Annotated in this window: 98 protein-coding genes, 2 pseudogenes and 1 riboswitch (1 of these 101 running past the window's edge); of the genes and pseudogenes, 50 read left to right on the forward strand and 50 right to left on the reverse strand. The window is 69.2% G+C overall.

The annotated features are described in order from the left end of the window. Both P3102_RS07955 and P3102_RS07960 read right to left on the reverse strand, forming a co-directional pair. Nucleotides 1-990, reverse strand: the 5' portion of a protein-coding gene (locus P3102_RS07955; protein ID WP_276367785.1) for a hypothetical protein. 237 nt of this gene lie to the left of the window's left edge; only the first 990 of its 1,227 coding nucleotides appear in the window; its start codon is at nt 988-990; its stop codon lies off the left edge, out of view. Between the two features lie 135 nt (nt 991-1,125). Then, entirely contained in the window at nt 1,126-4,077 is a 2,952-nt protein-coding gene (locus P3102_RS07960; RefSeq protein WP_346660169.1) for a BTAD domain-containing putative transcriptional regulator, read from the reverse strand. Between the two features lie 142 nt (nt 4,078-4,219). Between P3102_RS07960 and P3102_RS07965 the strand changes: the two genes are divergently transcribed. After that, nucleotides 4,220-4,876 (forward strand): SH3 domain-containing protein, encoded by a 657-nt coding sequence (locus tag P3102_RS07965; protein WP_276367787.1) that lies wholly within the window; start codon nt 4,220-4,222, stop codon nt 4,874-4,876. 43 nt (nt 4,877-4,919) lie between these two features. Further along, complete coding sequence (locus P3102_RS07970) at nt 4,920-6,491, forward strand: alkaline phosphatase D family protein (protein WP_276367788.1); 1,572 nt, start codon at nt 4,920-4,922, stop codon at nt 6,489-6,491. Nucleotides 6,492-6,817: 326 nt separating this feature from the next. On the opposite strand, the gene P3102_RS07975 is transcribed toward P3102_RS07970, so the two are convergent. Further along, nucleotides 6,818-7,822: a helix-turn-helix domain-containing protein gene (locus P3102_RS07975; protein ID WP_276367790.1), complete on the reverse strand. Its 1,005-nt coding sequence runs from the start codon at nt 7,820-7,822 to the stop codon at nt 6,818-6,820. A gap of 54 nt (nt 7,823-7,876) precedes the next feature. Continuing rightward, nucleotides 7,877-8,587 (reverse strand): annotated as a pseudogene (locus P3102_RS07980) (glycoside hydrolase family 88 protein); the annotation flags it as partial. Between the two features lie 163 nt (nt 8,588-8,750). Between P3102_RS07980 and folP the strand changes: the two are divergent. Beyond that, nucleotides 8,751-9,617, forward strand: coding sequence for a dihydropteroate synthase (gene folP / locus P3102_RS07985; RefSeq protein WP_276367792.1), 867 nt, complete (start codon nt 8,751-8,753; stop codon nt 9,615-9,617). 89 nt (nt 9,618-9,706) lie between these two features. On the opposite strand, the gene P3102_RS07990 is transcribed toward folP, so the two are convergent. Further along, on the reverse strand, nt 9,707-11,227 hold the full coding sequence (locus tag P3102_RS07990) for a sensor histidine kinase (RefSeq protein WP_276371042.1): 1,521 nt from the start codon (nt 11,225-11,227) through the stop codon (nt 9,707-9,709). A 215-nt stretch (nt 11,228-11,442) separates the two neighbouring features. Here P3102_RS07990 and P3102_RS07995 point away from each other — a divergent pair, with 215 nt between their 5' ends. From P3102_RS07995 to P3102_RS08020, 6 genes are all read left to right on the forward strand, one after another. After that, a complete protein-coding gene (locus tag P3102_RS07995; RefSeq protein WP_276367794.1) occupies nt 11,443-12,504 on the forward strand; it encodes an ABC transporter substrate-binding protein in 1,062 nt (353 codons plus the stop codon). Between the two features lie 16 nt (nt 12,505-12,520). After that, nucleotides 12,521-13,303, forward strand: coding sequence for an ABC transporter ATP-binding protein (locus P3102_RS08000; protein WP_276367795.1), 783 nt, complete (start codon nt 12,521-12,523; stop codon nt 13,301-13,303). Beyond that, entirely contained in the window at nt 13,290-14,192 is a 903-nt protein-coding gene (locus P3102_RS08005; RefSeq protein ID WP_276367796.1) for an ABC transporter permease, read from the forward strand. The genes P3102_RS08000 and P3102_RS08005 overlap by 14 nt, the downstream gene beginning before the upstream one ends. Before the next feature lie 4 nt (nt 14,193-14,196). Then, entirely contained in the window at nt 14,197-14,325 is a 129-nt protein-coding gene (locus P3102_RS08010; protein ID WP_276367798.1) for a hypothetical protein, read from the forward strand. Between the two features lie 90 nt (nt 14,326-14,415). Beyond that, entirely contained in the window at nt 14,416-15,348 is a 933-nt protein-coding gene (locus tag P3102_RS08015; protein WP_276367799.1) for an acyl-ACP desaturase, read from the forward strand. 372 nt (nt 15,349-15,720) lie between these two features. Next, nucleotides 15,721-17,016: an IS256 family transposase gene (locus P3102_RS08020; RefSeq protein WP_346660170.1), complete on the forward strand. Its 1,296-nt coding sequence runs from the start codon at nt 15,721-15,723 to the stop codon at nt 17,014-17,016. A 66-nt stretch (nt 17,017-17,082) separates the two neighbouring features. On the opposite strand, the gene P3102_RS08025 is transcribed toward P3102_RS08020, so the two are convergent. The 3 genes from P3102_RS08025 to P3102_RS08035 all read right to left on the reverse strand — a co-directional run bounded on the left by P3102_RS08025 (nt 17,083) and on the right by P3102_RS08035 (nt 20,065). Then, on the reverse strand, nt 17,083-17,964 hold the full coding sequence (locus P3102_RS08025; RefSeq protein WP_276367800.1) for an IS3 family transposase: 882 nt from the start codon (nt 17,962-17,964) through the stop codon (nt 17,083-17,085). After that, nucleotides 17,961-18,296 carry a transposase gene (locus P3102_RS08030; RefSeq protein ID WP_276367801.1) on the reverse strand — a complete coding sequence of 112 codons (336 nt, stop codon included), beginning with the start codon at nt 18,294-18,296 and terminating at the stop codon, nt 17,961-17,963. Before P3102_RS08030 ends, P3102_RS08025 begins: the two co-directional genes overlap by 4 nt. 104 nt (nt 18,297-18,400) lie before the next feature. After that, on the reverse strand, nt 18,401-20,065 hold the full coding sequence (locus P3102_RS08035; RefSeq protein WP_276367803.1) for a DEAD/DEAH box helicase: 1,665 nt from the start codon (nt 20,063-20,065) through the stop codon (nt 18,401-18,403). A gap of 352 nt (nt 20,066-20,417) precedes the next feature. Between P3102_RS08035 and P3102_RS08040 the strand changes: the two are divergent. Together P3102_RS08040 and P3102_RS08045 are read left to right on the forward strand one after the other, a co-directional pair. Continuing rightward, nucleotides 20,418-21,676, forward strand: a pseudogene (locus tag P3102_RS08040) (serine hydrolase domain-containing protein). A gap of 25 nt (nt 21,677-21,701) precedes the next feature. Continuing rightward, nucleotides 21,702-23,432, forward strand: a complete 1,731-nt coding sequence (locus P3102_RS08045; protein WP_276367804.1) for an acyl-CoA dehydrogenase — start codon at nt 21,702-21,704, stop codon at nt 23,430-23,432. Nucleotides 23,433-23,501: 69 nt separating this feature from the next. On the opposite strand, the gene P3102_RS08050 is transcribed toward P3102_RS08045, so the two are convergent. After that, entirely contained in the window at nt 23,502-25,859 is a 2,358-nt protein-coding gene (locus P3102_RS08050; RefSeq protein WP_276367806.1) for a Tex family protein, read from the reverse strand. A 161-nt stretch (nt 25,860-26,020) separates the two neighbouring features. Here P3102_RS08050 and P3102_RS08055 point away from each other — a divergent pair, with 161 nt between their 5' ends. Further along, nucleotides 26,021-27,526 (forward strand): glycosyl hydrolase family 18 protein, encoded by a 1,506-nt coding sequence (locus tag P3102_RS08055; protein ID WP_276367807.1) that lies wholly within the window; start codon nt 26,021-26,023, stop codon nt 27,524-27,526. A 118-nt stretch (nt 27,527-27,644) separates the two neighbouring features. Here the strand turns inward: P3102_RS08055 and P3102_RS08060 are convergent, their stop codons facing one another. Next, nucleotides 27,645-28,745, reverse strand: a complete 1,101-nt coding sequence (locus P3102_RS08060; protein WP_276367809.1) for a winged helix DNA-binding domain-containing protein — start codon at nt 28,743-28,745, stop codon at nt 27,645-27,647. 78 nt (nt 28,746-28,823) lie between these two features. Between P3102_RS08060 and P3102_RS08065 the strand changes: the two genes are divergently transcribed. Beyond that, nucleotides 28,824-29,852 (forward strand): AraC family transcriptional regulator, encoded by a 1,029-nt coding sequence (locus P3102_RS08065; protein ID WP_276367810.1) that lies wholly within the window; start codon nt 28,824-28,826, stop codon nt 29,850-29,852. On the opposite strand, the gene P3102_RS08070 is transcribed toward P3102_RS08065, so the two are convergent. From P3102_RS08070 to P3102_RS08080, 3 genes are read right to left on the reverse strand one after another with little or no spacing between them, the layout of a single operon-like run. Then, nucleotides 29,779-30,444, reverse strand: a complete 666-nt coding sequence (locus P3102_RS08070) for a TetR/AcrR family transcriptional regulator (protein WP_276367812.1) — start codon at nt 30,442-30,444, stop codon at nt 29,779-29,781. The two genes, P3102_RS08065 and P3102_RS08070, sit on opposite strands and share 74 nt — an antisense overlap. A 19-nt stretch (nt 30,445-30,463) precedes the next feature. Next, on the reverse strand, nt 30,464-31,672 hold the full coding sequence (locus P3102_RS08075) for a helix-turn-helix transcriptional regulator (RefSeq protein WP_276367813.1): 1,209 nt from the start codon (nt 31,670-31,672) through the stop codon (nt 30,464-30,466). A 20-nt stretch (nt 31,673-31,692) separates the two neighbouring features. Beyond that, nucleotides 31,693-32,190, reverse strand: coding sequence for an NUDIX hydrolase (locus tag P3102_RS08080; protein WP_276367815.1), 498 nt, complete (start codon nt 32,188-32,190; stop codon nt 31,693-31,695). A 179-nt stretch (nt 32,191-32,369) separates the two neighbouring features. On the opposite strand from P3102_RS08080, the gene P3102_RS08085 reads away from it, so the two are divergent. From P3102_RS08085 to P3102_RS08095, 3 genes are all read left to right on the forward strand, one after another. Continuing rightward, the gene (locus P3102_RS08085) at nt 32,370-32,846 is read left to right on the forward strand and encodes a hypothetical protein (protein ID WP_276367816.1); all 477 of its coding nucleotides are present in this window, start codon (nt 32,370-32,372) and stop codon (nt 32,844-32,846) included. 72 nt (nt 32,847-32,918) lie between these two features. Then, the gene (locus tag P3102_RS08090; RefSeq protein WP_276367818.1) at nt 32,919-33,752 is read left to right on the forward strand and encodes a phosphotransferase; all 834 of its coding nucleotides are present in this window, start codon (nt 32,919-32,921) and stop codon (nt 33,750-33,752) included. A gap of 111 nt (nt 33,753-33,863) precedes the next feature. Further along, nucleotides 33,864-34,130, forward strand: coding sequence for a hypothetical protein (locus tag P3102_RS08095; RefSeq protein WP_276367819.1), 267 nt, complete (start codon nt 33,864-33,866; stop codon nt 34,128-34,130). Between the two features lie 138 nt (nt 34,131-34,268). Here the strand turns inward: P3102_RS08095 and P3102_RS08100 are convergent, their stop codons facing one another. The 3 genes from P3102_RS08100 to P3102_RS08110 are packed head-to-tail and all read right to left on the reverse strand — an operon-like array spanning nt 34,269 to nt 36,570. Continuing rightward, on the reverse strand, nt 34,269-34,862 hold the full coding sequence (locus P3102_RS08100; RefSeq protein WP_276367821.1) for a TetR/AcrR family transcriptional regulator: 594 nt from the start codon (nt 34,860-34,862) through the stop codon (nt 34,269-34,271). Beyond that, nucleotides 34,859-36,142 carry a phenylacetate--CoA ligase PaaK gene (gene paaK / locus P3102_RS08105; protein WP_276367822.1) on the reverse strand — a complete coding sequence of 428 codons (1,284 nt, stop codon included), beginning with the start codon at nt 36,140-36,142 and terminating at the stop codon, nt 34,859-34,861. The genes P3102_RS08100 and paaK overlap by 4 nt, the downstream gene beginning before the upstream one ends. Next, nucleotides 36,139-36,570 carry a hotdog fold thioesterase gene (locus P3102_RS08110; protein WP_276371046.1) on the reverse strand — a complete coding sequence of 144 codons (432 nt, stop codon included), beginning with the start codon at nt 36,568-36,570 and terminating at the stop codon, nt 36,139-36,141. Before P3102_RS08110 ends, paaK begins: the two co-directional genes overlap by 4 nt. A gap of 203 nt (nt 36,571-36,773) precedes the next feature. Here P3102_RS08110 and paaZ point away from each other — a divergent pair, with 203 nt between their 5' ends. From paaZ to paaE, 6 genes are read left to right on the forward strand one after another with little or no spacing between them, the layout of a single operon-like run. After that, nucleotides 36,774-38,813 (forward strand): phenylacetic acid degradation bifunctional protein PaaZ, encoded by a 2,040-nt coding sequence (gene paaZ, locus P3102_RS08115; RefSeq protein WP_276367824.1) that lies wholly within the window; start codon nt 36,774-36,776, stop codon nt 38,811-38,813. Further along, a complete protein-coding gene (gene paaA, locus P3102_RS08120) occupies nt 38,810-39,763 on the forward strand; it encodes a 1,2-phenylacetyl-CoA epoxidase subunit PaaA (RefSeq protein ID WP_276367825.1) in 954 nt (317 codons plus the stop codon). Before paaZ ends, paaA begins: the two co-directional genes overlap by 4 nt. Further along, nucleotides 39,760-40,044, forward strand: a complete 285-nt coding sequence (gene paaB / locus P3102_RS08125) for a 1,2-phenylacetyl-CoA epoxidase subunit PaaB (RefSeq protein WP_005168080.1) — start codon at nt 39,760-39,762, stop codon at nt 40,042-40,044. Before paaA ends, paaB begins: the two co-directional genes overlap by 4 nt. 1 nt (nt 40,045) lies before the next feature. Then, a complete protein-coding gene (gene paaC / locus P3102_RS08130; protein ID WP_276367829.1) occupies nt 40,046-40,903 on the forward strand; it encodes a 1,2-phenylacetyl-CoA epoxidase subunit PaaC in 858 nt (285 codons plus the stop codon). Continuing rightward, nucleotides 40,897-41,385: a 1,2-phenylacetyl-CoA epoxidase subunit PaaD gene (gene paaD, locus P3102_RS08135; RefSeq protein WP_276367831.1), complete on the forward strand. Its 489-nt coding sequence runs from the start codon at nt 40,897-40,899 to the stop codon at nt 41,383-41,385. The genes paaC and paaD overlap by 7 nt, the downstream gene beginning before the upstream one ends. A gap of 1 nt (nt 41,386) precedes the next feature. Then, complete coding sequence (paaE, locus tag P3102_RS08140; protein WP_276367833.1) at nt 41,387-42,457, forward strand: 1,2-phenylacetyl-CoA epoxidase subunit PaaE; 1,071 nt, start codon at nt 41,387-41,389, stop codon at nt 42,455-42,457. A gap of 61 nt (nt 42,458-42,518) precedes the next feature. Here the strand turns inward: paaE and P3102_RS08145 are convergent, their stop codons facing one another. Beyond that, complete coding sequence (locus tag P3102_RS08145; protein WP_276367834.1) at nt 42,519-44,090, reverse strand: ABC-F family ATP-binding cassette domain-containing protein; 1,572 nt, start codon at nt 44,088-44,090, stop codon at nt 42,519-42,521. A gap of 120 nt (nt 44,091-44,210) precedes the next feature. On the opposite strand from P3102_RS08145, the gene P3102_RS08150 reads away from it, so the two are divergent. Continuing rightward, nucleotides 44,211-45,299, forward strand: a complete 1,089-nt coding sequence (locus P3102_RS08150; protein ID WP_276367836.1) for a dihydrofolate reductase family protein — start codon at nt 44,211-44,213, stop codon at nt 45,297-45,299. Nucleotides 45,300-45,503: 204 nt separating this feature from the next. Here the strand turns inward: P3102_RS08150 and cobN are convergent, their stop codons facing one another. From cobN to P3102_RS08170, 4 genes are all read right to left on the reverse strand, one after another. Further along, nucleotides 45,504-49,139: a cobaltochelatase subunit CobN gene (gene cobN / locus P3102_RS08155; RefSeq protein ID WP_276367837.1), complete on the reverse strand. Its 3,636-nt coding sequence runs from the start codon at nt 49,137-49,139 to the stop codon at nt 45,504-45,506. A 53-nt stretch (nt 49,140-49,192) separates the two neighbouring features. Further along, nucleotides 49,193-49,267: riboswitch (cobalamin riboswitch) on the reverse strand. Nucleotides 49,268-49,489: 222 nt separating this feature from the next. Beyond that, nucleotides 49,490-49,735 (reverse strand): helix-turn-helix transcriptional regulator, encoded by a 246-nt coding sequence (locus tag P3102_RS08160; RefSeq protein ID WP_276367839.1) that lies wholly within the window; start codon nt 49,733-49,735, stop codon nt 49,490-49,492. Nucleotides 49,736-49,738: 3 nt separating this feature from the next. After that, a complete protein-coding gene (locus P3102_RS08165; protein ID WP_276367840.1) occupies nt 49,739-50,590 on the reverse strand; it encodes an ABC transporter permease in 852 nt (283 codons plus the stop codon). Further along, nucleotides 50,587-51,495, reverse strand: coding sequence for an ABC transporter ATP-binding protein (locus P3102_RS08170; protein ID WP_276367842.1), 909 nt, complete (start codon nt 51,493-51,495; stop codon nt 50,587-50,589). Before P3102_RS08170 ends, P3102_RS08165 begins: the two co-directional genes overlap by 4 nt. 99 nt (nt 51,496-51,594) lie before the next feature. On the opposite strand from P3102_RS08170, the gene P3102_RS08175 reads away from it, so the two are divergent. Genes P3102_RS08175 through P3102_RS08185 form a run of 3 tightly spaced genes read left to right on the forward strand, consistent with a single transcriptional unit; the run spans nt 51,595 to nt 54,811 of the window. After that, nucleotides 51,595-52,689 (forward strand): precorrin-3B synthase, encoded by a 1,095-nt coding sequence (locus tag P3102_RS08175; protein ID WP_276367843.1) that lies wholly within the window; start codon nt 51,595-51,597, stop codon nt 52,687-52,689. Continuing rightward, nucleotides 52,686-53,309, forward strand: a complete 624-nt coding sequence (locus tag P3102_RS08180; protein WP_276367845.1) for a precorrin-8X methylmutase — start codon at nt 52,686-52,688, stop codon at nt 53,307-53,309. The genes P3102_RS08175 and P3102_RS08180 overlap by 4 nt, the downstream gene beginning before the upstream one ends. Further along, a complete protein-coding gene (locus P3102_RS08185) occupies nt 53,306-54,811 on the forward strand; it encodes a precorrin-2 C(20)-methyltransferase (protein WP_276367847.1) in 1,506 nt (501 codons plus the stop codon). The genes P3102_RS08180 and P3102_RS08185 overlap by 4 nt, the downstream gene beginning before the upstream one ends. 320 nt (nt 54,812-55,131) lie before the next feature. Here P3102_RS08185 and P3102_RS08190 read toward each other — a convergent pair whose 3' ends face one another. The 5 genes from P3102_RS08190 to cbiE are packed head-to-tail and all read right to left on the reverse strand — an operon-like array spanning nt 55,132 to nt 61,944. Further along, nucleotides 55,132-58,251, reverse strand: a complete 3,120-nt coding sequence (locus tag P3102_RS08190) for an arabinosyltransferase domain-containing protein (RefSeq protein ID WP_276367848.1) — start codon at nt 58,249-58,251, stop codon at nt 55,132-55,134. 33 nt (nt 58,252-58,284) lie between these two features. Next, nucleotides 58,285-59,049 (reverse strand): cobalt-precorrin-6A reductase, encoded by a 765-nt coding sequence (locus P3102_RS08195; RefSeq protein ID WP_276367850.1) that lies wholly within the window; start codon nt 59,047-59,049, stop codon nt 58,285-58,287. Further along, entirely contained in the window at nt 59,046-60,041 is a 996-nt protein-coding gene (locus P3102_RS08200; RefSeq protein ID WP_276367852.1) for a Gfo/Idh/MocA family oxidoreductase, read from the reverse strand. Before P3102_RS08200 ends, P3102_RS08195 begins: the two co-directional genes overlap by 4 nt. Next, complete coding sequence (cobM, locus tag P3102_RS08205; RefSeq protein ID WP_276367853.1) at nt 60,038-60,799, reverse strand: precorrin-4 C(11)-methyltransferase; 762 nt, start codon at nt 60,797-60,799, stop codon at nt 60,038-60,040. The genes P3102_RS08200 and cobM overlap by 4 nt, the downstream gene beginning before the upstream one ends. Then, nucleotides 60,796-61,944, reverse strand: coding sequence for a precorrin-6y C5,15-methyltransferase (decarboxylating) subunit CbiE (gene cbiE, locus P3102_RS08210; RefSeq protein WP_276367855.1), 1,149 nt, complete (start codon nt 61,942-61,944; stop codon nt 60,796-60,798). Before cbiE ends, cobM begins: the two co-directional genes overlap by 4 nt. 59 nt (nt 61,945-62,003) lie before the next feature. Here cbiE and P3102_RS08215 point away from each other — a divergent pair, with 59 nt between their 5' ends. Genes P3102_RS08215 through cobC form a run of 4 tightly spaced genes read left to right on the forward strand, consistent with a single transcriptional unit; the run spans nt 62,004 to nt 66,946 of the window. Continuing rightward, nucleotides 62,004-63,968: a putative cobaltochelatase gene (locus P3102_RS08215; RefSeq protein ID WP_276367857.1), complete on the forward strand. Its 1,965-nt coding sequence runs from the start codon at nt 62,004-62,006 to the stop codon at nt 63,966-63,968. Further along, nucleotides 63,968-64,582, forward strand: a complete 615-nt coding sequence (gene cobO / locus P3102_RS08220; RefSeq protein ID WP_276367860.1) for a cob(I)yrinic acid a,c-diamide adenosyltransferase — start codon at nt 63,968-63,970, stop codon at nt 64,580-64,582. The genes P3102_RS08215 and cobO overlap by 1 nt, the downstream gene beginning before the upstream one ends. Continuing rightward, the gene (locus tag P3102_RS08225) at nt 64,576-65,910 is read left to right on the forward strand and encodes a cobyrinate a,c-diamide synthase (RefSeq protein ID WP_276367862.1); all 1,335 of its coding nucleotides are present in this window, start codon (nt 64,576-64,578) and stop codon (nt 65,908-65,910) included. Before cobO ends, P3102_RS08225 begins: the two co-directional genes overlap by 7 nt. Next, a complete protein-coding gene (gene cobC / locus P3102_RS08230) occupies nt 65,903-66,946 on the forward strand; it encodes an Rv2231c family pyridoxal phosphate-dependent protein CobC (RefSeq protein WP_276367864.1) in 1,044 nt (347 codons plus the stop codon). Before P3102_RS08225 ends, cobC begins: the two co-directional genes overlap by 8 nt. A 455-nt stretch (nt 66,947-67,401) precedes the next feature. On the opposite strand, the gene P3102_RS08235 is transcribed toward cobC, so the two are convergent. Together P3102_RS08235 and P3102_RS08240 are read right to left on the reverse strand one after the other, a co-directional pair. Further along, entirely contained in the window at nt 67,402-70,605 is a 3,204-nt protein-coding gene (locus P3102_RS08235; protein WP_276367865.1) for an RHS repeat-associated core domain-containing protein, read from the reverse strand. 69 nt (nt 70,606-70,674) lie between these two features. Further along, a complete protein-coding gene (locus P3102_RS08240; protein ID WP_276371047.1) occupies nt 70,675-71,235 on the reverse strand; it encodes an RICIN domain-containing protein in 561 nt (186 codons plus the stop codon). A gap of 417 nt (nt 71,236-71,652) precedes the next feature. On the opposite strand from P3102_RS08240, the gene P3102_RS08245 reads away from it, so the two are divergent. After that, nucleotides 71,653-72,470 (forward strand): IS5 family transposase gene (locus tag P3102_RS08245; RefSeq protein WP_276363339.1). Its coding sequence is split into 2 segments (ribosomal slippage): nt 71,653-71,995 and nt 71,995-72,470, totalling 819 coding nucleotides; the frame shifts between segments, so codons are not numbered across the junction. Nucleotides 72,471-72,908: 438 nt separating this feature from the next. On the opposite strand, the gene P3102_RS08255 is transcribed toward P3102_RS08245, so the two are convergent. Next, nucleotides 72,909-73,793 (reverse strand): NAD(P)-binding domain-containing protein, encoded by an 885-nt coding sequence (locus P3102_RS08255; protein ID WP_276367867.1) that lies wholly within the window; start codon nt 73,791-73,793, stop codon nt 72,909-72,911. 64 nt (nt 73,794-73,857) lie between these two features. Between P3102_RS08255 and P3102_RS08260 the strand changes: the two genes are divergently transcribed. Next, entirely contained in the window at nt 73,858-74,256 is a 399-nt protein-coding gene (locus P3102_RS08260; protein ID WP_276367868.1) for a MerR family transcriptional regulator, read from the forward strand. A 60-nt stretch (nt 74,257-74,316) separates the two neighbouring features. After that, complete coding sequence (locus P3102_RS08265; protein WP_276367870.1) at nt 74,317-75,012, forward strand: hypothetical protein; 696 nt, start codon at nt 74,317-74,319, stop codon at nt 75,010-75,012. Here P3102_RS08265 and P3102_RS08270 read toward each other — a convergent pair. The 3 genes from P3102_RS08270 to P3102_RS08280 form a co-directional block, all read right to left on the reverse strand. Beyond that, nucleotides 74,925-75,671, reverse strand: coding sequence for an adenosylcobinamide-GDP ribazoletransferase (locus tag P3102_RS08270; protein ID WP_276367871.1), 747 nt, complete (start codon nt 75,669-75,671; stop codon nt 74,925-74,927). The two genes, P3102_RS08265 and P3102_RS08270, sit on opposite strands and share 88 nt — an antisense overlap. Beyond that, the gene (gene cobT, locus P3102_RS08275; RefSeq protein ID WP_276367873.1) at nt 75,668-76,681 is read right to left on the reverse strand and encodes a nicotinate-nucleotide--dimethylbenzimidazole phosphoribosyltransferase; all 1,014 of its coding nucleotides are present in this window, start codon (nt 76,679-76,681) and stop codon (nt 75,668-75,670) included. The genes P3102_RS08270 and cobT overlap by 4 nt, the downstream gene beginning before the upstream one ends. 183 nt (nt 76,682-76,864) lie before the next feature. Next, nucleotides 76,865-77,470, reverse strand: coding sequence for a bifunctional adenosylcobinamide kinase/adenosylcobinamide-phosphate guanylyltransferase (locus P3102_RS08280; RefSeq protein WP_276367874.1), 606 nt, complete (start codon nt 77,468-77,470; stop codon nt 76,865-76,867). Nucleotides 77,471-77,506: 36 nt separating this feature from the next. Between P3102_RS08280 and P3102_RS08285 the strand changes: the two genes are divergently transcribed. Then, nucleotides 77,507-78,439, forward strand: a complete 933-nt coding sequence (locus P3102_RS08285) for a cobalamin biosynthesis protein (RefSeq protein WP_276367877.1) — start codon at nt 77,507-77,509, stop codon at nt 78,437-78,439. Next, nucleotides 78,436-79,896: a cobyric acid synthase gene (locus P3102_RS08290; RefSeq protein WP_276367879.1), complete on the forward strand. Its 1,461-nt coding sequence runs from the start codon at nt 78,436-78,438 to the stop codon at nt 79,894-79,896. The genes P3102_RS08285 and P3102_RS08290 overlap by 4 nt, the downstream gene beginning before the upstream one ends. Nucleotides 79,897-79,958: 62 nt before the next feature. Here P3102_RS08290 and P3102_RS08295 read toward each other — a convergent pair whose 3' ends face one another. Both P3102_RS08295 and P3102_RS08300 read right to left on the reverse strand, forming a co-directional pair. Further along, on the reverse strand, nt 79,959-80,762 hold the full coding sequence (locus P3102_RS08295) for a CbtA family protein (RefSeq protein ID WP_276367881.1): 804 nt from the start codon (nt 80,760-80,762) through the stop codon (nt 79,959-79,961). Between the two features lie 14 nt (nt 80,763-80,776). Then, nucleotides 80,777-80,983, reverse strand: a complete 207-nt coding sequence (locus P3102_RS08300) for a CbtB-domain containing protein (RefSeq protein WP_034312940.1) — start codon at nt 80,981-80,983, stop codon at nt 80,777-80,779. Between the two features lie 311 nt (nt 80,984-81,294). Here P3102_RS08300 and P3102_RS08305 point away from each other — a divergent pair, with 311 nt between their 5' ends. From P3102_RS08305 to P3102_RS08325, 5 genes are all read left to right on the forward strand, one after another. After that, nucleotides 81,295-82,203, forward strand: coding sequence for an ABC transporter ATP-binding protein (locus tag P3102_RS08305; protein ID WP_276367886.1), 909 nt, complete (start codon nt 81,295-81,297; stop codon nt 82,201-82,203). Nucleotides 82,204-82,215: 12 nt separating this feature from the next. After that, nucleotides 82,216-82,956, forward strand: coding sequence for an ABC transporter permease (locus P3102_RS08310; protein WP_276367887.1), 741 nt, complete (start codon nt 82,216-82,218; stop codon nt 82,954-82,956). Between the two features lie 3 nt (nt 82,957-82,959). Then, entirely contained in the window at nt 82,960-84,243 is a 1,284-nt protein-coding gene (locus tag P3102_RS08315) for a sensor histidine kinase (protein WP_276367889.1), read from the forward strand. Continuing rightward, entirely contained in the window at nt 84,240-84,869 is a 630-nt protein-coding gene (locus P3102_RS08320) for a response regulator transcription factor (protein WP_276367891.1), read from the forward strand. The genes P3102_RS08315 and P3102_RS08320 overlap by 4 nt, the downstream gene beginning before the upstream one ends. A gap of 71 nt (nt 84,870-84,940) precedes the next feature. Continuing rightward, a complete protein-coding gene (locus P3102_RS08325; protein WP_276371049.1) occupies nt 84,941-85,840 on the forward strand; it encodes an ROK family protein in 900 nt (299 codons plus the stop codon). Between the two features lie 57 nt (nt 85,841-85,897). Here the strand turns inward: P3102_RS08325 and P3102_RS08330 are convergent, their stop codons facing one another. From P3102_RS08330 to gltB, 4 genes are all read right to left on the reverse strand, one after another. Continuing rightward, a complete protein-coding gene (locus P3102_RS08330) occupies nt 85,898-86,683 on the reverse strand; it encodes a DeoR/GlpR family DNA-binding transcription regulator (RefSeq protein ID WP_276367892.1) in 786 nt (261 codons plus the stop codon). 219 nt (nt 86,684-86,902) lie between these two features. Then, nucleotides 86,903-88,315: a Dyp-type peroxidase gene (locus tag P3102_RS08335; protein WP_276367894.1), complete on the reverse strand. Its 1,413-nt coding sequence runs from the start codon at nt 88,313-88,315 to the stop codon at nt 86,903-86,905. Between the two features lie 332 nt (nt 88,316-88,647). After that, the gene (locus tag P3102_RS08340) at nt 88,648-90,099 is read right to left on the reverse strand and encodes a glutamate synthase subunit beta (RefSeq protein WP_276367896.1); all 1,452 of its coding nucleotides are present in this window, start codon (nt 90,097-90,099) and stop codon (nt 88,648-88,650) included. A 211-nt stretch (nt 90,100-90,310) separates the two neighbouring features. Continuing rightward, complete coding sequence (gene gltB / locus P3102_RS08345) at nt 90,311-94,849, reverse strand: glutamate synthase large subunit (protein ID WP_276367898.1); 4,539 nt, start codon at nt 94,847-94,849, stop codon at nt 90,311-90,313. Between the two features lie 551 nt (nt 94,850-95,400). On the opposite strand from gltB, the gene P3102_RS08350 reads away from it, so the two are divergent. Then, nucleotides 95,401-96,069 carry a YigZ family protein gene (locus P3102_RS08350; protein ID WP_276367900.1) on the forward strand — a complete coding sequence of 223 codons (669 nt, stop codon included), beginning with the start codon at nt 95,401-95,403 and terminating at the stop codon, nt 96,067-96,069. A gap of 97 nt (nt 96,070-96,166) precedes the next feature. Here the strand turns inward: P3102_RS08350 and P3102_RS08355 are convergent, their stop codons facing one another. The 3 genes from P3102_RS08355 to P3102_RS08365 form a co-directional block, all read right to left on the reverse strand. Then, the gene (locus P3102_RS08355; RefSeq protein WP_276367901.1) at nt 96,167-96,733 is read right to left on the reverse strand and encodes a GNAT family N-acetyltransferase; all 567 of its coding nucleotides are present in this window, start codon (nt 96,731-96,733) and stop codon (nt 96,167-96,169) included. A gap of 42 nt (nt 96,734-96,775) precedes the next feature. Then, nucleotides 96,776-97,045 carry a hypothetical protein gene (locus P3102_RS08360; RefSeq protein ID WP_276367903.1) on the reverse strand — a complete coding sequence of 90 codons (270 nt, stop codon included), beginning with the start codon at nt 97,043-97,045 and terminating at the stop codon, nt 96,776-96,778. Between the two features lie 107 nt (nt 97,046-97,152). Further along, nucleotides 97,153-97,632 carry an Lrp/AsnC family transcriptional regulator gene (locus P3102_RS08365; RefSeq protein WP_276367905.1) on the reverse strand — a complete coding sequence of 160 codons (480 nt, stop codon included), beginning with the start codon at nt 97,630-97,632 and terminating at the stop codon, nt 97,153-97,155. A 111-nt stretch (nt 97,633-97,743) separates the two neighbouring features. On the opposite strand from P3102_RS08365, the gene P3102_RS08370 reads away from it, so the two are divergent. Then, the gene (locus tag P3102_RS08370; RefSeq protein WP_276367906.1) at nt 97,744-98,802 is read left to right on the forward strand and encodes a Glu/Leu/Phe/Val dehydrogenase dimerization domain-containing protein; all 1,059 of its coding nucleotides are present in this window, start codon (nt 97,744-97,746) and stop codon (nt 98,800-98,802) included. 241 nt (nt 98,803-99,043) lie between these two features. Continuing rightward, a complete protein-coding gene (locus tag P3102_RS08375; protein WP_276367908.1) occupies nt 99,044-101,809 on the forward strand; it encodes an FAD-binding and (Fe-S)-binding domain-containing protein in 2,766 nt (921 codons plus the stop codon). A 104-nt stretch (nt 101,810-101,913) separates the two neighbouring features. Here the strand turns inward: P3102_RS08375 and P3102_RS08380 are convergent, their stop codons facing one another. After that, nucleotides 101,914-102,459: a hypothetical protein gene (locus tag P3102_RS08380; RefSeq protein ID WP_276367910.1), complete on the reverse strand. Its 546-nt coding sequence runs from the start codon at nt 102,457-102,459 to the stop codon at nt 101,914-101,916. A 51-nt stretch (nt 102,460-102,510) separates the two neighbouring features. On the opposite strand from P3102_RS08380, the gene P3102_RS08385 reads away from it, so the two are divergent. Then, entirely contained in the window at nt 102,511-103,065 is a 555-nt protein-coding gene (locus tag P3102_RS08385; RefSeq protein ID WP_276367912.1) for a TetR/AcrR family transcriptional regulator, read from the forward strand. Nucleotides 103,066-103,142: 77 nt separating this feature from the next. Beyond that, on the forward strand, nt 103,143-104,345 hold the full coding sequence (locus tag P3102_RS08390) for a cytochrome P450 (protein ID WP_276367913.1): 1,203 nt from the start codon (nt 103,143-103,145) through the stop codon (nt 104,343-104,345). Here the strand turns inward: P3102_RS08390 and P3102_RS08395 are convergent. Beyond that, the gene (locus tag P3102_RS08395; RefSeq protein ID WP_276367915.1) at nt 104,326-105,240 is read right to left on the reverse strand and encodes an aminoglycoside phosphotransferase family protein; all 915 of its coding nucleotides are present in this window, start codon (nt 105,238-105,240) and stop codon (nt 104,326-104,328) included. The genes P3102_RS08390 and P3102_RS08395 overlap by 20 nt on opposite strands. Before the next feature lie 41 nt (nt 105,241-105,281). Next, nucleotides 105,282-105,848 carry a TetR family transcriptional regulator gene (locus P3102_RS08400; protein WP_276367916.1) on the reverse strand — a complete coding sequence of 189 codons (567 nt, stop codon included), beginning with the start codon at nt 105,846-105,848 and terminating at the stop codon, nt 105,282-105,284. 113 nt (nt 105,849-105,961) lie between these two features. Here P3102_RS08400 and P3102_RS08405 point away from each other — a divergent pair, with 113 nt between their 5' ends. The 4 genes from P3102_RS08405 to P3102_RS08420 all read left to right on the forward strand — a co-directional run bounded on the left by P3102_RS08405 (nt 105,962) and on the right by P3102_RS08420 (nt 109,617). After that, the gene (locus P3102_RS08405; RefSeq protein WP_276367918.1) at nt 105,962-107,152 is read left to right on the forward strand and encodes a cytochrome P450; all 1,191 of its coding nucleotides are present in this window, start codon (nt 105,962-105,964) and stop codon (nt 107,150-107,152) included. A 2-nt stretch (nt 107,153-107,154) separates the two neighbouring features. Then, nucleotides 107,155-107,370 (forward strand): ferredoxin, encoded by a 216-nt coding sequence (locus P3102_RS08410; RefSeq protein WP_276367919.1) that lies wholly within the window; start codon nt 107,155-107,157, stop codon nt 107,368-107,370. 53 nt (nt 107,371-107,423) lie between these two features. Then, nucleotides 107,424-108,644, forward strand: coding sequence for a GNAT family N-acetyltransferase (locus P3102_RS08415; RefSeq protein WP_276367921.1), 1,221 nt, complete (start codon nt 107,424-107,426; stop codon nt 108,642-108,644). Nucleotides 108,645-108,735: 91 nt separating this feature from the next. Continuing rightward, nucleotides 108,736-109,617: a nuclear transport factor 2 family protein gene (locus P3102_RS08420; RefSeq protein ID WP_276367922.1), complete on the forward strand. Its 882-nt coding sequence runs from the start codon at nt 108,736-108,738 to the stop codon at nt 109,615-109,617. Here P3102_RS08420 and mtnA read toward each other — a convergent pair. Further along, a complete protein-coding gene (mtnA, locus tag P3102_RS08425; protein WP_276367924.1) occupies nt 109,589-110,554 on the reverse strand; it encodes an S-methyl-5-thioribose-1-phosphate isomerase in 966 nt (321 codons plus the stop codon). The two genes, P3102_RS08420 and mtnA, sit on opposite strands and share 29 nt — an antisense overlap. A 48-nt stretch (nt 110,555-110,602) precedes the next feature. On the opposite strand from mtnA, the gene P3102_RS08430 reads away from it, so the two are divergent. Beyond that, a complete protein-coding gene (locus P3102_RS08430; protein ID WP_276367926.1) occupies nt 110,603-111,010 on the forward strand; it encodes a Rid family hydrolase in 408 nt (135 codons plus the stop codon). Nucleotides 111,011-111,130: 120 nt separating this feature from the next. Here P3102_RS08430 and P3102_RS08435 read toward each other — a convergent pair whose 3' ends face one another. The 5 genes from P3102_RS08435 to P3102_RS08455 all read right to left on the reverse strand — a co-directional run bounded on the left by P3102_RS08435 (nt 111,131) and on the right by P3102_RS08455 (nt 115,334). After that, a complete protein-coding gene (locus P3102_RS08435) occupies nt 111,131-111,481 on the reverse strand; it encodes a YfbM family protein (protein ID WP_346660187.1) in 351 nt (116 codons plus the stop codon). A gap of 117 nt (nt 111,482-111,598) precedes the next feature. Next, nucleotides 111,599-112,393 carry a PIG-L family deacetylase gene (locus P3102_RS08440; protein WP_276367927.1) on the reverse strand — a complete coding sequence of 265 codons (795 nt, stop codon included), beginning with the start codon at nt 112,391-112,393 and terminating at the stop codon, nt 111,599-111,601. Nucleotides 112,394-112,448: 55 nt separating this feature from the next. Further along, on the reverse strand, nt 112,449-113,138 hold the full coding sequence (locus P3102_RS08445) for a dienelactone hydrolase family protein (RefSeq protein ID WP_276367929.1): 690 nt from the start codon (nt 113,136-113,138) through the stop codon (nt 112,449-112,451). Next, nucleotides 113,135-114,022 (reverse strand): arginase family protein, encoded by an 888-nt coding sequence (locus P3102_RS08450; protein ID WP_276367930.1) that lies wholly within the window; start codon nt 114,020-114,022, stop codon nt 113,135-113,137. The genes P3102_RS08445 and P3102_RS08450 overlap by 4 nt, the downstream gene beginning before the upstream one ends. A 97-nt stretch (nt 114,023-114,119) precedes the next feature. Next, the gene (locus tag P3102_RS08455; protein ID WP_276367932.1) at nt 114,120-115,334 is read right to left on the reverse strand and encodes a GGDEF domain-containing protein; all 1,215 of its coding nucleotides are present in this window, start codon (nt 115,332-115,334) and stop codon (nt 114,120-114,122) included. Nucleotides 115,335-115,343 lie beyond the last annotated feature (9 nt).

Here is a 115,343-nt window from a genome sequence, read left to right on the forward strand (position 1 = left end):
GACGCCGGTCGGGCCGGAGCCGGTCCACAGGTAGGAGACGTTGACCCAGCCGTTGTCGGTCATCTTCAGACCGTCCCAGAAGGTGCCGTCCGCGAGGTCGATGCCCGCCGGGTTGGCCACCTTGCGGCCGAACTCGTCCTTGCCGCCGTTGTAGCCGTCTTGGTACGCGGCCTGCGCTTCGGGCTTGCCCTGCGGCAGGTTCTTCCACATCTGGCGGGTGGCCGACGGGTTCCAGTAGTCGTCCTTGGTGTTCCACGGGCCGACGTCCCACACCGGCGCGTATTCGCAGCGGCTGTTGTCCGTGCGGCAGACGCGCACGGTGTAGTTCCCGGTGTTCTTCGGCGCCAGGCCGCGGCCCGAGGGGAGGGCGACGAAGTGGTCGCGGGACTTGATGACGTGCCCGTTGGCGGTGGCGCGGCCGGTGAGGCCTTCGCGGGTGCCGTAGACCTTGGACGTCAGCGGGGCCGCGGCCCCGCCGATCGCGTTCACCTGCGGGCCGAGATCACCCTGGAGGGTGACGTCGCTGACCTTCGCGGTCACGCCGTCGGTCATCGTGCGCAGTCCGATGCGGACCTGAACCGTGGAGACCGAAGCGGACAGCAGGGCGGCGCCGCCCTCGGTGGGTGTCCACTCCGTCCAGTCCCGGGCGTTGAGCTTGCCGCGGACGTCGACCTCGACCTCGGTGCCCTTCGGCGCGTCGGCGGCCACCTGGGCGGAGACCCGGTTCACCGGCTTCCCGAGCTCCTGTTCGGCCAGCAGCAGGTAGCCCTGGCTGCCGATGGAGTCGGGTTTTCTGTGCCAGGCGGCGTTCTCCAGGTTGAGCACGCCGCCGTCGCTGCGGACGTTGACGTCGTCGCCGTCCACGGTGGACAGGTCGGCGCGCCAGCTTCCTTCGGGTGCCGCGTGCGCGGGGCCGGCGGCCAAGGCGGTGACCGTCCCCACGGCCAGCACGGCCGCCATCACCCGGCGGGTCTTAACGGTCCGGACCATTCCGGTCTCCCTTCGAGCACTCTCGGTTGCTACGAAGGGAGCTTCGCCGGGACCTGTACACGATCGATACAAACACAATTCGGCACCTGGTTGCGATGGGTGAACCCCGCAACCAGGTGCCGAATTGCGAAAAGGTCAGGCGCTCGCGGAGTCGTCGTAGGACGCTGCGGCCGATTCCTGCAAACGCGAAGCGAGTGCGGATTCCTGGGGCCGCGCGGAGAGTTCCCGCCACAACGCCAGCGCGCGCTCCGAATACGTCCGCGACCGCTCGGGCTGGCTCAGCGCCTCGTGCAGTTCTCCGAGCAACTGCGACACCTCGGCCTCGGACCGGCGGTCCCCGTTGCGCCGGTGCACGCTCAGCGAATTGACCAGCAGCAGTTGCGCGTGGGCCAGGTCGCCGCTGTGCAGGTACAGCTCGCCGAGGTTCTGGTTCGCGTAGCCGACACAATGGTCGTCGCCGAGTTCGTTGAAGATCGCGATCGCCCGGTCGACCCCCTCCCGCGCGCCCGCGAGGTCGCCCTGATGCTGCCGCAGCATCGCGAGCCGCTTCAGCGCGTGCGCCTCGCGATGCCGGTCGCCGATGCGCGCGGACTGTTCGAGCGCCTCGGTGAACCAGCGTTCCGCGTCGGAGAACCGGCGCCGCGCCAGCCACACCGCGCCGATCGCGATCCGCACGACCGCCTCGCCGTGCGGATCACCGGCCGCCACGAACTGGGCGAGCGCCGCGTGACAATGCTCCAGCGCGACGGTGCCCTCGCCGTTGATCCGCAGCACCGTCCCGAGCCCGGCCAGCGAGATCGCCGCGCCCCGCGCGTCACCGATCTTGTCGAAGAGCAGCTCCGACTGCTCGAACGCGACCAAGGCCTCGGCGTAACTGTCCTGGTAGAGCTGGATCTGCCCGAGGTTGCGCTGGATGATCGCCTCACCGCGGACGTCGCCGGACCGGCGCGCGGCGGCGAGCGCGACGGCGTGCGTGTGCAGCCAGTCGTCCTGGTGCCCGCGCTGGTCGAAGTAGGGCGCCAGCGCCGCGGCGAGCCGCCAGGCCAGCGCGTCGAAGCCGAGGTCGGCGGCCAGCGAGACGGCGGCCACGCAGGTGTGCCGTTCGGCGGCGAACCACGCGGCCGGATCCTCGATCAGCCGCGCGGTGCCCGGCGGGAGCGCGGGCTGGACGGCCGTGTCGTCCCGGTAGAGCCCGAAGAAGTGGATCGGCATCCGGTCCGCGGCCGAGACCGCGAGCGCGAGATAGCCCTCCAGCACGCGTTTCGTGGCGTCGTGCGCTTTCGCCGGGACGTCCTGCGCGCGCAGTTCGAGCGCGTAGCACCGCAACAGGTCATGCAGGCGGTAGCGAGGTTCGCCGGTGCCGTCCGAGCCGCTGAGCTCGACCAGATGGGCGTCCACCAGTACGTCGAGGACGTCTTCACCGTGCGTGCGGCCGAGCAGGGCCGCGACCACCCAGCCGGGGAACTGGACCGAGCCGAGCCCGCCGAGGCCGCGGAACGCGGTCGCCGCCGACATCGGCAGGAGGTCGTAGCTGAGGGTCACACTGGCCCGGACGGCGAGATCGCCGACGCGGAGCTCGTCCAACCTTCGTCTCTCGTCCCGCAGCCGGTCCGCCAGCACGCGCAACGTCCAGCCCGGCCGGTGGGTCAGCTTCGCCCCGGCCACCCGGATCGCCAGCGGCAGATACCCGCAGTGGCGCAGGATCGCCGCCGCGCAGTCCGGTTCGGCGGTGACCCTTTCGGCGCCGACGATGCCTTCGAGCAGCGTCGCGGCCTCGGCTTCGGGCAGGAGGTCGACGTCGACCGGGGTGGCCCCGGCCAGATCCGGCATCCGGACCCGGCTGGTGATCAGGACCGCGCAGGAGCCCGCGCCGGGCAGCAGCGGCCGGACCTGCGCCGCGCTGCCGGCGTCGTCGAGCACGACGCACATCCGCAGGGTGGTGAGCCGGGACCGCAGCAGCGCCGCGCGTTCGGGGAGCTCACGCGGCAGGCCCGCGTCGGGGACGCCCAGCGCGCGGAGCAACTCGGCGAGCACGGCCATCGGAGGCCGGGGCGAGGACGACGTCCCGGCGAGATCGACGTGCAGCTGCCCGTCCGGGAAGTCCTCCCGGACCGCGTGCGCCACCCGGATCGCGACGGAGGACTTGCCGACCCCCGGCGCGCCCGAAAGCACCGCGATCGCGGGCTTTCCCTGGTCGCGGCGAGCGCGGAAGAGGCCGACGAGTTCGCCGACGATCCCCTCGCGGCCGGTGAAATCGGGCAGGTCCAGTGGAAGCTGGCACACCGGCGCCATCGGCCGGGGGAGGGCGGCGGCCACGGCGTCCGGGCGCACGGAAGGCGCCCTGATCAGGGAAGCCCGCAGTTCCTTCAGCCGCGGGCCCGGTGCGGTGCCGAGTTCGTCGGCCAGCACCTTCTCGGCCGTTTCGTAAGCTTCGATCGCGTCGGCCGTGCGGCCGTCGGCCCGCAACGCGACGATCAGCTGCCGCCAGAGCCCTTCACGCAGTGGATGTCCGGTGACCAGGCCGCGCAGTTCGGCGACGGCCTCGGCGGTCCGGCCGAGTTCGATCCTGGCCCGCAGCCGCTGTTCCTGGACCGCGAGGCGCAATTCCGTCAGCCGGGCCACGGTCGCGCCCCAGCCGTGGTCGTGGGGAAGCCCTTCGAGTACTTCTCCGCGCCACAGCGCTTCGGCTTGATCCAGCAGGTCGAGGGCGGATTCGGCGTCTCCGCGGCCGAGCGCGGACTGGGCGTGGGCGGCCAATTCACCGAAGCGGACGTGGTCGATCTCCGCGGGAGAGGCCTTGAGGATGTAGCCGGAAGCCCGGCTTCCGATGCGTTCCCCGAGTTCGGGGTCGTGGTCGGCGAGGCGTTTGCGGAGTGAATGGACGTAGGTACGGATGTTCGCCGCCGCCGAACGAGGCGCAGACGAAGGCCACAGGACCTCGATCAGCAGTTCGGTGGAGACGACGACGTTGGGCTGGAGCAGGAGGGCGGCCAGCAGCAGCCGCGGTTTGGGGCCGCCGAGCGGCACCACCTGTCCGTCCACCGCCACTTCGAGCGGACCGAGAACGCGAAACCCGAGAATAGTCACCTAAACCGCCAATACGGCAGGAGCCCCATATCCGCCGATAATATTGCCGTCCCGCCATGATGGCTAGATCCATTCGCAGGCACGTGCGGACATCGGTCGGCGTTTGTACGTGATGTGTACGACGCCGGTCGACGCTGAAGTCATGAAGCGTTCAAGTGTCCGGCGGCTCGCCGGTTTCTTTCTCGTGCTGGTGACGGCGGGCGCCTTGGGGCTCGCCGGAGCCACTCCCGCACTGGCCGCGGCCACCGGGACCGTGAAGACGGCGGGTGATCCGCTGAACGTGCGCCGTGCCCCGAGCACCTCCTCGACCGCGGTGGGCACGGTGGCCAACGGGGCCACGGTGACCATCGACTGCCAGACGACCGGGACCTCGGTCACCGGTCCACTGGGCACGACGACGTTGTGGGACTACGTTCCCGCGCTCGGCGGTTACGTCTCGGACAGTTACGTCCATACCGGCTCCGACCAGCGGATCGCGCCCGACTGCGGGGTCGGCTCCGGCAGCGCCGAGTGTTCCACCGGCGGCTGCGCGGGCGAGGGCCGGTTCCGTTCATCGGATGCTCGTTTCCTCGTCTACGACAAGGACGCCGACGGCAAGTCCGCCGTGGTCGCCTACTGGCTGAAGGGCGGCGCCGGCCCGTTCTACGTCTGGGCCTCCGGCGGCAACGGCACCCACGTCGACAAGGCCGTGCCGGTCGCGAAGGGATCGTGGGTCTATTACAAGGTCTGCGTCGCCGACGCCGCCGCGAATCCGGCCCTCGAAGCCTGTAGCGGCGGCATCACCGATTACGCCGCGTGAAATTCCTTCCCGTTCTTTCCGCACTGCGAAAGGTTGAATTCTCATGGGTCAGGTGAACCGGCGAGCGGTACTCCTCGGTGGGGCCGCGGCGGTTTCGGCGGCGGCCTTGTCCTCGACGTCGCCTTCGTGGGCGAACGTGAGAACGAGGGTGGCGGCGCCCGCCATCCGCGACCCGTTCCAGCTCGGTGTCGCCTCGGGTGATCCCCTGCCGGACAGTGTCGTGCTGTGGACGCGGCTCGCTCCCGCCCCACTGAACCCCGACGGTTTCGGCGGGATGCCGGACGCTTCGTACCCGGTCGACTGGGAGATCGCGAACGACCAGGCGTTCTCCTCGGTCGTCCAGCGCGGCACCGCGACCGCGGCCCGCGCCTCCGGGCACAGCGTGCACGTCGAGCCGGTCGGGCTCCAGCCGGGCCGTGAGTACTTCTACCGGTTCAAGACCGGCGGCTACCTCTCGCCCGTCGGCCGGACCCGGACCGCGCCCGCCGCCGGAGCGGCGGTCAGTCAGCTGAAGTACACCTTCTCCTCGTGTCAGCACTGGGAGGAGGGCTGGTACCACTCGTACAAGGGAATGCTCGCCGACGACCCGGAACTGGTGCTGTTCCTCGGCGACTACATGTACGAGCGGAAGTCCGGCCGCGTCGCCGCCGACCGGAATCCGCGCAGGCTGGCCTTCACCGAGGACGTGACGACGCTGGCCCAGTACCGCGCCCGGCACGCCCAGCACAAGACCGACGCCGACCTGCAGAACGCGCACGCGATGGCGCCGTGGGTCGTGGTCTTCGACGACCACGAGGTGATGAACAACTGGAACGGCACCACCGCCCCGGCCACCGCGGACCGCAAGGCCGCCGGTTTTCAGGCGTTCTACGAGAACATGCCGATCCGGTCCACCGCCAAACCGAGCGGCGCGTCGATCCGGCTGTACCGGCAGTTCGGCTGGGGTGACCTCGCCCGGTTCCACCTGCTCGACACCCGCCAGTACCGCAACGCGCAGGTGCCCGACCCCTCCGGTTCGGCGGGGCCGTCGTGCACCGACATGCGGTCGACGTCCCGCGGCATCCTGGGCACGACGCAGGAGGCTTGGCTGCTGAAGGCGCTGGAGACGCACCCGGCGAAGTGGGACTTCCTCGGCCAGCAGGTCTTCTTCGCCACCCGTGACGGTGACGGCGACAAAGCGACCTGCGAAAGCCCCGATTCGTGGCAGGGCTACGAGGCCTCCCGCGACCGGATCGCGAAGGGCATCGTGGACCGCAAGGTGCCGAACCCGATCGTGCTGACCGGCGACGTCCACCGGCACTGGGCGGCCGATCTGCGCCGCGACTACTTCGACCACGGTGACCCGGTGTTCGGTTCGGAACTGGTGACGACCTCGGTCACGAGCCACAGCGACACCGCGACCGACCCGTCGTCCGCCTGGCTCTCGAACAACCCGCACATCAAGTACTGCCGGGGAAAGCGCGGCTACGTCCGGGTGACGGCGTCGCGAACGCAGCTGCGGGCGGACTTCATGACGGTTTCGGACACCACCGAGTCCGACTTCTCGAAGGTGACCCTGGCCGCGGACCGCTCCTACGTCGTCGAGGCCGGGAAGCCGGGGTTGCAGCGGGTCTAGCGGTCTCGTGAGTCCTGACCGGTTCGGTCCCGGTGTCCCCTTGCCCGCTCAAGTACATGAAGGCCTCCTTCCTTGCGCCTGGCGCAGTGAAGGGGGCCTTCATGTACTTGGCAGGCATGGGATCGACTGCAGTCGGAATCCGCGTAGGTACCTAAGACATCCTCGGCCCTAACGTCCTTACCGCTCACGAGGCCCAGCACCGGCGGTATCACGTGTCGTCCATCCCAACACGTGTGTCGTCCATCCAGTCACGCGAAACCACCACCCGCGCTCCGGCAGTACGTACCCGAGACACCCTTGGTGCCGACCGTCCTCCCGCTCACGAGTCAGGAGAGCAGGTCCACCAGCGCGTCACCGCGAGGCGTCCGGACGACGAGGACGACCTGGCCCTCGCGGTGCCGCTGGATCAGCCCGGCCGAAACGAGTTGTTCGCAGTGGTAGGTCGCGGTGCTGGCGGCACACGACAGCAGATTCGCGATCTCGCCCATCCGGGCGGGCCTTCCCAAGTGCCGCAACAGTTTCGCGCGGTGGGCGCCGACCACGAGGTCGAGCCCTTCGACGCCGGGCACCGATTCGGGCCTGCCGTTGTCGAGCAGGCCGTCGAGCCCCGGCAGCGGGTAGCCGATCCAGATGGCGTCCTCTTCGTCGAAGTTGGACACCACCGAGCGGGACCCCGCGAGCATCGGGACCAGGATCAGTTTGCGGCCGCGGATGGTGTACCGCGCCGGTTCCGCGTCGGGCAGCAGCAGACAGCCGTTGCTGAACCGGAAATGCGGCCGCAACAGCCCGAGTACCGCGTCCGTCCCGCCTCGGACGGAGGCGACGCCGATACGTTCGATTTCGCGATCGAGCAGGGGACGGGCCTTGGCCCAGAGGTTCTCGGTCGCCACCCGGGTCGCGGTGAAGGCGTCCGCGAGCGAGGCGACCCAGCGTCTCGGCTGATCGGCGGCCTGCCGCCACTGCGCGGGCAACCGGTCGCCGAAAACCTCTTCGAGGCCTTTCAGGACGTCGGTTTCGGTCAGCTCACGCAGCGTTTCCGCCTGGGCGGCGGCCGAAGAGTCCTCGCCAGGGCTGATCGGGACGATGAAATCCGGCTGGACCGAGGTGCCCCGGCGGGCCAGGGCGCCCGCCGCGCGATATCCCTGTTCGGGGATCGCCGCACCCACCTGGCGGCGCCAGGCGGCGGGCATGCCTCGGTCGTACCCGCCGACGACTTCGACGAGCATCGAAACCAGCGAAACGTGCGGGGAAACCGTCACCCCGACCGGGATCGTGCTGGTGTCACCGAGTTCGAGCCGGGTATAAGAAGCCGGGGGCGGCGTCTCGCGCATCCGGTCGTCCCTCCTGGGAGTGGGCGTCGCAGCACGCGATGTTAGCGCCTCCGGTCAATACCCGGCACTGCCTGGGAAACCCGGTTGCTCATTCATGACAAGAAACGCGTCCAGACCGTGGAAATCGTTGATGTTGCGTTTGGGTGCGTAGTAATACGCCGTGTCACCGACATTGATGCCTTCGGCGATGTTCCCGATATCGGTTGTCCTTGTCGCCGCCTCGGTCGAGGACCTGGAACCAGTGGCCGGTGGACCGGTCCTGCCGGCGGGTGCAGCCCGCCGCGAGGAACCGGACGACGTCGACGAGCCGCTTTCGCCGCGGACGGGCGCAGGGCAGGATCTCCAGCAGGTCGATCGCCGTCCTCCCGAGCCGGCCGATCGCGCGGCCCCAGTGGTACTTCGAATGCCGCCCGGCGCCCGAAGCCCACGGTTGCGAACCGTCCTCGGCGTAGGCGTGGTAGAGCAGGCCCTTGGCCGGCTCCTTGAACCGGTCGAAGTAGACGCTGACGTTCTTCGCGGCCTCCTCGTTGCAGAGGAACGGCTGTGCCAGGTACACACCGTCGAACGTCCGAGGACAGGACGGGAACCGGCCGCGTAGCTGTCCGCGGCGGTCTGTACTTCGTTGCCCGGTTTCGGTGTACAGCAAGGGGAATATCTGCCCGTACCAGGCGAGGGGTAATCGAGATAGGACTTCTCGCGGGTGCGGCGGTACACCGGGTACTGGCCGTAGAGGTAGAGGCCGCGGGTGTGGCCCCAGCCGCCGAGGCCGTTCCTGCACGGGGAAACCGGGATCGCCGGGCTGAACTTCCTTGTGGGACAACGTCTGCTCGGGTGTTCGACGGCGAGTCGAGGGGGTGCTCCCGGTGTCCGGGACGATCCCGATGGGCGGCACTCTCCGCGGAAGCCTCCGCTCGCCTACGATCGGTTCGTGAACGAGCTGACCTTCCGCGGGCGCCGCGTCGTCCGGGACCGTGCCCTGGTCATGGCGATCGTCAACCGGACCCCCGATTCCTTTTACGACAAGGGTGCGACCTTCTCGGATCCGGACGCGCTCGCCGCCGTCGCCAACGCGGTGGCCGACGGCGCCGACATCGTCGACATCGGCGGGGTCAAGGCCGGACCCGGTGCCGAGGTCGACGTCGAGGAGGAGATCCGACGGGTGGTCCCGTTCGTCGAGCGGATCCGGGAACTGCATCCCGACCTGGTGATCAGCGTCGACACCTGGCGGCACGAGGTGGGCAGGCGTTCGGCGGAGGCCGGCGCGGATCTGATCAACGACACCTGGGCGGGAGCCGATCCGAAACTGGCCGAGGTCGCCGCGGAGTTCGGCACCGGCTACGTCTGCTCCCACACCGGGAACGCCGTCCCGCGCACCCGCCCCTTCCGGGTGAACTACCCGGACGTCGTCGCCGACGTCGTCGCGGAGACGACGGCGCGCGCCGAGGCGGTCGTGGCACTCGGTGTCCCGCGTGAAGGCGTGCTGATCGACCCGACCCACGACTTCGGCAAGAACACGTGGCACAGCCTGGCGTTGCTGCGGCACGCGCGGGAACTGGCGGGCACCGGCTGGCCGGTGCTGATGGCATTGTCCAACAAGGACTTCGTCGGGGAGACGCTCGGCGTGGAACTCGCGGAGCGGATCGACGGGACCCTCGCCGCGACCGCCTGGGCGGCGTCCGAGGGGGCACGGGTGTTCCGGGTGCACGAGGTCGGGCGTACGCGGCAGGTGCTGGAGATGGTGGCGTCTATCCAAGGCGTTCGGCCGCCCGCGCGCGCCATCCGCGGGCTGGCCTGATTCCGGCGAAGTCGACTTTCGCGTGTCCAGGCACGGAACTCGCGTGCTTGGAGGCGAAACACGCGTGCTTGGAGGCGGAACTCGCGGGATCAGCCGTCCAGCGGGATGACGGCCGAAACCGTGGTGCCCGAGCCGGGTTCGCCCGCGACGGTCAGTTCGCCGCCGAGCGCCCGGACCCGGTCGCGGAGGCTGTGCAGTCCGGAGCCGCCGTCGATGTCGGCCGTGCCGGTGCCGTCGTCGTGGACGGCCACTCGCAGGCCTTCTTCCTCGACGCGGATGTCCACGCGGACCTCGCGTGCCCGCGCGTGCTTCAAGGCGTTGGTGACCGCTTCCGAGACGACGAAGTACGCCGTCGCCTCCACGGCGCCGCTGAGCCGCGGCACGTCCGCCCCCGTGAGGTCGACGGCGAGCGGCACCCGGTCCAGCAGTGACCGGACCGCGGGCATCAGCCCGGCCTCGGTGAGGATCGCGGGGCGGAGCCCGCGCGCGAGCTCACGCAGTTCGGTGATGGTGGCCTGGAGTTCGTCGATCGTGCCGGTCAGCAGGGCCATGACCGGCGGGGTGAGGTCGCTCCCGAGCCGCCGTCCCGCCATCCTCAACAGCAGCACGACACTGACCAGCCGTTGTTGCGCTCCGTCGTGCAGGTCCCGTTCGAGACGTCGCCGCTCGTCGTCGGCGGCGGCCACGATGCGGGCACGGGAGGCCTGGACCTCGACGAAGCGCTCCTCCAGTTCCGCGGCGAGCCGCTGGTTGTCCAGCACCAGCCCGGCGGCCGCGTCGAGCGCGTCGATCGACCGGCTGTCCTTCCACACCTCGTCGTCCTGCACGAGCGCGGCCAGGCCGGAACCGTCGCGTTCCAGCAGGAGCCGGACCATCTCCGCGTTGCCGACCCGCGCCCGCAGCACCCCGATCAGGAAGGTCAGCGGCCACAGGCAGAACGAGATCCGGTAGACGTCCAGCAGCGGTTCGGAGAACGGATGCGCGGAGCCGAGCGCGCTGCCGACCGTGGTGCTCACCGCGCCGACCACCGCGATCGCGACGACGGGGGAGAGCAGCCGCCGCTGCGGAAGCCGTCCGGCGAGCCAGCGGTAGAGCAGCACCACCAGCACCCCGGCGCCGATCAGCGCCCCGACCAGTTCCAGCAGCCGTTTGACCAGCTGTTCGGCCCCCGGTGACGCGGCGACCGCGGCGAGGTTCTGCGGATCGTCGTTGACCGGCAGGCCGAGCACCGCCGCTCCGAAGACCACGGCGTACGCGGAAAGGACGAGCACGCGTTCCCAGCGGGACCGGAGTCTGCCGTGCGGGAAGACGATCACGAGATGGGCGATCACCGGACTGGACGCGGCGGTCAACGCCAAGCCGACGGTGTGGGTGAGCGACTCGTCGGCGAATTGCAGGTCCTCGGCGAACAACGCGAGCCCGGCCAGCGCGATGAGCGGGCCGATGGGGTTCGAGGCGCGGCGCACGTGCGCGACGGCTCCGGCGAGGAGGAAAAGGAATCCGGTCGTGGAAGAAAGGGTGGTGTCGAGCACGGTGTGCGTGCCGTCGGCGATCTTGAGCGTCGTCGCCACGACACCCAGGCCGAGACCGGCGGTCAGCACGGCCGCCATCGCGACGGTTCGGGGGCGCTTCACCACTAAGCGTGATTCGCCCGTTCGGCCCGAACCGTTATACCGGTCTTGAAATGTGGAACAGGAGTTCCGCCTGGTGTCAAGGAATTCCAGCATCTTTCCCGTCATTCGGATGGCGATGCAGGCACGGGGGTGGACATGCGACTCTCGCGCCACCACCCGAGCCGAGTCGTATTCCCGAAAGGCGACCTTCCGTGCGCACCCACCACAGAGCCCGCTCACTGGCCGCGGCCTTCGCCGCCTTGACCTTGGCCGGTGGGATCGCGGGGTGTTCACGCGCGGACAGCGGCGCCGCTCCGGCGGAGCAGAAGAGTCAGGGCGCCGCCGCCGAGGTGCGCGTCGGGTACTTCCCGAACGTGACGCACGCGCCCGCCCTGATCGGGGTCAAGAACGGCTTCTTCGCCAAGGAACTCGGCTCGACGAAGCTCACCACCCAGACGTTCAACGCCGGCCCCGAAGAGGTCAACGCGCTGCTGGGCAACTCGCTCGACGTCGCGTTCATCGGCTCCGGCCCGGCCATCAACGCCTTCACCAAGTCCAAGGGCGCCATCCAGCTGGTCTCCGGCGCGGTCACCGGCGGCGCGCAGCTGGTGGTGAAGCCGGAGATCACCGCACCGGAGCAGCTCAGCGGCAAGAACATCGCGACGCCGTCGCTGGCGAACACCCAGGACGTCGCGCTCAAGAAGTTCGTCGCCGAGAAGAAACTGTCCGACGTCAAGGTCACCAACCTCGACAACCCGAAGACGTTCGACGCCTTCAAGAAGGGTGAGCTCGACGGCGGCTGGCTGCCGGAGCCGTGGTCCTCGCGGCTCGTGCTGGACGCGGGTGCGAAGGTCCTGTTGGACGAGAAGACCCTGTGGCCGGAAGGCAAGTTCCCGACCACGGTCGTGATCGTCCGCAGCGAATTCCTGCAGCAGCATCCGGAAACCGTCACCGCCATCCTCAAGGGTGAACTCGCCGCCATCGACTGGGCGAAGGGCAACCCGGCCGAGGCGAAGAAGGTGGTCAACGGAGAACTCAAGGCGCTTGCCGGCAGCACACTGAACGAGGCCGTCCTCGACCGCGCGTTCTCCGGCATCGAACTCGGCATCGATCCGGTGCCGTCGACCTTCACCCAGCTCGCGCAGGACTCGGTGACCGCGGGCGTGGTGAAGTCCGCGGTGGACCTCAAGGGGTTCGCCGATTTCGGCCCGCTCAACGCCGTGCTCTCCGAGCAGGGCAAGCCCGGCGTGAACGCGCCAGGGCTGACGAAGTGACCGGAGGGGATCAGCGATGACGACCACCTTGGAGCCCGGCCTGTCCACCGGTGTCGCCGTGCGGCTCGACGGGGTCCGGAAGGCGTTCGGGCCGACCGGGCGCGCCGTCGTGGCCCTCGACGGGATGGACCTGACGGTCGCCCCCGGCGAGTTCGTCTGCCTTCTCGGCGCCTCCGGCTGCGGCAAGAGCACGCTGCTGAACCTGGTCGCCGGCCTAGACCGGCCGACGTCGGGCTCGATCACCCTCGAGACCTCCCGGCCCGCCGTCATGTTCCAGGAGGCCGCGCTGATGCCGTGGCTGACCGCGGCCCGCAACGTGGAACTGCCGCTGCGCCTCGCCGGTTTCGGCCGGTCCGAGCGCCGCGACAAGGCGGCCGAACTGCTCGACCTCGTCCGCCTCGGCGGCGCGGGCGACAAGCGGCCGCACGAGTTGTCCGGCGGGATGCGGCAGCGTGTCGCGCTCGCCAGGGCGCTGGCCGCGACCCTGCGCGTCGGTGGTGACCCGGAGCAGTCGCTGTTGTTGATGGACGAGCCGTTCGCCGCGCTCGACGCCATCACCCGCGACGTCCTGCAGGGTGAACTGCTGCGCGTCTACCGCAGCACCGGCACGTCGGTGCTGTTCGTGACCCATGACGTCCGCGAGGCCGTCCGGCTCGGCCAGCGGGTCGTGCTGCTCTCGTCGCGGCCGGGCCGGGTCGTCCGGGAATGGCGCGAAATCCAGGCCGCCGACGCCGAAGAGCTGACCTTGGAGATCACCGGTCACCTCCGGGAGGTGATCAGTACCCATGCCGCGGCTTGACCGCCCCGACGTGGAGCCATCAGTGGCGGACGAGGCCGACGAGGCCGTCGGTGCGGGGCTCGACTCGCTCGACACTCCCATCGGGGAACGCCGGGAAAGCCGGCGAAAGCGGTTCCTGCGCGGCTTCGTGCCGCCGTTGGTCTTCCTGGCGTTGCTGATCGCGCTGTGGCAGGCGCTGTGGGCGGCCGCGTTCTGGTCGGAATCGATGCTGCCCGCGCCGCTCGCGGTCTGGGACGAACTCGTCGGCATCACCGTCGACGGTGAGATCTTCGAATTCGTCTGGACGTCGGTGCACCGCGCCGCGCTGGGCTTCCTGATCGGCGTGGTCATCGGGACCCCGCTCGGCCTGCTGGTGGCGAAGGTCCGTCTCGTCCGCGCCGCCGTCGGGCCGTTCCTGACCGGGCTGCAAAGCCTTCCGTCGGTGGCCTGGGTGCCCGCGGCGATCCTGTGGTTCGGGCTGAACGACGCCTCGATCTACTTCGTCGTCCTGCTGGGTTCGGTGCCCTCGATCGCCAACGGCCTCGTCGCCGGCATCGACCAGATCCCGCCGATCCTGCCGCGCGTCGGTCAGGTCATGGGGGCGAACCGGCTCTCGTCGGCCCGGTACATCCTGCTGCCCGCCGCGTTGCCCGGTTTCCTGGCCGGGCTCAAACAGGGCTGGGCGTTCTCGTGGCGTTCGCTGATGGCCGCCGAGTTGATCGCGCTGTCCCCGGCGCTGGGCAAGGGGCTCGGCGCGTACCTCAACGAAGGCTCGTCCTTCAACAGCATGGAAGGCGTGATCTCGGCGATCTTCCTGATCCTGCTGGTCGGCGTCGGCATCGAATTGATCGTGTTCCGGCCGCTGGAACGTTCGGTCCTGCGTGCTCGTGGTCTCACCGCGTCCCTTTAGGACTTTGGGCACGCTGGCCTTGCCCTACGAGAACCCGCCGGTCGGCGCGGCCATCTCGTTCGACACCGTGCTGAGCATCCCGTGCGCGATCGATCAGCTCATGCCGAAGCTCGCGGCCGTCCCCGGCTCCTGAGCGTTCACCTTCCGGAGGTGGCAACCCTACGAGACCGTAAGTTACGGTGTCGTAGGTAGGCGTTTTCCTTACCCCGGAAGGACGAAAGGCATGACGGTCCCCGAAGGCACCCGGCTGATGCTCGAGCTGGAGGGAACGGTCGAGGAGAACCTCAACCGGCATCTCTCGGTCGCCAAGGAATGGATGCCGCACGAGTACGTGCCGTGGAGCGAGGGCAAGAACTTCGCCGAACTGGGCGGCGAGCCGTGGGATCCCGAGCAGTCGCGGGTGTCGCCCATCGCGCGGACCTCGCTGGAGGTCAACCTCCTCACCGAGGACAACCTGCCGAGCTACCACCGCGAGATCGAGCGGGCGTTCGGCCGCGACGGCGCGTGGGGCACGTGGGTGCATCGCTGGACGGCGGAGGAGGGGCGCCACGGCATCTGCATCCGCGACTACCTGCTGGTGACGCGCGCGGTGGACCCGGTCGAACTGGAGCGGGCGCGGATGCAGACCATGCAGGCCGGGTACGACAGCGGCGACAAGGCGTTGCTGAACGTCTTCGCGTACGTGTCGTTCCAGGAGCTGGCCACGCGGCTTTCGCATCGCAACACCGGTAAGTACACGCAAGACCCGCTGTGCGAGAAGCTGCTCGCGCGGGTCGCGATGGACGAGAACCTGCACATGGTCTTCTACCGGAACCTGGTGCAGGCGTCGCTGGAGCTTTCCCCCGACGCGATGATGCGCGCCATCACCGACGAGGTCGTCCGGTTCCAGATGCCGGGCGCGGTGATCCCGAGCTTCGCGCGGAAGGCCGCGCTGATCGCGAAGGCGGGCATCTACGACCTGCGGATCCACCACGACGAGGTGATCTGGCCGTTGCTGCGGCAGTGGAGGATCTTCGAGCTCGAAGGGCTCGGCGAGGTCGGGGAAAAGGCACGGGACGAACTCGACCAGTTCCTGAAGGCCCTCGACACCCAGGCTTCGCGCTTCGAAGAACGTCGCGCGGCCGCCGAAGCCCGCGCCGCCGCCCGCCAGGCCTGACTCGCCCTCCTCCACGCGAGTCACGCCCCCGCCCACGCGTGTCCCGCCCCTAATCACGTGAGTTACGTGCTCAATCACGTGAGTTACGCCCCCAACCACGCGAGTCACGCCTCTAGCCACGCGAGTTACACCCCCGGTCACGCGTGTCCGCTCTCAAACCCGTGAGAGCCGACGGCAATCACGGGTGATCCGGCGGCCAACTCATGTGATCAAACGGACGACACGCGTGATCAAACGGACGACACGCGTGATCAAACGGACGACTCACGTGTCGTCCATCGGATCACGTGGAGTTGCCCGGGACTGTTCCAAGATCGGTGTTTTCGGCCCGACACGCCGGGCTGAGGTCCGGCGGGATGGGCACTGTGAGTGATGACATCGGAGCTTGTGAGTCCACGTAAGCGTGAGTCCAAGCCGGCGCGGGAGCTGTCGCCGGAGCAGGCCGCCGCCGCGGTGATGGTGGCTGAGGCGAAGGCTCGCGGGCTGGCGCTGACCGGCCCGGACGGGTTGCTGAAGCTGTTCACCAAGAACGTGCTGGAAACGGCACTGAACGAGGAAATGACCGAGCATCTGGGGCATGAGAAGAACCAGGCCGACCCGGATCGTGAGTCGACGAACGTGCGCAACGGCTCCCGGCCGAAAACGGTGGTCTCGGATGCGGCGGGCGAGGTCGGGATCAACGTTCCGCGGGACCGGGAGAGCACGTTCGAACCGCAGATCGTGAAGAAGCGGCAGCGTCGGCTGACCGAGGTGGACGAGATTGTGCTGTCGCTATATGCGAAGGGAATGACGACGGGGGATATCTCGGCGCATTTCGCCGAAATCTACGGGTCCTCGGTCAGCAAGGAAACGATCTCGCGGATCACCGACAAGGTCGTCGCCGAAATGAACGACTGGGCCAGCCGCCCGCTCGACCCGGTGTACGTCGCTGTGTTCATCGACGCGATCCACGTCAAGGTCCGCGACGGGCAGGTCGCCAACCGGCCCGTCTACGCCGCCATCGGCGTCACCGTGGACGGCCACAAGGACGTCCTGGGCCTGTGGATGGGCATCGGCGGCGAGGGCGCGAAGTTCTGGATGAGCGTGCTGATCGACCTGAAGAACCGCGGCATCCGGGATGTGTTCTTCCTCGTCTGCGACGGACTCAAAGGCCTGCCCGACGTCGTGACGAACGTCTGGCCGCAGACCATTGTGCAAACCTGTATCGTCCACCTGATCCGCAACACCTTCCGGCTCGTGTCCCGCCGGGACTGGGACGCGGTGAAACGCGACATCAAACCCATCTACACCGCACCCAGCCCGCACGCTGCGGCGGCCGCTCTGGACGAATTCGAAGAGAAATGGGGCGCGAAGCATGCAGCGGTGATTCGTTTATGGCGCAACGCTTGGGATGAGTTCACGCCGTTCCTCGACTACGACGTCGAGATCCGGACGATGATCTGCTCCACGAACGCGATCGAGTCGCTGAACGCCCGTTATCGGCGGGCGATCCGTGCACGTGGACATTTCCCGACCGAGCAGGCCGCGATGAAGTGCCTGTACCTTGTGACCCGCAGCCTGGACCCGACCGGGACAGGCCGCGCTCGATGGACGATGCGTTGGAAGCCAGTGATCAACGCTTTCGCCATCACATTCGGTGACCGCTGGCCGGGAGCCGAGACCTACTGATCGACAACGCCGGAAACACCGATCACGGGACAGGCCCAGTTGCCCCCGGATGGCGGACACGGGGTTTCACGTTGTTGGTTGGTGACTGTAGCTGGTTCGGGTTTCGTGGGGTGTGCGGTGACCGATTGTCGAATGTAGACGGTCGTGGTTGTAGTAGTGGAGGTAGCGGTATATGTCGTGTCGTGCCTGGTCGCGGGTGCGCCAGATGGTGGTGCCGATCTCGGTTTTAAGGGTGGCGAAGAACGACTCGGCGACGGCGTTGTCGTAGCAGGACCCGACCCGTCCGATCGAGGGCCGGATCCGGTGTGCGGTGAGCGCGGCGCGGAATTGGCCGGAGGTGTACTGGACACCGCGGTCGGAGTGGAAGACCGCCTCGGGGTGGATCAGGCCGCGTGCGGTGGCCAGGGCGATGGCGTCGCAGACCAGGTCGGCGCGCAGGTGCCCGGCCATCGCGTGCCCGGCGATCTCACGGTTGTGCAGGTCGATCACCGTGGCCAGGTAGAGCCAGCCCTGGAACGTGGGCAGATAGGTGATGTCCCCGACGAACCGCTGACCAGGGCGCTCGGCGGTGAAATCACGACAGATCTCATCCGCCACCGGTGTCACCGGGACGGTGGCGGGTCTGGTCAGGCTCCGGCGTTTGCGGCGGGTGATCCCGGCCAGGCCCTGCTCACGCATCAACCGCTGCACCCGCTTGTGGTTCACCACGCGCCCGCGGCGGCGCAGCTCCGCGGTGATCCGGGGCCGCCCATAGGCACCCCGGTGCTGCGCGTGGATCGAGGTGATCACCGCTACCAGCTCCCGCTCCTGTTCCGCCGCGGCCTCCCGGGCCGCCCCAGCGGCGGCCCACTCGTGGAAACCCTGCCGGCGCAGGCCCAGGACGTGGCACAACCGCTTCACACCGAACTCGGCGCGATGCTCGGAGATGAACCGGTAGCGGTAGATCATCGATCCATCTCTTTGGCAAAATAGGCGGCCGCTTTCCGCAGGATCTCCTTCTCTTTCTGCAGCTCAGCGACCTGCTTCCGCAACCGCTGCACCTCATCGACCACCGCCGGATCCTCCACCGGCCCGGCTTCCACGGCATGCTTGGCGGTGTTCACCCACGACCGCAACGTCTCGTGATTGACCCCCAGCTCACGGGCGATCTGACGCAACGGCCGACCACTCGTGCTGACCAGCTCGATCGCGTCACGACGGAACTGCTCCGGATACTTCGACCTGCGAGACACCAGGACATCCTCCCTCCAGACCAACGTCTGGAACCAAGGTGTCCGCATCACAGGGGCAACTCCACTCGCGTGCTTGAGGGCGTAACTCGCGTGACGGGAGGCGTAACTCGCGTGGCGGAAGGCGTAACTCGCGTGGCGGGAGGCGGGGAGCGTCAGCGCGAGCGGCGCGAGCCGGCGCGGGTCCCGGAGGAGAACGCGGCGGCACCGCCGCGACGGGCCGGAGCACCGCCGGACTGGGTCCGCGAGGACTGCGACTTGGCGGCACCGGAGCCGCGGCGCGGCTGGGAGTCGGCGGAGCGACGACCCTGGCCACCGCCCTTAGGCGCGCCTTCGCGACGTCCGGTGGACTCGTCCGCGCGACGGCCTTGGCCGGCGGGAGTACCTCGGCGGTCGCCCTCGGCGCGAGGCTGACGCGAACGTCCGTCGGAAGCGCGGCCGGAAGCGTCACGACCGCCGCGAGAAGAGCCACGGCCGCCACCGGAAGCACCGCGACCACCGGCGGAGGGGCCTCGGCCGCGACCGCCGCGAGAAGAGCCACGGCCGCCTGCCGGACGGTCTTCGTCCTCGCCCTTGCCCGGGATCGCCTCGCCGCTGGCGCTGACCCGTTTCGGCCGCGTGTCCACGATCGGCCGCCGCGGCGACGCGGTGAACGAACGCTCGCCGGGCGCCAGCTTCGACAGCAGCGGGTGGCCGGGGCCGAGCTGCGTCGTGGTCGGCTTGATCCCGGCCTTGCGGGTGAGGTCGCGGACGTCACCGACCTGCGCGTCGGTCATCAGCGTGACGACGGTGCCGGACGCCCCGGCCCGCGCGGTCCGGCCGGACCGGTGCAGGTACGCCTTGTGCTCGACGGGCGGGTCGGCGTGGATGACCAGCGTGACGTCGTCGACGTGGATACCGCGGGCGGCGATGTCCGTCGCGACCAGCGTCTTCGCCGCGCCGGAGGCGAACGCCTCCAGGTTGCGTGTCCGTGCGGTCTGCCCGAGGTTGCCGTGCAGTTCGACCGCCGGCACGCCGGAGGCCATGAGCTTGCGCGTCAACTGCTTGGCGCGGTGCTTCGTGCGGGTGAACACCAGCGTGCGGCCGGGTGCGGCGGTGAGGTCGATCAGCACCGGCAGCCGGTGCGTCTCCTCCAGGTGCAGCACGTGGTGCTGCATGGTCGAGACCGGCGACTGGGCCGAGTCGACGCTGTGGGTGACCGGGTCGTGCATGAAGCGTTTGACCAGCACGTCGACGCCCGCGTCGAGGGTGGCGGAGAACAGCAGCCGCTGCCCGCGCTCCGGGGTCTCGGCCATGATGCGCCGGACGTCGGGCAGGAAGCCGAGGTCGGCCATGTGGTCGGCCTCGTCCAGGACGGTGACCTCGATGTTGTCGAGCTTCGCCTCACCCGAGCGCATGTGGTCGGCGAGCCGGCCGGGGCAGGCGACGACGATGTCGACGCCGTCACGCAGCCGGGTGATCTGCGGATTGGGGCTGACGCCGCCGAAGATGGTGGTGACCTTGAGGCCGAGCGGTTTGGCCAGCGGCAGGAACGACGCCTCGATCTGGGTGGCCAGTTCGCGGGTCGGCGCCAGGACCAGGGCGCGCGGACGGCCGGGGCGGCGCCGGGTCGGGCCGGCGGCGAGCCGGGCGAGGACGGGCAGCACGAAGCCGTAGGTCTTGCCGGAGCCGGTGCGGCCGCGGCCGAGGACGTCGCGACCGGCCAGCGAATGCGGCAGCGTGGCGGCCTGGATGGGGAACGGGCTGGTGACACCCTGTTCGGCGAGCGAGTCCACGAGGGTCTTGGGCAGGCCGAGTTCGGTGAAGGTAGGTGTGCTCATAAGCGTGTGGGCACAGGTGCGCCCTGGTATCTCCGTAAGGATAGGAAGGGTTGTCCTGCCCGGCGCAGACCTCGGGGGCCGCGGCGCGTGGTCTTCGACAACGAAACGCGGCCCGAGGCAGAACTGAGCGGACCGCGTGGTCCAGTGTACCGGGTCGTGATCTCCGGGGCTACGTGATGTCGCCCGCACCGGTCCGCCGGGGTTCGTCGGTTCGGACGAGCCGGACGCGGCGTCACGGTGAAACGCTGTCCTGACCGGACGAAAGGGGACACGGGTGTCGAACGTTCAGGAGCTGCGAGGCGTGCTCGACGAGGAGGCGCGCGGGGCGGGTGTCCCGGGAGCCGTGGTGGGGGTGGCGCATCGCGGCGAGGAGTCGGTCTTCGCCACCGGGGTGTCCAATGTGGACACCAGACTTCCGGTCGATCCCGGCACGCTGTTCATGATCGGCTCCACCAGCAAGACCTTCACCGCGGCCGCCGTGCTCGCCCTGGTCGAAGACGGTGCGCTGGAGCTGGACCGGCCGGTCTTCGAGTACCTTCCCGATCTTCGGCTGGCGGACGCGGCGGCACGGAAGACGGTGACGTTGCGCCATCTGCTGACCCACTCCGCCGGGTTCCTCGGTGACGTGGACTTCAGCACCGGATGGGGTGACGACGCGCTCGCCCTCGCGATCGCGAAATTCGGCGACCTGCCGCAGAACTTCCACCCGGCGAAGTGTTCTCCTACTCCAACGCGGGGTTCCAGCTGGCGGGCCGGGTCGTCGAGGTGGTGGCGGGGGAACTCTTCGAGGACGTGGTCCGCGCCCGGCTGCTCGAACCGCTGGGCATGACCGAGTCGTACTACCTGCCGTGGGAGGTGCTCACGCGCCGCCACACCGTCGGCCACGTGCTGCGCGACGGCGAACCGGCGGTCGAGCACACCGTGGGCCTCACCCGTGCCGACAGCGCGAGCGGCGGACTGTGGTCGACGGCGGGCGACCAGTTGAAATGGGCCCGGTTCTTCCTGACCGGCGAGGCCGAGGGCGAGCCGCCGATCAGCGAAGCCACCCGCGACCTCATGCTCGCGCCGCAGCGCGAGGCCGCGCTGCGGTTCGAAGAGGTCGGGCTGAGCTGGCTGCACACCACCCACGGCGCTGCCCGGCTGGTCCGGCACGGCGGCAACGTGGGCAATCTCCAGTTGTCGGAGTTCGTGACCGTTCCGGAGGAGGACTTCGCCGTCACCGTGCTGACCAACAGCGCGGGCGGGTCCGCGCTGGGTGCGAAGATCGTCGACTGGTGCCTGGAGAAACTGGTCGGGTTGCCTCCGCTCGCGAGCCCGCCGCCGGTGCCCCGGCCGGACATCGCCGAGTACCTCGGCCGCTACCAGACCGGCGACCTGGCGTTCGTGGTCAGCGGCCGGGACGGCGCGCTGTGGGCCCGGCTGGTCGCCGACATCGAGGACTTCCCGTCGCCGCCGCCGTTCGAGGCCGTCTTCGTGGCCGCCGACGCGATCGCCCCGGCGAGCGACACCCGCAAGCCCACCGCGCGGTTCCTGCGGAACGACCGCGGGGAGGTGACTTCGGTCGAGTTCGGTGGCCGGACGGCGAAGCGGCGCGCTACGGTTACCGAGTAGTAACTTCGGCTGACCAGGAGTGACCATGAGCGAAAAGGCGACCGCGTTGTTGCTGAACCCGGGTGGGTACGACCCACGGCAGTTCGACCCGGAGACGCGTCGCCTGCTGCGTGCCACCATCGAATGGTTCGAACAGCGCGGCAAACGCAAGCTCGTCGAGGACTACCACGACCGGACCTTCTACGCGGACTTCATCGAGTTCGCGGGCAAGGAAGGGCTCTTCTCGACGTTCCTCACTCCCGGCGCCAACGCCGAGGGCAACCCCGACAAGCGCTGGGACACCGCGCGGGTCGCGGCCCTGTCGGAAATCCTCGGCTTCTACGGCCTGAACTACTGGTACCCCTGGCAGGTCACGATCCTGGGCCTCAGCCCGGTGTGGCAGAGCGCGAACGAGGCCGCTCGCAGCCGCGCGGCGGACTCGCTCGCGGCGGGAGGCGTCGCCGCGTTCGGACTGTCCGAAAAGGAGCATGGCGCCGACATCTATTCGTCGGATCTCGTGCTGACCCCGGACGGTGCGGGCGGCTACCGCGCGAACGGGTCGAAGTACTACATCGGCAACGGCAACTGCGCGCGGACCGTGTCGGTGTTCGGCCGCATCGACGGTGTCGAGGGCCCGGATCAGTACGTGTTCTTCTACGCGGATTCGGAGCACTCGAACTACCACGTGGTGAAGAACGTCGTGCCGTCACAGATGTACGTCGCCGAGTTCAGGCTCGACGACTACCCGGTGTCCGAAGAGGACATTCTGCACGTCGGCGCCGAAGCGTTCTCCGCGGCACTGAACACGGTCAACATCGGCAAGTTCAACCTGTGCTTCGGCGGCATCGGGATGTCGACGCACTCGCTGTACGAGGCGATCACGCACGCGCACAACCGGGTGCTCTACGGCAAGAAGGTCACCGATTTCCCGCACGTGCGCCGGGAATTCGTCGAGGCGTACGCGCGGCTCGTCGCGATGAAGCTGTTCTCCGACCGTGCCGTGGACTACTTCCGCAGCGCGCACGCGGACGACCGCCGGTACCTGCTGTTCAACCCGATCACCAAGATGAAGGTGACCACCGAGGCGCGGAAGGTCATCGGTCTGGTCGCGGACGTGGTGGCGGCCAAGGGTTTCGAGGCCGACACCTACCTGGCGATGGCCAAGAACGACATCGACGGCCTGCCGAAGCTGGAAGGCACGGTGGCGGTGAACCTCGCGCTGATCGCGAAGTTCGTGCCCGCGTACCTGTTCGCGCCGCAGGCCTACGAGCCGGTGCCGACTCGGTCCGACGCGGCCGACGACGAGTTCCTGTTCCGCCAAGGCCCCGCACGCGGCCTGTCCGAGGTGCGGTTCCACGACTGGCGCGAGGCCTACGCCAAGGCGTCCGCGATCCCGAACGTCGCCCGGTTCACCGAGCAGGCCGAGGCGCTCGTGAAGCTGTTCACCGAAGCCGCGCCGGACGAGGCGCAGCGGCAGGACATCGACTTCGGCCTCGCGCTGACCGAGCTGTTCACGCTGGTCGTCTACGGGCAGCTGGTGCTGGAGCAGGCGGAGATCACCGGCATCGAGACCGAGGTCGTCGACCAGATCTTCGCCATCCTGGTGCAGGACTTCAGCGTCACCGCGATCGATCTGCACGGGAAGTCCTCCTCGACCGAGGCACAGCAGGCACTCGCGCTGGCTTCGATCCGGAAGCCGGTCGTCGACGCGGCGCGGTTCGACCACGTGTGGTCGCTCGTCCGTGATCTCTCGGGCGCCTACGCGATGAACCCGTAGGCCAAGTACGTGAAGGCCCCCATCCTTGCGCCTAGGTACAGGATGGGGGCCTTCACGTACTTCTGGGACCTACTTGCCGTAGCCGGCCTTGCGGAGGGCGTCCGCCAGCGAGCCGCCGCCGGGGTTCCCGCCCCGGCCCCCACCGCCGCGGTTGCCGCCGCGCTGGCCGCCACCGCCCTGGCCACGGTCACGACCGCCGCCGCCTTGCTCGCGGGCAGGTTTGCCGGGTTCGTCGTCCAGCCGCAGGGTCAGCGAGATCCGCTTGCGCGGCACGTCGACCTCCAGGACCTTCACCTTGACGATGTCGCCGGGTTTCACGACCTCGCGCGGGTCCTTGACGAAGTTCTTCGACAGCGCCGAGACGTGCGCGAGCCCGTCCTGGTGCACGCCGACGTCGATGAACGCGCCGAACGCGGCCACGTTCGTCACGACACCCTCGAGCCGCATTCCCGGCTTCAGGTCACCGATCTTCTCGACACCGTCGGCGAAGGTCGCGGTCTTGAACGCCGGACGCGGGTCGCGGCCCGGCTTTTCGAGTTCGGCGAGGATGTCGGTCACCGTCGGAAGACCGAAGGTGTCGTCGACGAACTCCGTGGGCTTCAGCGCTTGCAGGGTTCGCGAGTTGCCGATCAGCGCACGGATGTCCGTGCCGGTCGAGCTCAGGATCCGCCGCACCACCGGATAGGCCTCGGGGTGCACCGAGGACGAGTCGAGCGGGTCGTCGCCGTCCGGGATCCGCAGGAAGCCCGCGCACTGCTCGAAGGCCTTGGGGCCGAGCCGCGCGACCTCCTTGAGCCCGCTCCGCGTCTTGAACGGACCGTTCTCGTCGCGGTGCGCGACGATGTTCTCCGCCAGCGTCGTCGTGATGCCCGAGACGCGGGTCAGCAGCGGCGCCGACGCCGTGTTGACGTCCACGCCGACCGCGTTCACGCAGTCTTCCACCACCGCGTCGAGTGACCGCGACAGCGAGATCTCCGACAGGTCGTGCTGATACTGCCCGACACCGATCGACTTCGGGTCGATCTTCACCAGCTCCGCCAGCGGGTCCTGCAGCCGACGCGCGATGGAGACCGCGCCGCGCAGCGAGACGTCCATGCCCGGCAGTTCCTGCGACGCGAACGCCGACGCCGAGTAGACCGACGCGCCCGCCTCGGAGACGACGGCCTTGGTCAGCTTCAGTTCGGGGTGCTTCTTGATCAGTTCACCGGCGAGCTTGTCGGTCTCGCGGGACGCGGTGCCGTTGCCGATCGAGATCAGGTCCACCTTGTGCCGGGCGCACAGCGCGGCGAGTTCGGCGAGGGACTGGTCCCACTTGTTGGCGGGCTGGTGCGGGTAGATCACGTGGGTGCCGACGACCTTGCCGGTCGCGTCGACGACGGCGACCTTGACGCCCGTGCGGAAGCCCGGGTCGAGGCCCATCGTGGCGCGGGTGCCCGCCGGGGCGGCGAGCAGCAGGTCGCGCAGGTTCGCGGCGAACACGCGGACGGCGTCGTCCTCGGCCGACTGGCGCAGCCGCATCCGCAGGTCGATGCCCAGGTGCAGCAGGATCTTCGTGCGCCACGCCCAGCGGACGGTGTCGCCGAGCCACTTGTCGGCCGGGCGGCCTTCGTGGGAGATGCCGAACTTGTGCGCGATGCGGGTCTCGTACTCGGTCGGCCCGACACGCGGTTCTGCTGACGACACTGTGGGCTCCTCCGACTCCATCGTGAGGTCGAGGATCTCTTCCTTCTCACCGCGGAACATCGCGAGGATCCGGTGCGAGGGAAGCTTCGTGTAGGGCTCGGAGAAGTCGAAGTAGTCGGAGAACTTCGCGCCTTCTTCGGCCTTGCCCTCGCGGACCTTCGACGCGAGGCGGCCTTGCGACCACATCTTCTCGCGCAGCTCACCGATCAGGTCGGCGTCTTCGGCGAAGCGTTCGACGAGGATCGCGCGGGCGCCGTCGAGCGCGGCCTGCGCGTCGGCGACCCCCTTGTCGGCGTCGACGAACACCGCGGCCGCGGCCTGCGGGTCGGTGTCCGGGTCGCTCAGCAGCCCGTCGGCGAGCGGCTCCAGACCGGCCTCGCGGGCGATCATCGCCTTCGTCCGCCGCTTGGGCTTGTACGGCAGGTAGATGTCCTCGAGGCGGGACTTGGTGTCCGCCGCCATGATCGACGCTTCGAGCGCCTCGTCCAGCTTGCCCTGGCCGCGGATCGACTCCAGCACGGCGGCCTTGCGCTCGCCGAGTTCCCGCAGGTAGCGGAGGCGTTCTTCGAGGGTACGGAGCTGGGTGTCGTCCAGCATCCCGGTGACCTCTTTGCGGTACCGGGCGATGAACGGCACGGTGGATCCGCCGTCCAGCAGGTCGACGGCCGCCTTGACCTGCCCTTCGCGCACACCGAGTTCTTCGGCGATCTTCTGCTCGACTGTCTGCAGGCCCTGCACGCTCACTCCCACGCTCCTGAATCCGCCCTCGGGTGCTCTCGGACCCTGCATTCTGCCGCTCGTGCCGAGCCGACTTTCGTATGGCCTCCTCTAACCGAACCCTTGACAGTTGTATTGGTCTAGTCCATTTTGATGTGGCCGACATCACCCGTTCGTGGAGGCCAGTCGTGAAAGTGAAGCCGAAACACGCGTTCCTCGCCCTACTGTCGTCACTGGCCGTGTGCCTGGGGGTGACTTTCGCGGTCTCGGGCAACGCCTCGGCCGCCAACATCCTGACCAATCCGGGCTTCGAACTCGGGACCACGAGCGGCTGGACCTGCTCCGGGGCGAACGCGGTGGTGACCACGCCGGTCCACTCGGGCAGCCGCGCGCTCAGCGCCACTCCGGCGGGGCACGACAACGCCCGCTGCTCGCAGAGCGTGGCCGTGAAGGCCAACACCGCGTACACGCTTTCGGCGTGGGTGCAGGGCGGCTACACCTACCTCGGCGTCACCGGCACCGGGACGGGGGACAAGAACACCTGGACCCAGGGCGGGGCCGGCTGGTCGCAGCTCTCGCTGAACTTCACCACCGGCGCGTCCGCCACGAACGTCGAGATCTACCTGCACGGCTGGTACGGCCAGCCCGCGTACTTCGCCGACGACGTGAACCTCGACGGCCCCGGTGGTTCGCCGACGACGACCCCGACGACCCCGACGACGTCCACGAGCCCGACGACGTCCACGAGCCCGACGACCACTACCAGCTCGCCGACGACCACGACGACCAACCCGAACCCCGGGAACCTGCCGAAGCACGTGATCACCGGCTACTGGCAGAACTTCTACAACGGCGCGAAGGCACTCAAGCTCGCCGACGTCCCGACGAAGTACAACATCATCGCGGTGTCCTTCGCCGACGCGACGGCCACGCCGGGCGCAGTCACCTTCACCCTCGATCCCGGTCTGTCGAGCCAGCTCGGCGGCTACACCGACGCGCAGTTCAAGGCCGACGTCAAGACGGCGCAGGCACGCGGGCAGAAGGTCATCCTGTCCGTCGGCGGTGAGAAGGGCACGATCCGCGTCGACTCCGCGGCCGCGGCGACGAACTTCGCCAACAGCATGAAGTCGCTCATCGCGACCTACGGCTTCGACGGCGTCGACATCGACCTGGAGAACGGTGTCAACGCGACCTACATGGCGCAGGCACTGCGCAGCATCCACGCGGCGGGCGGCACGATCATCACCATGGCGCCGCAGACGATCGACATGCAGAGCCCGGCGGCGGAGTACTTCAAGCTGGCGCTGAATGTCAAGGACATCCTCACGATCGTGAACATGCAGTACTACAACAGCGGTTCGATGCTCGGCTGCGACCAGAAGGTCTACTCGCAGGGCACGGTCGACTTCCTCACCGCGCTGGCCTGCATCCAGTTGCAGAGCGGCCTGCGAGCCGACCAGGTCGGGCTCGGCCTGCCCGCGTCGGGCTCGGCGGCCGGTGGCGGTTACCAGGCGCCCGGCAACACGGTCAACGCGCTGAACTGCCTGGCGAAGGGCACGAACTGCGGTTCGTTCAAACCGGCGACGACGTACCCGACGATCCGGGGCGCGATGACCTGGTCGATCAACTGGGACGCCTCGCAGGGATACGCGTGGGCGAACACGGTGAGCGCGGGCCTGGCCGGCCTCCCGTGACGACCCGCTAGACCGGGGCGGGGCACCGTCGTCGCGCGGGCGACGGTGCCCCGCCCTTTCCACCCCCTCACGCAATTCGTCCCCTGCTTGCGATATTTGCGCGACGCAAACATCGCAATCAGGTGCCGAATTGCACCGAATGCGACTCGGCCTTCGGGTGCGCCCAGGCCAGAAGGCGATACGCGGAGCTTTCGAGGGCCTCCAAGTCGCGCTTCGGGACGCGTTCGAACGGCGTGATCACCACCGAAGCGGCCTTCTTCGCCGCCTTGATCTCCCAGCGGCCTTTCACGAACCCGTCGACCAAGATCGTGCCCTTGACCAGTCCGTTCTGCGTGATGACGACCTTGCGGTACTCGTCGCTGATCACGCGGGTGCGGTCGGCGTAGGACAGGACGGTCTGGTCGAACGGGCCCAGCAACCGGGCAGGCGCGGGGGTGTCCGGATCCGGGCGCGGGGCGTCTTCGAGGTCGAAGAGTTCACGTCCGTTCTCGTCGCGGAACGTCCGCAGTTCCGGTCGCAGTCGCTCGGCGACCTCGCCGAGCTTCGTGATCCCCGCCCACGCCTGCGCGTCCCGCACGCCGGCGGGCCCGAACGCGGCCAGATAGCGCCGGAACATCGCTTCCGGTGACGGCGTCGCGTCCGGCTCGGCGCCCAGCCACTCCCCGATGGTCCGGTACGTCGGCTGCCCGGATTTGCCCCAGACACCGCGCGGCGGAAGCTGGACCAGCGGCAGCAGCGCCCGCGCGACGTGCACCAGCGCCGACGGTCGCACGCCTGCCCAGCGGTTCGCCAGTTCCGCGCCGAGTTCGGCGGACGACAGCGACCGCTCGCCGAGCAGCTCGCCGGCGGTGCGGGCGATCTCCTGGTGATCGAGGCCCTTGAGCTCCGGGGTGAACTGGGTGTTGTCCATCGAGCGGTCGTAGAGGGACTGCACGATCGGCCGCCACGCCAGCGCGTCCGCCGATTTCACCAGGTGCACCGTGCCGCGCATGAGCGCGATCCGCACGACACTCTTGTCCAGCAGCAGGTTCGCCAGCTCTTCCTGGCGAAAATCATGCAGCCGCGTCCACAGCGCGAAGTACGGCGGATTCGGCGCCTGCGCCTGCAATCCGGCCAAATGCTCGACCGCTTCGAGCGCGGTCGTCTTCGAAGGCCGGAGCAGCAGCTGCCGGTCCAGCATGGCGCGATTCAGCGCGCGCCTGCTCAACGTGTCGGACATGCCGCTCACCCTAAACGGGATCAAGGACAGTTACGGTCCTCAATGCGCCGGGCGTTGCCGCGATCCATAATCCCGGCCATGGAACTACCGCCGCCGGTGATCCGGGACTGGGACTACCCGCGCGGTACGGCGAGCATCGTGCTCATGGCCCGCTTCGCAGCCGAGAACGGCGTCACCGGGCTGGCGTCCTACGAGCACGCTCCCGTGGACGGCCAGGTCGACGCGCGTCAGGAGCTGGCGGTGGTTCGCGCGCTGGTCCGCGGGCTCGGTGGCGAGGACGAGGTCGCGCTGCGGCTGAGCAGGCGGTACCGGGTGAGCGCGTTCGGCATCTTCGGCTTCGCGTGCATCAGCAGCCCGACACTGGGGGACGCGATGCGGTTCGCCCTGCGATACCTGGACCTGAGTTTCACCTTCTGCATCCCGCACGTGACCGTCGAGGCCGGGCGGCTCGCGCTGGCCATGGACGACAGCCGCGTGCCGGGCGACGTCGCCCGCTTCCTGGTGCTGCGCGACCTCGGAGCCATCCACACCGTCATGCGCGACATCCTTCCGGGCATCTCCCTGCGCTCTCTGGCCTTCCGGCACGAGCGACCATCCACAGTGGACGAATACGCGCGGACCTTCGGCTTGGCGCCGTCGTTCTCCGCGCCGTCACACCTCGCCACCCTGGACCCGGTCTTTCTCGACCAGCCGCTGCCGCAGGCCAACGACCAGACGGTCGCGGTGTGCGCCGCGCAGTGCGACCTGCTGGTGTCGCGGAAACGGGCACGATCCGGGATCGCGCAGCAGGTGCGGGAACGGCTGGTGCGGCTCGGCGGGGTCGACGCGGGGATGGAGGAGGTCGCGCGGCAGCTCGCGCTCAGCCCGCGCACGCTGCGACGGCGGTTGTTCGAGGCCGGGACCGGCTACCGCGCGCTGCTCGACGAGGTGCGGCAGACCCTGGCGGAGGAACTGCTCGACACCGGCGCGCTCAGCGTCGAGGACGTCGCGCTGCGGCTGGGCTACGCCGAGGCGTCGAGCTTCATCTACGCGTTCAAACGCTGGAAGGGGATGACGCCGGCGGCGTTCGCCCGGCGGACCGCGTTGCGAGCACGGCCGGGTAGGTGACTCGCACCAGGTGCAGGATCGACTCGGTGAGGAACACCCGCAGCTCCTCCCGGCCGAGCGTGCCGCGGATCAGCCATTCGCGTGACGCGGCCCGCAGCATCCCGCCGTACGAACGGATCATCGCGCGGAGTTCTTCGCGACCCTCCGTGACGTCGCTCAGCAACGCGGCGGCGAGCACACGATCGGCGGCGATCTCGTCGGCCTCCCGCATGATCCGCTCGATCTCCGGGTCGCGGCCCACCGCCTCCGGCCCGATCGCCGTCAGCCACGCCTGCTCGTTGCGTTCGACGACCTCGATCCAGTGCCGGACGCTGATCGCGAGCCGCTCTTCGGCGGTCGTGTCGGGCAAGTTCTCGATCACCGGCGCCGGCACGGTCATCATCTGCCGGACGACCTCCAGGTACAGCTCCCGCTTGCCGCCGAAGTAGTGGTTGATCAGCGGCCTGGCCACCCCTGCGGCGTTCGCGATGTCCGAGGTCGAAACCGAGGCGTACGTGCCCGCGCCGAACAGCCGCCGGGCCGCGGTCAGGATCTCGGCACGCCGGGCGGCCGGTTCGAGGCGGCGCCGCCGGATCTCCGGATCGGTGCTCATGGGCCGAGCGTAACCGCAGTCAGAGAACGCCGTAGTCCGCCGCGAGTACCGCGAAACGGCGGCCGCGTCTTCGCGGGGCTTTGTCCACCAGATCGTGCATGACAGCCGCACCGAGCGGCTGACGTCGAGCCCAGTCGGGCGCGAGATCCCGGGCTTCTCCCAAGAGGTCCACAGCCAGCTGGTCACGTCGGAGCTGGGCTGCCGCGTGAGCCAGGTGTATTCGATGACCGGCTTCCCAGAACGGGGGGACGGGACCTTGTGGTTGTGGGATCTTTTCGGCGAGTCGAAGTGCTGCCTCGGGGTCACCAAGCCGGACAGCGTGCTCCACGACCTGCAGCGCGGCTACCCGAGGTCCGAAGATCGCAGCTTCGGTAGCGCTGTCCTTTCCCGTTCGCAGCGCGGCGGACCGGGCGACGGCGAGGAGGTCGTGTGCTCGTTCACCGCTTCCCGAGCGCAGCGCGGCGTTAGCGGCGTTGAACAACAGGTTGCCGAATACCCCCGCTCGGATGGCATCCCGGTCGAGCATCCGGGGCTCAATTCGTTCGGCCGCCTTCACCGCGACGCGCTCGGCGTCCGCGGTGCGGCCCTGGTTGATCAAAGTCCAGACGAGATAGCGCACAGAGATCGCGATGCCGATTTCCGGGTCGTCGGACTTTCGAGCCGCGGTCAAGGCACGCTCGGCGGCTGTCCAGGCAAGGTCGGCGAGGTTCAGCCGTCCGGCGATTCCGGCTCCGAGGCGGTAAGCCGTGGACAGCAATCGCTGAGCAGCGGCGTTCGCGTCTCCGGTAGTGGCGTGGACGCACCGGCGAGCATCTGCGAGCAGGATCGGCAAGGCGTGGAGCAGCTGGCTGTGGCGCCCGTCCACGTAGGCCTGCCAGGTGGCGTGTCCTGCCTTGGCCAGGCTGAACCAGTCACTGACGCCGTCGGTATCGGCGAGGTCATCGAGTCCCGGGACTTCGCTGCTCGCCGTGATCGCGTGTCGTAACCGGGCGACCTCGGCGTCAGGGAAACCGTGAATGCGCGGCATCAGCCCCAGCAGCGCGCCGGGTGCCACCGTGAGGGCCCGAGAGAGCTTCGCGATCGTGGCCGGTCGCGCGGTTTGTCGTTGCCCACGCTCGATGCGACTCACGGTGTCGACTCCGACGTCCGCCGTCGCGGCCAACTCCTCTTGGGACAGGTCTCGCGCCTTCCGGAAGCGCGCGAGGTTCTCTGCCAACGGGCTGGACATGTCTCCCCCTCCGAAGTGAACTATCCCCGGACTGTCACCGCTGGGCGACCACCCTCACAGAACACGGTCCTCCCGGTGTCCACCGCGCGCAATGCGGTGCTGATCCGAGCGTGGAGGTTGGATTTCACCAGCCGTTCGGTCTCTTCCAGGCTGTACAGCCCCACTGACCGGATCTCCGGATCGGTTGATCGGATACCTCGGACCTCGTCTTCGGTGACGAGGCCGCCGTCGAACACGAACGCCAAACCCTCCGGCATCACTCCCTGAACGCGGATGTGGTCGATGACCAGCAGCGTGCCGAGGGCTCGGGTCATGCCCAGCTCTTCGTGGAGTTCGCGCGCCGCCGTCGTCCACGGAGCTTCGTCCGCTTCGACCGCGCCGCCCGGAATCTCCCATTCAGTTTTGTACGTGGTCTCTACCAGCAGTATTCGTGACCGATCGTCGCGGAGCAGCACGCCGGCAGCCGCGCGCTTCCGGTTGAGGGAAGCCGCGTATTCGCTGAAGGGGAGAAGGTCCACGGTGTCGCAGGCTACCGCCTTCACCTACCAGCCCGTTCTCTGCTCGAACGGCAGGGAACGGGCGACGGAGTGGGGAAAAAGCATGCGATACGGCAGTGTTCTCGCTGGTCGAGAGCGCTCAAGCTATGAGCGTGGCCTTGTCAGACGGGTCTTCGATTCGACTAGCCGGAGGAGCTACCGTGACCGCTGTCCTGATCGCATCCGCCACCGGGCGCGCCCTTGTGTCCAGCATGCTGTTCGACCGGCTCGCCGGTCGGATAGCCGCTGACGAGAAGCTGGGGCGCGACTTGGCCGAACGTATCGTCGACCAGGCGCTGGCGTTCCTGGCCGCGTGTGCCTGCAACACCGTTGGTCGTCTTGCCCCCAGCGAATTGGTGGACATCGGCTGGCACACCTTCATCCTGCACACTCGCGACTACGCGAACTTCTGCGACAGGATCGCGGGCCGGTTTCTTCATCATGTGCCTATTTCGGCGGGAAATCCCGAAGCGTCAGGAGAGGCCGCCTACGCCACATTGATGCGCACGGTGACCGCGATCGAACGGGCTGGATACGCTGTCGACCCGGCACTGTGGCCTGTCGTCAGAGGCGCAGGCCACGTGAACTGCTCGCAGTGCAAGAACGGTTGTTCGGACGATCCGCCCCCGGCTGACTGAGGACCCATGCTCCATACCTGGAACGACCTCCCGCAGACCGTGCGCGTCGCGATAGAAGCCGAGACCGGGCCGGTGCGCCGCGTCGAGGCACCGGTGGCCGGACGTAACTCCGACTTCGCCGCTACCCTGCACACGCGGCTGGGAGCAGTGTTCTGCAAAGGGGTCGTCGACGCCGGAGGTGGACGTGGCGCGATGCATCGCCATGAAGCGGCAGTCGCCTCGCAGCTGCCTCCGGCGGTGGCACCCCGCCTGCGATGGAAGGCCGAGGCCGATGGCTGGCTCATGCTCGGTTTCCAGCACATCACCGGCCACCATGCTGATCTTTCCCCCGGATCGAAGGATTTGCCGTTGGTGGCCGGGGCCGTGTCCATCATGGCTCGTGAACTGACCGGTTTCGCCGTGCCAGGCATCCAGACCCTTTCCAGGAAGATGGCATGGATGGCGGGATGGCGACGGTTGCGCCATCGGCCACCCGTCGAACTGGATGAATGGAGTCGAGACCGGCTCGACGTTCTCGTGGAGCTGGAAGCCGAAGGGATCGAGTCGGTGACAGGAAACAGTCTCCTCCACACCGACCTGCACCAGCTCAACATCATGGTCGGTGGTGATCGCGCATGGGTGATCGATTGGGCTTGGTCACGCACCGGCGCGGCCTGGGTCGACGCCGCCCATCTGGTGGTCCGCCTCATCGACCAGGGCCACGACCCCGAAACCGCGGAGCAGTGGGCGGCCACCACCTTCGCTTGGAGGACAGCATCATCGAGGGCTCTGACCGCTTTCTCCGTGGCGCTGCTGGGAATGTGGACCTACCTGCACCACATCGACCCGCTTCCGATGCGCGCGAGGCTTGCGACAGCGGCTCGGCGATGGACTGAACATCGCCTGGTGCTCATGGGCCGAGCGTAACCGTTTCACGTGACCGGCTGTCGTTACTCATTCGGAACAACCCGCCGGTAACCCCCAGACCCCTCGCGGCGACGTTCGGGGCGGGGGACCGGGCGTCATGGGTAGGGACGAATGGCCGATACCGAACGCGAGCCGGTTTGCCGTACCGGCCGGTGGGTCAGTGTGCGGGTGCAGCATCGTGACGTCCGCGTCCAGGACGAATGTGTCTCCTACGCGGGGATCGTGCTCACCAGTTTCGAGAACGGGGCCGAGGTCGGCGAACGCTGGATCCCGCTCGGGGTCGATCCGTCGGAGGCCGACGACGAACAGCTCATCCAGCAGTTGCGCGACGCGCTGATCTGGCAGGCGCGGCGGCCGCCCCAGGCCGCGGGGGAGTAGCACGGGCGTGAGATGAAGGACGCTTTCATGGCAAATTCTGCTATGAAAGCGTCCTTCATCTCACGCGGGAGGGGTGAAGGTCGAGTTTCCTCGGCTGAGCCGACGGAAGGGGCCTTCACGCGCCACCGACGCGAAGCCTCACTGGGTCCGAAGGCCGTCGAAGGCGATCTTGCACACCGCGTCCGCCAGTTCCGTCCCGGCCGAACCCCGTCGCGGCCGGTACCACTCGATCAGCGAGTTCACCATGCCGTACAGCAGTCGCGCGGTGACCGCGGGATCGATGTCGGGCCGCACGTCGCCTTCGGTTTCGGCCTGTTTCACCAGCTCCGTGACCAGCCGGTCGAACTCCCGGCGTCGTGCCAGAGCCGCGCGCTCGATCTTGGTGTTGCCGCGCACCCGCAGCAGCAGTGTCACGAACGGCAGCTGGTCGACCAGCACGAGGACACTGCCCCGCACCAGATACTCCAGTTTCTCGATCGCCTTGCCCTCGAAGGATTCCGTCTCGGCGGCGACGGCGAACAGGCCGTTCAGCGCGCGGTCGACGGCGAGCCGCAGCAGTTCCTCCTTGCTCGGCACGTGGTGGTAGATCGCGGATTTCGTGATGCCGAGCTTGCGGGAGAGGTCTTCCATGCTGGTGCCGTCGTAGCCGCGTTCGTTGAACAGTTTGACCGCGACCTGCAACAGCGACTCGAGGTCGTAGCCGGGGCGTCCCCGGCGGGCGGGGGTGCTCAACCGCGGTCCCGTTCGTCGAGGACGCGGCGCATCTTGCCCAGCGACCGTTCCAGGGTGTCCGGGTCGACGACCTCGACGCCGATGCTCACGCCGATCCCGGCCTTGACCCCGGCGATCAGCCGGGCGGCGGCTTCGGCGCGCTGTTCGGTGGTCGCGTCCGGGCGGGCCTCGACGCGGACGGTCAGGTGGTCCATCCGGCCCTTCGTGGACCGGATCAGCTGGAAATGCGGCGCGAGCGCGGGGGTCACCAGCACGACTTCCTCGATCTGCGTGGGGAAGACGTTGACGCCACGCAGGATGATCATGTCATCACTGCGCCCGGTCACCTTCTCCATCCGCCGGTACGCCGGCCGCGCGGTGCCGGGCAGCAGCCGGGTGAGGTCGCGGGTGCGGTACCGGATGATCGGCAGCGCCTGTTTGGTGAGCGAGGTGAACAGCAGTTCGCCTTCGGCGTCGATGGGCTTCTCGGTGAACGGATCGATCACCTCGGGGAAGAAGTGGTCCTCCCAGACGTGCAGCCCGTCCTTGGTCTCGACGCATTCCTGCGCGACGCCGGGTCCCATCACTTCGGACAGGCCGTAGATGTCGACGGCGTCGATGCCGACTCGTTCCTCGATCTCCGCGCGCATCTGCTCGGTCCACGGTTCGGCACCGAAGATGCCGACCTTGAGCGAACTCGTCCGCGGGTCGATGCCCTGCCGTTCGAACTCGTCGAGCAGCGTGAGCAGGTACGACGGAGTGACCATGATGATCTCGGGTTTGAAATCGGTGATGATCTGCACCTGGCGCGCGGTCATGCCGCCGGACGCCGGGATCACCGTGCAGCCCAGTTTCTCGGCGCCGTAGTGCGCGCCGAGGCCGCCGGTGAACAGGCCGTAGCCGTAGGCCACGTGGACCTTGTCGCCCGGACGCCCGCCCGCCGCGCGGATCGAGCGCGCCATCACCGTCGCCCAGGTGTCGATGTCGTCGGCCGTGTAGCCGACGACGGTCGGCTTGCCGGTGGTGCCGCTGGACGCGTGGATGCGGCTGACCTGCGCTTCCGGTACGGCGAACATGCCGAACGGATAGTTGTCGCGCAGGTCCTGTTTGGTGGTGAAGGGGAACTTCGCCAGGTCTTCGAGTGCCTCGCAGTCGTCCGGGTGCACGCCGGCTTCGTCGAACTTCCGGGTGTAGAACGGCACGTTGCGGTAGGCGTGCCACAGTGTCCACCGGAGGCGCTTCAGTTGCAGTGCCTGGAGTTCGTCGATGCTCAGGTTCTCGGCGGCGTCGCTGAAAGTCATCGTCGGGGTACCTTCTCGATGGTGCGGCTGCGGCCGCGGAATTCGGCGACGACCTCCGGCCCGTCGGGGGTCTCCCGGTGCACGGTGACGTCGTAGATGCCGTTGCGGCCGTAGCGGGTCCGCTCGGTGGCGGTGGCGATGAGGTGGTCGCCGAGTTCGCCGGCGGCGACGAAGGAGATCTCGGCGCCGGACGCGACGGTGACCGGCCCATGCCGTCCCGAGGTACTTCCCCCCGCCGAGGGTGCGTGAACGGAGTTGCAGGCGCAGGCGAAAGTCGTGTCGGCCAGCAGGAAGACATAGCCGCCGTGGGCGATGCCGTGCCCGTTCACCATCGTCTCGGTGATCCGCATGGTGGCGACGGCGTGCCCGTCGGCGGCCTCGACCAGCTCGATGCCCAGCGTGCTCGACGCCAGATCGTCGGCGAACATCGCGTGCGCGGCGTTGAGTGTCAAGCCAGACCACCTAGTTACTGACCGAATGGACGGTTGTCGAAGGTGCCGACAGTAAAGGCGCGTTTTCGGGCCGATGTCAAGGATCCACCGTCGTCCGGGGGTTTGCAAGACTCCGGTCACGAGCTACAGTGAATTACTGAACGGACGGTCTGTAAATCTCACCGGCGAAGGGTCGCCCCATGGCTTTGCTGCGCAGCTACGTCTCCGGCGGATGGCACACGGCGGACAACGGTGACACCGCCGGCGTACCGCTGCACGACGCCTCCACCGGTGAGGAGGTCGCCCGGGTCTCGTCCGAGGGCATCGACTTCGCCGCCGCGCTGGACCACGGCCGCCGGGTCGGCGGCCCCGCGCTGCGCGAGCTGACCTTCCACCAGCGTGCCGCGCTGCTGAAGGCACTGGCCTCCCATCTGCGCGAACACCGCGAGGAGCTCTATGCGCTCTCGGCACGCACCGGCGCGACCAAGACCGACTCGTTGGTCGACATCGACGGCGGCATCGGCGTGCTGTTCGCCTACTCCAGCAAGGGCAAGCGCGAACTGCCGAACGACACCGTCTACGTCGACGGCGACGTCGAGCCGCTGAGCAAGGGCGGCACCTTCGTCGCCCAGCACATCGCCGTCCCGCTGCGCGGGGTCGCCGTCCAGATCAACGCCTTCAACTTCCCGGTCTGGGGGCCGCTGGAGAAGTTCGCGCCCGCGTTCCTCGCCGGGGTGCCGAGCTTGGTCAAGCCCGCCAGCCAGACCGCGTACCTCACCGCGCGGCTGGTCGAGATCATCATCGACTCCGGCATCCTGCCCGAGGGCACGCTGCAGTTCGTCGCGGGCAGTGCCGGCGATCTGCTCGACCACCTCACCGCGCAGGACCTCGTCTCGTTCACCGGCTCCGCGTCGACGGCGCAGAAGCTGCGCGTGCACCCCGCGATCGTGCGCAACTCCGTCCGGTTCACCGCCGAGGCCGACTCGCTGAACCTGTCGATCCTCGGCCCGGACGCCAAACCCGGCACCACCGAGTTCGACCTCTTCGTCAAGCAGCTGACCACCGAGATGACGGTCAAGGCCGGTCAGAAGTGCACCGCCATCCGCCGCGCCTTCGTCCCCGCCGGCCTGCTGGACGACGTCGCCGAGGCCGCGAGCGCCCGGCTGGCGAAGGTCACCATCGGCAACCCCACCGCCGAGGGTGTCCGGATGGGTGCCCTCGCGAGCCTGGAGCAGCGTGAGGAGGTCCGGCGGTCGCTCAAGGCGTTGCTGGACGTCGGCACGGTCGTGTTCGGCGACCCGGAGCGGGTCGAGGTCGTCGGCGCGGACGCCGAACGCGGCGCGTTCATCTCGCCGGTACTGCTGAAGGCGGACCCGGAGCGTTCCGAGCCGCATGAAGTCGAGGCGTTCGGTCCGGTGTCGACGCTGCTGCCGTACACCTCCACCGCCCAGGTCGTCGAGCTCGCCGCACGCGGCGGCGGCAGTCTCGTGGGGTCCGTCGTTTCCGCGGACCAGGAGTTCGTGCGCGAGGTCGTCCTCGGTGTCGCGCCCTTCCACGGCCGTCTGCTGGTGCTCGACGCCGACGACGCCAAGGAGTCCACCGGCCACGGTTCGCCGATGCCGCAGCTGGTGCACGGCGGTCCCGGCCGCGCCGGCGGCGGCGAGGAGATGGGCGGGGTCCGCGGCGTGCTGCACCACATGCAGCGCACGGCCGTCCAAGGCAGCCCGAAGGTGCTCAGCACGGTCACCGGCCGCTGGGTCACCGGGGCCCCGCGCGTCGAAGGCGACGTCCACCCGTTCCGGAAGTCGTTGGCGGAGCTCAAGATCGGCGATTCCGTCGTCGCCGGGCCGCGCGAGATCCTGCAGTCCGACGTCGACCACTTCGCCGAGTTCACCGGCGACACCTTCTACGCCCACACCGATCCCGAGGCCGCGGCGGCGAACCCGCTGTTCGGCGGGATCGTGGCGCACGGGTACCTCGTGGTCTCGTTCGCCGCCGGCCTGTTCGTCTCGCCGGAGCCCGGTCCGGTGCTGGCCAACTACGGCCTGGAAAACCTGCGGTTCCTCACCCCGGTCAAGGTCGGCGACTCGCTGACCGTGACCCTGACCGCCAAGCAGATCACCCCGCGTGTCGACCAGGAGTACGGCGAGGTCCGCTGGGACGCCGACGTCACCAACGCCGACGGTGACTCGGTCGCGAAGTACGACGTGCTCACCCTGGTCGCCAAGGAGCAGTCATGACGGCCACCCTCCCCGAGGAAGCCTCCACAGACCTCGAACAGCACTTCGAAGCCACCATCGCGCGTGATCAGCGCATCGAGCCGCGCGACTGGGTGCCCGAGGGCTACCGCAAGACGATGATCCGGCAGATCGCGCAACACGCGCATTCGGAGATCATCGGCATGCAACCCGAAGGCAACTGGATCACCCGCGCGCCCTCGTTGCGGCGCAAGGCCATTCTGCTCGCCAAGGTGCAAGACGAAGCCGGGCATGGGCTGTACCTGTACTCGGCGGCCGCCACGCTCGGCGCCGACCGCGCGGAGCTGACCGACAAGCTGATCAACGGCAAGCAGAAGTACTCGTCGATCTTCAACTATCCGGCGCTGACCTTCGCCGACGTCGGCGTGATCGGCTGGCTGGTGGACGGCGCGGCGATCTGCAACCAGGTGCCCTTGTGCCGTAGCTCGTACGGGCCGTACGCGCGCGCCATGATCCGCATCTGCAAGGAGGAGTCCTTCCATCAGCGGCAGGGCTTCGAACTGCTGATGACGATGATGCGCGGCACGGACAAGCAGCGGGAAATGGTGCAGGAGGCGGTGAACCGCTGGTGGTGGCCGTCGCTGATGATGTTCGGCCCGCCGGACGCGGATTCGCCGAACACCGCGCAGTCGATGGCGTGGAAGGTCAAGCGGCACACCAACGACGAACTCCGGCAGCGGTTCGTCGACATGTCCATTCCGCAGGCCGAGGCGCTGGGCGTCACCTTCCCGGACCCGGACCTGAAGTGGAACGCCGAGCGCGGGCACTACGACTTCGGCGCCGTCGACTGGGACGAGTTCAAGAACGTGTTGAAGGGCAACGGCCCCTGCAACGCCCAGCGCGTCGCGCACCGGCGGCGGGCCCAGGACGAGGGCGCGTGGGTGCGCGAAGCAGCCGCGGCGCACGCGGCGAAGAAAGGGGCGTCGGCATGAAGCACGACTGGCCGCTGTACGAGGTGTTCGTCCGGGGCAAGCGCGGCTTGAACCACGTGCACGTGGGGTCGCTGCACGCCGCCGACGACGACATGGCGCTGCACCACGCGCGGGATCTGTACACCCGGCGCAACGAGGGCGTGTCGATCTGGGTCGTGCGCGCGTCGGACATCACGGCGTCCTCGCCGGACGAAAAGGACCCGTTCTTCGCGCCCAGCGGCGACAAGGTGTACCGGCACCCGACGTTCTACGACATCCCCGACAACGTTCCGCACATCTGACATGAGCTTCGACAACGCCTACGAGGCGATCACCGAGGAGAACGATTCCCGCTGGGCCTTCGGCACCGGGTTCGAGGATCCGCTGTCCGGTGTGGACACCACGATTCCGTCCGGTGTGGACGGTGCACGGCTGGCCGCGTACTGCCTGATGCTCGGCGACGACGCGCTGATCTTCTCGCATCGGCTGCAGGAGTGGTGCACGAACGCGCCCGAACTCGAGGACGAGGTCGCGATCGCCAACATCGCGCTCGACCTGCTCGGACAGGCGCGGCTGCTGCTCGCCCGCGCGGGCAAGGCCGACGGCAGCGACCGTACCGAGGACTCGTACGCCTTCTTCCGGAGTGAGCAGGAGTACCGCAACGTCCGCCTCGCCGAACTCGACGGCGGGCATTTCGGGCAGTTGATCGCGCGGCTGCTGGTGTTCTCGATCTGGCGGCTGGCCTTGCTGCAGCGGTTGCGGGCCAGTGTCGATCCGGTGCTGGCGGCCATCGCGGACAAGGGCGTCAAGGAAGTCGCGTACCACCGCGACTACGCCGCCCAGTGGGCCGTGCGCCTCGGCGACGGCACCGAACTGTCGCACGAGCGCATGCAGGAAGGCCTGGACGCGGTCTGGCCGTACGTCGGCGAGTTGTTCGCGGCGCACGAGGCCGAGTTCGTCGACTCTCCGTCGTTGCGGCCGGAATTCGACGCCGTCCTCGACCAGGTGCTGGCCGTCGCGAAGCTGACCCGCCCCGAAGTCGGTGCCCTCGCCGGGGTTTCCGGCCGGATGGGCCGCGACGGCGTGCACACCGAGCGGATGGGCTTCCTACTGGCGACCCTGCAAAGTGTCGCCAGGGAACACCCGGACGCGACATGGTGACCGCGTACGCCGTGGCGGCCACGGTCACCGATCCGGAACTGCCGATGCTCACCCTCGCCGACCTCGGTGTGCTGCGTGAAGTGTCCGAATCCGGCGGCCGGGTGGTCGTCGCGATCACCCCGACCTACACCGGCTGCCCGGCGATGGACACCATGCGCGACGACCTCGTGCACGCGCTGACCGGCGCGGGTTACGGCGAGGTCGAGGTCCGCACGGTGCTCCAGCCCGCCTGGTCCACGGACTGGATCACGGAGGACGGGAAGCGGAAGTTGGCCGAAGCGGGCATCGCGCCGCCGGGGGCGGCGCCGCGGCGCACCGGCCCGATCCCGCTCACGCTGAGCCCGCCGATGTCGTCGGTGCGCTGCCCGCACTGCGGTGCCGCGGACACCGAGGAACAGTCCCGGTTCAGCGCGACGGCGTGCAAAGCCCTGCGCCGCTGCCGGTCCTGCCTCGAACCGTTCGAACACGTCAAGGAGATCTAGCGTGACCGCCACCCTGCGCCGCACGGGTTTCCACACCCTCGAGGTGTCCGACGTCCAGCGCCTGTGCGACGACGCCGTCGCGGTGACCTTCGACGTGCCCGAAGACCTCGCGGACACCTTTCGGTTCAAACCGGGCCAGTCGCTGACCCTGCGCCGCGAGATCGACGGCCGTGACGAGCGTCGTTCGTACTCGATCTGCGCGCCCGCCGGCGCGGCACCGCGCGTCGGTGTCCGGGAAGTGCCGGGCGGGTTGTTCTCGTCGTGGCTCGTGCACGACGTGAAGCCCGGCGACGAGATCGAAGTCGCGCCGCCGACCGGCAACTTCAGCCCCGACCTGGAAGCCGCCGGACACCACGTCCTGATCGCGGCCGGATCCGGGATCACGCCGGTACTGTCGATCGCGTCGTCGTTGCTCGGCGACTCCGACGCGACGGTGACCGTGCTCTACGGCAACCGCCGGACGGACACCGTCATGTTCGCCGACGACCTCGCGGACCTGAAGGATCGGCACCCCGCCCGGCTCGAACTCGTCCACGTGCTCTCCCGCGAGCCGCGCGAGGCGGAACTGTTCACCGGACGGCTCGACGTGGCGAAGCTGCGGCGCCTGTGCACCGTGCTGATCCCGGTCGAGGACGTCGCGCACTGGTGGCTGTGCGGGCCGTTCGAGATGGTGACCGGCGCGCAGGAACTGCTGCGCTCGCTGGACGTCCCCGACGATCGCGTCCATCAGGAACTGTTCTATGTGGACACGCCGCCGGAGCCGGTGCGCCACGTCGACCCGGCCGTCGTGGGTTCGTCCAGCGAGGTCACCCTGGTGCTCGACGGCCGGTCGACGACGATGACGCTGCCGCGCGGCTCCTCCCTGCTCGACGGTGCGCAGAAGTACCGCCCGGATCTGCCGTTCGCCTGCAAGGGCGGGGTGTGCGGCACCTGCCGGGCGAAGATCTGCGACGGCAAGGTGGACATGCGGCGCAACTTCGCCCTGGAGAAGGCCGAAGTCGACGCCGGGTTCGTGCTCACCTGCCAGTCGGTGCCGGTCTCCGACACCGTCACGGTGGACTTCGACGCCTGATCCCCGCGCATTTCGTCCCCTGAATGCGGTAGTTGCGCACGCAAGTACCGCATTCAGGGGACTAATTGCGGAGAGTCAGCCACCGGGTGATGCCGATGTCGGCGAGGAACGGCCGGTCGTGACTCGCCACGATCAGGGCGCCCCGGTAAGCGAGTAGCGCCTCGGTCAGGCGCCGCACGCTCGCCAGGTCGAGGTTGTTCGTCGGCTCGTCGAGCAGCAGCAACCGCGGCGTGGGCTCGGTCAGCAACAGCGTCGCCAGCGCCGCCCGGAACCGTTCCCCGCCGGACAGCGACGCCACCTCACGGTCGGCCGCCTTGCCCCGGAACAGGTACGGCGCCAGCCTCGCGCGGATCTCGTTGTCCGTGAGCGACGGCGCGACCGGCCGTACGTTGTCCACAATGGACAATGACTCGTCGAGGACGTCGATCCGCTGGGGGAGCAGCCTGGCGGGGACGAGCAGTCCCACGTCGCCCGACGCCGGCGGGAGTTCGCCGGTGATCGTGCGGAGCAGGGTGGTCTTGCCCGAACCGTTGGGCCCGACGAGCGCGATCCGCTCGGGTCCCATGACGTGCAGGTCCACCGGCGGGCCGAACCGGGGCACCGCGTCGATCCGCAGCACGTCCGTTCCGCGGGGGACCGTGGTCTCCGGCAGCTCGACGCGGATTTCGGCGTCCTCGCGCACCAGTCTTTCGGCGGCCTTCAGCGCTTCGACGGCGCCTTCGAGCCTGTCGGTGTGCAGATTCCGGTACTTGCCCGCGGCGATCTGCGCGTCCTCCTGACGTTTGCGCATCCGCACCTTGGGTTCGCGTTTCCGGTCCCACATCTGCCGTCCGTAGCGGGCCCGCCGGGCGAGTTTGATCCCGGCCTCGACCAGTTCCCGCTTCTGCCGTTCGACGTCCGACTCCGCCGCCCGCACGTGCCGCCGCGCGGCTTCCTGCGCGACCTCGACGGCGTGCTCGTACTCGGCGAGATCGCCGCCGTACAAGGTGACCCCGCCCGCACGGACCTCGGCGATCCGGTCGACCAGCCGCAGCAGCTCGCGGTCGTGCGAGACCACCACGAGGATGCCGCCCCAGCCCGCCACCTCGCGGTGCACGAGTTCGCGTGCCCGCAGGTCGAGGTTGTTCGTCGGCTCGTCGAGCAGCAGCGCGGTGGGACGGCGCAGGAGCAGGGCGGCCAGCCCGAGCAGCGTGAGTTCGCCGCCGGACAACTCGCCCACCCGCTGATCCCAGCGGACGGCGTCGAGACCCAGCCTGCCGAGGATCGCGCGAGTGCGTTCCTCGACGTCCCAGTTGTCGCCGATGGTGGTGAAGTGCTCCTCGGCGACGGAACCGCCCTCGACGGCCCGGATCGCCGCGCGGATCGCGGTGACGCCCAGCAGGTCGTCGACACGGCGGACGGTGTCGAGGACGAGGTTCTGGGGCAGATACCCGAGTTCGCCCGGGGTGGTGATCGAGCCGGACGCCGGGCGCAGCTCACCCGCGAGCAGCCTGAGCAGCGTGGACTTACCGGACCCGTTGGTGCCGACCAGTCCGGTGCGACCGGCTCCGATGGTGAGCGAAAGGCGCTCGAACACCGGAACACCGTCCGGCCAGGTGAAGGTGACGTCGGACAACGTCAAGGAAGAAGACATGAGACTCCCTGCGAAGGAGGTGGATTGCGGGCGCAGGTTCGTCTCAGAAGATCACCGCGACAGGCTATCCCGAGAAGTGGCCGCGCGGCGATCGATTTGTTCGGGGGCATACTGGCGGGTGTGATCCGACGCCCCCATGTCCTGCTGTCCGCCGCGGTTTCGCTGGACGGCTACCTCGACGACGCGACCGACACCCGGCTGGTGCTGTCGAACCAGGAAGACTGGGCCAGGGTGGACGGGCTGCGCGCGGCGTCGGACGCGATCCTCGTCGGCGCGAACACGATCCGCGCGGACAACCCGCGCTTGCTGGTCCGCTCGCCGGAACTCGTCGCGGAACGGGTCGCGGCGGGCCGTCCGGAGCAACCGGTCAAGGTCACCCTCACGCGGAGCGGATCACTCGATCCGGCGGCGCAGTTCTTCACCGTCGGTGACGCCGAGAAACTCGTCTACGCCCCACCCGGCGCCGTCACCGGAGTGAAGGCGACCGTCGTCGACCTGGTGGACCTGCGAGCGATGCTGGCCGACCTGCACACGCGGGGCGTCCGGCGGCTGATGGTCGAAGGCGGTAGCGCGATCCACACCCAGTTCCTCACCGAAGGCCTGGCCGACGAACTGCATCTGGCCATCGCGCCGTTCTTCGTCGGCGACCCGCGCGCGCCGCGCTTCGTCGGCCCGGGCGCTTTCCCGCGCGGGCTGACGCTGGTCGGGAGCGTCCGGCTGGGTGACATCGCCGTCCTGCGGTACCACACGACGCCGGAACCGTCCGATGTGGACATTCTGCGGCTGCGTGAGGCCATCGCGCTGGCCGAGAACTGTCCGCCGCGCACGTTCCGCGTCGGAGCGGTCATCGCCGCCGCCGACGGCGAAGTGATCTCCACCGGCTACTCGGGCGACGGCGGGCCCGCCGACCACGCGGAAGAAGCCGCCCTCGCCAAGCTCGAACCGGGAGATCCGAGGCTGGCGGAGGCGACGATGTACACCTCGCTGGAGCCGTGCAGCTCGCGGACGTCACATCCGCGAAGCTGCACCCAGCTCATCCTCGACGCCGGTATCCCTCGCGTCGTCTTCGCCTGGCGCGAGCCGTCGGTGTTCGTCGATTGCGTCGGCGCCGAAACGCTGGAGGCGGCCGGACGCCGGGTGATCGAGGTGTCCGCCCTCGCCGCCGGCGTCCGCCGCGCGAACACCCATCTCCCGGGTGTCCAGCCTTGAACTCCTACTTGCAGGCGCCGCAGCAGCCGCAGCCCAGACCGGTGCACGCCGAGCAGCAACCGTGGCGAAGCACGACCTTCAACAGACGCTTGATCATCGTTGTCCTCCCGATCATTGACGTCCCACCGCCCTTGTCACGCTAAGTTCCGCGCCTACGTCAGTGGTACCGCCGGGAGTGCCACGGCCCTGCTCCAGCGGGTGAAGTCAGGATTCGAGGTCCCCCTCCAGCGAGAGGTAGACCTCCCGCAGCTGAGCCAAGAGGTCGGCGTCCGGCTCCGCCCAGAGCCCTCGATCGGCCGCCTCGTTCAGCCGCTCGATGATGCCGCGCAGCGCCCACGGGTTGGCCTGGCGCAGGAACTCCTGGTTGACCTCGTCGAGCACGTAGGACTCGGTGAGCTTTTCGTACATCCAGTCGCCGACCACCCCGGCGGTGGCGTCGAAACCGAAGAGGTAGTCGACCGTCGCGGCCAGCTCGAACGCTCCCTTGTAACCGTGCTTGCGCATCGCCGCCAGCCAGCGTGGGTTGACCACGCGGGCACGGAAGACGCGGGCGGTCTCCTCGCCGAGGGTGCGCGTGCGGACCGCGTCCGGGGTGGTGCTGTCACCGACGTAGGACGCGGGCGCGGTGCCGGTGAGCGCGCGGACCGTCGCGATCATCCCGCCGTGGTACTGGAAGTAGTCGTCGGAGTCGGCGATGTCGTGCTCGCGGGTGTCGGTGTTCTTGGCCGCGACCACGATCCGTTTGTACGAGTTCTCCATGTCCTCGCGCGCCGGCCTGCCGTCGAGGTCGCGGCCGTAGGCGAAACCGCCCCAGACCGCGTAGACCTCGGCGAGATCCTTGTCGTCGCGCCAGTTCCCGGAATCCATCAGCGGCAGCAGGCCCGCGCCGTACGCGCCGGGTTTGGAGCCGAAGATCCTCGTGGTGGCCCGGCGTTCGTCGCCGTGCTCGGCCAGATCCGCGCGGGTGTGGGCGCGGACGAAGTTCTGCTCGTCCGGTTCGTCGAGGTTCGCCACCAGGCGGACGGCGTCGTCCAGCAGGGTGATCACGTGCGGGAAGGCGTCGCGGAAGAACCCGCTGATCCGCACGGTGACGTCGATTCGCGGGCGGCCGAGTTCGGCGAGCGAAATGGCTTCGATGCCGGTGACCCGCCGCGAGGCCTCGTCCCAGATCGGCTGGACACCCAGCAGGGCGAGGACTTCCGCCGCGTCGTCGCCCGACGTGCGCATGGCCGACGTGCCCCACACCGAGAGGCCGACCATTCGCGGCCAGGAGCCGCGGGGGGTGGGATCCTCGGAGAGGGGGGCGGGAGAAACACTGTCCTCCTTGTAGCGGCGGAGAAGCGAATCCGCGAGTGCCTGCCCGGTCTCCCAGGCGAGACGGCTCGGGATGGCCTTCGGGTCGACGGTGTAGAAGTTGCGGCCGGTCGGCAGCACGTTGATCAGGCCGCGCAGGGGAGAACCACTGGGGCCTGCCGGGATGTAGCCGCCGTCGAGCGCGTGGAGCACGGCGTCGATCTCGGCGCCGGTCCCCGCCAGCCGCGGCACGATCTCGGTGGCGGCGAAGGTCAGCACGCGGGCGACCTCCTGGTGTTCCGGCACGTCGGCGACGACCTCGGCGACCGCGTCGGGGGACCAGTCCCTGGCCTCCATCGCCTCGACGAGCGAGCGGGCCGTCTGCTCGATCGCGTCCACTTCGGACAGTGGGGCGTCGCTGTTCTCCTTGAGCCCCAGTGCGGACCGCAGACCGGGGACGGCACCCTGTTTGCCGCCCCACATCTGCTGGGCACGCAGCATCGCGAGCACGAGGTTGATCCGCGCCTCGCCTTCCGGTGCGGCGCCGAGGATGTGCAGGCCGTCGCGGATCTGCGCGTCCTTGACCTCGCACAGCCAGCCGTCGATGTGCAGCAGGAAGTCGTCGAACTCCGCGTCGTGCGGGCGTTCCTCGACACCGAGGTCGTGGTCCAGTTTCGCGGCCTGGATCAGGGTCCAGATCTGCGCGCGGACCGCGGGCAGCTTCGCCGGGTCCATCGCGGCGATGTTGGCGTGCTCGTCGAGCAGCTGCTCCAGGCGGGCCATGTCGCCGTAGCTTTCGGCGCGGGCCATCGGCGGGATCAGGTGGTCGACGATCGTGGCGTGCGCACGCCGTTTCGCCTGCGCGCCCTCACCGGGGTCGTTGATCAGGAACGGGTAGATCAGCGGCAGGTTGCCGAGGACGGCGTCCGGCGCGCAGGAGTCCGACAGGCCAGCGGTCTTGCCGGGAAGCCATTCCAGCGAACCGTGTTTCCCGAGGTGGACGACGGCGTGCGCGCCGAACTCCTCTTCCAGCCAGCGGTACGCGGCCAGATAATGGTGGCTCGGCGGCAGGTCCGGGTTGTGGTAGATCGCCACCGGGTTCTCGCCGAAGCCGCGCGGCGGCTGGATCATCAGGATGACGTTGCCCGATTGCAGGGACGCCAGCACGATGTCGCCCGCCTCGTCGAGGGAACGGTCGACGTAGAGCTCCCCGGGCGCGGGACCCCAGTGCTCCTCCATCCCCTCGCGCAGTTCCGCGGGCAGCTCGGCGAACCACTCGCGGTACTTGGCGGCCGGGACGCGGATCGGGTTGCCGGACAGCTGTTCCTCGGTGAGCCACTCCGGGTCCTGGCCGCCCGCGGCGATGAGCGCGTGGATCAGCGCGTCGCCGTCGGGCTGGTCGGTGCCGGTGGGCTCGACGCCGGGGAACGGGTCCTCGCCGAGGTCGTAGCCCCGCTCGCGCATGCGGCGCAGCAGTTCGATCGCCGACGCGGGCGTGTCCAGGCCGACCGCGTTGCCGACGCGGGAGTGCTTCGTCGGGTACGCCGACAGCATCAGCGCGATCCGGCGTTCCGGCGGGGGAGTGTGGCGCAACCGGGCGTGGGCCAGCGCGATCTTCGCGACGCGGGACGCGCGCTCGGCGTCCGGGACGTACTTGGGGAGGCCGTCGTCGTCGATCTCCTTGAACGAGAACGGGACGGTGATGAGACGGCCGTCGAATTCGGGGACGGCCATCTGGTTGCCCGCGTCGAGCGGGGAGAGGCCGTCGTCGTTGGCCGACCAGGTCTCGCGGTCGCTGGTGAGGCACAGCGCCTGGAGGATCGGGATGTCGAGCGCGGCCATTTCGGCGACGTCCCACGCCTCGTCGTCACCGCCCGCGCCGACCTCGGACGGCCGGGTGCCGCCGGCGGCCAGCACGGTGACCAGCAGCGCGTCGGCCTTGGCCAGCTCGGCCATCATCTCCGGCTCGCGGGTGCGCAGGGACGCGCAGTGGATCGGGAGCGCGCGGCCCCCGGCCTCCTCGACGGCGTCGGAGAGGGCGTGGACGAACTCGGTGTTGCCGGACAGGTGATGCGCCCGGTAGTAGAGGATCGCGATGACCGGACCCTCGGTGGCCTTCGGCTCGCGGTCGAGGACACCCCAGAGCGGCTGGACGGCGGGCGGCTCGAAACCGTCACCGGTCAGGAGGAGCGTGTCGCTCAGGAAGCGGTGCAGCTGGGTGAGGTTCTCCGGCCCGCCCTGCGCGAGGTACGCGTGCGCTTCCGCCGCCGTGCCCGCCGGAACCGTGGACAGCTTCATGAGCTGCGCGTCCGGCGTCTGCTCCCCACCGAGGACCACCACGTGCGCGCCGCTCGCGCGCACCGCGTCGAGCCCGTCGGACCAGCTGCGCTCGGAGCCGAGGATCCGGACGACGACGATCGGGGCGCCGTCGAGCAGGGTGGGCAGCTCCGCCAGGTCGAGCCGGGCGGGGTTCGCCAGCCGGTATTCGGCCTCGCTGGAACGGGCGCTGAGCAGATCGGTGTCCGAAGTGGACAGAAGCAGGATCACGGCAGTCCTCACTCGGGGTGTCCGCGCCCCGGGTCGTGTGGTCGCGCCGGCCGGAGTTCCTGGCTTCCCCTCGTTGCCCGTGAGGGGTGACAGTGGCGGGACCGCCCCGGACTCTCACCGGGTTCCTCCACCTGCCGACGCGTGGGTTCTTCGGTTCACTCTCCGGTGCGGTCCGGCGGGAGTCAAGGTGATGTGCCCGGCAGGCCGAGGTCGAGCATCGGCAGGTCGTGGTCGTCCAAGTACATGAAGGCCCCCTTCCTGTACCCAGGCGCAAGGAAGGGGGCCATCAGGTACTTAAGCGGGACCGTGTCCCAGCCGGACGGCGTGGGCGTGCGCCCGCTCGAGCGGGCTCACGCCGACCGCTCCGACGAAGAGTCGCCTATTCGCGGGAAAGGCGCGGTGGAGAAGATGATCTCCACCGCGACCTCGAAGAACTTCGCGATCCGCAACGCGAGGTAGAGGCTCGGGCTGTACTCGCCGCGTTCGAGGTAGCCGATGGTCTGGTAGTGCACGCCCAGCGCATCGGCGAGCTCGCGGCGGGAGATGCCTCGTTCCGCGCGCAGCATCGCGATCCGGTTGTAAACGACCTCGCTCATGAACTAGCCAATTCGCTGCATCGCCTTTTCCCGTCGTGCCGCCACCGAGGACCCGGACTCGCGCCGCGCCATCCGCCGCAGGACGACCGGGGCCAGGGTCAATCCGATCACGGCCCACGCGGTCAGCACGCCGAGGGTCTCCCACGACCGCCAGGACTGCCCGATCTCCACCATCACCGTCGAGTCCGGCAGCAGTGCCGACCGCATGCCGAGCCCGAGCCAGTACATCGGGAACACCTGCCCGAGGCCCTGCAGCCACTCGGGCAGCGCGGTGATCGGGTAGAAGATCCCGGAAATCGCGCCGATGCCCAAGGTGGGCAGCATGATCAGGCCGATGCTGCGCGCGTTCGTGGTCAGCGAGCCGAAGATCGCGCCGATCGGCATGGTGGCCAGCAGGCCGAGCGCCAGCACCCACAGCAGGCCCAGCCACGACGTCCAGCCGCCGGGCGCGATGCCGTCGAACAGGAACAGGCACGGGATCAGCACCAGCAGCATCCCGATGACGGTGCCGACGGAGATCGTGACGACCTTGCCGACGAGGTAGCCGATCATCCCGTTCGGGGTGGCCTTGGCGCGCAGCAGCGTGCCGTCCTCGCGTTCGACGGCGAGGATGCCCGCCATGCCGAGCATGCCGCCGAACACGATCGACGCGCCCAGCACGCTCGGCACGGTGGCGGCGCCGAGCGAAAACTCCGTTCCCGGCAGCTTCGAGTCGCGCATGAAGAACATGACGACCACGAAGATCACCGGGAAGAGAAAGGTGTTGAACAGGTCTTCGCCGTTGGTCAGGGTCTGACGCGACTCCAGGAAGCCGCGTTCGACGCCCATCCGGAAGCTGTGCCGGATCGCGTTCATGGCGCGCTCACCTCCACGAGCGGGGATTCCGCCCGGCGGACCAGGGTCATGTACGTGTCTTCGAGCGACGCCCGCCGGACCTCCAGGTCGGCGATGGCGTCCCCGTGCTGTTTGAACAGTTCGTGCACGTACTTCGTCGATTCGGTCGTCGAGTGCACGAACCGCTGGCCGTCCAGCGTCCAGCGCACCTCGGCCTCACCGGCGATCTGCCTGCTCAGCGCGTCGGCCGAGCCGTCGGCCACGATCCGGCCGTGGTTCAGGATCAGGATCCGGTCGGCCAGTTTCTCGGCCTCGTCGAGGTCGTGGGTGGTCAGCAGGATCGTCGTGTCGTCGTCGTCGGTCAGCCGGTGCACGAGTTCGTGGAACTCGCGCCGGGCCTCCGGGTCCAGTCCGGCGGTCGGCTCGTCGAGGAACAGCAGTTCCGGGCGGCCGACGATGCCGATCGCGACGTCGAGACGGCGCCGCTGCCCGCCCGAGAGCATCCGGACCTTCTTGTCCGCCTGTTCGGTCAGGCCGACCGCGGCGACCAGTTCGTCCGGATCCCACGGCCGCTCGATGCGGTCGGTGGAGTACGGCGCGTAGTAGCCGCCGAGGTGCTCCAGCAGTTCCCGCACCCGCCATTTCGCGTGGTCGCGCCAGGCCTGGAGGACGACCCCCAGCCGCGCCCTCCAGTTCTCGTCCGCGTGCGCCGGGTCGGTGCCCAGCACGCTGACCTCGCCTTCCGAGCGCATCCGGAAGCCTTCGAGGATCTCGATCGTCGTGGTCTTGCCCGCCCCGTTGGGGCCCAGCAGGCAGATCACCTCGCCACGGTGCGCGGTGAAGTCCACGCCGTGCAGGACGTCGTTCGTCCCGTAACGCATCCGGAGATCTTTGACGGAGATCATCACTTCGTGTGGATCTCTCATGTGGTCACCCCCATCTCAGTGATGCGATCGAATGTAGCACACCTACTACATATTATCTGAGACATACTCTGGCCCGAATCGGCCATCTACAGTGAGCGCATGTCCACGAGCGCCCGTGTCCGAGCCGACGCGTGCCCTGGTATTTTCGCCACGCACGACGCCGCGGACGGTCCACTCGCCCGTGTAAGGCTGCCCGGCGGCGCGATCACGCGGGCCCGGCTCGGGGCGCTCGCGGACGCCGCCGACGACCTCGGTGACGGCGCCCTGCACCTGACCTCTCGCGGCAACGTGCAGCTGCGTGGCGTCACCCGTCCGGGGCTCGCGGGCAGGCTCACCGCGGCCGGGCTCCTGCCTTCGCCGTCGCACGAACGTGTCCGCAACATCCTCGCCTCGCCGACGAGCGACGCCGCCCAGGAACTCGCCGCCGCTCTCGACGAGGCCCTGTGCGCCGTCCCCGGGCTGGCCGAACTTCCGGGACGTTTCCTTTTCGCCCTCGACGGCGGCCGGGGTGACGTCGCCGGCGAAGGTGCCGACGTCTGCTGGCGCGACGGCGCGTTGCTGCTCGCCGGTGAAGACACCGGCCTGCGCGTCCCCGCCGAGCACGCCGTCGAGGCGCTGCTTTCGGTCGCCCGCGCGTTCCTCCGGAGGAGAGGAACCGCCTGGCGGGTCAGCGAACTGACCGACCCAGGACCGCTGCTCAAGGGCATACCAGGCGAAACCGTCGAGCCGCGGAGGTTCGCGGTGAATCCCGGCCTCCCTGTCGGACCGATCGGTGAAGCGATCGTGGCCGTCCCTGTCTTCGGCAGGCTGACCTCGGCTCAGGCACGGGCGATCGCGAAGGCCGGGGACGCCGTGGTCACCCCGTGGCGGTCGATCCTGGTCCGCGGCCCCCTGGAAACGGGCACCGGGCTGGTCACCGATCCGGACGCGCCGTCGCTCGGGGTCAGTGCCTGCATCGGGCGCCCGGGTTGCGCGAAGTCGCTCGCCGACGTCCGGGCCGACGCGGCGAGGGTCGGCAGGACGCCGAGGGTTCATTTCGCCGGCTGTGAACGGCGCTGCGGAAAGCCCGCGCGCGAACACGTCGACGTGCTCGCGACAGAGGACGGTTATCTGGTCGACGGGGAGCGGGTCCCGGCCGGCGAGCTGGCGACTGTGCTGGAGAAAGAGTTGTCGGCGGAGAAAGGAACACAGTGATCGACTACATCCGGGACGGGGCCGAGATCTACCGGCATTCGTTCGCCACCATCCGTGCGGAGGCGGATCTCGCGATCCTGCCCGACGACGTCGCGGTGCTGGCCGTGCGGATGATCCACGCCTGCGGGATGGTCGACCTGGTCGACGATCTCCGCTACAGCCTGGACGTGGTGGAATCCGGCCGCGCCGCGCTCGAGGCGGGCGCGCCGATCCTGTGCGACGCGAACATGATCGCCTCCGGCGTGACCCGCAAACGTTTGCCCGCCGCCAACGAGGTGCTGTGCACGCTGTCCGACCCGCGGGTGCCGGGACTGGCGGAGCGGATGGGCACCACCCGGTCCGCGGCCGCGCTGGAGCTGTGGCGTGACAAGCTGCCCGGTTCCGTGGTGGCGATCGGCAACGCGCCCACCGCGTTGTTCCGCCTGCTGGAACTGCTCGACGAAGGGGTCGGTGCCCCGGCGGCGATCATCGGGGTCCCGGTGGGCTTCATCGGTGCCGCCGAGTCCAAAGCGGAACTGGCGCAACGGGCGCCGGCGCCGTATCTGGTGGTGCACGGGCGCCGCGGCGGCAGCGCGCTGGCCGTGGCCGCGATCAACGCGATGGCGAGTGAGGTCGAATGAGCGGGCTCGGGAAGCTGTGGGGGGTCGGGCTGGGGCCCGGCGATCCGGAACTGATGACGGTCAAGGCCGCGCGGCTGATCGGCGAGGCCGACGTCATCGCCTATCACAGCGCGCGGCACGGCCGGAGCATCGCGCGTTCGGTCGCCGAACCGTATCTGCGGGACGGGCAGGTCGAGGAGAAGCTGGTCTATCCGGTCACCACCGAGACCACCGACCACCCCGGCGGCTACGAAGGCGCCATCGCCGATTTCTACGAGCTGAGCGCGAAGCGGCTCGCCGAGCACCTCGACGCCGGACGCGACGTCGTCGTGCTCTGCGAAGGCGACCCGTTCTTCTACGGCTCCTACATGTACATGCACGAGCGGCTCGCCGACCGCTACGAGGCGACCGTGGTGCCCGGTGTGACGTCGGTCAGCGCGGCGTCCTCGGTGCTCGGCCGCCCGTTGGTGCAGCGCGACGAGGTCCTCACCATCCTGCCCGGCACGCTGCCCGCGCCGGAACTCGCGCGGCGACTGGCCGACACGCAGGCCGCGGCGGTGGTCAAACTCGGCCGCACCTTCGGCAACGTCCGCGAGGCGCTGGCCGAAGCCGGGAAACTGGACGACGCCTTCTACCTCGAACGCGCGACCTGGCAGGCACAGCGCGTCGAGCCGTTCGCCGACGTCGACCCGGAGTCGGTGCCGTACTTCTCGCTGGCGCTGTTGCCCAGCCCCGCCTACGCCGCCCGGCTCGCCGACGAACCCGAAGTCCCCCGAAAGCGGGAAACGCACACCGGTGGCGAGGTCGTGGTCGTCGGCCTCGGCCCGGCGGGTCCCGGCTGGCTGACCCCCGAAGCGACCGAGGAACTGGCCGCGGCGGAGCACATCGTCGGTTACGGCCCGTACGTCGCGCGGGTGCCGCAGCGCGCGGGGCAGCAGCGGCACGCGTCCGGCAACCGCGTGGAGGCCGAACGCGCCGTGGAAGCGCTGGAGCTGGCCGCGAACGGCGCCAAGGTCGCCGTCGTCTCGTCGGGTGATCCCGGCGTGTTCGCGATGGCGTCGGCGGTGCTGGAGCAGGTCGCCGCCGGGCACGGCAAGGGTTCGCGGGTGCGGGTCGTGCCGGGGGTGACCGCCGCGCAGGCGGCCGCGTCCCGGGTCGGCGCGCCGTTGGGGCACGACTATTGCGTGCTCTCGCTGTCCGACCGGCTCAAGCCGTGGGAGGTCGTCGAACGGCGGCTCGACGCGGCGGGCGCGGCGGATCTCGTGCTCGCGCTGTACAACCCGGCGTCCCGCACGCGGACCACCCAGCTCGCGCAGGCCCGCGAAGTCCTGCTCAGGCACCGCGCGCCGGAGACCCCGGTGGTCGTCGCCCGTGACGTCGGCGGACCCGAGGAGGACATCCGCGTGGTCACCCTCGGCACGATGGAGCCGTCGGAAGTGGACATGCGCTGCCTGCTGATCGTGGGTTCGTCGAAGACCCGCGCCGAGAACGGGATCGTCTGGACGCCCCGAAGCTACGAGTGATGGCCCAGCCCCGCATCGCGGGCACTGGGCGCCGGTCCGGCAGGCATCGGACGTCTCGCCGGCCGGAAGCCCGGGCGAGGGTCGTGAGTGGCAAAAGAGGCTGCGGCTGAGCTCTACGTCGCGCTGACACGCGCTACGCAGCGGCTCGGCGTCCTTCACGAAGGCCCACTGCCGCCGGCGCCGGCGGGTCTGAACTCGTGACTCGCGTGATCGGACACGACACTCGCGTGCTTGGAGGCGTAACTCACGAGTTCCGTCTCCAAGCACGCGAGTTCCGTATTCAAGCACGCGAGTTACGGGTTCAAGCACGCGAGTGACGCCTAGCGCGTGGGGTCCTTGCCGTTCGGCTGCCGCGGTCCGGGACCCGGCGACCACCAGCCGGGGACGACCTTCTCGCCGTGGACGATCGTCGGCGCGATCCCTTCGGTGAACGGTTCGATCTGCAGTAGCTGGCCCCAGGACTGGCTCGGCTGGCCGATCAGGTAGCTGGGCACCTCGGGTTCGGCGGCGACCTCTTCGAGCCAGCCGATCGGACCGCCGTTGGTGCTGGACGCCCAGTTCGCCTCGTCGGCGACGGCACCGGCGGTGATCCGGTATTCGGGCAGCTTCGAGATGCCGTCGTGCGAGGTCACCGGCTGCACGCACGGGTAGACGAACGACGCGGGCCAGTCGACGTACACCGGTTTGCCCGCGATCTTCTCGGTCAGCGTGGTGAACGTCGGCACGCGGGGCGCCGACGCGGCGATCCAGCCGTCCTCGGTGAGGTCGTTGTCGACGATGTTGATCCGCACCGAAGTCGTCTCGGCGGGGAGGTCGCGCAGGTTGATCCGGGTGTCGTTCCAGCCGTTGGTCCCGGCGCCCGGTGGGAGCACGAACTGACTGCGGACGATCTTCACGCCCTCGCCGGTGTTCATGCCGTAGTCGAGGCTGACCGACGTCGGCCGCCGGGCCGCGCCTGCGGTGGCGACCACGATCTGGCCGTCCGCGGGCTTTTCCGCGAGGGCGTACCAGTCGCTGCGCAGCCGCCCGGCCCGCGTTTCGGCGTCGAGGAAGCTGCTCCACATCGGCACTTCGTCCGGCTTGAAGCCGTGCGGCGGTTCGGCGAGCGGATCCTTGTCGTCGATGGCGCGGGTGTGGAACCCGGTCTGCACGCGGCCGTTGTCCTGTTCCGGATCGGGCAGCGGCGGCGGGGTCTGCCCGGCGGGCGGTTCCTCCTTCTTCACCGGCACCGTCCGCTGTTCGGGCTGGACCCGCAGGATGCTGGTGGCGGCGTCCCGTTCCACCATCACGTGGTCGGAGAGGTTGCAGCTCTTGCCGGACAGATGCACGAAGTTCGCGGCGCCGAGGCTGTAGGAACCGGCCTGGTTGTGGATCGCCCACGCCATGCTGACGAATTCGCCCGTGGCCATCAGACCGCAGACGACCACCAGCGAAAGCGACCCGAGCCGCAGCGACCGGCCCCGCCCTTCCTGCGGGCCGGCCTGCAGTCCCGGCCGATGCGCCCGCACGTTCTCCACGAACGCGTACACCCCGGAGATCCCGGCCGCGACGAGCAGGATCGTCGACAGCGGGACCCCGCCGATCGAGGGCGCCACCGCGGTCCACTGCACGCCGAGTTTCGAGACGAACCAGAACGAGTTCGGCCCGGTCGCGGCCAGCGCGCCGACCACCAGCAGCCCGGCGAGGAACGCCGCCCGGTTGCGCCTGGACCGCAGTACCGTCGAGCTGGTCGCCAGCGCGGTGAGCGCCGCCATGGCCGCGCCGACCGCGGCGAACGCGCCGAAGTGGTGCGTCCACTTGGTCGGGGTCAGCGCCAGCATCAGGAAGAACAGCGCGACCGTGCCGATCAGGCGGCGGCTCGGGCCGAGCGCGGCGCCGGGGATCCGGCCGCGGCGCAGCAGCACCACCAGGCAGGCCCCGACGCACAGCAGCACCAGCAGGACGGGGAACCGGCGTGACACGGAACCGTCCGGCAGGCTTTCGAAGAGCAGTTGATAGCGCGCCAGCTCCTGGAACCACGACAGGTTCGGGCCGACCTGGGTGCGGATCCGGGTCGCCTCCTGCACGGTGGCGAACGTCTGGTCGGCGAACACCACGACCAGCACCAGCAGCCCCGCGGCCAGTACCGGCGCGAGCACCGGCAGCCAGCCGTTCTCGGCGCGCTGGCGGACCAGTTTGAACAGCGGGCGGGCGGCGACGAGGAACGGCGCGACCGCGATCAGCCCGGTCGGTGTCGCGGCCAGCGTGAACCCGGCCGCGGTGAGCCCGAGGGCGAGCGGCAGCAGGCGGCGCGTCACGAGCGCGCGCTCCACGGCGCAGATCGCCAGCAACGAGCCCAGCGCGGCGACCGGTTCCGGCCGGACACCGTTGTTGTACGGCATCCACCAGACCAGGAAGACCGCGGCGGCGGCCCAGCCCGCCGCGCGGCTCGTCCGGACCTGGGTGCCCAGGCGCGGCATGACCTCGCGGCTGATCAGCAGCCAGCTCAGCACGCCGAGCAGGAACGACGGGAGCCGGATCCACGGCGGCACCGTGCTGACGTGCGACATCAGCTGGTACACGTGATAGAACCAGCCGAACGGCGCCTCGGCGACGCCGAACCAGCGGTGGTAGTTGGTGAGGTAGCCGGTCTCTTCGGCCACTCGCGACATGGTGAGGATGTAGCCGTCGTCGGAGGTCACCGGGCCGATGAAGACCCACGCGCCGAGCGCGACGATCACCGTCGCGTCGCGGGCGGTCAGCCGCCACCAGCCGACCGGCGCCCAGCGCGGTGCGCGGCGGGCGAAGCCGGAGTCCATCCGCCACACCGCGATCAGGCAGCCGATGAACGACAGTGCCGCGAGCACGCCGATGATCCACTTCAGCAGCGTCGGCGAGGTCTGGTAGCGGGTGTCCGGGACGACCGAGACGTGCAAGCCGGCGATCGGGTCCTTGCCCGCGTTGATCGACGAGTAGATCCCGACCAGCCGCGGCCGGACGTCGCCCTCGGCGTGGAACACCACGGTGTCGGCGACGCTCAGCGTCATCTGGTTCGCGTCCGCCGACAGTTCGACGTCGCAGTTTTGCTGCGACGTCGACTGAGGAGGCAGCGGCTGCTGCGCGATCTGCTGGCCCTGGCTGGAGGCGAGCAGCACGCCGTTGTCGATGCGCAGCTGGAGGCCGACGCCCTTGCCCGCGCGCGGGTCGGTGCGGCCGTCGGGCACGGTGGAGAACAGCAACGCCTGACCCTGCGAACGCGCGTCCAGCGATCGGATGGTCGGGCACGGCAGGTCGACGCGCAGATCCTGCGCCCAGTACCCGGTCAAGGGCGCGTTGACGGAGCGGGTGTCGCCGCCCGTTGGCCAGACGACCTCCGCTGTGTCCTGCACCACCGGCAGGAAGGGGAAAGCCAACGCGCACAAGGCGGACAGCAACCCCAGCGTGACAGCGATCAAACGCATCGGCGCAACGCTAACGGGTCTGGTCCGAACGGCTTACGCAGGGCTGCCCTTCTTCCGGGCACCGAGCCAGGCGACAGCGTCTTGAACTGTCGTCACACTGGCCGTTTCCGGGCGACGGCAACCCTCGGGACGCCGGACGACGACCACCGGGAGACCGAGCCCGCGGGCCGCGGTGAGCTTCGCGGCGGTCATCGCGCCGCCACTGTCCTTGGTGACGACGACCTCGACGCCGTGCCGTTCCATGAGCGCGCGTTCCCCGTCCACCGGGTACGGCCCTCGATCCAGCAGGACTTCGTGCCGCCGGGGGAGCGGTGCTTCGGGCGGGTCGACGCAGCGGATCAGGAACCAGAGGTCGAGCCCGGCGAAGGCGGCGAGCCCCTGACGACCGCTGGTGAGGAACACGCGCTCGCCGAGCCCCGGGAGCAGTCGCGCGGCGTGTTCGAGGTCGTCGGCCCAGTGCCAGGTGTCGCCGGGTTGTTCGGTCCAGCCGGGCCTCGCGAGCCGGAGCAGCGGCGTTCCCGTTTCGCGCGTCGCGATGACCGCGTTGGCGCCGATACGCTGGGCGAAGGGATGCGTGGCGTCGATCACCGCGTCGACGTCGTTCTCGATCAGCCAGCGTGCGAGACCCTCCGGGCCGCCGAAGCCGCCGACGCGGACTTCGCCGTCGGGCAGTTTCGGGCGGGCGACGCGGCCCGCGAGCGACGACACGACATGCTCGCCGCGCGTCACGAGCTCTTTCGCGAGCTCTCGCGCTTCGCCGGTCCCGCCCAGGATCAGCAGCGTCGTCGGGCCGGTCATCGCATCACGGCCGCGCGCCACCGCTCCAGTGTGCGCAGGTTCGCGAGCGTTTCCGCCCAGGTGAGTTCGGGTGCCTGCCGGTCTTCGAGATGGGCGGCGACGTGGTCGGCCTCGCGCGCGAAAAGTCCTTGAGTCGCTTCGACTTCGATCACCTCGGGCTCACCGCCTTCCGGCGTGAGGATGATCTGCGAGGTCTTCGGCTTGCGCATTTCGTGGATCCACGCCGGTTTCGGCACGTACAGCCGGCCCTGCGAGCCGTACACGCGGATGTGGTCGTCCTGGGTCAGCTGGAAGCCGCACGCCAGCTGCGCGAGGATCCCGCCGGGCAGCCGCAGCAAGCCGAACGCGACCTCGTCGATGCCGTTCTCGTCGAGCCGGGCCATCCCGAGCACCTCTTCGGGCTCGACGACGTCCACCCCGGTCGCCGCCTGCGAGACCAGCCGCGCGAGCGACGTGCAGTAGCAGCCGACGTCGAAGATCCCGCCTCCGCCCAGCGCCGGATCGGTGAGCCGGGGGACGGTGAAGTTGTAGCTGAAGGCGACGTCCACGGCGCGGACCTCGCCGATGGCGCCGCACGAGATCAGCTCGGCCAGCCGCCGGATCTGCGGATGCAGCCGGTACATGAACGCCTCCATGAGGAAGACGTCGTTGACGCGGGCCGCCTCGACGACCTGCTCGGCTTCGGCGACGGACACGGTCAGCGGTTTCTCGCACAGGATGTGCTTGCCTGCTTTGGCCGCGCGGATCGCCCATTCGCCGTGCAGGGGATGCGGCGTCGAGAGGTAGACCGCGTCGACGTCCGGATCGGCGAGCAGGTCTTCGTAGGAGCCGTAGCACTTCGGGATCTCGAAGCGGCTCGCGAACTCGGCCGCCCGCTCCCCGGACCGCGCGGCGACGGCCGCCAGCACGCCGTGCTTGCTCTCGTCGACGCCCGCCGCGAACTCGGCGGCGATGGTCCCGGCGGCCAGCAGGCCCCAGCGAAGGTTCTTCACAGCGACTCCGGTTGGTTGGCGCGATCACGGGTGGCCGAGTACAGGAAGCTGTCGGGAAAGCCTTCGGCGGCAAGGACTTCCCCGACGAAGATCATCGCGGCGCGGCTGATCCCGGCCTCGCGGGACTGCGCGGCGATCGTGCCGAGCGTCCCGCGCAGCACCCGCTCACCGGGCTGACTCGCCAGCGCGACCACCGCCGCCGGGCAGTCGTCGGTGTAGAAAGGCCGCAATTCGTCGACTACTTGCTCGACGCGGTTGATCGCCAGGTGCAGGGCGAGCGTGGTGCCGGTGCGTGCGAAGTTCGCCAGCGTTTCTCCCGGTGGCATGGCCGTGGAGCGGGCCTGTGCCCGGGTGATGACCAGGCTCTGGCCGACTTCGGGCACGGTGAGTTCGCGGTTGAGCAGCGCGGCCGCGGCGGCGAACGCGGGGACACCCGGCGTGACGTCGTAGGGAACGCCGGCCGCGTCGAGGCGGCGCATCTGCTCGGCGACCGCGCTGTAGATCGACGGATCGCCCGAACACAGCCGCGCGATCTCGTGGCCGTTTCCGTGGGCCTCGACCATGCGCTCGACGATCGCGGGCAGGTCGAGGTTCGCGGTGTCGACGAGCACCGCCTCCGGAGGGCAGTACGCCAAGAGCGCTGTGGGTGTCATGCTGCCGGGGTACAGACACGTCGCGCAGCGGCCCAGCAGGTCTCGGCCTCGTACGGTGATGAGGTCGGCGGCGCCGGGACCGGCGCCGATGAAGTGCACGCTCAAGGTTTGCTCCGGTAGGTCCACTGTGTGACGACCCGCGCCGGGGTCCAGCCGGTGAATCCGCCCAGCGGCGCCGCCTGTTCGACGGCGACGCGGATCAGTTCCCCGCCGTGTTCGCCGTACGCGCGGGCCAGGGCCTGTTCGGCTTCGAGGGTCACGCCGTGCGCGACGATCCGCGCGCCGGTCGCCAGGCAGGCGGTCAGGACACCGGGCACGGTCAGTCCGCCGCCGACGAAGATCGCGTGCGGTGTGGTCAGCCCTTCGAGTGCTTCCGGCGCGGGGCCGATCACCACGTCGAGTTCCGGGACTCCGAGGGCGTCCGCGTTCCGGGTGATCCTGGCGGCCCGCTCGGGCGACCGCTCGATCGCGATCGCCCGGTTCAGCGGATGCACCCGGGACCACTCGATCCCGACGCTGCCCGCGCCCGCGCCGACGTCCCACAGCAGTTCGCCGGGTGACGGCGCGAGCCTGGCCAGCGCGGACGCGCGAAGATCGCGTTTGGTGAGCTGCCCGTCGTGTTCGAAGGCGTCGTCCGGGAGGCCGGTCAGCGGCAGCGCGGGCCCGTCGGCCTCGACGGCGAACACGGTCAGCGAGCCGGGGCCGATCCGCTCGTCGGGGCCGCCGAGGTCGGACAGCGCCGTGACACGGCTTTTGCCGTAACCGCGGGCCTTGAGCAGGTCGAGCAGGTCTTCGGCGTTCGCGCCGAGGACGAGGATCTTCCGGCCGGGTGCCAAGGCCCGGCTCACCCGGCCGATCGCGCGGCCGACGACGGTGACCACCTCCGTCTCCTCCCCCGACCAGCCGAGCCTCGCGCGGGCGAGCGTCACCGAGGACAGCGCGGGCAGGATCTCGACGTCGTAGCCGCGCTGGACGAGCGTCGTGCCGATGCCGGAGAGCAGGGGATCACCGCTGGCCAGCACGCAGACGCGGCCTTCTCGTCCGGCGAGGAACTCGTCCAGTGCCGGCAGGAGCGGGCTGGGCCAAGGTTCGCTCTTCATCCCGGCGGGCAGGTACGCGAGCTGACGCGGAGCACCGATGACCACGTCCGCGTTCACCACCGCGTCCCTGGCCCGCGAGGACAGACCGGGCCAGCCGTCGGCTCCGATCCCGACGACCGTCAGGGGTGATTTTTCGCGCACGTTCGTCACGGTAGAGGACGGAATTCCTATGCGATGATCGGCCAGAGGTCGTCGACGACAGGAGAGCTGTGAAGCCGTACCCGTTCACCGCCGTTGTGGGGATGCCGGAGCTGCGCCTGGCGCTGGTGCTTTCCTCGATCTCACCCGCCGTCGGCGGGGTGCTGGTGCGCGGGGAGAAGGGCACGGCGAAGTCGACGATGGTGCGCGCGCTGGCCGGCCTGCTGCCCGGCGTCGACGTCGTGGACGCGTGCCGGTTCTCCTGTGACCCCGTCGAGCCCGACCCGGCCTGCCCCGACGGCCCGCATGCCGAAGGTTCGCCCGCCCACCGCCGTCCCGCGCGGCTGGTGGAACTGCCGGTCGGCGCGGCCGAAGACCGCGTGATCGGCTCGCTGAACCTGGAACGCGCGCTCGCGGACGGTGTCACCGATTTCCAGCCCGGTCTGCTCGCGGCCGCACATCGCGGGCTGCTGTACGTGGACGAGGTCAACCTCCTGCACGACCACCTGGTCGACACGCTGCTCGACGCCGCCGCCATGGGCCGCGCGACCGTCGAGCGCGAGGGCGTCTCGGTTTCGCACGCGGCCAGGTTCGTCCTCATCGGCACGATGAACCCCGAGGAAGGCGAACTGCGGCCGCAGCTGCTGGACCGCTTCGGCCTCACCGTCGAGGTCGCGTCCAGCCGGGATCCCGGACTGCGGGTCGAGGTCGTCCGGCGGCGGCTCGCCTACGAGGCGGATCCCGACGGTTTCGCCGGCCAGTACGCCGCCGCCGACACCGAACTCGCCGCGGACATCGAAGCGGCGCGACGACTTCTGCCGTCGGTCGAACTGCCGGACGACGCGCTGCGGCAGATCGCCGAGATCTGCGCGTCCTTCGAGGTCGACGGCATGCGCGCGGACATCGTCACCGCGCGGACCGCCGTCGCGCACGCCGCCTGGGCCGGCCGCACCGAGGTGACCACCGAGGACGTCCGGGTCGCGGCCCGGCTCGCGCTGCCGCATCGCCGCCGGCGGAATCCCTTCGACGCGCCCGGCATCTCCGAAGAACAGCTGGAGCAGGCGTTGCAGGACGCCGAGCCGGAAGGTCCGGGTCCCGAAGACGACGGTCCCGGTCCGGGAACCCCACCGGAGGGCGGCGAGACTTCCGGTCCGCCGCCGTCGGAAGGCGGGCAGGAGCCCTCGGGCGGTGGCCGGAGCGGCGGTGAGCAGAAGCCGGTCGGTGCCGGAGAAGCCTTTCGTGCCAGGCGGTTCGAGGTGAAGGGCACCGGTGAGGGCGCCGCCGGACGGCGGTCCAGGGCGATCACCGACAACGGGCGGACCGTCGGCGTCCAGCCCGCCGGGACCAAGGACGGGCATCCGCATCTGCTCGCGACCGTGCGCGCGGCCGCCCCGCACCAGCGGTCTCGCGGCCGCAGCGGCGCCGGACTGGTGGTGCGGCCCCGGGATCTGCGGTTCGCGCGGCGGGAAGGGCGCGAGGGCAACCTGGTGCTGTTCTGTGTCGACGCGTCCGGGTCGATGGGCGCCCGGCAGCGGATGCGCGAGGTCAAGACCGCCGTGCTGTCCCTGCTGCTCGACGCCTACCAGCGACGCGACAAGGTGGGACTGGTGACCTTCCGCGCCTCCGGTGCCGAACTCGCGCTCCCGCCGACGATCAGCGTCGACGCCGCGGCGTCCCGGCTGGCCGGTCTCGCGACCGGCGGCCGGACTCCATTGGCCGAAGGACTCCTCGAAGCGGTGCGGGTGCTGCGGATCGAAGCGGTCCGTGATCCGCTGCGGCGTCCGCTGCTCGTCGTCGTCACCGACGGCCGCGCGACCAGCGGAGCCGACGCCGTCCAGCGCGCGAAGCAGGCGGCCGGGCTGCTGGCCGGGAACGTGACCTCGGTCGTGATGGACTGCGAAAGCGGGAAGATGCGCCTCGGCCTCGCCGCGGAACTGGCGGAACACCTCGGCGCGGAACACGTCCCGGTCGCCGAGGTCGCCGCGGACACCCTCGCGGGCGCCGTCCGCACCCGTCTTTCCGGCAGGGCCGCGTAATGCCACAGGGTAAGCCGGAAACGGTGCCGAACGACGGGCTCACCACCCGTCAGCGCCGCAACCGCCCGCTGCTCGCCGTGCACACCGGCGAGATGAAGGGGAAGTCCACGGCCGCGTTCGGCATGGCGTTGCGCGCGTGGAACCAGGGCTGGTCGATCGGTGTGTTCCAGTTCGTCAAGTCGGCGAAATGGCGCGTCGGCGAGGAAGCCGCCTTCCGCGCGCTCGGCGGACTGCACGAGGACACCGGCCAGGGCGGCCCGGTCGAGTGGCACAAGATGGGCGAAGGCTGGAGCTGGGCCCGCAAATCCGGCTCCGACGAGGACCACGCGGCCAACGCTCGCGAGGGCTGGGCCGAGATCCAACGCCGTCTCGCCGCCGAGACCCACGACTTCTACGTGCTCGACGAGTTCAGCTACCTGCTCAAATGGGGCTGGCTCGAAGTGGACGACGTCGTCTCGACGCTGACGGCGCGCCCCGGTCACCAGCATGTCGTGATCACCGGCCGGTACGCGCCGCCGGAGCTGATCGAGGCCGCGGACCTGGTCACCGAGATGACGAAGGTGAAGCATCCGATGGACGCCGGGCAAAAAGGCCAGCGGGGCATCGAATGGTGAACCGCGTGGTCATCGCCGCGCCCGGTTCCGGGCACGGCAAGACCACGATCGCCGCGGGGCTGATGGCGGCGCTGCGGGCACGGGGGCTGAAGGTCTCCGGGCACAAGGTCGGCCCCGACTTCATCGACCCGAGCTACCACGCCCTCGCCACCGGACGGCCGCCGCGCAACCTCGACCCGTTCCTCCAGGGCGAGGACCGGCTGATCCCGTTGCTGCGGCACGGTTCCGCCGGTGCCGACATCGCGGTCATCGAAGGCGTGATGGGCCTGTTCGACGGGGCGCTCGGCACCGAGGGCTACGCGTCGACGGCGCATGTCGCGCGGGTGCTGGACGCACCGGTGGTGCTCGTCGTCGACGCCTCGGCCGCGTCACGCAGTGTCGCCGCGACCGTGCTCGGGTTCGCGCAGTACGACACGCGCGTCCGGCTCGCCGGCGTCATCCTCAACAAGCTGGGCTCGCAGCGGCACGCGGACGAGATCGTGACCGCACTGGAGGCGACCGGCGTCCCGCTGCTGGGAACGTTGTACCGCAACGAAGAGATCCACGCGCCGAGCCGTCATCTCGGCTTGGTCCCGGCGGCGGAACGGGCGAGCGAGTCGGCGCGGTTGCTGCCGGAGCTGGCCGCGTGGATCAGCGAAGGAGTGGATCTCGGGGCGATCGTGCAGGTCGCGCGATCGGCTTCCCGCCTTTCCGGGGAGCCTTGGCGCCCACCGCTTTCCCCGGACGGACGGCGCTCGGTCGTCGCCGCCGCGGCGGGCCCCGCGTTCACCTTCCGCTACACCGAGGCCGTCGAACTGCTCGCCGCCGCCGGCATCGACGTCGTCGAAGTGGATCCGTTGCGGGACAAGGAACTCCCCGAGGGCTGCGCGGGGCTGTACTTCGGCGGCGGCTTCCCCGAGGTGCACGCCGAAGAGCTGTCGGCGAACGTCCCGTTGCGGACGGCGGTGGCCAGGGCCGTCGGTGACGGAATGCCCGTCGTGGCGGAATGCGCGGGGTTGTTGTATCTCTGCCAGGACATCGACGGCCTGCCGATGACCGGCGTCCTCGACGCCTCGGCCACCATGACCAAACGCGGGAAACTCGGCTACCGCAAGGCTTTCGCGCCCGCGGACAGCGTGCTGGCCGTTGCCGGGCACCGCGTCACCGGTCACGAATTCCACCGGACGATCGTCGAACCCGGCAGCGGCCCGACCCCGGCCTGGGGCTGGGACCGCACGCCCGACGGGTTCGCGTCCGCGTCACTGCACGCGTCCTACCTGCACGTCCACTGGGCGGGCTACCCCGAACTCGCCGAACGGTTCGCCGCCGCGGTGCACGCCCATGGCTGACTACGACCTCCGGCACCACGGCGACCGCGAGGTCGGCGAAGGGCTCGTCGACCTCGCGGTCAACGTCCGGCTCCCGGTGCCGCCCGCGTGGCTGCGCGCCGAACTGGCGGCGGCCCTCGACGACCTGGCGGCTTATCCGGACGTGACCGCCGCCGCGGGGGCGGTGGCACGGCGACACGGTCTGCCGGAGGCCCGGGTGCTGGTGACCTCGGGCGCGGCCGAGGCCTTCACGTTGCTGGCCACGGCGCTGCGGCCCGCGCACGCCGTGGTCGTGCACCCGCAGTTCACCGAACCGGAAGCCGCTTTGCGCGCGGCCGGACACCGAGTGCGCCGCGTGCTGTTGTCACCCGGCGACGGTTTCCGGCTGGGCGGCGTCCCGGACGCAGCGGACCTGGTCTTCGTCGGGAACCCCACGAACCCGACTTCGGTGCTGCATCCGGCCGCGGACCTGCTCGCCTTGCGGCGCCCTGGCCGCCTGGTCGTCGTCGACGAGGCGTTCCTCGACGCCGTCCCCGGCGAGACCGAAAGCGTTGCCGGGCAACCCGGGTTCGCCGTCCTCCGCAGCCTGACGAAGACCTGGGGAATCGCCGGACTGCGCGCCGGATACGTCCTGGCGGACGCGTCCCTTGTGGACAGACTGCGCGCGGTTCAGCCGCCGTGGTCGGTGTCGTCACTCGCCGCCGTCGCCGTGGTGGCGTGCTGCCGCCCGGCGGCACTGGAGGAAGCCGAGAAGCTGGCGATGGCGGCGGAAGCGGATCGAGAGTACCTGGTCTCGGGCCTGACCGCGTCGGGCGTCGAGGTGCTGGGGGAACCGCGAGGGCCCTTCGTGCTCGTCCGGCTCCCCGGTGCCGATGGTGTCCGGGAACGTTTGCGGGAGAAGGGCTTCGCCGTCCGGCGGGGGGACACCTTCCCGGGGCTGGACTCGCGGTACCTGCGGATCGCGGTGCGGGACAGGGACACGGTGGACGCGTTCCTGGCGGCGCTCGCCGCTGTTCGTGAAAATTCCGAAGACCGCCTGCGGGATCGAGGCGGGTGAAGAGATCCCGGGCAGGCTGATGACGGCGAGCGCAAAAACCAGGCCGCCCTCTCGTGTTCGATCGATGTGGTTGGCTGCAGGCGAGCGTCGCATTGGTGACGGCGCTCCGTTGTTTGTGGCCTGGGCTGAGAGTTGGTAGTTTCAAATCGCTGACGTGGCGATAGAGAACTAGCGAGTGGATCTTGGTCTTGCGCAATTGCCGCGATACGCTCTGGCATTCCGTTCCGGGTGGCCCAGGGGTGAGATCCTCCTGGGCCACCCGGCTATTTTGGTCTCCTATTCTCGTCTTCTTCGTGTGAAGCCGAATATGGTACCGAGCACGACGGCGGCAACCAACACCGAAGTTACTGCTGTACCGTTGACGCTGAAATGCCCCGCTCTGATCGAGGGCAGAACAAAGCCCAGTACGACAAAGGCGAGCGCGACGATTACGGAAACGATAGTGAATCTTGTTTTCATAAAGCTCCAAGTACGGCTCCGCCGGCGCAAGCGCCAGCAGATTCGCCAAGTGATGTGCTTTGTCCGTTGATGTTGTTCGTCACCACGTTGGAAACGCTTTCCTTCACGCATCCGCCGACGCCTACGCCGACAATTCCGCCAACTACTGGAGAAAAGAACGACGATATGGTCACTCCCACGACGGCGCCTACCGCTGTGCCGAACAGGCCGCCGACCGCGTCGCCCGCAAAATCGGCCCAGCTGTACGCGCCGGTGGGGTCGCTGTTGTTGATGGGGTCGCCGGTGGCGTAGTTGTAGGGGTTGGGTTCTTGACCGGTGGGGTCGGGTTGGGTGAAGCGGCCCCAGGTGGGGTTGTAGTTGCGGTAGCCGGTGAGGTTGGTTCCGTTGCGGAGTTGGTAGGTGCCGATCCACCGGAAGTGGTTGGTGTCGGCTGCTGGGCCGGTGGCGGTGGCGGTGCCGTAGGGGCTGTATGTGTAGGTCGCGGCTAGTTGGCCGTTGCTGTCGATGAGACCGAGGACGCTGCCTTGGTAGTCGGTGATGAGGTTGTGGAGGGCTCCGGTGGCGGTTTTCTGGGTGATGGGGGTGCCGTCGGGGTCGCGCGTGTAGCTGGTGCGGGCTCCGTTGTCGATGACTTGGGTGGTGCCGAGCGCCGTTTCGCCGAAGATGTGCGTGGTGCTGCTGCCGTTGACGGTTTCGGTGATGGTGCGGCGTTGGGTTTGGTCGATGGTGTCGTAGTCGGCGGAGAGCACCTGTTGTCCGCCGGTGGTGGTACGGGTGAGCTGGTTGGTGGGGCTGTAAGTGTGGCTGGTGTTTCCCGCGGTGTTGCCGGTCAGGTTCCCGGCGCCGTCGAAGGCCAGTTTGTCGTTGCCTGCCGTGGTGGACTGGTTGGCGGTGTTGATGGTGAACGCGGTGCCGGCCAGATTGGTCATGTTGCTGGCAGTGTCATGGGCGAAGGTGTCATTGCCGGCCTTGATGAGCCGTCCGAGGCTGTCGTAGGTGTAGGCGGTGGTGTCGCCGTTGATGTTCTTGGTCTGCAGTTTTTCGCTGTCCCCGCCGCCGGATTTGGTGTAGTTGTAGGTGTGGCGCAGGAGTGGGATTCCGCCGGTTTTGTTGACCGTGATGCTGGTTTGACGGCCACTCTTGTCGTAGCCGGTGTACTGCACGGTGCCACCGGCGAGGTTGGCGCGGGTACGGCGGTCGGCGTCGTCATAGCCGAAGGTGGTGCTTTGCCCGAACGGATCGGCCAGCGTGGTGAGCCGGTCCGCGGCGTCATAGGTGTAGGTGGTGGTGCCGCCCGTGTCGGTCAGGGTGTTGAGGTTGCCGACCTTGTCGTAGGTGTAGCCGACAGTCTCCACCGAGGCGCCTTCGCTCCGTTTGACTTGGATCGGCTGGCTGGCCGCCGGGGTTTTCGCCCACTGGAATGCAGTAGTCACCGCACCGAATCGGCGCGTGATCAGGTTGCCTATTGCGTCGTAGGTGTTGGCCTGTGAGGCTTGCCCGTTGCGGCTGACTGCGACCACGCGGTCGAGTTTGTCATAGCTGAAGTCGAGGCGCACACCGTTGCCGTCGGTGACGCTGGTGACCCGTGACAGCGAATCGTAGCCGTAGCGGGTGGGCTGGATCGGGCCGGACGGGTCCATCGAGGTCAGGTTGCCCGCGGCGTCGTAGCCGAAGGTGGTGAGCTGCCCGTTGCCGTCCGCGCTGGAGGCCACGGTGCCCTGGGGATGGTTGTAGGTGAAGACCTGCAAGTCGGCGTTCAAACCGGTGGAACGCACCTTGGTGAGGTTGCCCGCGCTGTCGTAGTCCCGGGTGACTTCGTTGTTCTGCGGGTCTTTGACCGAGGTGGGCAGGTGCGGCTGCCCGGACTTGGTGTAGCCGATGGCGTTCTTTGCGCCGGTCGGTAGTTCGGTGCCGATCAGATTGTTGAGGCTGTCGTAGCTGCGGGTGGTGTTGTTGGTGAGCCCGTCCGTGGTCACCTGGACATCGCTGTTGGCGGTCCAAGTTCTCTTCTGGGAGTGGCCGAGCGCGTCGACGGCCTCGGTCTGGCGGCCTTGGTCGTCGAACTTGTAAGTGACCTTGTTGGTGTTGGCGTCGGTTTCGGTGGTCTGCTTGTCGCCGTAGGCGAACAGTGTGGTCAGCGGGCCCGCCTGCCCGGGGACCCGTACTTCGGTGACCCGGTCGGACGAATCGTAGAACAGTTGGGTCTTGCCCTTGTTCGGGTCGGTGAGCGCGCTGAGGTTGTTCGCGGCGTCGTACTGCAGCGTGGTCTGATTGCCCGCACGGTCGGCATAACTGGTCAGCTTGCCCGTCGAGTCGTAGACGTAGCTCGCAGCGGTGGTGCCGGTGTGGTCGGTGATGGCGGTCAGGTGCTGAGCACCGTCATAGGCGAAGGTGGTGACCCGTCCTTGGGAATCGGTGATCGATGCGAGGGTGCCGTCGCCGTGGTAGCGAGGCGTGGTGCTGTTGCCGTTGCGGTCGGCCTGGGACAGTAACCAGCCCTGTGCGTTGAACGACCATTTCTCGTTGGAACCGTTGAAGGTCAGCGTGTACGTGCCACCGTCGAGCTTCGCGAATTCTGCTCCGACTCCGGGAGCCGGTTTGTAGCCGCCGGAGGCGTTCTTGGTGAACGTCGCGCAGTATGCGCTGTCGCCGTGCAGTACCACGTTGTCGCCCTCGAACGTCAGGCCGACATCTCGACCGGTGTTCAGCGACCATCCGGTACCCAGCGCTCCACCGTCGGCGAGTTTGCTGTTGTAGACATGGTTGAGCGACAGGTGTTGACCGGTGCCCTTCACCGTCAGGTCGCTGGCGTTGATCACGACGTTGCCGTTTGCGGTATTCACCAGGAGTTCGGAACGGTCCGAGACCGGGAAACGCTCCAGTGGATACTGGTTCATGACCCCGGTGGCCACTCCCGGGGAACAGGTCACCGCGTCGGCTCGCATTGCATCGGGTGCCGCCTGGCCGCGGCTGCCGGGACCCTGCCACGGGAGTGCCGGGGGCGCAGCCCCGACCGGAACCCGGTTCACCTGCGTGGGCGGCACCCATGCCGACGCGGGAATCGACACCCCCGCATCGAGCGGTCCAGACGGCGCTTCGGCGGCCTGGACCACCGCGGCCGGACTTGTCACCACCAATGCGGAAATTGCGAAAAGAGATGTCCCGTGCAACATTGACCTGCGGGAAAATTTGCTTCTCATGATAAGAACAGTCTCCCCATATTGCTTATTTCAGAAGCACTCACTGCCTGATAGGCACGTAAGAAGTGATCAAGCGTGCGTCCACCGCTGATGCGGTACGCGGTTGTAATCCCATAGTTGCACGGTGGTACCTCTGCCGTGGTCGTAGATGTCCCACACCTGATTCGGGTGTGTGGCGCTCTCGAACACCAGCGTCGAATCGACCGGGTAGACGTTGAACCGTTGAGTGGCTGCACCGGTGCACGGCTGCTCTTCCAGTGAACCACCACGACCGTTACGGCTGTCGACACACCACGTGTCCGCGCTGCGAACCTCCCAGTTGTACGATTTTTCATACCATACGAAATACCATTGCTGGTTCGCTTGACCGTTGCAAGTCCAAGCCTGCACCCAAGGACCTTCGCCGCTGCCATAGACATCGAGGCATTTGTTCGAGTCGAACGCGGATCGGATCGTGAAAGTGTTGCCCTCGACTGTGCGACCGAAGAACGCGCTTAACTCCACCGGAGTCGCTCGAGTCGCCTCATTCAGCGATGATTCTCCGGGAGCGGTCACCGCGCTCGCCGTCGGCATAGAGCAAGTCGCAGCGGTCACGGCGATCGCCGTGACCGCGATTATGTGGGAGAACATCACTGACCTCTCCCTTGGTGCACAGTTCACTCCGCGCAGCACAAAGCCGCGCCCAGATCTGCTACTCACCAATTCGACCTTTCCCCATAGCGTCCACCCACGACAAAAGTCACTCGACCCCCTGGACGTGGTCCAGACGCTACCGCGTTCTTCGCGCTCAGCCGGCGGACCGCCGAAAGATCACTCGATAAGTCCAACGCGTGACTGTCGCTAAAAGTGAAGCACGCTAGGCCATTCAGTCGTAATCGATCTTCCTGATGGGCTCGCAGAGTGCGGAAACGACTGCGGTGCAGTCTATGGAGATCTGAAAGCGTGGCATCGTGCTGCAACTGGTTCGAGAACAGGAAAAGGGACTCGCGACCCACTTAGAGCGTGTCTTACGTGGCGACCGGTGGCTGATGCGCCATGATCTTGGTCGTGGTTGATCGGTTGTCTTTGCGTCTTGTGCCGGATGAGCTGTGGGAACTGGTGAAGCCGTTGATCCCCGCGTTCACACCGCGTCCGCAGGGTGGTGGGACCGCGCCGTTGGATCCGCGGCAGGTGTTCACGGCGATCGTGTACGTGCTGACCAGCGGATGTGCTTGGCGGGATCTGCCGCCGTCGTTCGGCGTGCCCTTCCAGACCGCGCACCGCCGGTTCGCGCAATGGACAGAGGCCGGGCTATGGCGCGAGCTCCATCGTGTACTGCTTGACGAACTGGGCAGCCGGGGCTTGCTCGACTGGAGTCGTGCGATCGTGGACGGCGCCTCCGTCCGCGCGAAAAAGGGGGATCTCTGACCGGCCCCAGCCCGGTCGACCGAGGTAAACCCGGCTCGAAAATCCACGTCCTGTCCGACCGTGCCGGCCTGCCGCTCACGATCGCGATCTCCGCCGCGAACACCCACGACTCGCTCGCGCTCAAACCCCTGGTGATGGCGATCCCCGCGGTCAAGTCCCACCGAGGCCCGCGACGCCGCAAGCCCGCCAAGCTGCACGCCGACAAGGCCTACGACCAGCCCGCGCTCCGACACTGGGTCCGCGACCGCGGCATCACAGTCCGCATCGCCCGCAAAGGCATCGAATCCGCGGACAAACTCGGCAAACACCGCTGGGTGATCGAGCGAACCATGGCCTGGCTCACCGGATACCGCCGCCTCACCCTGCGCTACGAACGCAAAGCCGAACACTTCCTCGCCTTCCTTACCCTCGGAGCCGCCCTCACCTGCCACAAGAAACTCCGAAAGCTCACCACGTAAGACACGCTCTTAACCCGGCCGCATCCTGAGGCGGCCGTCGCGGTTGTCGATGCGAGGTGTGCGTGCCGTAGGGGAACGGCTTGCCGTTGTTGCGGACTGGACGACCGTGTCGTCCAGTGTGGACTGTCTGCTCCCGTTGAGTATCGAGAGGTGGCGCAAAGGTGGCATTAAAGTCGGTGTGTGGAAATGGAGGACTTCTGACGTCCCTATTCCTGCATCCGGGCTTGAAACTGTGCGGATTCAGGGATAATCGACGAGAAGCTGAAGCGATCAGAACGACAAAACCGGCAGGACCTCCGCGACGGCGACTTCGGCGCAGCCGCCGAGCACCTCCCCGGTGACCCCGCCCAACCGCTGAACGCACCGCGCCGGCAACGCCGACGCCGACGCCGACGCCGACGCCGACGCCGACGCCGACGCCGCCCAGCGTCACCGCGGTCAGGCACCACCCTTCTTGAGCACCTCGATCACCGAGGTGTAACTGCTCTTGCCGAACCCCGCGGCGGCGGCTTTCTCCAGTAGTTCCTTGTTCCGTACCGGGATCTCGGCGTCCACGCCCTGCTCGTGGCTGGTTCCGATGATGTGCTTCAGCGTCGTGATGTTCATTTCCAGAGAACCGGCCTCACCGGGATACACGCCGCTGTCGATGGCGGGCGCCTCCGCCTTGATGATGCCGCCGATCACCACCGGCAGGAACCAGTTCACGGCGAGCTTCGTGAACTCGGTCGCCGCGACTCCCGCGCTGCCGACCAGCGCGGCGGCGTGCAGGAAACCGTTCATCGACGAATACATCATGCTCAGCAAGGCGGTGTTGTACAGCACCGCGAGGCCCGGTTCCTCGCCCAAGTGCGTCGGGTCGCCCATGACGGCCAGTGTGGCCTTGTGTGCCTCGAAGACCTCGGCGGAACCGCTGTACAGGAAGACCGCGCCCGGGCGGCCGACCAGGGCCGGGGGAACCATGATGGCGCCGTCGAGGTAGGCGGCCCCGCGTTCCTCCGTCCAACGGACGGCCTGGCCCGCCTCTTTCGGCGTCCCGGAATTCAGGTTCACCAGAACGCGGCCGCGCAAGGCTTCGCCGGCTGGTTCGAGAGCGGAGTACAGGGCGTCGTAATCGGCGAGACAGACCACGAGCAGGTGGCTCGCGGACACGGCGTCCACGACGTCGTCCGCCTGCCGTGCCCCTTTCGCCACCAAAGGGGCGGCCTTGCCGGGAGAACGGTTCCACACGGTCACGTCGTGGCCGTGGTCGAGCAGGACGGCGGCGAGTGTGGCGCCCATCGGGCCGAGGCCGAGGACGGTCACGGCGAGATTCTGATCGGTCATGGGGCAAGGCTAAAGTCTCTCATCGGTGTGAGAGTCAACTCCTGATCGTGTAAACGTTGTTCTCATGCGGATCGGGGAGCTGGTACGGCGGACGGGTGTGCGGGAGCGGTTGCTCCGCTATTACGAGGAACAAGGGCTGCTGCATCCGGTGCGCAGGCCGAGCGGATACCGCGAATACTCCGAGCAGGATGTCGGGCGGGTGCGCAACATCCGCACGCTGCTCGCCGCGGGCCTGGGCACCGCGACCATCGCCGGGGTGCTGCCGTGCATGGTCGATCTGGGGAACGGGCTGGCGCCCGCGTGCGCCGATCTGCTGCCCGAGCTGTACCGGGAGCGGGAGCGGATCAGCGCGGCGATCGACGAGATGACGGCGACGCGGGAGGTGCTGGACGGCATCATCGCCGCGACGGTGCCGCACGCCGACGAGGTCGCCGAAGCCTTGGCGCGGCAGGGAGCGGTGTGAGGGTGCCCGCACCCCGGAGAACGCGGACCGCGGACCCGGCCGAAGTGGTTGGATGAGCCGGTGAACTTCGCGATCGGCGTCTTCGATCTTTTCGCCTACACCATCCCCGGCGCGCTGTACGTCGCGTTCGTCGGGTACCTCGGGGCGAAACTGCACATCCTGACCGCGGCGAGCATCGGTGGCGTGCCCACGGTGGCGCTGGTCGTCGTGATCGTGGTGCTGAGTTTCCTGCTGGGCTACCTGGCTTATCCGCTCGGCGAGGCGCTGGAGCGGATCGTGCCGAGGAGACGGAGCAGGAACGCCGCCGAGGAGTTCCTTCGCCGGATGCCCGCGGCCGAGGATCGCGCGTTCCTGAAGGAGAACACGCATCTTCTGCTGTGCGCGCTGCAACTGCACGACAAGGAGGTCGCGGCCGACGTCACGCGGCTGCGCGCGTCCGGGCTCATGGTGCGCAACTGCGCGCCGCCGTTGCTGTTCGGCGCGGTCGCCGCGATCGTCGAGATCTTTGCCGGGAAGCATCCGTTCCTCGCGGCCGGGTTCGCGGCGCTGCTGCTGTTCGCGTCGCTCACCTTGGTTTCGCAGGGCCGGAAGCTCGGCCTCTGGGCCGGGATGAAGACCCTCGAGTTGTGCTTCTGGTTGCCGGAAATCGACGAGAAACTGGCGGCTCCTCAGCAGGACGAAGCCAGCAAGACCCCAGCGACGGCGACTTCGACGCAGCCGCCGAGCACGTCCCCGGTGACCCCGCCCAGCCGCTGAACGCACCGCGCCAGCAACGCCGAGGCCGCCAGATACCCCAGCGTCACCGCGATCAGCCCTTGCCGCCACGGAAGTACCAGCGCGCCCACGCCCGCGAGGACGGCGAACACGACCGCGGCCGTCCACACCGGCACCGAACCGGCGACGGTCGCGCCCAGCCCTTCCGGCCGGGCCGACGGGACGCCGCGTGCGCAGCACAGCGACAGCACCCCGCGTCCGGCGACGACCGCGAGCACGACCGCCGCGATGCCGTGTCCGGCCGAGATCGCCCCGGTCAGCGCGCCGACCTGCACCAGCAACGTCAGCACCAGGGTCGCGATCCCGGTCGGCCCGGAGTCCCCGCGCCGCATGACCTCCAGGGCGCGTGCTCGGTCGTACGAGGCACCGAGTCCGTCGGCCGTGTCGGCGAGCCCGTCCAGATGGAGCCCTCGGCTGCCCAGCGCCACCGCGCCCAACGCGAGCGCCGCCGACGCGAAAGCGGGCAGGCCGACGAGTTCACCCGAGAAGACGATCACCGCGGCGACGGCGGCCAGCGGCAGGACGGCCAGCGGGCCGAGCACCATCGCACCGCCCGCCACCCGCCGGTCGATCAGGCCCGGGGCCGGCACCCGGACGGTGGTCAGGGTGCCGACGGACATCTTCAGCGCGTCGGCGATCAAGCCAGCTCCGCCAGCAGGCCCATGTCCGCGAGGATCGCCCGCGCCGCCCTCAGCGTCGGCACCGCCTGGACGGCCCCGCTGCCCTCGCCGAGCCGCAGCCCCAGGTCGAGGATCGGTTCCAGGCCGAGCGCCTTCACCGCGAACGCCTGCGACGGCTCGGTCGACCGGTGCCCGGCCAGCCACCACTGTTCGGCACCGGGCGCGATCTCGCGGGCGACGAGCGCCGCGGCGCCGGAGAACACGCCGTCGAGCAGCACCGGAACCCCGCGAACCGCGGCCTGCGCCAGGAAGCCCGCCGTCGCGGCGAGACAGGCGCTGCCGAGTGACGTCAGCACCGCGAAGGGGTCTCTCAGCGCGCCGGCCCTGGCCAACGCGGCCTCGACGACGGCGACCTTCCGCGCCCGCCCGTCCTCGTCGATCCCCGTCCCCGTGCCGACGACCTCGTCCGCGGCCAGGCCGAGCACCGAAGCGACCACGGCCGCGCAGATCGTGGTGTTGCCGATCCCCATGTCACCGGGGATGAGCAGATCCGCGCCGCCGTCGATCTCCTCGTCCGCGATCGCCGTCCCGTGCTCGAAGGCCGTGCGCGCCTCGCCCTCGGCGAGCGCGTCCTCCACGTCGATCGAACCGGAGCCGCGCCGGACCTTGTGCGCGGTGACCTCGGCGGGCACGTCCGCGCCGTCCCAGTCCACCGCGATGTCCAGCACCCGCACCTTCGCTCCGGACAGCTTGGCCAGCACGCCGACCCCGCTCTTGCCTGCCAGGAACACGCGGACCATCGCCGCGGTGACCTCACGCGGATACGCCGACATCCCGGAGACCCCGTGGTCCCCGGCGAACACCACCACCCGGACGTCGTCGAGCGGCCGCGGCGGGACGACGCCGTGCGCCGCGCTGAGCCAGGCGGCCAGGTCTTCGAGCCGCCCGAGCGAACCCAGCGGCTTGACCAGACCGTCGAGTCTGACGCGCGCCGCGGCTTCGGCGGCGGCGTCCGGGGTGGCGATACGCATGGCAGCTCCTCAGTGTCTGGTGAACCCGCGTCCGCGATCGACGTCGGCAGGGCGCGCTGGCTGGTCATCCAGGTCACGGATGCGGACAGGGCGCCCTGCCACCGCGATAGCGGGACCTTCGGCCGGGGCGGGTTCACGCGGGTGGTTACTTCCGGTCAAACCCCAGCTCCGCCCGCTGCCCTCCTAGGGCAGGTCCAGCATCCGTCCGGCGACGACCAGCACGGTCCGGTCGGACACGGCGGACACCCGGTTGTTCACCGCGCCCAGCACATCACGGAACACGCGTCCGGACACCGTCGCGGGCACCACACCACTGCCGACCTCGTTGCTGACCGCGATCACCGGCACGTCGGCCTGCGCCCACGCCACCAGGAAGTCCTCCAGCCGGTCGTCGAGCCGCCGTTCCCACCCGTCGCGCTGCTCCCAGGCGCCGACCTCGTCGAGCACCCGGCTGATCCAGGTGCCGAGACAGTCGATGAGCAGCGGATGCGTCGCCGTCCGCAGCACCGTGGCCAGGTCGGTGGTCTCGACCGTCTTCCAGGTGGCCGGCCGCCGTGCCCGGTGCGCGGCCACGCGAGCGGCCCATTCGGGATCGGCGGCGTTCGGCGGCAGGCCGGGCGCGACGTAGGTCAGGTGCGGGTGGCGGGACGCGAGCCGCTCGGCGTGGTGTGACTTCCCAGAGCGGACGCCGCCCAGTATCAGCACCTTGCCGTCGTCGCGCGAATAGCGGCGAAGTGCCCGCGCGAGTGTCTCCAGGACCCCCGCGAGGCGATGCGTCAGCTTGGTCATACCCCGCATTCTCGTGCACGCGCTACGGTTCGCCACGTGCCACTCCGACAAGCCGCCACCGCAGCCGGACTCGTGACCGGTTACGTCGCCGACGCCGTGTTCGGAGATCCGCGCAGAAGGCATCCGGTCGCCGGCTTCGGGCGCGCCGCGCAAGCCCTCGAACAGCGGGTTTACGCCGATTCGAAGGTGCGGGGCGCGGCGTACACCGCGCTCTGCGCGGGCGGCGTCACCGGATTGGGGGCTGCGGCCCAATTCTTGACCCGCGAACGTCCGCTCGCCCGGTTCGCGCTCACGGCGGCGTCCACGTGGGTGGTCCTCGGCGGACGCGGGCTCGCGGCCGAGGGCACGCACATGGCCGGATTGCTCGACGACGGCGATCTGCCCGGAGCGCGGCAGCGGCTTTCGCATCTCTGCGCCCGCGACGCCACCGGCCTCGACACCGGCCAACTCGCCCGAGCGACCACCGAGTCCATCGCCGAGAACACCTCGGACGCCGTCGTCGCGCCGCTGCTGTGGGGCGCGGTCGCCGGGATCCCCGGTCTGCTGGGCTATCGCGCGCTCAACACCCTCGACGCGATGGTCGGCTATCGCTCGCCGAGGTACACGAACTTCGGCTGGGCGTCGGCGCGGACGGACGACCTGGTCAACCTGGTCCCGTCCCGGCTCGGCGCGGCACTCACGGTGGTGTCGGCGCCGCTGGCGGGCGGCTTCGCCAGATCCGCGTTCCGGATCTGGCGCCGCGACGGGAAACACCATCCGAGCCCCAACGCGGGCCAGGTCGAAGCCGCTTTCGCCGGCGCGCTCGGAATCAGGCTGGGCGGGACGAACAGCTACGGCGGCCGCGCCGAACGCCGGGGCGTCCTCGGCGACGGCCGCGATCCGGAACCGGTGGACGTGCGGCGCGCGGTCCGGCTGTCGCGGGTGGTCGGGCTGGCCGCGCTCGCCGTCGCGGTGGCGGTCACGCGATGAACGGCCTGCTCGTCGCGGGGACGACGTCGGACGCGGGCAAGAGCCTGGTCACCGCCGCGTTGTGCCGCTGGCTCGCGCGCCGGGGCGTGCGGGTCGCGCCCTTCAAGGCGCAGAACATGTCGAACAACTCGATGGTGTGCGCGGACGGCGCCGAGATCGGCCGCGCGCAATGGGTGCAGGCGCGGGCGGCCGGCGTCGAACCCGAAGCCGCGATGAACCCGGTGCTGCTGAAACCCGGCAGTGATCGCCGCAGCCACGTCGTCGCGCTCGGGAAACCGTTCGGCACGCTGGAAGCGGGGGAGTACGCGACCGGCCGGGCCGGTCTCGCCGAGATCGCCTTCGACACCTTCGCCGCACTGCGAAAGCGCTTCGACGCCGTGCTGTGCGAAGGCGCGGGCAGCCCGGCCGAGATCAACCTGCGCGAGGGCGACTACGTCAACATGGGGCTGGCACGGCGCTTCGGCCTGCCCGTGATCGTCGTCGGCGACATCGACCGCGGCGGCGTCATGGCCGCGATGTTCGGCACCCTCGCCCTGCTGTCCGCCGAAGACCAGGCGCTGGTCTCGGGCTGGCTGGTCAACAAGTTCCGCGGTGACGTGGACCTGTTGCGGCCGGGATTGGAAACACTGCAGAAGCTCACCGGCCGCGAGGTCTTCGGCGTGCTTCCCTGGCTCGACCAGGTGTGGATCGACTCGGAGGACGCGCTGGCCGCCGCGGGCTGGGGTGCTTCGGGCGGGGCCCTGCGGATCGCCGTCGTGCGATTTCCGCGGGCCTCCAACGCGACCGACGTCGACGCGCTCGCCGCCGAGCCCGGGGTTTCGGTCACGTTGACGGCGGATCCGGACACGGTCCGGTCCGCCGACGTGGTGATCCTGCCGGGTTCCCGCGCGACCGTGGCCGACCTGGCGTGGCTGCGTGCGCGCGGCCTGGCGGACGCGGTCCGCTCCCGGGCCGAGGCGGGACGGCCGGTACTGGGGATCTGCGGTGGCTACCAGATGCTGGCCGCCGAGATCGAGGACGACGTCGAGTCCGGCGCCGGCACGGTCCCCGGCCTGGGCCTGCTGCCGACGCGTGTCTCGTTCGGTGCCGACAAGGTGCTGGCCCGGCCCTCGGGGCAGTGGCGCGGCCGACCTGTGGAGGCGTACGAAATCCATCACGGCACGGTGACCGCCACCGGCCCCGCCGAGTCCTTTTTGGACGGATACCGGCGGGGCGCGGTATGGGGCACGATGTGGCACGGCGCCTTCGAGAACGACGACTTCCGCCGCGCCTGGCTGGGCGAGGTGGCGGATTGGTCACCCGCCGCCGGGGCACCCGGGTTCGGCGCGCTGCGGGAGAGCATGCTGGACCGGCTCGCCGACGCCGTCGAGGAGCACGTCGACACCGCCCGGCTCCTGCGTGTCCTCGAACACGGTGCCGACGGCGGCCTGCCTTTCGTGCCACCCGGCGTCCTCTGACGCAATTCGTCATCTGGATGCGGTCCTTGCGCACGCAACTACCGCGTCCAGATGACGAATTGCTAGCCGGCGTGCGCCTTCCCGGACAGTGCCGTCCCGGACAACGCCTTCCCGGACAACGCCTTCCCGGACAGCGCCTTCTCGGCCAAGGCGCCGAAGGTCAGGCCCAGCGCGGTCCAGAGCACCACCTGCGTGCCCGCCGAGGCCAGCCGGAAGGTCCACAGCGTGGAACCCGGGAACCCGTCGGGGACTTCGTCGATCGACGGCAACAGCGCCGCCGCCACCGCGATCAGCACGACGTACCCGCCCGCGGCGAGCAGGCCGCCGCGCCAGGCGCCGAGCTTGTCGGCCAGCTTCCGGCCGAACGCCGCGGCGAGGATGCCGATCAGCAGCGAAAGCGCGACGAAGCCGAAGTACAGCGAAGTCCGGCTCCCGATCGTGCCCGCCTGCCCGACGGCCGGGGGATTCCCCGGATACTTGAGGAACGGCACCAGGAACACGACCACGAAGGCGCCGCCCGCGAGAAGTGCCGCGGTCACTCGCGGCCGGAGGGTGCCGAGCCGTCCGTGGACGAACGCGAAAGCGAGCGAGAACAGCCCGCCGACAGCGACGCCGTACAGGCCGACGCCGGTCAGCAGCCCCACGGTGCTCTGCACACCACGGGTGACGAGCTCTTCCTCCTCCGCCCCGGCCTCGGCGGGAGCGTGTTCGTGCGCACCCGGAGCACTGTGCGAATGCGCGGCGGTGCCTTCGAGACCGATGGCGGTATCGACCGAGGGCTCACCGAAGAAGTAAGCGAAAAGGGTCGCCAGGACACCGGCGACCAGGCCCGCGAGCATGCCGCGGACCAGCAAGGTCCTCATCATGGGGCGCGTGCCGCCTAGTGGCAGGGGAAGGCCAGCAGATGCCGGCCGTCGTGGACGAACTCGTGGACGTACGAGTTCGCGAACACCGACACCGCACCTTGCTCGGCGCTGACGAAGTACAGCGTGATGAGCGAAAGAAGGATGACCAGCACCGCCCAGGGCAGGATCTCGCGGACGGGGATCCGGACGGGGACGGGTACTGCGGCTACCGCTTCGGACATGGCGGTGGGACCTCCTCGGGCTAGCGCGGCCTCTTCAGGGGTTATACGACGGCTCCGGGTCTGGCTTCCCCGATGGGTCGGAGTCACAGTGGCGCGACCGCGCGGATTCTCACCGCGTTCCGGGTGCCGTCGTCTGGCCGGTCGAGCGTAGGTCGCCACGAAGCGTCAGGTCAATGTGACCGAACCCGATCGGCGCAGGCTCGTTACGGCGGGCATCCACCGATCGGTCGATGGCGGCTCCACCGTCGTCCGTCCCAGCGGTGGCCACGCGGTCGATTCGGCGGACCCCCGCCACGCGGCAAGGTCTCCGTATGGCAATCATCGAGGTGGAAAACCTCGTCAAGCGCTACGGCGACCACACCGCGGTGGACGGGGTCGGGTTCACCGTCGAGCAGGGCGAGATCTTCGGCATACTCGGCCCCAACGGGGCGGGCAAGACGACGACCGTCGAGTGCGTCGAGGGGCTGCGGGTCCCGGACGGCGGCACCATCCGGGTCTGCGGGATCGACCCGCGACGCGAGACGGGTGAGCTGCGGCAGCTGCTCGGCGCGCAACTGCAGGAAAGCGAGTTGCCGGACAAGCTCGAGGTCGGCGAGGCGATGGAGCTGTACGGCTCCTTCTACCGTGATCCGGCCGACTGGCGGGAACTGCTCGCCATGCTCGGCCTGACCGACAAGATCGGCACCCGGTTCCGCCGGTTGTCCGGTGGGCAGAAGCAACGGCTGTCGATCGCGCTCGCACTGGTCGGCAACCCCAGGGTGGCGGTGCTCGACGAGCTCACCACCGGCCTGGACCCGCAGGCCCGCCGCGACGCGTGGGACCTGATCGAGCGCGTCCGTGAGCGCGGCGTCACGATCCTGCTGGTCACGCATTTCATGGCGGAAGCGGAACGACTGTGCGACCGGCTGGCGGTGATCGACTCCGGCCGGGTCGTCGCCCTCGACACCCCGGCCGGCCTGGTCTCCAGCGTCGACGACCGGCAACGCGTCCGGTTCCGCCCTTCCGCCCCGCTGGACCACTCCGTGCTGACCGCGCTGCCCGAGGTCACGTCGGTCGACCGCGCGGGCGACCAGCTCGTCGTGACCGGCACCGGGAACCTGCTGCTCGCCGTCACCACCGTGCTCGCCCGCAACCAGGTCACCGCGGCCGGCCTGCGGGTCGAGCAGGCGTCGCTCGACGACGCGTTCGTCGCGCTCACCGGCCGCACCGTCGACTCCTGAGGAGAACCCACCATGTCCGCCCTCGCCCGGCTCACCGTCGCCGAGACCAAACTCTTCTTCCGTGAGCCGATGCTCGTGTTCTTCGTGCTCGCGTTCCCGCCGCTCCTGCTCGTCGTCCTCGGCGCGTTCCCCGCCCTGCGGGAACCCAGCGCGGACCTCGGCGGCGCCAGGGCGATCACCCTGTACCTGCCGATCATCGTCGCGATGGGCCTCGCCATGTTCGCGCTCAACAGTGTGTCCCAGCTGCTCGCCACCTACCGGGAGAAGGGTGTGCTGCGGCGGATGCGGACCACCCCGGTCGAACCGCGCGTCCTGCTCGGCGCACAGCTGCTGATGTCCACGGTCATGTCCGTGGCGACGATGCTGGCGGTGCTGGCCATCGGCAGGGTGCTGTACGACGTGGGCCTGCCCCGGCAGCCGTTCGCCTACCTGGTCGCGTACCTGGTGACAGCGCTCGCGATGTTCGCGATCGGCCTGCTCGTCGCCTCCGTCGCGCCGACCGGCAAGAGCGCGGGCGCGATCGGGACCCTGCTGTTCTTCCCGATCCTGTTCTTCGCCGGTCTCTGGGTGCCTCGCGCCGCGATGAACGACGTCCTGCGGAAGATCAGCGACTTCACCCCGCTGGGCGCCGGCGTGCAATCATTGCAGGACGCCGCCGCCGGTCACTGGCCGCAACCACTGCAGATGGCGGTGTTGCTGGGGTGGACGATCGTGGCGGGCGGGCTGGCCGCCCGGTATTTCCGCTGGGAGTGAGTCGTGAGCATCGAAGCGGAGCTGCGCGCGGAGTTCGACCGCTGGGAACGGGTCGAGACGGCGGTCTTCAAGGTCCTGCCGTACGTCCTGCTGACACTCGGCGTCCTCATCTCGGTGCTGCTGCCGATCTGGCGGGTGCCGGTGCGGCTGCCGGCGGTGCTCGCGCTTTCGGCCGGGATCCTGGCCTGGTCGTTCTGGTTCCACACGCTTCATCCGCAATGGCACCGGAACGGCCCGCTGATGGGCCTGTACTACACGGGGCTGATGGTGCTGACGGCCTCCGTGGTCGCCATAGCGCCGTGGTACGGCCTGTTCGCCTTCATCGGCTACCCCCAGGCGTTCCAGTACCTGAAAGGCCGTTGGCGGTACGCGGGGGTGACGGCCACGTCCGTGATCTCGGCGGTGGCGTACCTGGGCGGGTTGACGGGCATCCAGGAAGAGGACATGTGGGTGGCGTGGGCGGCGCTCAGCGTCATCATCACCGTGCTCGCCGGGGCCTTCTCCCATATCGCCGAGCAGTCCGATCAACGCAACCTCAAGCAGAAGCAGGCGCTCGTCGAGTTGCACGAAGCGAACGCCAGACTGGAGGCGGCACTGGAGGAGAACGCCGGCTTGCACGCCCAGTTGCTGGTCCAGGCACGCGAGGCCGGGGTGCTCGACGAGCGGCAGCGGATCGCCAGGGACATCCACGACACCCTGGCGCAAGGGCTGGCCGGCATCCTCACCCAGCTCCAGGCGGCCGAGCAGACCTTGGGCGAGCACCCGGCGTCGCACCGGCACGTGACGAACGCGATGAACCTCGCGAGGGAGAGCTTGACCGAGGCACGCCGGACGGTGCACGCGGTGCAGCCGGAGCCGCTCGCCGAGGGCAGACTCCAGGACGCGATCGGCGACGTGGCCAGGCGCTGGTCGGAGGTGCACCACATCGACGCGGTGCTGACCACCACCGGCGATCCGCGGCCGATGCACGCCGATGTCGAGGTGACGCTGCTCCGGGCCGCACAGGAAGCACTGGCGAACGTGGCCAAGCACGCGAAGGCCGGCCGAGTCGGCCTGACCCTGTCGTACATGGAGGATCTGGTGACGCTCGACGTACGTGACGACGGGGTGGGTTTCGAGCCCACCGCCAAGCGCGCCAACGGTTCCGCCGACGGCGGGTTCGGGCTGGCCGGTATGCGGCAGCGCGTGCGGCGCCTCGCCGGACGGCTCGACATCGAGTCGGAGCCGGGCGGGGGTACCGCGATCTCGGCTTCCGTGCCGGCGCTCCCGGCCGGAGCCGAGCGATGATCTCGCTGCTGATCGTCGACGACCACCCGGTGGTACGGGACGGGCTGCGGGGCATGTTCAGCGCCGACCCGCGCTTCGAGGTCCTCGGCGAGGCGGGGGACGGCGCGGAGGCCATCACCGCCGGGGTGAAGCTCCGGCCCGACGTGATCCTCATGGACTTGCGGATGCCCCGGACCGACGGCGTCACGGCCATCGAGGAGCTGGCGAAACGCGGGGTGGCTTCGCGGATCCTCGTGCTCACCACGTACGACACGGACAGCGACGTGCTGCCCGCCATCCAGGCCGGTGCCACCGGCTACCTGCTGAAGGACGCGCCGAGGGAGGAGCTGTTCCGCGCGGTGGAGGCGGCCGCCCAAGGGAAAGCGATGCTTTCTCCCGCCGTCGCGACCCGGCTCATGGGACAGATGCGGCAGCCGACCTCAGGCCCGCTCTCCCACCGTGAACGGGAAGTCCTGGAACTGATCGCCCGGGGCTCGACGAACCGCGAGGCGGCGAAGAAGCTCTTCATCAGCGAAGCGACGGTGAAGACGCATCTGCTGCACGTGTACGCGAAACTCGGTGTCAACGACCGTGCCGCGGCCGTGGCCACCGCGTTCTCCCAGGGCTACCTGACACCGCGCGGCTGAGGAGAGGGCCTTGGCGGAATCCCTGCCGTCCCCGGCGGGGCGCATGCCAAAATCCAGCTATGACACCTGCGGTGGCGGCACTCGATGTCGGCGGAACGTCCATCAAGGCGGCCCTGTACGACGCGGACCTGAAGGATCTCGCCAGCCTGCGCGAGCCGACGGCGCGCGGAGCGGACGGCGAGGCGCTCGCGGACCAGGTCGCGCGGATCGTGGAAACGCTGGGCAAGCAGGCGGGCACCGGCACGCCCGACGCCGTCGGCGTGGTCATCCCCGGCATCGTCGACGACGTCGAGCGGGTGGCGCGGTTCTCGGCGAACCTCGACTTCCGGAACGTGCCGTTCGGGGAGCTGCTCGACAGCAGACTGGGGTTGCCGTTCGCGTTCGGGCACGACGTCCGCGCCGGCGGGCTGGCGGAGTTCCGGGTCGGCGCGGGCAAGGGCTGCACCGACGCCGCCTTCATCCCGGTCGGCACCGGGATCGCGGCCGCGCTCCAGCTCGACGGGAAGCTGTATGCCGCGGGCGGGCAAGGCGGCGAGATCGGGCACATCGACGTCGGCCACGAGTTGCCGTGCGGATGCGGGGCGACGGGATGCCTCGAGGCGATCTCCTCCGCGTCGGCCATCGCCCGCCGCTACCGCGAGCACACCGGGCGGCCCGCCGAAGGCGCCGAGCAGGTGGTCGACGCCGCCCGGCACGGCGACGAAGCCGCGATCTCCGTGCTCGACGACGCGCTCGAGGGGCTGGGCCACGGCATCAAGACCCTGGTCACCTTGCTCGCGCCCGAAGTCGTCGTCCTCGGCGGCGGCCTGTTCACCGCGGGCGACTACGTCCTCGAGCCGGTGCGGGCGTGGCTCGCGGCGAACCTCCAGTTCCAGCGGATGCCCGAACTGCGGATCGCGCGACTCGGCGACGAGGCGGGCAGGCTCGGCGCGGCGCTGCTGGCGCTGGACCGGCTCGGTGTCCGAGGGTGAGTCCGCGTCCGCCATCGACGTCGGCAGGACGCTGCCTGGCCGGCCTCGCCAACCGGCTCAAGCCTTGACCACCCGCACCCCTTCCTCCTCGAAGGCGTGCACTCGCGCGGGGTCCGCGCGGCCGTCGGTGACGAGAACGTCGACATCGGCGGTCGCGCAGATCTTCGCGAAGGCGTGACCGCCGAGTTTCCCGCTGTCGGCGAGCACGACGACCTGACGGGCGCGGGCCGCCATCAGCCGGTTCGTGCTCGCGTCGCCTTCGTGGTGCGCCTGCGCGCCGTGCACCGGGTCGAAAGCGTCCACCCCGAGGAACACCAGATCGAGCGATATCTGGTCGAGGAACAGCTGCGACAGCGGCCCGGACAGATCGAACGACTGCTGTCGCGCGACGCCGCCGGTCACCACGATCTTGATATTGGGCCGCACGGCGAGTTCGTGGGCGATGTTGAGCGCGTTCGTCACCACGGTGAGCGACGGCCCGCCGGTCGTCTCGCCCATGTCCGGCCGGGTCGCGAGCGCGCGGCCCACTTCGGTGCTCGTGGTGCCGCCGTTGAGCCCGACCACCATGCCGGGGTCGACCATCTTGGCCGCGGCGGCGGAGATCCGCTGCTGCTCCGGCGCGTTGCGGGCCGCCTTGTGCCGTAACGGAAGGTCGTAGGCCACGTTGCTCGCGACGGCGCCGCCGCGGGTGCGGACCACGAGATTCCGGCCCGCCAGGTGGTCGAGGTCCCGGCGGATCGTCGCGGGGGAGACACCGAGTTCGCCCGCCGAAACCTCGACGTCGACTTTTTCCCGCTCGCCCACCATGTCCAATAAAGCCGTCAGCCGTTCATGGCGATTCATCTCCAGCTCCCTCCCCGAAGCGCGATGTCGCTTACCGCACCGGACAAAGTACTACGCGTCGTGATACGGGCGGAGGGAAGCAGCAGGTTCGGGACATCGGGAAGAAAAAAGGCGCCGGCCACCCCCAGTGTGACCGGCGCCCGATTCCCGCCCGTTCCGGTGCCGCCGGGCGGGCAATCCGCCATCCCGGCACCGGAATCGGCCGTGGTCCGGGAAAGATCAGCCCTTGCCGCCGAGTCCACGCAAGAAGGCGAGTGACGGCATGAAGAAGTAGTCGCCGCCCTTCAAGGTCACCGCCTGCGGGATCGGATCGGCGGTCACCGTTCGGGTGCCCGCCCATTCCGCGGTGTAGCCGGATTCCGGGCGCGGGCCCTGGCCGATCACCGGATCGAGCCCCGGCGGCTTGACCCCGTCGTCCGGGATCGGGAACCCGGGGTTGTTCGACCAGGTCGCCTGGGTGAACTCGAACTGGTTGTCCAGTGCCGAATTGAACGCCATGAACAACAGGCCGACCCCGCCGCTCGGCCGGGCCGACGGTGGCAGGTCGGCGTTCGGATCGTCGGCCCGTTCGCCGTACGGCACGCCTCGGCGCGCCATCAGGTGCAGGCGTTCCCGCGGTGGTTCTTCCGCGCCACCGCTGCCCCGCGGATTCGTCTTCCGGATATGGGCCTGGAAGGGACATTTGGCGCCGGCGGTGTCGTTTTCGTAGCCGAAATTGTTCGGTACCGGACTTTCCGCCCCCTCTTCCCGTTGCGCGGTCAGCGGCGTGCCGTCCTCGAACCGGCCGACGATCATCGCCCCCGCCCGCTCCCGGTCTTCGCCGGCGAGACCGAGCTGATCCGCCAGAGCTTCCTCCGACTGCTTGAAACGCCGTACATTCTGCTCCAGTTTACGGAAAACGAAGTAACTGCCGAAGTGCACTCCGGGATCGGGAGCCGCGTGATCGGGGACGAGCACCTGGTCCAGCGGCGCGGTCGGGTTCCAGACGTTGATCCCGTCCGATTCCGTCCGCTCCGCCCGAATGTCCTCGACCAGGAAAAGCGGCTGGCTCCGGCCGTCGACGTAACCGAAATGTTCGATCCCCTCGCCGTGGGCGTTCACGCGGCCGAAGCCGGTTTCCTCGGCGACCACGGAAATCGTCGGCGGAATCAGCGTCAGCACCTCGTTCCGGCGGGCGGTCATCGCCGCGTCCGCGCCGTCGCCGATGATGACGACGGCGTGGATCTCGTCGTGGTATCCACTGTCGAACGTGGAGCGCGGCGGGTCGTTCAGCTTCTCGCGGATCTCCTGCGCGCGCATGCCGACCACAAAGGATTTGTCTTGCGGTCCCTGGATGTCCAGGAACCGGTAGCCCGCCGACGTCAACCCGGTACCGACATAGGGCGTCCCCTTCACGCCTTCGGTCTTGAAGCGCTCGACCTCGGTCAGGTGGGTCTTCGCGGACTTCATCAGCGGGACGAGCGACGCGAGGAACTTCTTCGCGCTCGCAGCCTCCGAAAAACGGAGGAAAAGCGCGGAAAAATGGTCCCGGGTGTGTGCTTTGAGGATGTTCGGCTGTAGTTCTTCGAGCATTTTCGCGGCGTCACCGGCCGCGGTCTTCCATTCCAACGGTGTGCTCAGGTCGACGGACATGGCAGGGAACCCCCTCCTCGGAAACCCCGTCCGGCGGCCCGGCAGATGGTGCCGGTCCCCGCCGCTGCCCGGGTCTTACCCCTCGATACAACCGATACCGAAACCTCGCCGTCCTCACTCGCAAGTACCCTCTTTCGGCGGTTTTATCACCCGAAAGAACCAATGTTCCGGTCACACCCCGCAATTCGTCACCTACTTGCGAGAGCCACGCGCGCGCGACGCTCGCAAGTAGGTGACGAATTGCGGGTCGCCAAAGTACGTGAAGGCCCCCTTCCCGCGTCAGGCGCGTGGAAGGGGGCCTTCACGTACTGAGAGCACGTACTGAGAGTCGCCTAGGTGAGCGGCCGGTCGGTCGGCGCGATCGGGGCGGGCAGGACGTCCCGTCCGGTGAGGAACGCGTCCACCCCGGCCGCGGCGGAGCGGCCTTCGGCGATCGCCCACACGATGAGCGACTGGCCACGGCCCATGTCACCCGCCACGAACACGTTGTCGACACTGGTCTTGAAGGACTTGTCGCGGGCGACATTGCCGCGCTGGTCCAACTCGACGTCGAGGGTCTCCAGCAGGCCCTCCCGCTCCGGGCCGACGAAGCCCATCGCGAGCAGCACCAACTGCGCCGGGAGTTCGCGTTCGGTGCCTTCGACCGGGACGAACTTGCCGCCCTCGTTGCGCACCTCGACCAGCTTCAGCGCGCGCACACGCCCGTCGGCGTCGGCCAGGAACTCCTGGGTGTTGACCGCATACAGCCGCTCGCCGCCCTCTTCGTGCGCGGACGAGACGCGGTAGATCATCGGGTACGTCGGCCACGGATGCGCGTCGGAGCGCGAAAGCGGCGGCTTCGGCATGATCTCCAGCTGCGTCACCGAATTCGCGCCCTGGCGGTGCGAGGTCCCGACGCAGTCCGCGCCGGTGTCGCCACCGCCGATGACCACGACGTCGAGGCCCTTGGCACTGATCGGCGAGACGTCGAGCTCCCCGGCGGCGACCCGGTTGGCGTGCGGCAGGAACTCCATCGCCTGGTGGATGCCGTCGTGCTCGCGGCCGCCGATCGGCAGGTCGCGCCACGCCGTCGCGCCGCCGGCGAGGACCACGGCGTCGTGGGAAGACTTCAGTTCCTCGACGGTGAGGTCGACGCCGACGTTCACCGAGGTCCGGAACTCCGTGCCTTCGGCCCGCATCTGGTCGAGGCGCCGGTCGAGGCGGTGCTTCTCCATCTTGAACTCGGGGATGCCGTAGCGCAGCAGCCCGCCGATCTTGTCGGCCCGCTCGAAGACCACGACGCTGTGGCCCGCGCGCGTGAGCTGCTGCGCCGCGGCGAGTCCCGCCGGGCCGGACCCGACCACCGCCACCTTCTTGCCGGTGAGCGCCACCGGCTGCTGCGGCGTGACCCAGCCTTCTTCGAAGGCCCGGTCGATGATCGAGATCTCGACCCGCTTGATGGTGACGGGATCGTCGTTGATCCCGAGCACACACGCCGTCTCGCACGGCGCCGGGCAGAGGGTCCCGGTGAACTCCGGGAAATTGTTGGTCGCGTGCAGCCGCTCGGCCGCGTCGCGCCAATCGTCGCGCCAGGTCAGCGTGTTCCACTCGGGGATGAGGTTCCCGAGCGGGCAGCCCTGGTGGCAGAACGGGATGCCGCAGTCCATGCAGCGTCCGGCCTGCTTCTGCAGCTTCGTCGTCGCGAAGTCCTCGTACACCTCGCGCCAGTCCATCAGGCGCAGGTCGACGGGACGGCTCTTGGGCGTCTCGCGAGTGGTGGTCAGAAAGCCCTTGGGGTCAGCCATGAGCGGCCTCCGTGTCTTGCGGGATACCCGCACCCAGTCGGCACTCATGGCCGGCTTCGCGATGATCAACCATGAGCGGCCTCCGTGTCTTGCGGGATACCCGCACCCAGTCGGCACTCATGGCCGGCTTCGCGATGATCAACCATGAGCGGCCTCCGTGTCTTGCGGGATACCCGCACCCAGTCGGCACTCATGGCCGGCTTCGCGATGATCAGCCATGAGCTGCCTCCATGATCGCCTCGTTCACGTCACGCCCGTCGCGCTCGGCCTTCGCCTGCGCCGCGAGCACGCGTTTGTAATCCTTCGGCATGACCTTGCCGAACCGGTCGACGGCGGTGTCCCATTCGGCGAGCAGCGCACGCGCGACCGCGGACTCCGTTTCGTCGTAATGCTTTTCGAGTGCCTCGCGCAGGAAGTCCACATCGGACGAATCCAGCGGGTCGACGTCGACCATCTCCGGGTTGATCCGGTGCGCGGGCAGGTCCAGCACGTAGGCGACGCCACCCGACATGCCGGCCGCGAAGTTGCGGCCGACGGTGCCGAGCACGACGACACGGCCACCGGTCATGTACTCGCAGCCGTGGTCGCCCACGCCTTCGACGACGGCCAGCGCGCCCGAGTTGCGCACGCAGAACCGCTCGCCGACCTTGCCGCGGATGAAGATCTCGCCACTGGTCGCGCCGTAGCCGATCACGTTGCCCGCGATGACGTGCTCTTCGGCGCTGTACCGCGCCACCTTCGGCGGCCGTACGATGAGGCGCCCACCCGACAGGCCCTTGCCGACGTAGTCGTTGCCGTCACCGTAGAGCCGCAGCGTGATGCCCTTGGGCACGAACGCGCCGAACGACTGACCGGCGGTGCCGGTGAAGGTGACGTCGATCGTGTTGTCCGGCAGGCCTTCGCCGCCCCACCGCTTGGTGAGCTCGTGGCCGAGCATGGTGCCGACGGTCCGGTTCACGTTGCGCACCGGCAGTTCCAGCCGCACCTTGTCCCCGGCCGACAACGCGCCCTCGGCGAGCTGGATCAGCGTGTTGTCGAGTGCCTTCTCCAGCCCGTGGTCCTGCACCGTCTGCTGGTGCCGCAGACCGGCCGGGGCCATGTCGGGCACGTGGAAGATCGGCGACAGGTCGAGCCCGGCGGCCTTCCAGTGCTCGATCGCCTTGCGCTTGTCGAGCACCTCCGCGTGGCCGACGGCCTCGGCGATGGACCGGAAACCCAGCTCCGCCAGGTACTCCCGGACCTCCTGGGCGATGAACTCGAAGAAGTTCACCACGTACTCCGCCTTGCCGCTGAACTTCTCCCGCAGCTTGGGGTTCTGCGTCGCGACCCCGACCGGACAGGTGTCGAGGTGACACACCCGCATCATGATGCAGCCGGACACCACCAGCGGCGCGGTCGCGAAGCCGAACTCCTCGGCACCGAGCAGTGCGGCGATGACGACGTCGCGGCCGGTCTTGAGCTGACCGTCGGTCTGCACGACGATCCGGTCACGCAGCCGGTTGACCAGCAGCGTCTGCTGCGTCTCGGCGAGCCCCAGCTCCCACGGGCCGCCCGCGTGCTTGATCGACGACAGCGGGGAAGCACCCGTACCACCGTCGTGCCCGGAGATGAGCACGACGTCCGCGTGCGCCTTGGACACACCGGCCGCGACGGTGCCGACGCCGACCTCGGACACGAGCTTCACGTGGATGCGCGCGGCCGGGTTGGCGTTCTTGAGGTCGTGGATCAGCTGGGCGAGATCCTCGATCGAGTAGATGTCGTGGTGCGGGGGCGGTGAGATCAGCCCGACACCCGCCGTGGAGTGCCGCGTCTTCGCGATCCACGGGTACACCTTCGCGCCGGGCAGCTGGCCGCCTTCGCCGGGCTTCGCGCCCTGCGCCATCTTGATCTGGATGTCGTCGGCGTTGACCAGGTACTCGCTCGTGACGCCGAACCGGCCGCTCGCGACCTGCTTGACCGCGCTGCGGCGTTCGGGATCGTAGAGCCGGTCCGGATCCTCGCCGCCCTCCCCGGTGTTCGACTTGCCGCCGAGCCGGTTCATCGCGATGGCCAGGGTTTCGTGCATTTCGGCCGAGATCGATCCGTAGGAGATCGCGCCGGTGGCGAACCGTTTGACGATCTCCGAGACCGGCTCGACCTCCTCGATCGGCACGGCGGGCCGCTGGCCGATCTTGAAGTCGAACAGCCCGCGCAGCGTGTACAGCTTCTGCGCCTGGTCGTCGACGGCCTTCGTGTACTCCTTGAAGACCTCGTACTTCCCGGCACGGGTGGAGTGCTGCAGCTTGAACACCGTCTGCGGATTGAACAGATGCGGCTCGCCCTCGCGGCGCCACTGGTAGTCCGAGCCGGTCTCCAGCTCGCGGTGGTTCGCGCGGAACCCGTCGCGCGGGAACGCCCGGCGGTGCCGCTCGGCGACCTCCAGTGCGAGCGTGTCGAAGCCGACACCGCCGAGCCGGGAAGTGGTGCCGGTGAAGCAGTTCTGGATGACCTCGTCGCCGAGCCCGACCGCTTCGAAGATCTGCGCGCCGGTGTAGGAGGCCACTGTGGACACTCCCATCTTCGACATCGTCTTGCGGACGCCCTTGCCGAGCGCCTTGATCAGGTTCGCCGTCGCCTGCTTCGCGGTGACGCCGGGGATCAGGCCCCGGTCGGCCATCTCTTCGACGGTCGCCATCGCCAGGTACGGGTTCACCGCCGCGACGCCGTAGCCGATCAGCAGGGCGATGTGGTGGACCTCGCGCGCGTCGCCCGCCTCGACGATGAGACCGACCTGCGTACGGGTCTTCTCGCGCACCAGGTGGTGGTGGACCGCGCCGGTGAGCAGCAGCGACGGGATGCCCGCGTGGTCTTCGTCGATCCCCCGGTCGGACAGCACGATCAGCCGCGCGCCCTCGGCGATGGCCGCGGACACCTCGGCGCGGATCTCGTCGAGCCGCCGCACGAGCGCCTCGCCGCCACCGTGGACGTCGTAGGTGCCGCGCACGGTGACCGCCTGGAACTCGGGCAGGTCGCCGTCGTCGTTGACGTGCACCAGCTTCGCGAACTCGTCGTTGTCCAGCACGGGGAAGGGCAGCACGATCCGGCGGCACGACTTCGCGTCGGCCTCCAGCAGGTTCGGCTGCGCGCCGAGCTGGGTGCCGAGCGCGGTGACGAGTTCCTCGCGGATCGCGTCCAGCGGCGGGTTGGTCACCTGGGCGAAGAGCTGGATGAAGTAGTCGAAGAGCAGCCGAGGGCGGCTGGACAGCGACGCGATGGGGGAGTCGTTGCCCATCGAGCCGATCGGCTCCGCGCCGGTGCGGGCCATCGGCTGGAGCAGGACGTCGAGTTCCTCTTCGGTGTAGCCGAAAGCCTGCTGACGGCGGACGAGCGCGGCGTGCGGCGGGATCTCGCGCTCCCGTTCGGGAAGCCCGTCGAGCGGGAGCAGCCCGTCCTCGACCCATTCGTCGTACGGGTGCTCGGTGGCGAGCCGGTCCTTGATCTCCTCGTCCTCGACGATCCGGCCGGCGGCCGTGTCCACGAGGAACATGCGGCCGGGCTCCAACCGTCCTTTCCGGACAATCGTGGCCTGCTCCAGCTCCAGCACGCCGACCTCGCTGGCGAGGACGACGAGGCCGTCTTCGGTGACCCAGTACCGGGCGGGGCGCAGCCCGTTGCGGTCGAGCACCGCGCCGATCTGGGTGCCGTCGGTGAACGACACCAGCGCGGGGCCGTCCCACGGCTCCATCAGCGTCGAGTGGAACTCGTAGAACGCCCGGCGTGCGGGGTCCATCTCCTGATGGTTCTCCCAGGCCTCCGGGATCATCATCAGCACGGCGTGCGGCAGCGGCCGCCCGCCGAGGTGGAGCAGCTCCAGCACCTCGTCGAAGGACGCGGAGTCGCTCGCGCCGCGGGTGATGATCGGATGGATCCGCTTGAGGTCACCCGGGATCAGGTCGGACTCGAGCAGCGCCTCGCGCGCGTCCATCCAGTTCCGGTTGCCGCGCAGGGTGTTGATCTCGCCGTTGTGGGCGACGTACCGGTACGGATGCGCCAGCGGCCACGACGGGAAGGTGTTGGTGGAGAAGCGGGAGTGCACCAGGCCGATGGCGCTGGTGACGCGCTCGTCGGTGAGGTCGGCGAAGAACTTCTCGACCTGCGGCTCGGTGAGCATTCCTTTGTAGACGATCGTGCGGGAGGACAGGCTCGGGAAGTACAGGTCGTCTTCGGCGAGTTCGTGCTCGGCGCGTTTGCGCACCACGAAGGCGGCGCGTTCCAGGGCCAGGCCCTCCAGCGCGCCTTGCCCGGTCAGGAACAGCTGGCTGAAATACGGCATGGTCTCGGCCGCGCCGGTACCGACGTGTTCGGTGTGGACGGGAAGGTCACGCCAGCCGAGGACGCGCATGCCCTCTTCGGCGGCGACGCGCTCGATGGTCGTCATCGCCCGGCCGCGGGCGGTTTCGTCCTGCGGAAGGAAAGCCGTCCCGACGGCGTACGCGCCGGGCTCGGGAAGCGCGAAGCCGACGACCTCACGATAGAACTCGTCGGGGACCTGGATGAGGATCCCGGCGCCGTCGCCGGTCTCCGGGTCGGCGCCGCGGGCTCCGCGATGTTCCAGGTTCCGCAGCGCGATCAGCGCTTTGGCGACGATGCCGTGATCGCGTTTACCGGAGAGGTCCGCGACGAACGCGACACCGCAGGCGTCGTGTTCGAACTCCGGGTCGTACAGGCCTTCGGGGGCCTTGCTGCCCTTGTAGCTGGCATGGTGGGTCACGGCTGGCCGCCTCCCAAGGCGTCGGCGCGACCGGTACCACTCCGTTCGGGTGGTTCGGGCGTGAACCAGTTAACGGAGTGGTCCGGGACCGCGATGGTCAGTCGAGAGGGAACGATCCCGCCCGCGGAAACGGGGGCAGGCCTCGTAAAGCCGCACTGCACTGGGCGGCCGATGCGCATATCGGTTCTGCTGTGCACGTGGGCGCCGTCTCGCCACTGTGGTGGGCGGCTGACGGGTACACGTGTTACTCCCGGGTTCGCCGGTCTTATGACGATAGTGTGAAATCGCTGTTATCGACATACGTCACTTGGCCGGGGTGGGAAATGCCACGCGGGCGTTGACTTAACCCCTCATCTGCCCACTGGCTGGAACGACATGTCCACTCAGTGGGGCATCGGCACGCTGACCTGCACGAATGACCGCGTACCTGGGCCGATAGTGTGACCTGGGTCGCGCATTCGAGTGGGGTTCACCCTGGGTGCGGTGACCAGGGGTGACCATCGAATCGCCCGAACGGCAGAGTGGTCCGCCTGGTTTGAGAGGCTTGCCCGATGGCGGATCGTTATCTCACCGTGGCGGGCACCGGGGTCCACGAGATCGAAATCCGGCGGTCACGCTTCCTTTGCGCGCTCGCCCCGGTCGCCTCGGAGGAGGCCGCCCGCGCGGTGATCACCGCCCGGAAGAAGGCCGATCCGGCGGCGCGGCATCACTGTCACGCGTTCGTGATCGGCGTCGACGGCACGCTCGGCCAGCGGGATGCTCAGCGGGAAAGGGCGCCTCGAATCGAGCGTTCGAGTGACGACGGCGAGCCCGCGGGCACGGCGGGCACCCCGATGCTCGAAGTGCTCCGCCGCCGGGAGCTGACCGACACCGTCGCCGTGGTGACCCGGTACTTCGGCGGGGTGCTGCTCGGCGCCGGCGGCCTGATCCGCGCGTACGGGCAGGCCGTTTCGGAGGCCGTCGACGTCGTCGGCGTCCGGGAGTACCGGCGGCTGCGCCTGGTGGAGGTCGTCGTCGACTACGACCGGGCCGGACGACTGGAAAACGACATCCGCTCGTCGCCGTACCTCCTGCACGCGACCCGCTTCGAAGACGTCGCGCACTTCGACGTCGGCCTCGCGCCGGACCAGACGGACACCTTCCACGCCTGGCTCGCCGATCTCACCGGCGGGGAGGCCCTCGCCGAGGAGATCGGGGAGACCTGGCTGCCCACCCCTTGACCGGACCCGTCCCTCACCCGAGTTACGTCTTTGAGCACACGAGTTACGTCTCTGAGCACGCGAGTTACGTCTCCGAGCACGTGTGTGACGAGCCCGATCACGGATGGACGCGGGCCCGCCACTCCTCCAGGGTGATGGCGTACTCGACCTCGCCCTCCTCCGTGCCGGGGATCGGGTTGTCGAAGTGCTCGTGATAGGTCCGGATGTGCCGCATCCCGATCTTCTCCATGACCCGCCGGGACCCCAGGTTCACCGCCATGGTCCCCGCCCAGACCCGCTGTACCCCGAATTCGGTGAAGCCCTTTTCGAGGAGGGCGAGCGAACCTTCGGTCGCATACCCCTTGCCCCAGGAAGACCGGTTCAGCCGGTAGCCCAGTTCGGGGTCGTCCGTGTGATGACCGCGTAGCGGGCGGAAATGGAACCAGCCCAGAAAAGCCCCGCGCGACTTCTCGATCGCCGCCCAGAACCCGTAACCGGGGAAACGCTCGTAGTAACCGAGAAACGCGGGAAGGTCGTGTGTTTCGATCTCCGCCCTGTCGGCGGGTTCGCCCCCATTGAGGTACCGCATGACTTCGGGGTCGTCATAGAGCGCGAACAGGTCGTCGACGTCGGCGTCGGTGAACTGTCGCAGCAGGAGCCGATCGGTCTCCAGAAAGACACGCATCGGCAAAGCGTGGCGCCGGAGGCGGGGCCGGGGCAACCGCGTTTACGCGGCGATTCCCGGGTCGGCGAGGCCGCCCAGGGCCACCGCTCCGGCATCGGTGAGCAGGGCGGGCACGCGCTCGCCCCACCGGCCGCCCCTCGCGGGCGCCACCAGGCCGAGGTGGGCCAGGCGGTGCGCGGTGTGCTGGTCGCAGCAGGCGAGGCCGTCGACGAACAGGTCCGGCTCGCAGCTACAGCTGATTTCGGCGTGGCCCTCGGCCACGGCTCTCAGGGTGGCCCGCTCACGATGGTTCAGTTCCGTCCGGACGTCCAAGGCGTGCCTCCTTTCCGTTCCGCTCTGCACAGTGAAACCCATACCCCCGACAGTTTCCGTCTTCTCCGATGCTCAGTCCCGGATTCGGGCGCACCCAAGGGGGAAACCTAGGCGCTTTCACCCGGTATTCGGCGCGGAAGCGGTTCCAGCTCGGTCTTGCGCAGATGCCGGAAAATGATCGAACTGCGGAAGCCGATGATCTCCTTGCGTTTCGCCAAGCGATCCACCAGGAATGCGTGGAGCTGATCGACGTCCTGCGCGGCAACGTGGATCAGGAAATCGTCGCTGCCGGCGGTGACGAAAACGGAAAGGACCTCCGGCAATTCCGCGACCGAACGCTGGAAGGAGTCGATCACCGCCCGGCTCAGCGGCCGCACTTGCGCCGAGACCATCGCCTGCACACCGCGGTTGAGGCTGCGCAGGTCGATGTCCGCGTGATAGCCACGGATGACGCCGCGCTCCCGCAGCAGCCGCGTCCGTTCCAGGCAGGTCGACGGCGCGACGCCGACCTTGCGGGCGATGTCACGGTTCGACTGCCGCGCATCCGCCTGGAGTTCCCGGACGATCGCCGAATCAAGTTCGTCCACGCCCGCTCCTTTCCTCGTCTTCCCGAATAACGTTCGGCAGAACCCCTGAATCCTGGTGATCAGCCTAACTTCGTCCCAAGTAGGTGACTAATCGCGTGGGAAGGAGACGAAATGTCCGTACAGGAGCTGGTCGTCCGGCGGGGGCGCCGGTCCGGGGTGACGACGATGGTGGCCGTGCACTCGCGCACGCTCGGCCCGGCTGTCGGAGGCTGCCGGTTCAAGGTCTATCCGCGAGTCGACGACGCGATCGACGACGTCTTGCGGCTGTCCGCGGCGATGACGCGCAAATGTGCTGTCACGGGCCTGGCCTTCGGCGGCGGCAAGAGTGTCATCGCACTCGACACCGTGCCGACCCCCGGGCAGCGGCGCGACATCCTGCTCGACCACGCCGACCTCATCGAGTCACTCGACGGCGCGTATCTCGCCGGTCCGGACGTGGGCACCGGTCCGGCGGACATGCTCGTGCTCCGGGAGCGGACCCCGCACGTGTTCTGCCTCCCCGAGGAGCACGGCGGCACCGGTTCGTCGAGCGGGCCGACCGCCGTCGGTGTCCTCGCCGCCTTGCGAGCGGGCGCGCGGGCGGTCTTCGGCGACGACGACCTGACCGGCCGCAAGGTGGCCATCAGCGGTTACGGTTCGGTCGGCGCCCACCTCGCCGCCGACCTCGCCGAGCAGGGCGCCGACGTCTTGGTGTCCGACGTGGACGAACGACGCCTCGCCGCCGCCGAGAAGCGGGGTCTGCGCCTGGTCCGGCCGGATCGGCTGCTCGGGATCGAGGCCGACGTCCTGATCCCGGCGGCCGTCGGCGGGGTGTTCGGCCCGGAAACCGAGGTCGCCGCGCCGCTCGTCGTCGGCCCGGCGAACAACCAGCTCACCAAGGACGTGGTGGCGGACGACCTCGCAGCCAGAGGTGTCCTGTGGATCCCGGATTTCGTCGCCGGCGCGGGCGGAGTCGTCTACACGCTCGGCCGCGAAGCCGGACACCTCACTCACGACGAGGCGCTCACCCGCGTCGAGACCCTCGAAGCGACGACACGGCACCTCCTCGACGCCGCTTCGGCCAACGGCACCACACCGTTGGCCGAAGCGGACGCCCTGGCCGAAGCGAGACTCACCGCTGCTACGGAGCCACGGACTCCCTCGCCTCCGGAGCGCCTAACAGCGGCTTGACGTAGCGGACCCCGCCCACCCCGCAAATCGCCACCTTGATGCGGTATTCGCACGCACACTTACCGCAATTCGTCACCTCCTTGCGGTGATTCGACGTCGAACCACCGCAAAGAGGTGACGAATTGCAGTGGTTCGACGTCGCACTACCGCACGGCACGAGTGCCTCGGACGTGGGCTCCGACACACTCGTCCGGAGAGGTTCGCCGATGCGTTCTCGCCCTCGGTTGTCTTGAATGGACCCGTGGAGATCTTGGCGGACGCCGCGACACTGGCGCTGTACACGACCGATGCCTCCAACTACCGGCACGTGCCGAAGGGCGTGGTGCTGCCGAGGAGCGTCGACGAGGTGATGGCGGCCGTCGCCGCTTGCCGTGCGGCCGGGCTGCCGGTGATCGCCCGCGGCGGCGGCACCAGCGTGGCGGGCAACTCGTGCGGGCCCGGCGTCGTGATCGACACCTCGCGCCACCTCGGCGGCGTCCTCGATCTCGATCCCGGGGCGCGTACGGCGCGGGTCGCCCCGGGCACCGTGCTCGACGACCTCCAGCGCCTCGCCGCGCCGCACGGTCTCCGATTCGGGCCCGATCCGTCGACGCATTCGCGATGCACGATCGGTGGAATGATCGGCAACAACGCCTGCGGCTCGCATTCGGTCGCTTATGGACGTACGGTCGACGTCGTCCGCGAGCTGGACGTGCTGCTCTACGACGGCACCCGGCTGACCGTCGGCCCGACCTCCCCGTCCGAAGTGGACGCGCGGGCGGCCAGGCCCGGCACGGAAGGCCGGGTCTTCTCGGAGTTGCGGGCGCTCGTCCAGGACAATTTGGCGTTACTGCGCACCGAACTGTCCACCTTCGGCAGGCGGGTGTCCGGCTATGGGCTGGAACACCTGCTGCCGGAGAACGGTTTCGACGTCGCCAAGGCGCTCGTCGGCAGTGAAGGCACCTGCGTCACCGTGCTGGAGGCGACGGTCTCCCTTACCGAGGTGCCGAATCGCAAGGTGCTCGCGGTGCTCGGTTTCGAGTCCGACATCGCCGCGGCCGACGCCGTCCCGGCGATCCTGCCGTGGTCGCCGCTGACCGTGGAGGGCGTCGACGCGGATCTCGTCGCGCTGCTGGAACCGGGCCGCGCCGACGGGCTTCCGCCGGGCGGCGCCTGGCTGTTCGTCGAGATGGCCGATCCGGACCGGGCACACGGGCTGATCGCCGACCTGCGTGGCGCGCTGACCGGTTCCGCGCTGCTGGACGACGCGGCCGCGCAGAAGCGGCTGTGGCGGATCCGGGAAGAGGGCGCCGGTCTCGCGACCCGGCTGGCCGGGGGCGAGGAAGCGTGGCCGGGCTGGGAGGACGCGGCCGTGCCACCCGCGCGATTGGGTGCCTACTTGCGGGAGTTCAAACAGCTCATGCGCGAGCACGGCCGCAAGAGTGTGGTCTACGGCCACTACGGCGAGGGCTGCCTGCATCTGCGGCTGGACTTCGATCTGCTGTCCCCGCGAGGGATCGCGGGATTCCGGTCGTTCCTCGAGGAGGCGGCCGACCTGGTCGCCGCGCACGGCGGCTCGCTGTCCGGGGAGCACGGCGACGGCCAGGCCCGCTCGGAACTGCTGTCCCGGATGTACAGCCCCGAGCTGCTCGCGCTTTTCGCGCGATTCAAGGGAATCTTCGACCCGGCGGACAAGATGAACCCCGGCATCCTGGTGCGTCCCCGGCCGGTCGACGCCGATCTGCGCGTGCGCCGCGCGCCACTGGATTTCGAAGACGTCACCGCGTTCGCGTACCCGGAGGACCGGGGAAGCTTCGGGCAGGCGATGCGGCGCTGCGTCGGCGTCGGGAAATGCCGCAACACCACCGGCGCGGGTGTGATGTGCCCGAGTTACCGCGCCACCCGCGAGGAAAAGCACTCGACGCGGGGCCGCGCGCATCTGCTCGCCGAGATGGTGAACGGCGAACTGATCACCGACGGCTGGCGTTCGGAGGAGGTCGCCGATGCGCTGGATCTCTGCCTGTCCTGCAAGGGCTGTCTGTCCGATTGCCCGGTCGACGTCGACATGGCGACGTACAAGGCGGAATTCCTGCACCAGCACCACAAGGGACGGCTGCGTCCGGCGTCGCACTACTCGATGGGCTGGCTGCCGGTGTGGCTGCGCGCGGCCTCGTTGGCGCCCCGGCTGGCGAACACGGTGTCGCGCCGGTTCTCCGGGCTGCTGAAGAAGTTCGGCGGGATCGCGCCGGAACGGGACCTGCCGACCTTCGCCCCGGCGCCGTTCACGCGACGCCGCGCCGATCTCAAACGCTGGGCGACCGGCCCCCGGCCCGTGGTGCTGTGGCCCGACTCCTTCAACAACTACCTCACCCCCGACGTCCTCGACGCCGCGGCCGAAGTGCTCACCGCGGCGGGCTACGACGTCGTCCTGCCCGATCGAGGCGTCTGCTGCGGCCTCACCTGGGTGTCCACCGGACAGCTCGACGTGGCGAAGAAGGTGTTGCGCCGCACGCTTTCCGTACTCGAACCGTATCTGCGGTCGGGCTGTCTGGTCGCCGGGCTGGAGCCGAGTTGCACGGCCCTGTTCCGCGGCGACCTCCCGGCGCTCTTGCCCGACGACCCGATGGCGAAACTGCTCGCCGGACGGACCAGGACGTTCGCCGAACTCGTCGAGGACTCGCCGCTCGAATTCCGGTCGCTGGACGTCGAGGCGCTCAGCCAGGTGCACTGTCATCAGCACGCCGTGCTCGGCTTCGACGCCGACGAGGCCGCGATGCGTGCCGCGGGTGTCCACAATTCCACCATGGACTCCGGTTGTTGTGGACTGGCGGGCAACTTCGGCTTCGAACGCGGGCACTACGACGTTTCCGTCGCCTGCGCGGAAGACCGCATGCTGCCCGCGATCCGCGCCGCGGCCGAGGGCACCGAGGTGGTCGCGGACGGCTTCAGCTGCCGGACGCAGATCGAGCAGCTCGACGGGCGGCGGGCGCTGCACCTGGCGGAACTGCTGAGGCGTGCGCTGCCTTAGGCGCCTCGATGCTCGCCTGGCCTGTGGTGGCGCGGGAGGTGTCGGCACCCAGGCCGACCTCCACGCCCTATTCACCGTAACCCCTCAAGAGGAACCGCCTTGACTCACGACACACGGCCCAGCCGCGCGTCGCGTTCGGCGTACTTCTTCAACGTCAGCAACTGTTTCCGCATCATGATCAGGTCACCCCAGCCCAGCAGGAACTCCTTGAGGCGTCCCTGGAACCCCTTTGAGGTCACGACGATGCGGCACAGCAGGCGGCAGGAGTCCTCGTCGACCGGTTCGACCGAGTACGTCGCGGCCACCGGGCCGAACAGCTTCTCCGACTTGGCGAAGGTGCGGCCGGTGAGGTGGTGTCCCCGTTCGACCTCGGTCAGCTCGAACACGATGAGCGTGTCGCCGGGCGCGAGTTCGTCGGCCCCGGGGGTGAGCGTGCCGGGACTGCGGCGTCCCAGGTTGTCGAGCAGGTCGTAGCTGTAGGGCGCGACCGAGATCTGGCAGAGCCAGCGGTAGGCGAGCGCGGCGGGGGCGTGCACGGTGACCGCGCGGTCGAAGCGGGCGACAGGGCCGTCGAGCAGGGTGTCCGCCGGCTGCGCGCGGCGGCGTTCTTCCGGGGTCGCGCCCCAGTTCGCGGGTGAGCCGAAAGGCATGGTCGTCTCCGTACGCTACCGTATGGTTTTCCATACGGTAGCGTACGTGGCATGAAACGGAAGCTCGCACGTGAGGATTGGGCGGACGCGGCGCTCGAAGCGCTGTGCGAAGACGGGCTCGCCGCGATCGCCGTCGAGCCCCTCGCGGCGAAGCTCGGGACCACGAAAGGCAGTTTCTACTGGCATTTCGCGAATCGGGACGCACTGGTCGAAGCCGCCGTCCGCCGGTGGGCCGAGCAGGACACCGAGGCGTTGATCACGTTGCTGGACGGCATCGCGGACCCGGAACGAAGGCTGCGTGAGCTCTTCGAACTCGTCTTCGGGGGCAAGGACGACGAGCGGGCCGAACTGGCGCTGCTCGCCCACGCCGGCGACCCGGTGATCGGTCCGCTGCTCGCCGACGTCACCGCGCGGCGCGTCGACTTCATCGTCCGCTGCTTCCTGGAGATGAACTGCCCGGAAACCGAGGCACGGCATCGCGGTCTGCTGGCCTACACGGCTTTCATCGGCTTGATCCAGGCGCAGCGGGCGAGCGGCGGGACGCTGCTGTCCGCGGCCGAGCGGCCGGGTTACCTGCAGTTCCTGCGCGGGATTATCACCGGGTGAGAGGGATCTTCGGCTCTTCGGGCGGGTGAGCCGCCGGAGCCTTCCTGCGGCGCTTCACGCCACTCATCATCGGCTCCATGACAGCCACGTATCCCGCGGCGAAGGACGACCCCGCGACCCCGATGGGCGCGGTCTACGCCGAGTATCCGCCGATGTCCCGGGTCGTCTTCCCCAGCGGTTGCGAAGGCTGGCTGGTGACCCGGTACGAAGACGTCCGCCTGATCTTCTCGGACACCCGGTTCTCCCGGAACCTGCTCGCACCGGACGCGCCGTGCCTGATCGAACCTGGTGACTTCTCCACCGGCGAGCACAGCATCCTCAACATGGACCCGCCGGATCACACCCGGCTGCGGAAGCTGACGGCGCAGGCCTTCACCGTCCGCCGGATCGCCGCGCTGCGGCCGCGGATCCAGGAGATCGCCGACACACTGGTGCGGGAGATGACCGAGCACGGCCCGCCGGTGGAGCTCGTCGAGATGTTCGCCTTTCCGCTGCCCACCGCGGTCATGTGCGAGATCCTCGGCGTCCCCTTCGAAGGCAGGGAACGGTTCCGGCGCTGGTCGCGGGTGATCGTCACGCCGATGGCGTACACGCCGGCGGAAGTGGCGCAGGCCCGGCGTGACGGGGCGGACGACATGGCTGCGCTCGTCGCCGTCAAACGAGCGAAGCCGGGTGAGGACCTGCTGAGTGTTCTCGTGCACGCTCGTGACGAGGACGGTGATCGGCTCACCGAGACCGAGTTGATCGATCTGGCCACGCAGCTCCTGCTGGCCGGGCACGAGACCACGGTCAGCCTGATCGCGACCGGGATCGTCCTGCTGGCGGGAAGTCCGGAGCAGCTCGCGGCGTTGCGCGCGGATCCCGCGCTGACGGCGGGAGCCGTCGAAGAAATCATGCGCTTCGACGGACCGGCCGACGCGTCACTGCTCCGGGTCGCGCTCGAGGACGTCGAACTGAGCGGTGGCCTGGTCCGGCGCGGTGAGGCCGTGCTGGCGCACACCGGCGCGGCGAACCGCGACGAAGCCGCTTTCCCCGGCGCGTCGCGGTTCGACATCCGGCGCCGGAACGCACCACAGCTCGGCTTCGGGCACGGCATCCACTTCTGCCTCGGCGCGGCGCTCGCCCGGCTCGAAGGGGAGATCGCGTTCCGGGCCCTGCTCGACGGCTTGCCGGGACTGGACCTCGCCGTCCCCGCGTCGGACATCGTCTGGCGTCCGCCGCTTTCGATCCGCGGTCCCGAAGCGGTATCGGTGACGTGGGCTACCACCAAGCGCGGCTGAGGCTTTCCAGCGTCGGTTCTTCCGGTGCGGGAAGGAGTTCGAAGTACCACGTGAAATTGCTGTAGACGTGCAAAAGCGCGTACGCCAGGCAACGCCGGGAGAATCCCTCATCGGGCTCGGTACCGTATCCGGCCAGCAGTCGCCGCAGGAAGTCCTTGTCCCCGCCGGAAACGAACAGGCCCACGGCGACGAAGTCGTACTCGGCCGCGCCCCGCATCGCCGGTTCGAAGTCGAAAAGCCCGGTCAGCCGCGGACGTTCGCCGTCGTGGACGACCATGAGGTGGTCGCGCATGAACTCGGTGTGCAGCGGGACGGCGGGCGGATCGCCCAGCTCGACGGAGTCGAGGAACGCCGGGATCCGAGCGATCCAGCTTTCGTCGAGACCGGTCCGGCGGTGCCGCTCGACGACCTTCGCGCGTTGCCCGGCGACGAACGTGGCCCAATCCGGCGGAGCCAGGACCGCGAGACGCGGGTCGTGCAGCGAGTGCAGGGCGGCGAGCGCCTCGCCGAGTTCCGGGGCCAGCAGCTGTTTGTCCTCTGTGGACAGTTTCGGCCAGGCGTCCTTCAGTGTTTCGCCGCGCAGGCGCTCCATGAGCACGTAGCCCCAGCCGTCCCGCTCGCCGACTTCGTGCACGGCGGGCGTCGGAATCGGGAGCTTCCCGTGCAGGACTTCGAGCATCGTCCGCTCGGTGGGGAGTTCGCCGAGGTGCACCGGCGGGAACAGTTTGAGGACCAGGTCGTCGCCGACGGCGTAGACCGGCAGGGAGCCTTCGGTGAACGGGACGACTTCGCCGAGACCGAGCGAATCGGTCAGCGAAGTCACCGCCGGAAGCAGGTCTTGCCTGGTCAGTTCGTCGAACTCGGCTTCGGTGCCGGCGGGCGGGAACGAGGTCACGGAGCCGACCGTAAAGCAGTGGGGAGCGGACGGCGACGCAATTACCCGCTTCGCTCCAGGAGTGTCCGCGCGGCGCCGAGCACCAGACGGCAGACGTCGTCGGGATCCGCGCTGGCCAGCGGTTCCTTGCCGGTGATCTCCCGGACCAGGCCGATCCCGAGCAGCCAGGCGAGGACGAGGTCGGCCCGCAGTTCCGCGTCGTCGGCGTCGGTCAGCGTGGCGAGCACCTGCGCGTACTCCTCGCCGAGCTGCCGCCGGACCGCCGCCGCGGCGCTGTCGTGGCCGGTCGAGCGCAGGTAGGCGTCGAGGGTGCGGTCACGGCCGGGGTCGGACTCCAGCATGCTGCGCAACGCCGTCCCGAGCAGTTCGTCCGGTGGTGTGGTGGCGATCTGTTCGCGGCCGCCGCGGGCCAGGATCTCCTCGAAGAGCGCGTCCTTCGAACCGAAGTAGCGGAACAGCAGCGCCTGGTTGACCCCGGCGAGTTTCGCGATGTCCCGCACGGTCGTCCGGTCGAAGCCGCGCTCGGCGAAAAGCGCCGCCGCCGCGTCGAGCAGGGAAGCCCGGGTCGCGGCCGCGTCACGCTTGCGCACCCGCGGTTCTTCCGTCATCGGGCAAAGGCTAGCCGGATGTCGCACGGTAGGCGCATTGACGCTCACCGTGGTCCCGGTTAGCGTTGTAAGCAGTTGCTTACATACCGCCGAGCCGGGGGGTTTCCGGACTAATGACCACCACTGGATCTGAAATTCTCGCCTATCCCTTCAACGAAGACGCCGGTCTCGAACTCGACGAGGCGTACGCGGCGGCCCGCGCCACCAAGGGCATGCTCCGCGTCCGGCTCCCGCACGGCGAGCCGGCGTGGCTCGCCACCCGATACGCCGACGCGCGCTTCGTCCTCGGCGACCGGCGGTTCTCCCGCGCCATGGCCACGGAGAAGGACGAGCCGCGGATGGCACCGGGCAGGCGGCCGGGCGGGATCCTGAGCATGGACCCGCCCGATCACACCCGGCTGCGCACGCTGGTCGCGAAGGCGTTCACCATGCGCCGCGTCGAGCTGCTGCGACCGCGGGTCGCCGAGCTGGCGGCAGGGCTGATCGAGGACATGAAGGCCAAGGGACAGCCCGCCGACCTGGTCGAGGACTACGCGCTGCCGATTCCCGTCGCGGTGATCTGCGAACTGCTCGGCGTCCCCGTCGAAGACCGGCCGAAGTTCCGCGTGTGGAGCGACGCCGCGCTGTCGACCAGCCCGCTGACCACCGAAGAGATGATGGCCAACCAGGGCGAGCTGCGGGCGTACATGCACGTGCTCGTCGAGCAGCACCGCGCCCGGCCGCAGGACGACCTGATGACCGCGCTGATCGAAGCGCGCGACGTCCGCGACAGGCTGACCGAGCTGGAACTGGTCGACCTGTGCATCGGCATCCTGGTCGCCGGCCACGAGACCACCGCCAGCCAGATCCCCAACTTCGTCTACGCCCTGCTCGAACAGCCGGGACAACTGGCCCGCCTCCGCGCGGACTTCGACCTGATCCCGGCCGCGGTCGAAGAACTGCTGCGGTTCGTCCCGCTGGGGGCAGGCGCCGGATTCGCCCGCTACGCCACCGAAGACATCCACGTCGGGGACGTGCTGGTGAAGGAGGGTGAGCCGGTGATGGTCGCGATCGGTGCCGCCAACCGGGACGCCCTCCAGTTCACCTCGGCGGAAACCCTCGAATTCGGCCGGGAGAGCAATCCCCACCTCGGGTTCGGGCACGGCGTGCACCACTGTCTCGGTGCCCCGCTGGCCAGGCTGGAACTGCAGGAGGCCTTACGGGCCTTGCTGCGAGATCTCCCCGGACTGCACCTCGACGGCGATATCGTGTGGAAGACACAGATGCTGGTGCGGGGGCCCCGTTCCATGCCGATCGGATGGTGAGCATGAGCTGGAAAGTCGACGTCGATGGCGACACGTGCATCGGCTCGGGAATGTGCGCCGCGTTGAAGCCGGAGGTCTTCGAACTCGAAGGCGCCACGGCGACGGTGGTCAAGGGGGAGGTCGAGCCGGACGAGGCGGTGCTGGACGCGGCCGATTCCTGCCCCGCGATGGCCATCGAGGTGACGGAAAAGGGCGAGGTGATCGGGCCGCGGCCCTGATGACCGCTCGTTGACGCGTGGCGGTCGTCGGCGAAGAGGCGTAGGACGGCAGGGTGAGCGATGACGGCTTGACCCTCCGCACCTTGACCACCGACGACCTGCCCGCGTTCTCCGCGATGCTCGCGCGCGCGTTCCTCACCGACGACACGGAAAGCATGCAGTACCGCGAAGGGCTGGTGTTCGAGCCCGAGCGCTCATACGGCGTCTTCGACGGGGACCAGCTCATCGGAACGGGGGAACTGCTCACCCGCCGGATCACGGTGCCCGGGGCCGGGCAGACCCCGCTCGCCGCGGTGACCTCGGTCGGGGTGGCGCCGGGCCACCGCAGACGTGGCGCGCTCACCCGCGTCATGCGGGCGCAGCTGCACGGCCTGCACGAGGACGGCGGTGAGCCGATCGCCGCGCTGTGGGCGTCGGAATCGGTCATCTACTCCCGCTTCGGATACGGCCTCGCCACACAGTTCTTCCGCGCGAAGATCCGGGCGAAGGCGGCGTTCCGGCCGGGCGTCGAACTCGAAGCCGAGCGGGTGCGGGAAATCGCGCGTGACGAGGCGATCCCGCTGATCAAGGCGATCTACGAAAAGGAAGCGCCGCTGCGGGTCGGCACGCTCGACCGGCCCGAATCGGCGTGGGACTTCAACCTCGACGACCGCGAGGTCCGGCACCAGGGCTCGTCGGGCATGCGGTTCGCCGTGCTGCCGGACGGTTACGCGATCTACCGGGTGAAGGGCGACTGGGACGAGGAAGGTCCGTGCGGGACGCTGAGCCTGCAAGAACTCGTCGCGACCACGCCGCGGGCGTACGCGACCCTGTACCGGTTCCTGCTCGACTACGACCTGGTCAGCACGGTGGAGACCCTTGCCGCCCTCGACGAACCGCTCATCCACCTCCTCGCCGATCCCCGCAAGATCAGCCGGTCCGCCGGTGACTCCCTGTGGGTCCGGCTCGTCGACGTCGATCGCGCGCTGAAGACACGCCGCTACGGCATTCCGGTGAATCTGGTGTTCGGCGTGCACGACGTCTTCTGCCCGTGGAACACCGGGCACTGGCGGCTCGTCACGGACGAAGGCGGGAACGCCGAGGTGACCAGGGTGGAGGACGCGCCGGACCTCGAACTGGACGTGATCGACCTCGGCGCGATCTTCTTCGGCGGCACCCGGCCGAGCACGCTGGCCGCGGCCGGGCGCGTCAAGGAGCGGACCGCCGGCGCGGTTTCGCGGGCCACGGCGGCTTTCGCCGCCGACCGCGAGCCGTCCTGTCTCGAATCCTTCTAGCCCGGCATTACCTCGCGGGTAATCGACTTCGCACGGCTTGCCTTGCCAAGGTGGACAGGTGCGAAAAATCCAGAGATTCCTTGGTGCGGCGGTGGTTCTGATCAGTGCGACGGTGCTGGGAAGCGGAACGGCGGTGGCGGAGACGAACGAGGGTTGCTCGATCCTGGAGCAGCTCGGCGACCGGGTCGAAGGCGAGGTGTCCCCGAGTGCCTGCGCCTTCATCACGAAACAGACCGCGTTCGGGGCGATGCGTTCGGAGACGCCGGAAGCGCGGGACGCCCGTGTCCGCCTGTACGGCAGCATTTTCGCCGTCGACGGCACGTTGGCCGAATCGGGCAGTGCCCCGCCGGTCGCGGGCAGGGCGAACATCGCGAACAGCCTGCGGACTCTGCTGAACGCCTTTCCGACGTTCCGGTTCACTCCGGTGAAGATCGTCGTGAACGGTGACGCCGTCTTCTACGAAGCGGACAACGAGATGACCATTCGTGGCGAGGTCGTGCGGTATCCGGCCGTCTACCGGGTGGTGCTGACGAGCGGCGAGGTCGTCCAGGGGCGCCGGTACCACGATCGGACGGAGTGGTTCCGTCCCATCGAAAAGGACGCGCTTCGGGAACTGTTCACCGGCGTCGCCGACAACTGTCCTCGGCGAGGGCCGGCGTTCACCGGACCGGGGCTGACGGAACCGGTGACGGATCCCCTCTGTCACGCCGCCTACCTCGGCAGGCTTTCGGGCGCGATGACCGACGTCCGGCTGACGGCCGATCAGGCTGCCGCGGGTCCGCATACGTTGTTCCAGGAGTATCGCGGAACCGTGCGGGCGAAAGGGCGGACGATCGAGTACGGGATGATCGTGGGCACCGAACCCGGCCGAGTCCGCTACTACTTCGACACGCTTCCGCTGAGCTACGACGACTCGGAGATCGCCGGGCTGTTCACGAAGCTGGTCACGGGCGCAGCACTCCCCGCTCGGTGACCACCGCGGTGACCAGGTCGAACGGGGTGACGTCGAAGGCCGGGTTGAACACCTCCGCGCCTTCGGGTGCGACCTTCGTGCCACCGAGGCCCAGGACCTCGCCGGGATCGCGTTCCTCGATCGCGATCCCGGCGCCGTCCGGCATCGCGGTGTCCACAGTGGACGACGGGGCGACGACCACGAACGGGACTCCGTGGTGCTTCGCCGCGATCGCCAGGCCGTAGGTGCCGATCTTGTTGGCGACGTCGCCGTTGGCGGCGATCCGGTCGGCGCCGACGAGCACGCAGTCGACCAGGCCGCGGCCCATCGCGGCGGCGGCCGCGCCGTCGGGCTGGATCCGGTACGGGACACCGGCCTCGGCCAGTTCCCAGGCGGTCAGGCGGGCACCCTGCAGCAGCGGGCGGGTCTCGTCGACCAGCACGGATTCGACCAGGCCACGGGCCTGCAGATGCCAGACCACGCCGAGCGCGCTGCCCCAGCCGACCGTGGCGAGACGGCCCGCGTTGCAGTGGCTGAGCAACCGCAACGGCCGCCGCTCGCAGTGGCCGAGCACCACTTCGGTCGCCAGCCGGGAGGCCTCGTGGTTGATCCGCTCGTCCTCGTCGAGGATCGCCAGCGCTTCGGCGAGCACGGCTTCCGGCCCCTCCGGGAGCTTCGCGAGGGCGCGGGAGACACCCCAGCTCAGGTTGACCGCTGTCGGCCGGGCCTGGGCGACACGGCGGGCCTCGGCCTCGACGTCACCTTTCGCGCGGGTCGCGAGCACCACGCCGAGCGCCCCCGCCGCGCCGAGCGCCGGTGCCCCGCGGACCGCGAGCCGCTGGACGGCGCCGACGAGTTCGCCGACCGTGCGCAGTTCGAGCACGCGATACTCGGCGGGCAAAGCGGTCTGGTCGATGATCGTGACCGCGTCACCGGTCCAGTCGATCGTCCTGCGCATGGCTCCCCCGTGTAATCCGGTTGTCCCGTCGCGACCGCCTCGGTCAGGATGCGGCTCGTGACCATTCAACGCCACCATCCGCCCGGTCTGCACCCCACGCCCACCTACCACCACGTGACCATCGTCGAAGGACGACGGGACATCCACCTCGCCGGCCAATGCCCGCTCGCCGAAGACGGCAAGGTCGTCGACGGTGACGTGCTCGCCCAGGTCGACCAGGTCGTCGCGAACACCGCCGCCGCACTCGCCTTCGCCAAGGCGACTCCGGCCGACGTCGTGCGCACGGTGGTCTACGTGGTGACGCCGGACGCCGACGTGCTTTCGGCGGTGTGGGACCGGTTCGTCGAGTCGGAGATCGGGGAGGCCTTCACCACCGCGAGCACGCTGCTCGGCGTCGCGCAGCTCGGCTACCCCGGGCAGCTCGTCGAGCTCGACGTCACCGCCGCCACGGCCTGAGCTCCCGGCCGAGTCCGCGAAGTGCCGTGAAGGCCTCCTTGAGGGACCCAGAGTCCCTCAAGGAGGCCTTCACGGACCGCCGGCCGGCCCTCTTGCACCGGTTCCGTCGCGTACCTCGCGTCAGATGATGATCGTGACGACCGGTTCCCCGGCCTTCGCGGCTCCGGCGAAGAAGGTCACCAGCTCGTCGTAGTGGGCGCGCACGTAGTCCAGCGCGTCCGGCTCGTCCCAGATCGACGGGTAGATCCGCTCGGCGTCGAGCTCCGAGAGTTCGACGCCCTGCGAGAGCTGATCGAACGCCGTCCGTGTCAGCTCCGCCGAGATCGTCCGCACCTCGTCCGCGGTGAACCACCGCGGCGGCCCGTCACTGTCGGCTTCCCCCAGCAATGCCCCGCCCAGCACGAAGTCGACCTCGAACCCGGCACGCCCCGCCAGGAACCACAGCGCGTGCCACGTCTTGTCGATGTCCAGCGCCCGTTCGGTGCCTGCCGCTTTCCGGGTGTACTCTCAGTACCGCTCGGGGTCCTCGGTCAGTTCACGCAATTCCCCAGGCGTGACCCGCAGGTACGCGCCCCACATGCCCATCGGTCAGAGCCCGGCCATGAGGTCGGTCTCCGTGATACCGGGGCCCTGTCCGGCACGGATGAACCACTCGACGCCGAACGCCTGCGCGAAACCCTCGTCGGGCATCGCCAGGAAGAACGAATCCTCACTGATCTGACTGGCGTGCGCGCGCATCGCCGCCCGCTTGTGGGACAGGTACGCGGTGACGTCGACCCTCGCCGTCAGGATCGCTTCCGGCTTGCCGAACTCGACACCGCCGTCGAAGTCGGGCAGGTCCTCGGCCTTCATCTGCCCCGTCCGCACCGCCTCCTCCATGCCGCGGCGCATCTCGTCACCGTTGCTCGTCGCCTCGTAGACCCGCGGCGTGCCCGCCAGCTCGGCCGCGCGCATGCCGACGCGGTGCACCTGGATGTGGTCCGGATGCCCGTAGCCGCCGTTGTCGTCGTAGACGGTCAGGACGTCGGCCTGCTCCTCGCGCAGGATCTCGGCCAGCCGCTGCGCGGCCTCCTCGACGTCGGCCTGCCAGAACGTGCCGGGCACGTCGTTGCGCGGCTCGCCCATCATGCCGGAATCGGTGTACCCCAGGAACTCCACCCGCTTGGCCCCCAGTACCTCGGCGGAAGCGTGCGTCTCCTGCACGCGGCGCTGCCACAACTCCTCTCCGTCGTCGAGGAACCCGTCCGGCACCTCGCCGACCTCCCCCCTGGTCGCGACGACGAGCACGACACGGTGACCTTCCTCGAAGGCCTTGCGCATGACGCCACCCGCGACGATGCACTCGTCGTCGGGGTGGGCGTGAAAACTCACCAATGTGGCCATGGTGGGGAAACTACCGGGAGGCACCGACATATTCCGGCGAATGGCCTGCTGCGTCTCAAGCCGGGAACGCCCGCCCGAGGAACTCCAGCGTCAGCGCCCAAGCCGCCGCGGCGGGCCCGGGCTGATGGAACATCGGCGCCACGTGGTTGTGGAACGCGTGTCCCGCGCCTTCGTGGATGTGGATCTCCGCCCCGTCGTGGGAAGCGACCGCGCCGGCCAGCCGACGCATCCCCTCGACGGGAATGTAGGGATCCGCGCCGCCGAACTGGAACTGGATCGGGCAGGTGATCTCGTCCAGCAACGGAAGTTGTTCGGGTACCCGGGAGCCGTAGTACGAGACCGCGACGTCCGGGTCGCCTTCGGCGGCGGCCGCGTAGGCCATCGAGCCGCCGAGGCAGAACCCGAAGACGCCGGCGCGGCCGTCGGTTTCGGGCAGCGCGCGCAGCGTCGCCAGGGTCGCGAGGACGTCGGTGACCGCGCGTGCCGGGTCGAGTTCGCCGGAGACCGCCATCGACGCCGAGACCCCGGCTTCGTCGTGCGTGGCCGACCAGCCGGGGGCGATCCGCCAGAACAGTTCGGGCACGGCGACGACGTAGCCGAGGGCGGCCAGGTCGGCGGCGACCGATTCGAGGTAGTCGTCGAGGCCGAAGATCTCCTGGATCAGCACCAAGCCCGGGCCGGAGCCGGATTCGGGCAGCCAGAGCGGGGCGTCGAACGAGCCGTCGGCGACGGTCACCTCGGTCATCGGGTTCCTTCCAGTGCGCGTACGAGGCAGTCCGCCACGAGAGCCGCCTGCGTGCCGTCGGGGTCGAGGTCGGGATCGAAGATGGTCAGCTCCAGCCCGGCGGCGCCGGGGATCGCGAGCAGGCCGCCGAGAAGGTCCACGAGCCTGTCCGGGCTGAGCCCACCGGGATCGGGACTGTCCACAGCGGACACGAATTCCGGGTCGAGGGTGTCGATGTCGACGTGGATCCAGAAACCGTCCAACGGCGCGAAGATCTCGCGAGCTGCGGCGAGGGCGCCGTCGGTGCCGGACGCCATGATCTCCTGGCTGGTCACGATGCGGAGCCCGGCTTCCCGCGCCTCTGCGGACTCCTCCGCGCGAACGCCGAGCACGAGGACGTCTTCGTCGCGGACGTACGGGCGCAGACCGTCCACATCGGCCAGTTCCGGCTGACCGCGGCCGGTCACGACGGCGAGCGCTTCACCGCCGACGGAGGAGACGTGAGCGGAGTTGCCGAGGTGCCGGAAGTCGTCGTGCCCGTCGAAGTAGACGATGCCGAAGCGGCCTTCGCGACGCAGGGTCAGCATCGCGGCGAGCGCGATCGAGCAGTCGCCGCCGAGCACGACCGGGAACCCGCCGTCCGCACGGATCTTCGCGAGCCGTCCGGCGAGTGCCTCCGTGTAGGCCGCGATCCCGGCCGCGTTGCGCACGCCGCCATCGCCCGGAGCCCAGGCGGGCAGATACCGCGGCGGAGTGACGACACCGCCCTCTCTTGCGCCCAGCCGGGTGAGCAGACCGTGGTCACGCAGCGCGCCCGGTGCCTTGTGGCACCCCGGGACCACCCCTTCGGCGGGCGGGCGCAGGCCGAGATTGGACGGTGCGTCGAGCAGTACGAAATTCCCCATGCGCCCACCGTAGTAGCGACGCCTCGTGCCCCGCCGTCCGTCCCTGGGGGCGGCGGACGCGGGCTCGTCGTCCCGTTCGCGCACGCGCGGGCGGGGGTCAGCCGGTCACCTGGTAGCCCGAAGTCCGGTTCCGCCCGGTGTTCTTCGCCTCGTAGAGCGCCCGGTCCGCGACGGCGAGCACGGTGTCCAGGTCGGCGACGCCCGGCCGGTCGGCGAGGCCGATCGACACGGTGACGTGCTCGGGCAGGTCGTCGGCGCGGGAGGCCACGCTCGACCGGATTCGTTCCGCGATCGCGTGGGCGTGCACGGCGGACGTGCCGGGCAGCAGGACGACGAACTCCTCCCCGCCGAACCGCCCGACCAGATCCGTGCCGCGCACCTCGGTGCGCAGGGTCTCCGCGATCGCCGCCAGGTACCGGTCGCCGACCAGATGCCCGTGGCGGTCGTTGATCAGTTTGAACCGGTCGACGTCCACCATCAGCAGGCTGGTGTGCCGCCCCGCGCGCCCCGCGCGGTCGAGTTCGTCGGCGGCGGCCTCACGCCACGCCTTGGCGTTGAGCAGCCCGGTCTTGGCGTCGCTGCGTGCCTGCCGTCTCAGCTGCCGCAGCAGCACGCCGCGGTGCAGCACCAGCGTGATCCCGACGACCAGCAGCAGCATCACCGGCCAGTCCCGCAGCGCCCACGCCACGATGATCCCGAGCGCGATCGTCGCCGCTTCGAGCGCGTACTCGAACGGCTTCGCCAGCGCGTCGCGCAGGCGCTCGTGCGGGGTGCCGTAGTACACCGCGACCGTCATGAACACGGTGTTGACCAGCAGGAACACCCCGCCCGCCGCGATCACCGAGCCGAACGAGGAGGTGTCGCGGGGAAGGACGTCGAACGGGGCCGCGTACCGGGAGAGGAAGGCGGCTGACGCGAAGCCCGCGAGCACGGTCGCCGAAGCGGAGAACGTGCGCCGGAACAGCGGGTTCGGCTGTCCGCGGAACCAGCGGTAGAAGAACGACACGGCGATGACCAGCGCGGCGAGTGCCGGGTGCACCAGCAGCACGGCGGCGAAGGTCCAGACACTGTCGAGCGAGATGTGCGGCGTGCCCGCGAACCGTTCCCGCACGCGCTCCACCGGACGGGACAATTCCGTGTACAGCACGGCGCTGGTGATCAGGACCGCGAAGGGGATCGCGTCGCCGTGGGTGACCGGGACGCGGACGAGAAACCAGGCGGATCCGGCGATCGCCGCGACGTCCATCAGGAGGACGAAGCCGATCAAACCGCGGTGGGGTAGCCGCCACAGCGCCCAATTCGTTAGCGCCACGGTGACGAA

The sequence above is a fragment of the Amycolatopsis sp. QT-25 genome (assembly GCF_029369745.1).
GTDB lineage: Bacteria > Actinomycetota > Actinomycetes > Mycobacteriales > Pseudonocardiaceae > Amycolatopsis.

Coding starts and splice junctions, on each gene's coding strand:
- P3102_RS07970 (WP_276367788.1), top strand. CDS start 4,920: ATGGGTCAGGTGAACCGGCGAGCGGTACTCCTCGGTGGGGCCGCGGCG.
- P3102_RS08045 (WP_276367804.1), top strand. CDS start 21,702: ATGAGCGAAAAGGCGACCGCGTTGTTGCTGAACCCGGGTGGGTACGAC.
- P3102_RS08060 (WP_276367809.1), bottom strand. CDS start 28,745: ATGTCCGACACGTTGAGCAGGCGCGCGCTGAATCGCGCCATGCTGGAC.
- P3102_RS08095 (WP_276367819.1), top strand. CDS start 33,864: ATGGCCGATACCGAACGCGAGCCGGTTTGCCGTACCGGCCGGTGGGTC.
- P3102_RS07965 (WP_276367787.1), top strand. CDS start 4,220: ATGAAGCGTTCAAGTGTCCGGCGGCTCGCCGGTTTCTTTCTCGTGCTG.
- P3102_RS08390 (WP_276367913.1), top strand. CDS start 103,143: ATGACAGCCACGTATCCCGCGGCGAAGGACGACCCCGCGACCCCGATG.
- P3102_RS08380 (WP_276367910.1), bottom strand. CDS start 102,459: ATGCCTTTCGGCTCACCCGCGAACTGGGGCGCGACCCCGGAAGAACGC.
- P3102_RS08070 (WP_276367812.1), bottom strand. CDS start 30,444: ATGAGCACCGATCCGGAGATCCGGCGGCGCCGCCTCGAACCGGCCGCC.
- P3102_RS08000 (WP_276367795.1), top strand. CDS start 12,521: ATGACGACCACCTTGGAGCCCGGCCTGTCCACCGGTGTCGCCGTGCGG.
- paaD (WP_276367831.1), top strand. CDS start 40,897: ATGGTGACCGCGTACGCCGTGGCGGCCACGGTCACCGATCCGGAACTG.
- P3102_RS08400 (WP_276367916.1), bottom strand. CDS start 105,848: ATGACGGAAGAACCGCGGGTGCGCAAGCGTGACGCGGCCGCGACCCGG.
- P3102_RS08290 (WP_276367879.1), top strand. CDS start 78,436: ATGAACGGCCTGCTCGTCGCGGGGACGACGTCGGACGCGGGCAAGAGC.
- P3102_RS08350 (WP_276367900.1), top strand. CDS start 95,401: ATGGCGGATCGTTATCTCACCGTGGCGGGCACCGGGGTCCACGAGATC.
- P3102_RS08030 (WP_276367801.1), bottom strand. CDS start 18,296: ATGCGGACACCTTGGTTCCAGACGTTGGTCTGGAGGGAGGATGTCCTG.
- P3102_RS08340 (WP_276367896.1), bottom strand. CDS start 90,099: ATGGCTGACCCCAAGGGCTTTCTGACCACCACTCGCGAGACGCCCAAG.
- P3102_RS08450 (WP_276367930.1), bottom strand. CDS start 114,022: ATGGGGAATTTCGTACTGCTCGACGCACCGTCCAATCTCGGCCTGCGC.
- P3102_RS08440 (WP_276367927.1), bottom strand. CDS start 112,393: ATGGCCACATTGGTGAGTTTTCACGCCCACCCCGACGACGAGTGCATC.
- P3102_RS08280 (WP_276367874.1), bottom strand. CDS start 77,470: ATGACCAAGCTGACGCATCGCCTCGCGGGGGTCCTGGAGACACTCGCG.
- P3102_RS08330 (WP_276367892.1), bottom strand. CDS start 86,683: ATGAATCGCCATGAACGGCTGACGGCTTTATTGGACATGGTGGGCGAG.
- P3102_RS08195 (WP_276367850.1), bottom strand. CDS start 59,049: ATGACCGGCCCGACGACGCTGCTGATCCTGGGCGGGACCGGCGAAGCG.
- P3102_RS08005 (WP_276367796.1), top strand. CDS start 13,290: ATGCCGCGGCTTGACCGCCCCGACGTGGAGCCATCAGTGGCGGACGAG.
- P3102_RS08385 (WP_276367912.1), top strand. CDS start 102,511: ATGAAACGGAAGCTCGCACGTGAGGATTGGGCGGACGCGGCGCTCGAA.
- P3102_RS08075 (WP_276367813.1), bottom strand. CDS start 31,672: ATGTCCAGCCCGTTGGCAGAGAACCTCGCGCGCTTCCGGAAGGCGCGA.
- P3102_RS08175 (WP_276367843.1), top strand. CDS start 51,595: ATGTCCACGAGCGCCCGTGTCCGAGCCGACGCGTGCCCTGGTATTTTC.
- cobC (WP_276367864.1), top strand. CDS start 65,903: ATGGCTGACTACGACCTCCGGCACCACGGCGACCGCGAGGTCGGCGAA.
- P3102_RS08170 (WP_276367842.1), bottom strand. CDS start 51,495: ATGAGAGATCCACACGAAGTGATGATCTCCGTCAAAGATCTCCGGATG.
- P3102_RS08185 (WP_276367847.1), top strand. CDS start 53,306: ATGAGCGGGCTCGGGAAGCTGTGGGGGGTCGGGCTGGGGCCCGGCGAT.
- P3102_RS08410 (WP_276367919.1), top strand. CDS start 107,155: ATGAGCTGGAAAGTCGACGTCGATGGCGACACGTGCATCGGCTCGGGA.
- P3102_RS08160 (WP_276367839.1), bottom strand. CDS start 49,735: ATGAGCGAGGTCGTTTACAACCGGATCGCGATGCTGCGCGCGGAACGA.
- P3102_RS08110 (WP_276371046.1), bottom strand. CDS start 36,570: ATGTTCGCCGACGATCTGGCGTCGAGCACGCTGGGCATCGAGCTGGTC.
- P3102_RS08020 (WP_346660170.1), top strand. CDS start 15,721: ATGACATCGGAGCTTGTGAGTCCACGTAAGCGTGAGTCCAAGCCGGCG.
- P3102_RS08445 (WP_276367929.1), bottom strand. CDS start 113,138: ATGACCGAGGTGACCGTCGCCGACGGCTCGTTCGACGCCCCGCTCTGG.
- paaC (WP_276367829.1), top strand. CDS start 40,046: ATGAGCTTCGACAACGCCTACGAGGCGATCACCGAGGAGAACGATTCC.
- paaK (WP_276367822.1), bottom strand. CDS start 36,142: ATGACTTTCAGCGACGCCGCCGAGAACCTGAGCATCGACGAACTCCAG.
- cobT (WP_276367873.1), bottom strand. CDS start 76,681: ATGCGTATCGCCACCCCGGACGCCGCCGCCGAAGCCGCGGCGCGCGTC.
- P3102_RS08305 (WP_276367886.1), top strand. CDS start 81,295: ATGGCAATCATCGAGGTGGAAAACCTCGTCAAGCGCTACGGCGACCAC.
- P3102_RS08145 (WP_276367834.1), bottom strand. CDS start 44,090: ATGTCTTCTTCCTTGACGTTGTCCGACGTCACCTTCACCTGGCCGGAC.
- P3102_RS08295 (WP_276367881.1), bottom strand. CDS start 80,762: ATGATGAGGACCTTGCTGGTCCGCGGCATGCTCGCGGGCCTGGTCGCC.
- P3102_RS08225 (WP_276367862.1), top strand. CDS start 64,576: ATGGTGAACCGCGTGGTCATCGCCGCGCCCGGTTCCGGGCACGGCAAG.
- P3102_RS08405 (WP_276367918.1), top strand. CDS start 105,962: ATGACCACCACTGGATCTGAAATTCTCGCCTATCCCTTCAACGAAGAC.
- P3102_RS08065 (WP_276367810.1), top strand. CDS start 28,824: ATGGAACTACCGCCGCCGGTGATCCGGGACTGGGACTACCCGCGCGGT.
- P3102_RS08035 (WP_276367803.1), bottom strand. CDS start 20,065: ATGAGCACACCTACCTTCACCGAACTCGGCCTGCCCAAGACCCTCGTG.
- P3102_RS08260 (WP_276367868.1), top strand. CDS start 73,858: ATGCGGATCGGGGAGCTGGTACGGCGGACGGGTGTGCGGGAGCGGTTG.
- P3102_RS07975 (WP_276367790.1), bottom strand. CDS start 7,822: ATGCGCGAGACGCCGCCCCCGGCTTCTTATACCCGGCTCGAACTCGGT.
- P3102_RS08240 (WP_276371047.1), bottom strand. CDS start 71,235: ATGTTCTCCCACATAATCGCGGTCACGGCGATCGCCGTGACCGCTGCG.
- P3102_RS08025 (WP_276367800.1), bottom strand. CDS start 17,964: ATGATCTACCGCTACCGGTTCATCTCCGAGCATCGCGCCGAGTTCGGT.
- P3102_RS08300 (WP_034312940.1), bottom strand. CDS start 80,983: ATGTCCGAAGCGGTAGCCGCAGTACCCGTCCCCGTCCGGATCCCCGTC.
- P3102_RS08015 (WP_276367799.1), top strand. CDS start 14,416: ATGACGGTCCCCGAAGGCACCCGGCTGATGCTCGAGCTGGAGGGAACG.
- paaZ (WP_276367824.1), top strand. CDS start 36,774: ATGGCTTTGCTGCGCAGCTACGTCTCCGGCGGATGGCACACGGCGGAC.
- P3102_RS08235 (WP_276367865.1), bottom strand. CDS start 70,605: ATGAGAAGCAAATTTTCCCGCAGGTCAATGTTGCACGGGACATCTCTT.
- P3102_RS08355 (WP_276367901.1), bottom strand. CDS start 96,733: ATGCGTGTCTTTCTGGAGACCGATCGGCTCCTGCTGCGACAGTTCACC.
- P3102_RS08310 (WP_276367887.1), top strand. CDS start 82,216: ATGTCCGCCCTCGCCCGGCTCACCGTCGCCGAGACCAAACTCTTCTTC.
- paaA (WP_276367825.1), top strand. CDS start 38,810: ATGACGGCCACCCTCCCCGAGGAAGCCTCCACAGACCTCGAACAGCAC.
- P3102_RS08335 (WP_276367894.1), bottom strand. CDS start 88,315: ATGTCCGTCGACCTGAGCACACCGTTGGAATGGAAGACCGCGGCCGGT.
- paaB (WP_005168080.1), top strand. CDS start 39,760: ATGAAGCACGACTGGCCGCTGTACGAGGTGTTCGTCCGGGGCAAGCGC.
- P3102_RS08190 (WP_276367848.1), bottom strand. CDS start 58,251: ATGCGTTTGATCGCTGTCACGCTGGGGTTGCTGTCCGCCTTGTGCGCG.
- P3102_RS08370 (WP_276367906.1), top strand. CDS start 97,744: ATGTCCGTACAGGAGCTGGTCGTCCGGCGGGGGCGCCGGTCCGGGGTG.
- P3102_RS08255 (WP_276367867.1), bottom strand. CDS start 73,793: ATGACCGATCAGAATCTCGCCGTGACCGTCCTCGGCCTCGGCCCGATG.
- mtnA (WP_276367924.1), bottom strand. CDS start 110,554: ATGCGCAGGACGATCGACTGGACCGGTGACGCGGTCACGATCATCGAC.
- P3102_RS08430 (WP_276367926.1), top strand. CDS start 110,603: ATGCGGCTCGTGACCATTCAACGCCACCATCCGCCCGGTCTGCACCCC.
- cobO (WP_276367860.1), top strand. CDS start 63,968: ATGCCACAGGGTAAGCCGGAAACGGTGCCGAACGACGGGCTCACCACC.
- P3102_RS08320 (WP_276367891.1), top strand. CDS start 84,240: ATGATCTCGCTGCTGATCGTCGACGACCACCCGGTGGTACGGGACGGG.
- P3102_RS07990 (WP_276371042.1), bottom strand. CDS start 11,227: ATGGCGGCCGTGCTGACCGCCGGTCTCGGCCTGGGTGTCGTGGCGACG.
- P3102_RS08165 (WP_276367840.1), bottom strand. CDS start 50,590: ATGAACGCGATCCGGCACAGCTTCCGGATGGGCGTCGAACGCGGCTTC.